Annotated in this window: 101 protein-coding genes, 1 rRNA gene and 6 pseudogenes; 74 read left to right on the top strand and 34 right to left on the bottom strand. The window is 42.0% G+C overall.

The window, feature by feature from the left end:
• Positions 1-92: 92 nt before the first annotated feature.
• From BMZ71_RS03960 to deoC, 6 genes and pseudogenes are all read right to left on the bottom strand, one after another.
• The gene (locus BMZ71_RS03960; protein ID WP_086988519.1) at positions 93-1,079 is read right to left on the bottom strand and encodes a sugar-binding transcriptional regulator; all 987 of its coding nucleotides are present in this window, start codon (positions 1,077-1,079) and stop codon (positions 93-95) included.
• A 260-nt stretch (positions 1,080-1,339) separates the two neighbouring features.
• Positions 1,340-2,440, bottom strand: coding sequence for a glycerol dehydrogenase (locus BMZ71_RS03965; RefSeq protein WP_086988515.1), 1,101 nt, complete (start codon positions 2,438-2,440; stop codon positions 1,340-1,342).
• Between the two features lie 183 nt (positions 2,441-2,623).
• Positions 2,624-2,938 (bottom strand): annotated as a pseudogene (locus BMZ71_RS03970) (transaldolase family protein); the annotation flags it as partial.
• A gap of 72 nt (positions 2,939-3,010) precedes the next feature.
• Positions 3,011-3,988 carry a Gfo/Idh/MocA family protein gene (locus BMZ71_RS03975; RefSeq protein ID WP_086988513.1) on the bottom strand — a complete coding sequence of 326 codons (978 nt, stop codon included), beginning with the start codon at positions 3,986-3,988 and terminating at the stop codon, positions 3,011-3,013.
• 128 nt (positions 3,989-4,116) lie between these two features.
• Positions 4,117-4,833 (bottom strand): GntR family transcriptional regulator, encoded by a 717-nt coding sequence (locus tag BMZ71_RS03980; protein ID WP_086988512.1) that lies wholly within the window; start codon positions 4,831-4,833, stop codon positions 4,117-4,119.
• A 67-nt stretch (positions 4,834-4,900) separates the two neighbouring features.
• Positions 4,901-5,614 (bottom strand): deoxyribose-phosphate aldolase, encoded by a 714-nt coding sequence (gene deoC / locus BMZ71_RS03985; protein WP_086988511.1) that lies wholly within the window; start codon positions 5,612-5,614, stop codon positions 4,901-4,903.
• Between the two features lie 181 nt (positions 5,615-5,795).
• Between deoC and BMZ71_RS03990 the strand changes: the two genes are divergently transcribed.
• Genes BMZ71_RS03990 through BMZ71_RS04020 form a run of 7 tightly spaced genes read left to right on the top strand, consistent with a single transcriptional unit; the run spans position 5,796 to position 10,896 of the window.
• Positions 5,796-6,209 (top strand): PTS sugar transporter subunit IIA, encoded by a 414-nt coding sequence (locus BMZ71_RS03990; RefSeq protein WP_086988510.1) that lies wholly within the window; start codon positions 5,796-5,798, stop codon positions 6,207-6,209.
• 37 nt (positions 6,210-6,246) lie between these two features.
• Positions 6,247-6,741: a PTS sugar transporter subunit IIB gene (locus BMZ71_RS03995; RefSeq protein WP_086988509.1), complete on the top strand. Its 495-nt coding sequence runs from the start codon at positions 6,247-6,249 to the stop codon at positions 6,739-6,741.
• Between the two features lie 17 nt (positions 6,742-6,758).
• Positions 6,759-7,583: a PTS mannose/fructose/sorbose/N-acetylgalactosamine transporter subunit IIC gene (locus BMZ71_RS04000; RefSeq protein WP_068624640.1), complete on the top strand. Its 825-nt coding sequence runs from the start codon at positions 6,759-6,761 to the stop codon at positions 7,581-7,583.
• A 21-nt stretch (positions 7,584-7,604) separates the two neighbouring features.
• Positions 7,605-8,414 (top strand): PTS system mannose/fructose/sorbose family transporter subunit IID, encoded by an 810-nt coding sequence (locus tag BMZ71_RS04005; protein WP_068624642.1) that lies wholly within the window; start codon positions 7,605-7,607, stop codon positions 8,412-8,414.
• 41 nt (positions 8,415-8,455) lie between these two features.
• A complete protein-coding gene (locus BMZ71_RS04010; protein ID WP_086988508.1) occupies positions 8,456-9,364 on the top strand; it encodes a class I mannose-6-phosphate isomerase in 909 nt (302 codons plus the stop codon).
• Between the two features lie 9 nt (positions 9,365-9,373).
• Positions 9,374-10,177 carry a Cof-type HAD-IIB family hydrolase gene (locus BMZ71_RS04015; RefSeq protein ID WP_086988507.1) on the top strand — a complete coding sequence of 268 codons (804 nt, stop codon included), beginning with the start codon at positions 9,374-9,376 and terminating at the stop codon, positions 10,175-10,177.
• Between the two features lie 35 nt (positions 10,178-10,212).
• Positions 10,213-10,896: a ribulose-phosphate 3-epimerase gene (locus tag BMZ71_RS04020; protein WP_086988506.1), complete on the top strand. Its 684-nt coding sequence runs from the start codon at positions 10,213-10,215 to the stop codon at positions 10,894-10,896.
• A gap of 481 nt (positions 10,897-11,377) precedes the next feature.
• On the opposite strand, the gene BMZ71_RS04025 is transcribed toward BMZ71_RS04020, so the two are convergent.
• The gene (locus BMZ71_RS04025; RefSeq protein ID WP_086988505.1) at positions 11,378-12,574 is read right to left on the bottom strand and encodes an ATP-binding protein; all 1,197 of its coding nucleotides are present in this window, start codon (positions 12,572-12,574) and stop codon (positions 11,378-11,380) included.
• Positions 12,575-12,981: 407 nt separating this feature from the next.
• Here BMZ71_RS04025 and BMZ71_RS04030 point away from each other — a divergent pair, with 407 nt between their 5' ends.
• Both BMZ71_RS04030 and BMZ71_RS04035 read left to right on the top strand, forming a co-directional pair.
• Positions 12,982-13,293, top strand: a complete 312-nt coding sequence (locus BMZ71_RS04030) for a BRCT domain-containing protein (protein WP_086988504.1) — start codon at positions 12,982-12,984, stop codon at positions 13,291-13,293.
• A 267-nt stretch (positions 13,294-13,560) separates the two neighbouring features.
• Positions 13,561-14,013 carry a DUF305 domain-containing protein gene (locus BMZ71_RS04035; protein ID WP_068561783.1) on the top strand — a complete coding sequence of 151 codons (453 nt, stop codon included), beginning with the start codon at positions 13,561-13,563 and terminating at the stop codon, positions 14,011-14,013.
• 169 nt (positions 14,014-14,182) lie between these two features.
• Here the strand turns inward: BMZ71_RS04035 and BMZ71_RS04040 are convergent, their stop codons facing one another.
• Positions 14,183-14,419, bottom strand: a complete 237-nt coding sequence (locus BMZ71_RS04040) for a hypothetical protein (protein WP_068561782.1) — start codon at positions 14,417-14,419, stop codon at positions 14,183-14,185.
• 92 nt (positions 14,420-14,511) lie between these two features.
• Positions 14,512-15,048, bottom strand: a complete 537-nt coding sequence (locus tag BMZ71_RS04045; protein WP_086988503.1) for a hypothetical protein — start codon at positions 15,046-15,048, stop codon at positions 14,512-14,514.
• Positions 15,049-15,357: 309 nt separating this feature from the next.
• Between BMZ71_RS04045 and BMZ71_RS04050 the strand changes: the two genes are divergently transcribed.
• The 4 genes from BMZ71_RS04050 to BMZ71_RS04070 all read left to right on the top strand — a co-directional run bounded on the left by BMZ71_RS04050 (position 15,358) and on the right by BMZ71_RS04070 (position 21,072).
• Complete coding sequence (locus tag BMZ71_RS04050) at positions 15,358-15,813, top strand: CopY/TcrY family copper transport repressor (protein ID WP_068624654.1); 456 nt, start codon at positions 15,358-15,360, stop codon at positions 15,811-15,813.
• 15 nt (positions 15,814-15,828) lie between these two features.
• Entirely contained in the window at positions 15,829-18,288 is a 2,460-nt protein-coding gene (locus BMZ71_RS04055; RefSeq protein WP_086988502.1) for a heavy metal translocating P-type ATPase, read from the top strand.
• Between the two features lie 352 nt (positions 18,289-18,640).
• Entirely contained in the window at positions 18,641-18,844 is a 204-nt protein-coding gene (locus BMZ71_RS04065) for a heavy-metal-associated domain-containing protein (protein ID WP_068561777.1), read from the top strand.
• 140 nt (positions 18,845-18,984) lie between these two features.
• Entirely contained in the window at positions 18,985-21,072 is a 2,088-nt protein-coding gene (locus BMZ71_RS04070) for a heavy metal translocating P-type ATPase (protein ID WP_086988500.1), read from the top strand.
• A 174-nt stretch (positions 21,073-21,246) separates the two neighbouring features.
• Here the strand turns inward: BMZ71_RS04070 and BMZ71_RS04075 are convergent, their stop codons facing one another.
• Together BMZ71_RS04075 and BMZ71_RS04080 are read right to left on the bottom strand one after the other, a co-directional pair.
• The gene (locus BMZ71_RS04075) at positions 21,247-21,834 is read right to left on the bottom strand and encodes a TIGR01906 family membrane protein (protein WP_245734382.1); all 588 of its coding nucleotides are present in this window, start codon (positions 21,832-21,834) and stop codon (positions 21,247-21,249) included.
• Positions 21,835-21,898: 64 nt separating this feature from the next.
• Entirely contained in the window at positions 21,899-22,108 is a 210-nt protein-coding gene (locus BMZ71_RS04080; RefSeq protein WP_068561776.1) for an adhesion protein, read from the bottom strand.
• Between the two features lie 260 nt (positions 22,109-22,368).
• Between BMZ71_RS04080 and BMZ71_RS04085 the strand changes: the two genes are divergently transcribed.
• Genes BMZ71_RS04085 through BMZ71_RS04100 form a run of 4 tightly spaced genes read left to right on the top strand, consistent with a single transcriptional unit; the run spans position 22,369 to position 25,280 of the window.
• Positions 22,369-23,685, top strand: coding sequence for a M23 family metallopeptidase (locus tag BMZ71_RS04085; protein WP_086988498.1), 1,317 nt, complete (start codon positions 22,369-22,371; stop codon positions 23,683-23,685).
• A gap of 43 nt (positions 23,686-23,728) precedes the next feature.
• On the top strand, positions 23,729-24,571 hold the full coding sequence (gene lgt, locus BMZ71_RS04090; RefSeq protein WP_068561774.1) for a prolipoprotein diacylglyceryl transferase: 843 nt from the start codon (positions 23,729-23,731) through the stop codon (positions 24,569-24,571).
• A 35-nt stretch (positions 24,572-24,606) separates the two neighbouring features.
• Positions 24,607-24,840: an SHOCT domain-containing protein gene (locus BMZ71_RS04095; RefSeq protein WP_068561773.1), complete on the top strand. Its 234-nt coding sequence runs from the start codon at positions 24,607-24,609 to the stop codon at positions 24,838-24,840.
• Positions 24,841-24,863: 23 nt separating this feature from the next.
• The gene (locus BMZ71_RS04100) at positions 24,864-25,280 is read left to right on the top strand and encodes a NusG domain II-containing protein (RefSeq protein ID WP_370684631.1); all 417 of its coding nucleotides are present in this window, start codon (positions 24,864-24,866) and stop codon (positions 25,278-25,280) included.
• 71 nt (positions 25,281-25,351) lie between these two features.
• Here BMZ71_RS04100 and BMZ71_RS04105 read toward each other — a convergent pair whose 3' ends face one another.
• Together BMZ71_RS04105 and BMZ71_RS04110 are read right to left on the bottom strand one after the other, a co-directional pair.
• Positions 25,352-26,749, bottom strand: a complete 1,398-nt coding sequence (locus BMZ71_RS04105; protein ID WP_086988497.1) for a sensor histidine kinase — start codon at positions 26,747-26,749, stop codon at positions 25,352-25,354.
• Positions 26,746-27,432, bottom strand: coding sequence for a response regulator transcription factor (locus BMZ71_RS04110; protein WP_086988496.1), 687 nt, complete (start codon positions 27,430-27,432; stop codon positions 26,746-26,748). Before BMZ71_RS04110 ends, BMZ71_RS04105 begins: the two co-directional genes overlap by 4 nt.
• 333 nt (positions 27,433-27,765) lie before the next feature.
• On the opposite strand from BMZ71_RS04110, the gene BMZ71_RS04115 reads away from it, so the two are divergent.
• A complete protein-coding gene (locus BMZ71_RS04115) occupies positions 27,766-28,332 on the top strand; it encodes an adenylate kinase (protein ID WP_086988495.1) in 567 nt (188 codons plus the stop codon).
• 161 nt (positions 28,333-28,493) lie between these two features.
• On the opposite strand, the gene BMZ71_RS14805 is transcribed toward BMZ71_RS04115, so the two are convergent.
• Entirely contained in the window at positions 28,494-28,670 is a 177-nt protein-coding gene (locus BMZ71_RS14805; RefSeq protein WP_177187486.1) for a hypothetical protein, read from the bottom strand.
• 310 nt (positions 28,671-28,980) lie between these two features.
• Here BMZ71_RS14805 and BMZ71_RS04120 point away from each other — a divergent pair, with 310 nt between their 5' ends.
• The 5 genes from BMZ71_RS04120 (at position 28,981) to BMZ71_RS15260 (ending at position 31,801) form a co-directional block, all read left to right on the top strand.
• A complete protein-coding gene (locus tag BMZ71_RS04120) occupies positions 28,981-29,670 on the top strand; it encodes a hypothetical protein (protein ID WP_086988494.1) in 690 nt (229 codons plus the stop codon).
• 20 nt (positions 29,671-29,690) lie between these two features.
• A complete protein-coding gene (locus BMZ71_RS04125; RefSeq protein WP_068561768.1) occupies positions 29,691-29,930 on the top strand; it encodes an SHOCT domain-containing protein in 240 nt (79 codons plus the stop codon).
• 198 nt (positions 29,931-30,128) lie between these two features.
• Complete coding sequence (locus tag BMZ71_RS04130; RefSeq protein WP_068561767.1) at positions 30,129-30,410, top strand: hypothetical protein; 282 nt, start codon at positions 30,129-30,131, stop codon at positions 30,408-30,410.
• A 282-nt stretch (positions 30,411-30,692) separates the two neighbouring features.
• Positions 30,693-31,292, top strand: a complete 600-nt coding sequence (locus BMZ71_RS04135) for a YdhK family protein (protein WP_068624584.1) — start codon at positions 30,693-30,695, stop codon at positions 31,290-31,292.
• A gap of 386 nt (positions 31,293-31,678) precedes the next feature.
• Complete coding sequence (locus BMZ71_RS15260) at positions 31,679-31,801, top strand: recombinase family protein (RefSeq protein WP_239420606.1); 123 nt, start codon at positions 31,679-31,681, stop codon at positions 31,799-31,801.
• A gap of 515 nt (positions 31,802-32,316) precedes the next feature.
• Here the strand turns inward: BMZ71_RS15260 and BMZ71_RS04145 are convergent.
• Entirely contained in the window at positions 32,317-32,859 is a 543-nt protein-coding gene (locus tag BMZ71_RS04145) for a DUF2703 domain-containing protein (protein WP_068624586.1), read from the bottom strand.
• A gap of 96 nt (positions 32,860-32,955) precedes the next feature.
• Positions 32,956-33,417, bottom strand: a pseudogene (locus BMZ71_RS04150) (mercury(II) reductase); the annotation flags it as partial.
• Between the two features lie 573 nt (positions 33,418-33,990).
• Here BMZ71_RS04150 and BMZ71_RS15515 point away from each other — a divergent pair.
• Complete coding sequence (locus BMZ71_RS15515; protein WP_162268643.1) at positions 33,991-34,143, top strand: transposase; 153 nt, start codon at positions 33,991-33,993, stop codon at positions 34,141-34,143.
• A 380-nt stretch (positions 34,144-34,523) separates the two neighbouring features.
• On the opposite strand, the gene BMZ71_RS04165 is transcribed toward BMZ71_RS15515, so the two are convergent.
• Positions 34,524-34,838, bottom strand: a complete 315-nt coding sequence (locus BMZ71_RS04165; protein ID WP_068624590.1) for an ArsR/SmtB family transcription factor — start codon at positions 34,836-34,838, stop codon at positions 34,524-34,526.
• A gap of 503 nt (positions 34,839-35,341) precedes the next feature.
• Here BMZ71_RS04165 and BMZ71_RS04170 point away from each other — a divergent pair.
• The 10 genes and pseudogenes from BMZ71_RS04170 to nadE all read left to right on the top strand — a co-directional run bounded on the left by BMZ71_RS04170 (position 35,342) and on the right by nadE (position 44,817).
• Complete coding sequence (locus tag BMZ71_RS04170; RefSeq protein ID WP_177187487.1) at positions 35,342-37,273, top strand: heavy metal translocating P-type ATPase; 1,932 nt, start codon at positions 35,342-35,344, stop codon at positions 37,271-37,273.
• A 207-nt stretch (positions 37,274-37,480) separates the two neighbouring features.
• Complete coding sequence (gene lspA, locus BMZ71_RS04175; RefSeq protein WP_068624595.1) at positions 37,481-37,969, top strand: signal peptidase II; 489 nt, start codon at positions 37,481-37,483, stop codon at positions 37,967-37,969.
• 248 nt (positions 37,970-38,217) lie between these two features.
• Positions 38,218-38,592: an ArsR/SmtB family transcription factor gene (locus tag BMZ71_RS04180; protein WP_177187488.1), complete on the top strand. Its 375-nt coding sequence runs from the start codon at positions 38,218-38,220 to the stop codon at positions 38,590-38,592.
• 16 nt (positions 38,593-38,608) lie between these two features.
• A complete protein-coding gene (locus BMZ71_RS04185) occupies positions 38,609-39,217 on the top strand; it encodes a CadD family cadmium resistance transporter (RefSeq protein WP_068624596.1) in 609 nt (202 codons plus the stop codon).
• A gap of 34 nt (positions 39,218-39,251) precedes the next feature.
• A pseudogene (locus BMZ71_RS15520) lies at positions 39,252-39,365 on the top strand (cation transporter); the annotation flags it as partial.
• 171 nt (positions 39,366-39,536) lie between these two features.
• The gene (locus tag BMZ71_RS04190; RefSeq protein WP_245734383.1) at positions 39,537-41,705 is read left to right on the top strand and encodes a heavy metal translocating P-type ATPase; all 2,169 of its coding nucleotides are present in this window, start codon (positions 39,537-39,539) and stop codon (positions 41,703-41,705) included.
• Between the two features lie 673 nt (positions 41,706-42,378).
• Positions 42,379-43,074: a PepSY domain-containing protein gene (locus tag BMZ71_RS04195; RefSeq protein ID WP_086988491.1), complete on the top strand. Its 696-nt coding sequence runs from the start codon at positions 42,379-42,381 to the stop codon at positions 43,072-43,074.
• A 19-nt stretch (positions 43,075-43,093) separates the two neighbouring features.
• Positions 43,094-43,333, top strand: a complete 240-nt coding sequence (locus BMZ71_RS04200) for an SHOCT domain-containing protein (protein ID WP_086988490.1) — start codon at positions 43,094-43,096, stop codon at positions 43,331-43,333.
• Between the two features lie 79 nt (positions 43,334-43,412).
• A pseudogene (locus tag BMZ71_RS04205) lies at positions 43,413-43,678 on the top strand (ArsR/SmtB family transcription factor).
• A 206-nt stretch (positions 43,679-43,884) separates the two neighbouring features.
• On the top strand, positions 43,885-44,817 hold the full coding sequence (gene nadE / locus BMZ71_RS04210) for an NAD(+) synthase (protein ID WP_086988489.1): 933 nt from the start codon (positions 43,885-43,887) through the stop codon (positions 44,815-44,817).
• Between the two features lie 669 nt (positions 44,818-45,486).
• Here nadE and merA read toward each other — a convergent pair.
• Both merA and merR read right to left on the bottom strand, forming a co-directional pair.
• Complete coding sequence (merA, locus tag BMZ71_RS04215; protein WP_086988488.1) at positions 45,487-47,127, bottom strand: mercury(II) reductase; 1,641 nt, start codon at positions 47,125-47,127, stop codon at positions 45,487-45,489.
• Positions 47,128-47,142: 15 nt separating this feature from the next.
• Positions 47,143-47,541, bottom strand: a complete 399-nt coding sequence (gene merR / locus BMZ71_RS04220; RefSeq protein ID WP_068624608.1) for a mercury resistance transcriptional regulator MerR — start codon at positions 47,539-47,541, stop codon at positions 47,143-47,145.
• Positions 47,542-47,884: 343 nt separating this feature from the next.
• Between merR and BMZ71_RS04225 the strand changes: the two genes are divergently transcribed.
• The 4 genes and pseudogenes from BMZ71_RS04225 (at position 47,885) to BMZ71_RS04245 (ending at position 51,005) form a co-directional block, all read left to right on the top strand.
• Positions 47,885-48,451 carry a recombinase family protein gene (locus BMZ71_RS04225; protein ID WP_086988487.1) on the top strand — a complete coding sequence of 189 codons (567 nt, stop codon included), beginning with the start codon at positions 47,885-47,887 and terminating at the stop codon, positions 48,449-48,451.
• Positions 48,452-49,417: 966 nt separating this feature from the next.
• Positions 49,418-49,972 (top strand): annotated as a pseudogene (locus tag BMZ71_RS04235) (recombinase family protein); the annotation flags it as partial.
• Positions 49,973-50,020: 48 nt separating this feature from the next.
• On the top strand, positions 50,021-50,473 hold the full coding sequence (locus BMZ71_RS04240; RefSeq protein WP_086988484.1) for an HIT family protein: 453 nt from the start codon (positions 50,021-50,023) through the stop codon (positions 50,471-50,473).
• Positions 50,474-50,765: 292 nt separating this feature from the next.
• Positions 50,766-51,005: a hypothetical protein gene (locus BMZ71_RS04245; protein ID WP_086988483.1), complete on the top strand. Its 240-nt coding sequence runs from the start codon at positions 50,766-50,768 to the stop codon at positions 51,003-51,005.
• Positions 51,006-51,728: 723 nt separating this feature from the next.
• Here BMZ71_RS04245 and BMZ71_RS04250 read toward each other — a convergent pair.
• Together BMZ71_RS04250 and BMZ71_RS04255 are read right to left on the bottom strand one after the other, a co-directional pair.
• Positions 51,729-51,911 (bottom strand): class IIb bacteriocin, lactobin A/cerein 7B family, encoded by a 183-nt coding sequence (locus BMZ71_RS04250; RefSeq protein WP_086988482.1) that lies wholly within the window; start codon positions 51,909-51,911, stop codon positions 51,729-51,731.
• Between the two features lie 12 nt (positions 51,912-51,923).
• Positions 51,924-52,157, bottom strand: coding sequence for a DUF6861 domain-containing protein (locus BMZ71_RS04255; protein ID WP_086988481.1), 234 nt, complete (start codon positions 52,155-52,157; stop codon positions 51,924-51,926).
• Between the two features lie 1,227 nt (positions 52,158-53,384).
• Here BMZ71_RS04255 and BMZ71_RS04260 point away from each other — a divergent pair.
• Both BMZ71_RS04260 and BMZ71_RS04265 read left to right on the top strand, forming a co-directional pair.
• The gene (locus BMZ71_RS04260) at positions 53,385-53,510 is read left to right on the top strand and encodes an EntF family bacteriocin induction factor (protein ID WP_094030722.1); all 126 of its coding nucleotides are present in this window, start codon (positions 53,385-53,387) and stop codon (positions 53,508-53,510) included.
• 44 nt (positions 53,511-53,554) lie between these two features.
• Positions 53,555-54,886, top strand: coding sequence for a sensor histidine kinase (locus BMZ71_RS04265; protein ID WP_086988480.1), 1,332 nt, complete (start codon positions 53,555-53,557; stop codon positions 54,884-54,886).
• Between the two features lie 323 nt (positions 54,887-55,209).
• On the opposite strand, the gene BMZ71_RS04275 is transcribed toward BMZ71_RS04265, so the two are convergent.
• Both BMZ71_RS04275 and BMZ71_RS04280 read right to left on the bottom strand, forming a co-directional pair.
• The gene (locus tag BMZ71_RS04275; protein WP_086988478.1) at positions 55,210-55,428 is read right to left on the bottom strand and encodes a bacteriocin; all 219 of its coding nucleotides are present in this window, start codon (positions 55,426-55,428) and stop codon (positions 55,210-55,212) included.
• Positions 55,429-55,446: 18 nt separating this feature from the next.
• Positions 55,447-55,668: a hypothetical protein gene (locus BMZ71_RS04280; protein WP_086988477.1), complete on the bottom strand. Its 222-nt coding sequence runs from the start codon at positions 55,666-55,668 to the stop codon at positions 55,447-55,449.
• A 682-nt stretch (positions 55,669-56,350) separates the two neighbouring features.
• Between BMZ71_RS04280 and BMZ71_RS04285 the strand changes: the two genes are divergently transcribed.
• The 4 genes and pseudogenes from BMZ71_RS04285 to BMZ71_RS04300 form a co-directional block, all read left to right on the top strand.
• Positions 56,351-57,106, top strand: coding sequence for a LytR/AlgR family response regulator transcription factor (locus BMZ71_RS04285; protein ID WP_086988476.1), 756 nt, complete (start codon positions 56,351-56,353; stop codon positions 57,104-57,106).
• Between the two features lie 240 nt (positions 57,107-57,346).
• Complete coding sequence (locus BMZ71_RS04290; protein ID WP_177187489.1) at positions 57,347-58,030, top strand: ABC transporter ATP-binding protein; 684 nt, start codon at positions 57,347-57,349, stop codon at positions 58,028-58,030.
• Entirely contained in the window at positions 58,031-59,164 is a 1,134-nt protein-coding gene (locus BMZ71_RS04295) for a hypothetical protein (RefSeq protein ID WP_086988474.1), read from the top strand. It abuts the gene before it with no gap.
• 8 nt (positions 59,165-59,172) lie between these two features.
• Positions 59,173-59,433 (top strand): annotated as a pseudogene (locus BMZ71_RS04300) (recombinase family protein); the annotation flags it as partial.
• A 193-nt stretch (positions 59,434-59,626) separates the two neighbouring features.
• On the opposite strand, the gene BMZ71_RS04305 reads toward BMZ71_RS04300, so the two are convergent.
• Both BMZ71_RS04305 and BMZ71_RS04310 read right to left on the bottom strand, forming a co-directional pair.
• Positions 59,627-60,421, bottom strand: coding sequence for an ABC transporter permease (locus BMZ71_RS04305; RefSeq protein ID WP_245734379.1), 795 nt, complete (start codon positions 60,419-60,421; stop codon positions 59,627-59,629).
• On the bottom strand, positions 60,396-61,385 hold the full coding sequence (locus BMZ71_RS04310; protein WP_035067049.1) for an ABC transporter ATP-binding protein: 990 nt from the start codon (positions 61,383-61,385) through the stop codon (positions 60,396-60,398). The genes BMZ71_RS04305 and BMZ71_RS04310 overlap by 26 nt, the downstream gene beginning before the upstream one ends.
• Before the next feature lie 495 nt (positions 61,386-61,880).
• On the opposite strand from BMZ71_RS04310, the gene BMZ71_RS04315 reads away from it, so the two are divergent.
• The gene (locus BMZ71_RS04315) at positions 61,881-62,102 is read left to right on the top strand and encodes a hypothetical protein (RefSeq protein ID WP_086988473.1); all 222 of its coding nucleotides are present in this window, start codon (positions 61,881-61,883) and stop codon (positions 62,100-62,102) included.
• Between the two features lie 233 nt (positions 62,103-62,335).
• Positions 62,336-63,190, top strand: a complete 855-nt coding sequence (locus BMZ71_RS04320; protein WP_068562345.1) for a DUF368 domain-containing protein — start codon at positions 62,336-62,338, stop codon at positions 63,188-63,190.
• A gap of 216 nt (positions 63,191-63,406) precedes the next feature.
• On the opposite strand, the gene BMZ71_RS14810 is transcribed toward BMZ71_RS04320, so the two are convergent.
• Complete coding sequence (locus BMZ71_RS14810; RefSeq protein WP_086988472.1) at positions 63,407-63,670, bottom strand: hypothetical protein; 264 nt, start codon at positions 63,668-63,670, stop codon at positions 63,407-63,409.
• A gap of 236 nt (positions 63,671-63,906) precedes the next feature.
• Between BMZ71_RS14810 and BMZ71_RS04330 the strand changes: the two genes are divergently transcribed.
• Positions 63,907-64,152 carry an AbrB/MazE/SpoVT family DNA-binding domain-containing protein gene (locus tag BMZ71_RS04330; protein ID WP_245734380.1) on the top strand — a complete coding sequence of 82 codons (246 nt, stop codon included), beginning with the start codon at positions 63,907-63,909 and terminating at the stop codon, positions 64,150-64,152.
• Positions 64,146-64,484 carry a type II toxin-antitoxin system PemK/MazF family toxin gene (locus BMZ71_RS04335; protein WP_086988470.1) on the top strand — a complete coding sequence of 113 codons (339 nt, stop codon included), beginning with the start codon at positions 64,146-64,148 and terminating at the stop codon, positions 64,482-64,484. Before BMZ71_RS04330 ends, BMZ71_RS04335 begins: the two co-directional genes overlap by 7 nt.
• Before the next feature lie 153 nt (positions 64,485-64,637).
• Here BMZ71_RS04335 and BMZ71_RS04340 read toward each other — a convergent pair whose 3' ends face one another.
• Complete coding sequence (locus tag BMZ71_RS04340; RefSeq protein ID WP_306298096.1) at positions 64,638-65,483, bottom strand: VOC family protein; 846 nt, start codon at positions 65,481-65,483, stop codon at positions 64,638-64,640.
• A gap of 287 nt (positions 65,484-65,770) precedes the next feature.
• Here BMZ71_RS04340 and dnaX point away from each other — a divergent pair, with 287 nt between their 5' ends.
• From dnaX to BMZ71_RS04420, 16 genes are all read left to right on the top strand, one after another.
• Entirely contained in the window at positions 65,771-67,720 is a 1,950-nt protein-coding gene (gene dnaX, locus BMZ71_RS04345; RefSeq protein WP_086988469.1) for a DNA polymerase III subunit gamma/tau, read from the top strand.
• A gap of 64 nt (positions 67,721-67,784) precedes the next feature.
• The gene (locus BMZ71_RS04350) at positions 67,785-68,099 is read left to right on the top strand and encodes a YbaB/EbfC family nucleoid-associated protein (RefSeq protein WP_068562350.1); all 315 of its coding nucleotides are present in this window, start codon (positions 67,785-67,787) and stop codon (positions 68,097-68,099) included.
• Positions 68,100-68,217: 118 nt separating this feature from the next.
• Entirely contained in the window at positions 68,218-68,814 is a 597-nt protein-coding gene (gene recR, locus BMZ71_RS04355; RefSeq protein WP_086988468.1) for a recombination mediator RecR, read from the top strand.
• Positions 68,815-68,849: 35 nt separating this feature from the next.
• A complete protein-coding gene (locus tag BMZ71_RS04360; RefSeq protein ID WP_068562352.1) occupies positions 68,850-69,161 on the top strand; it encodes a YaaL family protein in 312 nt (103 codons plus the stop codon).
• A gap of 439 nt (positions 69,162-69,600) precedes the next feature.
• Positions 69,601-71,082, top strand: coding sequence for an MFS transporter (locus tag BMZ71_RS04365; protein ID WP_218142762.1), 1,482 nt, complete (start codon positions 69,601-69,603; stop codon positions 71,080-71,082).
• Between the two features lie 144 nt (positions 71,083-71,226).
• Positions 71,227-71,667 (top strand): MarR family winged helix-turn-helix transcriptional regulator, encoded by a 441-nt coding sequence (locus tag BMZ71_RS04370; RefSeq protein WP_068562354.1) that lies wholly within the window; start codon positions 71,227-71,229, stop codon positions 71,665-71,667.
• Positions 71,664-73,484 (top strand): ABC transporter ATP-binding protein, encoded by a 1,821-nt coding sequence (locus BMZ71_RS04375; RefSeq protein WP_086988467.1) that lies wholly within the window; start codon positions 71,664-71,666, stop codon positions 73,482-73,484. The genes BMZ71_RS04370 and BMZ71_RS04375 overlap by 4 nt, the downstream gene beginning before the upstream one ends.
• A gap of 393 nt (positions 73,485-73,877) precedes the next feature.
• Positions 73,878-74,519, top strand: coding sequence for a dTMP kinase (tmk, locus tag BMZ71_RS04380; protein ID WP_086988466.1), 642 nt, complete (start codon positions 73,878-73,880; stop codon positions 74,517-74,519).
• Positions 74,520-74,625: 106 nt separating this feature from the next.
• Positions 74,626-74,955 carry a cyclic-di-AMP receptor gene (locus tag BMZ71_RS04385; RefSeq protein WP_086988465.1) on the top strand — a complete coding sequence of 110 codons (330 nt, stop codon included), beginning with the start codon at positions 74,626-74,628 and terminating at the stop codon, positions 74,953-74,955.
• A 14-nt stretch (positions 74,956-74,969) separates the two neighbouring features.
• A complete protein-coding gene (gene holB / locus BMZ71_RS04390) occupies positions 74,970-75,959 on the top strand; it encodes a DNA polymerase III subunit delta' (protein WP_177187490.1) in 990 nt (329 codons plus the stop codon).
• Between the two features lie 25 nt (positions 75,960-75,984).
• On the top strand, positions 75,985-76,779 hold the full coding sequence (locus BMZ71_RS04395; protein WP_086988463.1) for a PSP1 domain-containing protein: 795 nt from the start codon (positions 75,985-75,987) through the stop codon (positions 76,777-76,779).
• Positions 76,780-76,838: 59 nt separating this feature from the next.
• The gene (locus BMZ71_RS04400; RefSeq protein ID WP_068562380.1) at positions 76,839-77,189 is read left to right on the top strand and encodes a DNA replication initiation control protein YabA; all 351 of its coding nucleotides are present in this window, start codon (positions 76,839-76,841) and stop codon (positions 77,187-77,189) included.
• A gap of 111 nt (positions 77,190-77,300) precedes the next feature.
• Complete coding sequence (locus BMZ71_RS04405) at positions 77,301-78,053, top strand: tRNA1(Val) (adenine(37)-N6)-methyltransferase (protein ID WP_086988462.1); 753 nt, start codon at positions 77,301-77,303, stop codon at positions 78,051-78,053.
• Positions 78,040-78,330, top strand: a complete 291-nt coding sequence (locus BMZ71_RS04410) for a GIY-YIG nuclease family protein (RefSeq protein WP_086988461.1) — start codon at positions 78,040-78,042, stop codon at positions 78,328-78,330. Before BMZ71_RS04405 ends, BMZ71_RS04410 begins: the two co-directional genes overlap by 14 nt.
• Before the next feature lie 48 nt (positions 78,331-78,378).
• Complete coding sequence (rsmI, locus tag BMZ71_RS04415) at positions 78,379-79,251, top strand: 16S rRNA (cytidine(1402)-2'-O)-methyltransferase (RefSeq protein WP_086988460.1); 873 nt, start codon at positions 78,379-78,381, stop codon at positions 79,249-79,251.
• Between the two features lie 16 nt (positions 79,252-79,267).
• The gene (locus BMZ71_RS04420) at positions 79,268-80,290 is read left to right on the top strand and encodes a YdcF family protein (protein WP_086988459.1); all 1,023 of its coding nucleotides are present in this window, start codon (positions 79,268-79,270) and stop codon (positions 80,288-80,290) included.
• A gap of 82 nt (positions 80,291-80,372) precedes the next feature.
• Here the strand turns inward: BMZ71_RS04420 and BMZ71_RS04425 are convergent, their stop codons facing one another.
• The gene (locus BMZ71_RS04425) at positions 80,373-81,263 is read right to left on the bottom strand and encodes a Cof-type HAD-IIB family hydrolase (RefSeq protein ID WP_086988458.1); all 891 of its coding nucleotides are present in this window, start codon (positions 81,261-81,263) and stop codon (positions 80,373-80,375) included.
• Positions 81,263-82,138, bottom strand: a complete 876-nt coding sequence (locus BMZ71_RS04430) for a MurR/RpiR family transcriptional regulator (RefSeq protein WP_086988457.1) — start codon at positions 82,136-82,138, stop codon at positions 81,263-81,265. The genes BMZ71_RS04425 and BMZ71_RS04430 overlap by 1 nt, the downstream gene beginning before the upstream one ends.
• 253 nt (positions 82,139-82,391) lie before the next feature.
• Here BMZ71_RS04430 and BMZ71_RS04435 point away from each other — a divergent pair, with 253 nt between their 5' ends.
• The 9 genes from BMZ71_RS04435 (at position 82,392) to BMZ71_RS04475 (ending at position 90,016) form a co-directional block, all read left to right on the top strand.
• Complete coding sequence (locus tag BMZ71_RS04435) at positions 82,392-83,396, top strand: D-isomer specific 2-hydroxyacid dehydrogenase family protein (protein ID WP_068562365.1); 1,005 nt, start codon at positions 82,392-82,394, stop codon at positions 83,394-83,396.
• 16 nt (positions 83,397-83,412) lie between these two features.
• Entirely contained in the window at positions 83,413-84,516 is a 1,104-nt protein-coding gene (locus BMZ71_RS04440) for an iron-containing alcohol dehydrogenase family protein (protein ID WP_068562366.1), read from the top strand.
• 3 nt (positions 84,517-84,519) lie between these two features.
• Positions 84,520-85,344 (top strand): PTS mannose/fructose/sorbose/N-acetylgalactosamine transporter subunit IIC, encoded by an 825-nt coding sequence (locus BMZ71_RS04445; RefSeq protein WP_086988456.1) that lies wholly within the window; start codon positions 84,520-84,522, stop codon positions 85,342-85,344.
• A gap of 31 nt (positions 85,345-85,375) precedes the next feature.
• Complete coding sequence (locus BMZ71_RS04450) at positions 85,376-86,245, top strand: PTS system mannose/fructose/sorbose family transporter subunit IID (protein WP_086988455.1); 870 nt, start codon at positions 85,376-85,378, stop codon at positions 86,243-86,245.
• A gap of 30 nt (positions 86,246-86,275) precedes the next feature.
• Positions 86,276-86,779: a PTS sugar transporter subunit IIB gene (locus BMZ71_RS04455; RefSeq protein ID WP_086988454.1), complete on the top strand. Its 504-nt coding sequence runs from the start codon at positions 86,276-86,278 to the stop codon at positions 86,777-86,779.
• Positions 86,780-86,874: 95 nt separating this feature from the next.
• The gene (locus tag BMZ71_RS04460) at positions 86,875-87,762 is read left to right on the top strand and encodes a hypothetical protein (RefSeq protein WP_086988453.1); all 888 of its coding nucleotides are present in this window, start codon (positions 86,875-86,877) and stop codon (positions 87,760-87,762) included.
• A gap of 36 nt (positions 87,763-87,798) precedes the next feature.
• Positions 87,799-88,245 carry a PTS sugar transporter subunit IIA gene (locus tag BMZ71_RS04465; RefSeq protein WP_086988452.1) on the top strand — a complete coding sequence of 149 codons (447 nt, stop codon included), beginning with the start codon at positions 87,799-87,801 and terminating at the stop codon, positions 88,243-88,245.
• A gap of 29 nt (positions 88,246-88,274) precedes the next feature.
• Positions 88,275-89,342, top strand: coding sequence for a mannonate dehydratase (gene uxuA, locus BMZ71_RS04470; RefSeq protein WP_086988451.1), 1,068 nt, complete (start codon positions 88,275-88,277; stop codon positions 89,340-89,342).
• 32 nt (positions 89,343-89,374) lie between these two features.
• Positions 89,375-90,016: a bifunctional 4-hydroxy-2-oxoglutarate aldolase/2-dehydro-3-deoxy-phosphogluconate aldolase gene (locus BMZ71_RS04475; protein ID WP_086988450.1), complete on the top strand. Its 642-nt coding sequence runs from the start codon at positions 89,375-89,377 to the stop codon at positions 90,014-90,016.
• Between the two features lie 181 nt (positions 90,017-90,197).
• Here the strand turns inward: BMZ71_RS04475 and mscL are convergent, their stop codons facing one another.
• From mscL to BMZ71_RS04500, 5 genes are all read right to left on the bottom strand, one after another.
• Positions 90,198-90,593, bottom strand: a complete 396-nt coding sequence (mscL, locus tag BMZ71_RS04480; RefSeq protein WP_086988449.1) for a large conductance mechanosensitive channel protein MscL — start codon at positions 90,591-90,593, stop codon at positions 90,198-90,200.
• 88 nt (positions 90,594-90,681) lie between these two features.
• Positions 90,682-91,824, bottom strand: coding sequence for an NAD(P)/FAD-dependent oxidoreductase (locus BMZ71_RS04485; protein WP_245734381.1), 1,143 nt, complete (start codon positions 91,822-91,824; stop codon positions 90,682-90,684).
• Positions 91,825-91,916: 92 nt separating this feature from the next.
• Positions 91,917-93,167 (bottom strand): glutamate-5-semialdehyde dehydrogenase, encoded by a 1,251-nt coding sequence (locus tag BMZ71_RS04490; RefSeq protein ID WP_086988447.1) that lies wholly within the window; start codon positions 93,165-93,167, stop codon positions 91,917-91,919.
• Between the two features lie 13 nt (positions 93,168-93,180).
• The gene (proB, locus tag BMZ71_RS04495; RefSeq protein ID WP_370684632.1) at positions 93,181-93,987 is read right to left on the bottom strand and encodes a glutamate 5-kinase; all 807 of its coding nucleotides are present in this window, start codon (positions 93,985-93,987) and stop codon (positions 93,181-93,183) included.
• 318 nt (positions 93,988-94,305) lie between these two features.
• A complete protein-coding gene (locus tag BMZ71_RS04500) occupies positions 94,306-95,151 on the bottom strand; it encodes a Cof-type HAD-IIB family hydrolase (RefSeq protein WP_086988445.1) in 846 nt (281 codons plus the stop codon).
• Between the two features lie 534 nt (positions 95,152-95,685).
• Here BMZ71_RS04500 and BMZ71_RS04505 point away from each other — a divergent pair.
• A 16S ribosomal RNA gene (locus tag BMZ71_RS04505) occupies positions 95,686-95,962 on the top strand; the annotation flags it as partial.

Genomic DNA, 95,962 nt, shown 5'->3' on the forward strand with positions numbered 1-95,962 from the left:
AGCTCTGCCAAAAATCCAATATTGCAGATGAAATAGAGTTGTTCATATCAAGATTTGGGGTGGTATGAATAATTCAGGTTTCTTTATCTTTTTCAGATTTCCTTCAATTGATAAGTATCCAAGTATGGGTCTTTTTCCAGCCTTAATATTTCCAGGACGGTTTCTTCATCCGTAATCAGGCAATTGATGTAGCTCTTCTTCAGCATCGCTAAGATGGATTTGCTCTTCACTTTAGATCTTGCTATGCCAACCGATAATGGAACTTTTTTTAGATGGTACAGATCCAAACCGATTGTTCTTTCATACAGATTGCCCTTCAGCATCTTTCCTTCGTGATCAAAAAAGCGGCAGCAGCAGTCACCTACGGCTTCACGGAGTTCCAAATCTTTATAATCCTCCTTCGTCAGCAAGTCCCGCCATTGGCTTTCCCTTATCCTCAAAGGGCCGCCGATTCCGACGATGGCGATATCCAATCTTTCCCAATAATCCTTCAATTCCTTGAAATATTTGGAGTCCATTATACCCTTTTTTAATTGCGGCGTCTCTTGAATGACTGTAGCGTTCACAAAAATATTCTGCCCACTGAATTTCCTGGCCATTTCGTAAACGAGGGTATTCACATGATACTTGGAATTAATATGGCTGGGTCCTCCGGCAATAGGAACAAACATGGCATTCGTTTTTTTCTTGCTTTCGATCTCCGCTACCGTATCGCCTAGCGTTTCTCCCCAGGATACGCCCACAATGCTGTCCATTTCTATTTTTCTTTTTATGTAGGCAGCCGCTGCTTTCGATAATTTTTGATTTTTCTTTTCATTGGAATCCGATTCCACGACCGGAACGATTTCGATGTCCTTCAGTTTGTATTTACTTTTCATATGCCGTTCCAATGCATATATTTGTGTATTGAATTCCTGGATCTCGATCTTGACGATGCCCTCGTCCTTTGCCTGCTTGATCATTCTGCTGACGGTTGTTCGGTATATTTTTAATTCCTCAGCGATTTCATTCTGTGTTTTTTCCTCAAAATAGTACAGATAAGCTACCTTCGCCAGCATATTCTTTTTATCGTCTTTCAATCCCAACACCTGCTTCCCATCTATTCCTTTTCTCTTCCGAAACCATCGCTCACCTCCATTTTAAATGACTGCTTTTCGAAATGATAGCACAATCAAAATACTAGGATTCGAAGTCCATTGAAAAAAGCAAAAAAACTCATGACATCCTGAAGACAGAATGCCATGATTTTCTATTCTGGAAATGCCTTGTAAAGGTCATCCAATTATTCCAATCGGAGTGCACAACAGTCATCTCACTGCGCATTCCATTTTCACTTTTCCTATTTCGGGAAAACCATCTTTACGTAGGCATCCAATCCCTTGAGGGCATCCGCGACATCTGAGGCCGTGATTGCAAATGGCATTTGATGGATCGTTTCACCTTCAATGGTAGCCTGTGTGCCGATTTTTAATAGTTCTTCCTCAGATACTCCCGCCAAATGCAGTTCTGCAAGCGTAGTCGGCAAACCCAGAGCTTGATAGAAACCAATATATTTATCCAATTCAGCTTTTGGTCGATTTTCCAGATACAATTGCGTCAAAGTCCCATAAGCAACTTTTTCCCCATGGGTCAAGTGATGGATGTCCCCCTCTATCGCGGTGAAACCATTGTGGATAGCATGCGCTGCAGCCAAGCCCGCGCTCTCAAAACCGACACCGCTCAATAAGGTGTTGGCTTCAACAACAGCTTCCAAAGCCTCGGTCACGCATTTGGCTTGGTTATCAGCCATTGCTTGAAGGCCATATTCAAATAGGGTCGCTTCGCATTTTTCGGCAATCGCGATGGCTGCTAAGGTTTGTTTTCCGCCAGCCATGGTATTCCCGTGTTTTTGTTTGACAGCGCGCGCTTCCACATAAGTCGCCAGCGCGTCGGCTATCCCTGAAGCAAGCAGTCGTGTTGGGGCTTTGCTGACGACTGCAGTATCCACCATTACGAGCTCCGGATTTTTCTTGTAGAATAAGTATTTCTCAAAGGCCCCTGCGTCATTATAGATGACGGATAACGCCGAAGTCGGCGCATCGGTCGAAGCGATAGTCGGTAGGACAGCAATCGGAACCTGCAAATTATCGCAGATTGCTTTACCGGAATCGATCGTTTTTCCGCCTCCAAGCGCAATGACTACATCTACTCCGTTTTCTGTACCGATTGCTGTGACGCGGGTGATTTCATTGACAGATGCTTCTCCATTGAATGGGACATGGACGACTGCGATGCCCTCTGCTTCAAGATTGCCCTTCAATTCTTCGCCGACCAGCTTCCAGACGATATCATCCGATAACAATAGGGCTTTATTCCCTAATTCAGCGATATGACTTAGACCAGTTTTCAATACATCTTTTCCTTGAATATAACGGGATGGGCTTGCAAAAATTTTTTCCATTTGATTTCCTCCTTGAAGAATCGTCTCCTCAAATGTCTGGAAACGAAAGCTTCCTCTGCTATTTTTTATCGCTCAAAAAGCGATTTGATTCACAAATAATAAAAGATAAAAAAATCAACTACAGCAAACAAGGATCAACAAAGATGCACCGCGTGTTTGTTGATCAGTTTGCGCTTGCTTAGTTTAAACCAAAAGCTCTGGTTGGACATCCAGCGAAGTCGTACCATAAACAGACTGCCAATCTGAAGAGAAATCCGCTACGTCTTTGTTGATTGAAGGCATATCGAAGGCGCTATCCAAGATGTCCACACCCATGGTAGCCGCATGTGCGCCACACTCATAAGCTGCATTGACCTGTCCAACATTCTTGAAGCTGGCAGCTAAGATTTTTGTTTTGCTGTTGTCTCGGTCGATGACTCTTCGCAATTCTGTAATCACTTCTTTTGCGTCGATATTCAAATTTTCCATCCGGTTGAAGTAAGGTGCGATATAATCTGCCTGCTATGTTTAGTTAACTATATTAATTCAGATTAACAGATAATAGTTGTGTGGCTGGCTGTTGCTGTACATTCAAATAGTTTCGAAACCATCATATGTTAAGTTCCATTCCTTCCGTACTTTATCCATTATTTCAAGGACATCTGAGGTTAAATCTATGTATGGATTAGATGTTTTACTTAAAACAATTTGAGATATTTCTTTCACTTCATAATTAAGCCTTTTGGTAGAATATCCGGATTCAAATGATACGCTATCTCCTGAATGAGATGTGAATAAGATATTATTTGCGCTCGGATAATTATCAACTGTAAAATAACCATTCTCAAAAGCAATTATCCCTACTTTTGGCATCTTTGCTCTGAATGTTAGAGATATATTAGCCAATTCTTCTTTCTCGTTTTTTAAACTTATAGTAGAGCTTTCATCAACACCCGATTTATTCATAACGACTTGTGTGAGGACGCTGTTAGGCTGTTCCGACAAGAAGAACCGGGCGAAATTTAGGGCATAGACCCCTATATCAAAAAGTGCACCGCCAGCTAGTTCTTTTTTAAAGAAATAGCGATCTTCTATGTTTTTATAGCTCCCGAAATTGACCTGAATCATTTTTAAAGGACCTAAATCGTTTGTTTTGATCCACTCTTTTACATCTTTATAAACAGGCATAAAGTGAATTGTCATAGCTTCAAATAGGTACAAACCGTTCTTATCGGCAAGTTCTCTCAATACACGTAATTGTCTGCTATTCAACACAATAACTTTCTCGCAGACCACATGTTTGTGAGCTTCTAATGCCCGATAGATATACTCGTAATGCATATTATGCGGAATCGCAATATAAATTATGTCTATTTCACTATCTGATAGAGCGCTTTCGTAATCGCTGTATGCCTTATTAATATGAAATTTATTTGCAAAAGTATCAGCCGCGTTTTGATTTCTGGATACTACAGCCTCTATAACAGCATTGTCTGATTGAAACTGATTGGCAAATTCATGGGCAACACCTCCAGTTCCTACTATCGCCCATTTTAATAGCATTTCCATCTTGGCGTGTCCTCCTCATATCTCCTGTATGATTCAAATAAACCTATTAAATTGTTACTCCGATATTTTTTACGATAAGTGGTGAAGAATTCTTTGTCTAATGGAATAGGATTTATTTCCTTAGCTGATTACGTGATGTTGATGTTAAATACAAACGAGTTTACGTCCCCTCGATACCAAGAAACAGAATATTCAACTGGAGTTGCATCAACTGTACTCCCAATAGAATGGAAATAGAATACTGGATCATTAATCGGAATGTTAAGCATGACTCCAGAAAGTTCATCAGCTTTTATTACCTCTAGTTTCCGCTGTATAGAAACAACGGGATAGCCTAACGATTCTAATTCTTTATATAGGCTCCTGTGTGCAAAGTCTACGTTTTCCAGTTTCTCTAATCCTTTATATGGGAAATATGTTGTAACTAATACAACAGGTTCATTTCCTGCATATCTTAATCTCGTTAATTTGAATACTTTATCACTCTCGTTGATATTTAAGTTATGTGCTACATCTTGGGATGCATTTTCTTTGGTGAAGGAAATGATTTTAGTTACCGGATGTAGCCCTTTTTGCTGTATTTCATCTTCATAACTTCTAATCATATGGGTGAATTCTTGATTAATTTTCTTTTGACGAACAAAAGTCCCACTTCTTTTGATTCTCTCTAAATACCCCTCATTTACAAGACTTTGTATTGCTTGTCTTACGGTTGGGCGACTCACTCCATATTGTTCGGCTAAATCGAGCTCTTTGGGGATTTTTTCATGCAATTTATATGTGTTGTTGAGTATTTTCTCAAGTAAATCCTCTCTTATTCCTTCGTGTAATTTTTTATTGTCCATTAGATAAATTATCCTTCCAAAAAAAACTCTCTTAGTATTATCAAATAATAAGAGAGTTTAAATTTATTTAAAATTCCATAAATTCTTTCCCGGAAGTTAGTAGCTGGTTCTTAAAATCTTCGATTATCTTGATCCCAGAACTAGTTCCGATTCGTTCAGCTCCATTTTGAACCATTTTAATGAATGTGTCAACATCACGAACTCCTCCAGCGGCTTTAACTTTTACTTCATCACCTACAATTTCTTTCATAAGTTTAACATCCTCTACTGTAGCTCCCGTTGGTGCCATCCCGGTAGAAGTTTTGATGAAATCTGGCTTTACTTCTTTCGCAATTTTTGAAAGCGTAACGATTTCTTCTTTACTTAAATACGCATTCTCAAAAATCACTTTTGATATTACGTTATGATCAGTGCATACGCTAACAATTCTCTCCATCTCATCTTTGATGTAATCAAAATTACCATTTTTTACTTCGGTTAAATTAATGACATAGTCAATCTCGGTGGCGCCATTTTTAATTGCATCTTCAGTTTCGTAAACTTTTGATTCTATCGACGTTTGTCCTAATGGAAAAGAGATCGCTGCACCGACGTTGACATCAGTATCTTTTAAAAATTGAGCGCATATCTTTGATTGAACTTGATTAATCGCTACCATTTTAAAATGATATTCTTTAGCTTCGTCGCACAGCAGCCTCATATCTTCTGCAGTTGCATAGGCGGCAAGATTGGTATGGTCTATAAAACGGCTTAATTCATCAATAGTGTACTTCTTTGTCATTGGTGATCATCTCCCATTTCTTTATTTATGTCATTACATATTCGGATTATAAAACACCTTTTAACTATATGTCAACACTTAAATGTTAAAATAATAACACAAATGCGTTGACATGGGCGTTTAACTGATATAGAATGAAATCGTTAACAAGTAATATGACATTACATATAGGGAGGATATTATGAAAATTGTTTTAGCGTCACATGGGAATTTTTGCCACGGTTTATTCGAGAGCTATACGATGATCGCGGGAAAAAATAAAGACATTCATGCTATCAGTTTAGATGATAGTGGAATTGGCACATTTAGGAATAAGCTCAATGAATTGTTAGATGAACTGACATCTAACGATAATGTGTTAATTCTGACAGATATCAAAGGAGGAACGCCCCATAACGAAAGCTATAGTTATAAGTTAATGCATGAAGGTAAAGTACGTTTAATAGCTGGAATGAATTTACCTATGTTAGTTGAGCTTGGGTTATCACTTTCATCTATTAATGACTTAGATCAGCTAGCACAGTTAGCCGTTGATACTGGTAAAGAATCAATCTCATTGGAAGAATCTGATTCGGAAGACGACTTGGGACTATAAAATAACAGCTTTATTAATCTAAATTGGAGGAGTATTTATGTCTATTACCTTAGTAAGAATCGATGATCGCGTCATTCACGGACAAACTACAACACGTTGGACTAAAGCAAGAAATGTCTTTGGGGTACTGGTTGTGGGGGATAATATTGCAAGTGATGAATTACGTAAGAAAGTGTTGAGAGCGGCAGCTGGTAATCTAAAGTTAGGAGTCTATTCCGAAGAAGTTGCTCCTGAAAAAATTGCTAAAGCTATAGAAGGCCCTAAGGACTATTTTTTGATTAGTGATTCCCCAAAGACATTTGCTAGCTTATTACGTGCTGGTGTTGACTTTGGTAAAACATTGAATGTTGGCCCAATGAATACAAGGCCAGGTACAAAAGTTTTAGGTCGAACTGTAGCTCTTGATCAGGAAGATTATGAAGCATTCGATTATATTTATAATCAGGGGGTAGATGTTCAATTCCAATTATTACCGGATGATGACATTAAAAATTGGCCAACAATGAAGAAAAAATATGATTCTATGAGTTAATGAGGGAGGTTATATAAATGGAAACTAGTTTGTTGCTATCAGCATTATTAACAGGGATTTTCTGCTATCTCGGTGCGATTGAAACACCGTGGTTGTTCGGTATCACTGGTGGGTTTTATATCTTAGGGAGACCGTTAGTTGCTGGATTACTTGTCGGTTTAGCGTTTGGCGATGTTACGGCAGGCGTTCTCTGTGGTGTCGCTGTCCAAGGGGTGTTCATCGCAAATTTGTCAACTGGTGGGGCTACCAATAGCGAAATCACTTATGCCTCTTATGGCGGAATTGGTTTAGCAATGGCAACTGGAGGGAATCCCGCAATTGCAGTCACTCTTGCAATTTTAATCGGACAAACCTTCGGGTTGATTTTCTATAATAGTAGAATGGCAGCGTATTCTTTCTGGAATACGAAAGCACAAAAGGCTGCAGAAGAACTTGATTACAACGGTATCACATTCAACCATGTAATTGGACCACAAATTACCACCTTTTTACTTCGTGCAGTACCTGTATTTCTAGCCGTTTATTATGGACAACCTCTAGTTGATGGGTTGCTGAATACCATTCCAGAAGTAGTTACACATATTATTTCAGTCCTAGGTGGCGTACTTCCTGCATTAGGTATCGCAATGTTAATGAATATTGTTATTAAAGAAAGTAGTCATTTTATATTCTTCTTTGCTGGATTTGTACTGATGGCATTCGCTGGACTAAGTATGATTGCTTTAGTCTTTATTGCAGCACTTGTTGCGTATGTTGTATACCTTGCTTCAGAGCGCCGCGGTGTTGTAACTGAGAGCGGAGGATCTAGTGCAGCAGTATTCGAAGATGACGAATTATTTTAAAGAGCGGAGAGGTGAACAGCAATGCAAGAAAAATTAACAGTTAAAGATCGTAGACAAATTTGGGCTCGTTGGGGTTTTACTCATCTGTCATCCATGAGTTATGAAAAGTTACAAGCTCATGCCTGGGCATATGCATTTATTCCATTCGCAAAGAAATTTTATAAAGATGATCTCGAAGCGCAACGCCGATTGATGACTAGACACTCTATGTTTTACAATACAGAACCACAAACCGGACAATTAATTAATGGAATTGTGACGTCCTTAGAAGAACAGATTGCTTTAGGTGAAGAAGTAAGTGAAGATATGCCTGTCAATATCAAAGCTACTTTAATGGGCCCTCTAGCAGGAATTGGCGATTCAATCATTCAAGGTATCATTGTTCCGTTACTACTTTCCATCGCCATGGGAATGGCTGTTAACGGAAGTGCCATCGGACCATTATTCTACATGATTTCATTTGGTATCGCAGGTCCATTGATAAGCTACTTATCCTTTAATTATGGCTATAAATTAGGTGTCAATGCAATCGATGTTATTGTTGGAGAAAATGCCCAGAGAATCACAGATGCTTTTAATATCTTAGGGATTATGGTAGTTGGAGGACTAGCAGCTTCTAATATCTATTTATCAACTGCATTAACGATACCGATGGGGACTGAGGTACAGGAGCTCCAGTCAGTCATGGATGGAATTTTCCCGCGATTGCTACCATTATTGATGGTCATATTATCGTGGTGGCTAATTGCTAAAAAAAGAATGAGTGCTACCAAAGTTATACTTATTTTGACAGCAATTGTTACTGTGGGTGTATTGCTAGGAGTATTTTAAACTACAAAATCAATAAGTAATGATGTAAGGGAGATCGAAAAATGATAGTACTTAAGCCAGTTTCAAAGGAAAGAATTTGGGGAACCCCTCGGCTGCACCAATACTCAGGAGATTCCCATATTGATAGAATAGGATCGGTCTATTCTGTATCCGGCATTGAAGCGCTGAGCAATGAAATTTTAGCAGGGGATGAGCACCGTACCCTTTATGAAGCTGTAAAAGCAGCCCCTGAAAAATTCGGAATCACAGCAGGTTTTGATTATCCAATCATTATTTCGTTCACTAGCGCAGATGAAAATCTAAGTATACAAGTTCACCCAACCGATGAGTATGCTATAACTCATGAAAATGCCTTATATGGTAAGAGTGAATCATGGTATTTTATTGAGCCTCCCAGCGAAGGCTGGATATATGCTGATTCACTGATAGAGGATAAAAGGGAAATCAAGCGGAGTATTCTGAACGGAGACTATGAAAGTGTAGTTGGTAAAATCATTGTTTCGAAAGATGATGTAGTGTATATCCCTTCGGGTACTCTTCACGCTTTGACACGTGGATCCCTTGTTTATGAAATCCAACAATCGACAGATATCACATATCGTTTTTTTGACTATAATCGTTTAGACAATGACGGAAAACTTCGAGACCTACATTTAGACGATGCAATAGAGACCTTGAATACCGAAAACCGTGTTAAAAGCAGCGCATTTCCAAAAGACACTCTGGTATCAGAACAGCCATATACTATGGTAAGAAAAACTTTAGAGAATGTATATCACAATACCACAGACGTGGCGGTAGCTATCACCGTTTCCAAAGGAAGTATGTGTGTTGATGGTCATAGCATACTGGCTGGGATGAGCATCCTTGTTTTACCGGACGAAGCGATAAGTATCTCTCAAGCTGCGGAGGAAGTAGTCATTGCAACCCCAAAACTATATTTTAAGTAGGTGTATAATTTGTACAAACTAATAGCGATGGATATGGACGGGACATTGCTTAATGATGAAAAGAAATTGACTGAGGAAAACATAAAAGCAATTAAACAAGTCAAAGAAAAAGGTATCTTTACTGTCATAAGTACAGGTAGACCAATTTCTGGAGTAAAGCCGTATCTAAATATGTTTGAGCACGGGGACATTGATTTTTTGGTCTGCAACAATGGTGCAGTCGTGTATAACGTGATTCAAGACAAAATCATTCATGAAGAGCATTTTAAGCGGAGTGAAATCGAAGAGATAATCCAAATGGCTGATGACTTAGAAATAAGCTTGCATTTCTTAGATAGCAATCAATTGATTACCCATAACAATCCAATCAACAAGTACATTATTTTAGACGCTTATTTATCTGATATGGATATCTTTACGAAAACTCCGTCAGCCCTTGCTAATCATGAGCATATCCATAAAGCTTTATTCACAGCTGATAGCGAAATGTTGAATCATAAAACTCAGCTACTCCCTCAGTGGTTTGTCGAAAAATATAACTGCGTACGTAGTGATGAAATGTATTTTGAGATTTTGAAAGAAAATGTTGATAAAGCATCTGGTTTAAAGAAAATTATGCGCTCGTTAGAGATTGATCGAGAAAATGTAATTGCTATAGGTGACCAACAGAATGACATACAAATGTTGAATTTATCTGGTTTAGCTATTGCAATGCATAATGCTTCACCATTAGTTAAAGAAATGGCAGATATAATTTGTCCAGATAATAACAGTAGTGGAGTTAGTCAAGTTTTATCAGATATTTTTTTCTGAGTAAATGATAAATTTAGGATGAAACGGAGGATTCAATGGCTGATATATACTTATGTCCGTCAATGATGTGCGCAGACTTTGGTAACTTGAAAAATGAAGTAACCAGCTTAGAAAAGGCCGGTGCAGATATATTCCACATTGATATTATGGACGGAAAATATGTTCCTACAATTGGTATGGGGTTACAAGATTTTAAGGTCATTCGAGAAACGACTGATTTAATGCTAGATGTTCACTTAATGGTAGAAAAACCAAGTGCCTATGTCCAAATGTTCGCTGAATTAGGAGCGGATATCATATATATCCATCCTAACTCTGAGAACCTACCTGAATCAACGTTATATAAAATAAAAAGTTACGGAAAAAAGGCGGGTATCGTCCTAAATCCAGGTACATCAATTTCTGAGATACAAGAACTATTACCTCTTGTAGATTATGTTTTGGTAATGACGGTTTATGTAGGTTTTTCGGGCCAAAAATATTTAGACTTTGTTGATGATAAAATCCATCAACTACTAACGCTCAAAACTGATCATCATTTTGAATTAGTTGTTGATGGTGCAATAACCCCAGATAAGATTCAAAAGTGGAGGTCCTTAGGCGTGAAAGGCTTTGTTCTTGGTACGTCTGCGCTATTTGGTAAAAATCAAAGTTACGATGAATTGATTTCGAATTACAGGTCTAGACAGGTAGTAAATCTTCAAACTAAAACAAGATAATAGGAAAGTAATATAATTCCATAAGCAACTAGAATAAGTATGTGCCATCTTCAATTGATGAGCACATACTTATTTTTTACGGGTTGATACTTTGCAAGTGAGAATAAAATAGTCAAAACTCAAAAGTACTTACTATGATTCATACTCCAATAAATACAAACAGATGTATTATGATACTCACCAAATTTATGTAAGAGCCAATTTAGTTTAGCGCTGATAGGCTTTTATTAGTCTCTGTTAACGGCCACTGTACTGATTTCTTTACAGTAAACTTACTATATTTGAATGCATAGATGGGAACTCTATGCATTTTTAGCGTATTATTTAAAATTTTATTTAACAGGAGAATTACCCGCAAGGATTTAATTTCGCACTGACTTATATAAAAAGTGACTCTTTCTGTAGATAAATCAGAAAGAGTCGCTTTTCATTTAATGGAAGGAAGAACAGAAGAGTTGCTCACGGCTTTATATGGATACCGCTACTCTTCCAATAGAAAATCAAATACATTTTTGTGAAGGATGCCATTTTGGGACATATCCAAGCGATCCATCGTAATCAACCATTTCGGATAGTTATCGGTAATTTTTTCAAAAGCTTTGAATTCTCGTTCTTTTGTCTGCTCGTCCATCACCGATAGAGAGACTTGAATATACATTTTCGTCTCCGATCTTTCCGCAATGAAATCAATTTCGGCGGTCCCGTTTTTGCCAACAAAAACCTGGTATCCTCGTCTGATTAACTCTAAGAACACAATGTTTTCAAGATCATGTCCCATATTGGAAGACTTATAGCCGATCAATTGATTGCGTAACCCCATATCGACAATATAATACTTTCCGTTTGTTCTTAAGAGCTCTTTCCCGCGTATATCATAACGACTGCACTGGTAGAGAATATAGGCGTTACACATCAACATCAAGTAATTATCCACTGTGTCATGACTGATTTTTGATCCCTCAGAGCGCAACGTATTGGCTATTTTATTGGTGGACAGACTGTTGCCAATGTTATCAAATACAAATTTTGCGACCTTGTAGAAGCCACCAATTTCTCTTATTTCACCGCGGCTAATAATATCTCTTGAGAAAATAGAATCAAAGAGTCCTTGGTTAATCGTTCGAATCAAATTTTCGTCTTCCACCAGGTTCACTGCGGGGAAGGATCCGCTGCGGAGATATTCTTGATAATGTTGTTCTAGGTTATTTACCGTATCGTACTGTTTAAACTCCAAAAACTCACGGAAAGACAAGGGATAGACCTTTATTTCAATATACCGTCCGGATAAATAAGTAAGGTATTCTCCAGAAAAAAGACTGGAGTTTGACCCAGTCACATAAATATCCGCATTGAACGTCACCTTGAGACTATTGATAACCTTAGCCCATCCCTGAATTTCCTGCGCTTCGTCAATCAGCAGATACACCCGCTTCTGTCCTGGAATCCGTTCCCTTAGATAAGCATGGAGGCGGTGGCCGTCTTTCAAAGGTTCATTTTCCATCCTCTCATAACTGATTTCGATAACTTGATTTTCTTCGACGCCACGCTCCAGCAGCCAGTCTTTATACAGCATTAAAAGGGTTGATTTCCCACAGCGACGGACCCCAGTCAGTACTTTTACAAAATCGCTGTCTTTTGCCTGAATCAATTTATCTAAATAACTCTGACGATTAAACATACTGTTCCTCCTAAAATCCTGTGACATAAGCGAAATATGTCTCATTTCCAAATATTTATTCGAGCATACGCTAATAATTTTATTTTTATGCATATATTTCGATTATACTCTAAAAACTTATTTATTTGTTTGTTTTTTCGATTATACTCGAGGAATTTTTTATTTGTCGTTAAATTTAGTAGATTTGAATGGGAGTCGTTCATTCTTCAATCTGAAAGTGTCTTAAAACCCTTTATTTTCCCACCCACTTTAAAGTAAAAAGGGGTCTAAGGTTAGGTTGAGAGTAATATAAGGCCTTTTTCTGAAAAAAGAATACACGTTCGCTAATCGTTCTTGATAAAAGTCTTTCGAGAAGGGTAAAATAGAGAAAAGAACCCTTCCAGCTGAGGGGAAAGGCAGGTGATACTATGTTGCGGGGCGAAAAAATTGTATTTGCAGGTAAATTGGATACGTTTTCTCGGAAACAAGCGCAGGCATTAGTCACTGCCTTAGGAGGAAAACCGCAAGCAGCTGTCACTAAAGATACAACAATCTTGGTTGTGGGGAAGGCGAACACCAATCTCTTTCAAGAAGATTCGCGAAGTCTGAAGATGCAAAAAGTGGAAGCTTTGCAACAAGAAGGCCACGCTGTTTGTGTTTTGTCCGAGCAGGCATTCTTGGAGAAAGCCCTGTTACACCTAAATCAAGTGGTGGGGATTATGAGTGGATCTAGAAGGTAGGATGAACCCACCTCTTCTGTTTCAGAAGGTCTAAAAAGAGAGAGCACTGAATGAAAATCAACTTAAAAGTAAATGCATTTCAAAATTCTCGAATATAGGGATTAGTCAAAGTTTCTAATTTTTACACGCCTACTAGCCCTAGAGGCGTTTGATGGATTGACGGGCGACCTCCTCAAAATTGAAATAGGATTTTTGACCCGTCATCCGCGTGTGGCTATAATGGAGATAGGAGATGTAAAGAGTAATTACAACTAGGAGGAGATTGTTATGAAGAAGTATGTACGCTTTGGAATTATGATTTTGGTCTCTACGGTAATTATGTATTTTTTGATGTTCTTGAATGTATTTCAGCTAAATCATATTTATTTCAGCGAGATGCGGCTCTTAATGACGTTGATTATGGGATCCGTGATGGCGGTTGTGATGCTATCGTTTATGTGGAAGATGTATGATAATAAGAAATGGAATATTATCATACTGGGAGCGAGTTTTTTAATCTTCGGTGTTTCTTTATGGTTGGTGCGCAGTCAGGCGACGATAGATGATGTGGATTACATGCAAGCTATGATTCCACACCATTCCATTGCCATCTTGGCTAGTGAACGAGCAACGATAGAAGACGAGCGTGTTCGAAAATTAGCAGATGAGATCATAGCTGCACAGGAGCGAGAGATCGCGGAGATGAAAATTTTAATTGAGGAAATTCAGCAAAGAGAGTAACAGATATTTTGATAGAGACGAATTAATTGCGGGTAGAGGGTACGACTCTAAAAAAAGCCTCCTTACAGACGAAAAACCTCGGAACATTAAAGAAGGAACACAGCTAATAAAATATAGCTTTGTTCCTTCTTTTAGTATAGAGATTCTCTTCTAAATAAGAGGTCAACTTCTACAGCTGACTCAAGTGGTAGTTTAGTAATTCTGATTGCAGTATTCTCAGTGCTTCTTTCAAGCCATCGAGTCTACCTGTCTCAATGTCTATGATTGCATAATAATCAGATAGGTATTCTTCTGATACACCGGCATTCAACTGCATATGTATATATGCTTCTACTATCTTAATAGAAGATGTTGTAGAAGTTACTCTGGATTCTAGTCTTTCAACTACTCTCGCATAATATTCCAAGAATTCTTCCCCCTTAAGTTCAAGTATACGCTTTCTGAATCAGGAAAGGAATAGTTTGAAAACCAGAAAAAGCGCTGAACAGCAGTATCCGATTACTCTATCCATTCCTCGCTCTGATTGAAGTCTTCAATCCAGGTAATTTCTGTATTTAACGTGTCATTTTCTTCAATAGGGGAAGAGGTTGGAATAGGATTCTTTCCGGATAGCTGCATTCGATTATTTGTAAAGACGTGAATCTGGAACCATTTTTCCTCTTGTAAAAGCTGTATATTACGAATAGATTCCAGTGAGATCCATTGATCGTTAATGAAGATTTTATTTCCCGTAAGAGAGCCTCTGAAATGCCCTACTATCGATTCAGTTTGACGCCCGAGGTAATCTTTTTGATTCAATTGAATTGATACGGGCCTGTTTTTCTGCAGGGCTTCCGCTAATACTTCGTCAATTTCACTTGCATTCATTTGAGCGAGGATAGGGATATCCTTCAGAGCCTCTTCTTTTCCAGCAGAAATGGACCTTGTCAGTTCTTCCATTGAGAATGCCGTTAACCACTTAACCATGCCTCTATCCTGGTAGTCGTTGTACTCTTCAAACACCTTGTCCGTATGTCTTATCGGTTCTTTTAGCATATTATTCACCTTCCACCATTCTGTTCGTGTTACGAATAAGGACTTCCTGCAAGTTCTATACCCTATTATACGAACGTACGTTTGTTCGTGTAAAGCGAACACGCTAAATATTTACAAATGAAGGTTAGAATCTCGTATTTCAGTACATTGTTAGATTAGCATACTTCCTTGATACCGCGTCGCTATCGACTCGGTATATCTTTTTGTAAATTCAGAAAAGAGTAGTTGACAAATAATGTTTACAAGTGTAAATTATAAGCATAGAAACGTTTACGTTTGTAAACGAATAACAGGGAAGAAGGGGTAAAAATGAAGACAGGAACGTTAACTCCCCATATAACTGATGCCGAATGGGAAGTCATGCGTGTTGTTTGGGCAAACCATCATGTCACGAGTAAGGAAGTTATTTCGATCCTGGAAGATAAGATGAACTGGAAGGCAACCACCATCAAAACTCTGTTGGGTCGTTTGGTTGAAAAGGGCGCGTTATCGACTGAGCAAGAGGGGAAAAAGTTTATCTACACGGCACGTGTTGCTGAGGAAGTTACTGTCCGAAACTACACAGGCAATATTTTCAGCCGTATTTGCAACAAAGATATAGGACATGTGATTGGGGAAATAATCAAGGACAACGTATTGAGCTTTAATGATATCCGCTACTTGGAAGAGATTTTGGAAAAGAAAAGAACTTCCGCTGTGGAAGAGGTTAGCTGCCGATGTCTACCTAGGCAATGTCAGTGCAACCTACACCAACATGGAAAATAGGGAGGAAAAGCAAAAATGGAGAATAAAGTATTCAGTATAGACGGCATGACCTGTGCGTCCTGTGCACAAACTGTAGAGAAAGCTGCTCAGAAATTACCAGGAGTAAAGACTGCGAACGTCAATCTCGCAACCGAAAAAATGAATATCCAGTTTGACAGTTCAGCATTGACGGAAGCAGACATTCAAAAAGCAGTGGCAGATGCAGGATACACTGCAATTTCTAATACGGTTAAGAAAACATTCAATATTGAGGGGATGACATGTGCTTCATGCGCCCAGACGATTGAAAAGGCAACTCAGAAACTACGAGGAGTAAATCTTTCCTCCGTAAATCTGGCCACGGAGAAACTGGTAGTGGAGTATGATCCGGGTATGGTGAACCTTACCGATATCATAAAGGCGGTTATGGATTCAGGTTATGAGGCACATGAAGAAGTAGCAACTGCTGATACGGTAGACCAGGATAAAGAAAAGAAACAGAAAGAAATCAAGAGTCTCTGGAACAGGTTTCTAATATCCGCGCTATTTACAGCTCCGTTACTCTATATCGCAATGGGGCATTTGGTAAATGCGCCCCTTCCTGATTTCATCAACCCGATGATGAACCCGGAAGCCTTTGCTATCGTTCAACTCGTTTTGACACTCCCTGTGGTTGCGGTAAACAGTAAAATATATCGCAATGGGTTCAAGGCATTGTCTAAAGGGCACCCTAATATGGATTCGCTGATTTCTCTAGGAACTAGTGCAGCTTTCCTTTACGGGGTATTTGCAACAGTGATGATTTTCCGTGGAGAAGTAGCCTATGCCAATGAACTGTACTATGAAACGGCAGCTGTTATTTTAGCTTTAATTGTCCTAGGGAAATATCTCGAGACCTTAACAAAAGGAAAAACTTCTGAAGCCATTAAAAAACTTATGGGATTGGCACCTAAAACCGCACTGGTGGTACGAAACGGAAAAGAGTCAGAGATTTCCATTGATGAAGTGGTGGTTGGCGACATTATCGTTGTGAGGCCAGGTGGGAAAATGCCGGTAGATGGCGTGGTTATCGAAGGATTGACGTCGGTAGATGAATCCATGCTCACAGGTGAAAGTATCCCCGTGGAAAAATCTGTGGGAGATGCTATTATTGGTGCGAGTATCAACAAAAATGGGACGATTCGGTACAAGGCGACAAAAGTGGGAAAAGACACTGCGCTGTCCCAAATTATCAAGCTAGTGGAAGATGCCCAAGGATCCAAAGCCCCTATTGCTAAGATGGCTGATATCATTTCCGGGTATTTTGTTCCGATTGTCATTGCGATTGCAATTCTTTCCGCGATAGCGTGGTACTTTGCTGGTCAAACAGGTGTATTCGCCTTGACTATAGCCATTTCGGTACTGGTGATTGCGTGCCCATGCGCGCTTGGTCTGGCTACTCCCACAGCGATTATGATCGGGACAGGAAAAGGTGCAGAGCATGGCGTGCTATTCAAGAGCGGGACAGCGTTGGAGACGACCCATAAGCTGAACACCATTGTGTTCGACAAAACGGGTACGATAACAGAAGGGAAGCCAAAAGTAACGGATATTATCACCGCTGAAGGGATTTCCGAAACGGAATTACTGACTCTTTCTGCTTCCGCCGAAAAAGGCTCGGAGCACCCACTTGGTGAGGCAATCGTGAATAGCGCAGAAGAGAAGGGCCTAGCATTCTTGAAAACAGAAACGTTTAATGCTATTCCAGGACATGGGATTGAAGTGACAATCAATGGCCAACACCTCTTGCTCGGAAACAAGAAGCTGATGGACGAATGGCATATTGGTCTGGGAAATTTGGCATCTGCCTCCGATGCATTAGCAAGCCAAGGTAAGACGCCTATGTACATTGCAAAGGATGGTAAAATCGCTGGAATCATTGCGGTAGCGGATACTGTAAAAGAGAGCAGCTTACGTGCCATCAAGAAGCTGCATAAGATGGGAATCGAAGTAGCCATGATCACCGGAGACAACAAACGGACCGCTGAGGCCATCGCCAAGCAAGTGGGCATCGATCGGGTGTTGAGCGAAGTCTTACCAGAAGATAAAGCTAATGAAGTGAAGAAGTTGCAGGATGAAGGCAAAAAGGTAGGGATGGTTGGCGACGGAATCAATGACGCTCCAGCTCTTGCCCAGGCAGATGTAGGGATTGCAATCGGTTCGGGTACGGATGTAGCCATAGAATCAGCAGATGTCGTCTTAATGCGGAGTGATCTCATGGACGTACCTACTGCTGTTGAATTGAGTAAATCCACCATCCGAAATATTAAAGAAAACCTGTTTTGGGCATTCGCGTACAACATACTTGGTATCCCCTTTGCGATGGGTGTTGTTTATGCATTTGGCGGTCCTCTGCTCAGCCCGGTCATTGCAGCAGCAGCAATGAGTTTCAGTTCCATTTCTGTTTTGTTGAATGCATTACGTTTAAAAGGATTTCAACCTTCTGTTATGAAATAAAAACTGGGGATGGTAGAATGAGGATGGAGTTAACTATAAGTTTATCTTGTTTCAAATGCTTAAACCTAATAGCGGAAAAAATAAAAAAATTCCCTACAGTGGAGAGCGTGTCTATTGATGAAAGTAAGAAAATTGCACTCGTTCAAGGTAATAAAACGAAGCAAGATGAGTTTCTGGGAGCATTATCCGATATTCCCTATCTTTTAAGGGAGATCAATGAAGCGGAGAATTGCGACTGTTGCACACAACCCCATTTTAGTTTTCATTAATAGTTGACTGACGGTTGAAACATTTCTTTCAAAAAAGGATAAAGAGAAATTTAATAATAAAAAAAAGAAATGAGGAAAAATTTATGAAACAAGAAGTATTCGTAGAAGGCATGAAATGTGAAGGTTGCGCCAAGGGAGTAAAAGAAAAATTCGAATCCATAAAGGGAGTAGAATCAGTGTCTGTTGATTTGAAAGGCAAAAAAGCTACTATAAATACACGATCTGTTATTGATAAAGCAACATTTGTCGCAGTTTTAGAGGACACAAAGTATTCAGTAGTGGAGTAAGGTAGTTTAAAAATTTTGTAAGTTAGGTAATTTTTTGTATTCAGATTCTATTCGGGGAGCCTCAGTTTTTATCCTTCATGAAGAAACAGGGAGAACAGCTGAGGCTCATTCTTTAATCGAGGTAAGAGGAGGATAAGTTTATGAACAACAAGCAACAGAACGGTTCGAATAAACCAACGGACCACAGCAAGATGGATCACAGCAAGATGGACCATAGTCAGATGGATCACAGCAAGATGGATCACAGCAAGATGGATCACAGTGAAATGGATCATGGCGCAATGGGAGGGCATGCCCACCACAATCACGGTAGCTTTAAAGAGATTTTCTTGAAGTCACTCCCATTAGGAATTGCAATCTTACTCATTACTCCTTTGATGGATATTCAGTTGCCTTTCCAAATTATCTTTCCTTATGCAGACTTTGTAGCAGCTGTATTGGCAACAATTCTATACATTTATGGCGGAAAACCATTCTACATGGGTGCGAAAGATGAGTTTAATTCAAAAGCTCCAGGCATGATGTCCTTGATTACTTTGGGAATAACGGTTTCTTATGCCTATAGTGTTTACGCAGTGGCCGCTCGATATGTGACCGGAGAACATGTCATGGACTTCTTCTTTGAGTTTGCAACGTTACTTTTAATCATGTTATTAGGACACTGGATTGAAATGAAGGCATTGGGTGAAGCAGGGGACGCGCAAAAAGCTCTAGCAGAATTAGTGCCAAAAGACGCTCATGTTGTTTTAGAAGACGATTCGATTGAAACTCGTCCTGTGTCTGACCTTCAAGTTGGAGATGTTATCCGTGTTCAAGCAGGAGAAAATGTTCCAGCTGATGGTATCATTATTCGCGGAGAATCCCGTGTAAACGAGGCCCTCTTAACAGGTGAATCTAAGCCAATCGAAAAGAATGTTAAAGATCAAGTCATTGGTGGATCAACAAATGGTAGTGGTGTCCTATATGTAGAAGTAACAGAAACAGGGGATAAGTCCTTTATCTCACAAGTACAAACATTAATTAGCCAAGCACAAAGCCAACCATCTCGAGCAGAGAATGTGGCTCACAAAGTAGCTGGCTTGTTGTTCTACATTGCGGTTGTAGTAGCTTTAATCGCCCTACTAATCTGGACGATCATTGCGGATCTGCCTACAGCCGTTATCTTTACTGTGACTACGTTAGTTATTGCCTGCCCACACGCTTTGGGTCTTGCTATTCCCTTGGTAGTATCACGTAGTACTAGTTTGGGTGCAAGCCGAGGATTACTGGTTAAAAATAGAGAAGCTTTGGAATTAACTACTAAAGCGGATGTTATGGTATTGGATAAAACAGGTACTTTAACAACTGGTGAATTTAAAGTGTTGGACGTCACTGTTTTGAGTGATAAATATTCTGAAGAAGAAATTACAGGCTTGTTGGCGGGTATAGAGGCGGGCTCCAGTCACCCGATTGCCCAATCGATTGTGAACCACGCTGAAGCGAAAGGCATTAAGTCAGTTTCCTTTGACTCCATTGAAATCGTTTCGGGAGCAGGAATAGAAGGGGAGGCGAACGGCCACCACTATCAATTAATCAGCCAAAAGGCATACGGAAAAGCATTGCGTATGGATATTCCGAAAGGCGCTACTTTAAGTATCCTTGTAGAAAATAATGAAGCAATCGGCGCTGTCGCATTGGGAGATGAACTGAAAGAAACCAGCAGAAACTTGATCGAGGTGCTGAAAAAATACGGAATTGAACCACTCATGGCTACTGGTGATAACGAGGAAGCTGCACAAGGAGTTGCAGAAGTTCTAGGTATTCAATACCAAGCCAATCAATCTCCGGAAGATAAGTACAAGCTGGTCGAGTCCATGAAAAACCAAAACAAGACGGTTATCATGGTGGGAGACGGGGTCAATGACGCACCTTCCCTTGCCTTGGCAGACGTAGGTATTGCAATCGGAGCTGGAACGCAAGTAGCTTTGGATTCTGCGGATATTATCCTTACTCAGTCTGATCCAGGGGATATTGAATCCTTTATCGAGTTAGCAAACAAGACGACACGTAAAATGAAACAAAACTTGGTATGGGGAGCAGGCTACAATTTTATCGCGATTCCAATTGCTGCTGGCCTCCTTGCTCCTATCGGCATTACCTTGGGTCCGGCCTTCGGCGCCGTCCTCATGTCCTTATCGACCGTTATTGTTGCGATCAATGCCATGCTTTTGAAATTAGACCCTAAATAAAACGAAGCAGGAACGAAAAAAGCACTGGCTGGTTTGACCCCCTTCCAGAATCGGGTCAGACCAGCCAGTATGCTGTATAAGGAAAATCATAGATCGATAAATTTTCGATAAAAACAGGGCTCCCATGCTTTCGATGGAGAGCCCTGTTTTTCTTATGAACCATAACCTTTTTAATCAACGGCTTGGGGCAGAGATTCGATATTTAGTAGTGAAGTACCCCAGGATTAGGAAGACTTCGATTAATCCAAAGGCCAAGAGGAAACTGTGCATAAAGAACTCCGCCGGCAGCGCTAAGATGATGGGATCAGTTGCGGGATTAAATAGCCAAGCATCATTGTTAAAGAATACCTGATGGAATAGCACAAACAGCACATCAAAGTTGATCAATAGAGCCAAAACAACACCCAGCGGAAGCAAGATTCCCCACTGGAAGTATCGAAGAAGTCGCCAGTATTGCCCTTCTCTGTTTAGATACTGCATAAACCAGAAGGAGCCTATCCCTGAAGTAATCAGAATCAGGTAGTCCAGCATAAACAACTTCTTCACTTCAGTGAAGTGGAATAACCCGCTAACTGAGCTAGGGAAATCCGGCATATCCAGTTTCGCTATCCATGGGGTATTCAGGTAATCTAGCAGAATACGATAGTTCATTAAGATTTGCTCTTTCGGCATGCCTACATATTCCGATATATTCAAGTAACCAATGTCAAACGAGTAGAGGAAGGTAAAGTTGATGGTTGCTGCCACCGAAAGGGATAAGATGAAAAAGGTAATGAAAATAAACCCTGAAATTTGAATGATTTTCTGCTTCAATGTGGAATGGCCCTCACAATTCATTTTGATTTATTTTTGATTTTACTACGTTCAATTCCTCTTTTAACCGTTTGTTTTCAATTTCCAACTTTTTCTTGTCTTCCGATTCGGGATCCGCGTGACCATGTCCTTTATGATTATGTCCGCCATGCATACCTGGCATAACAAACATCATGAGTATGTGCCCTGCCACCATCAAAACAATAAATAAGATTGATTCCATGTTCAACTCTCCTTTTATTTTTTCGCCAATGCTACAACTAACACGTTAGTAAAGAAATGGACGATAGATTAAAAAATTACGAAGAACCCAATTCCATCAGTGAAGCGAATAAGATTCAGAATAACTTTCTAAGACAAGAATAGAGTAAAACTATGTGGGTTTTATGGAGATTAACAACTCCATAAAACCTACATAATTTCTTGGTACAGTAAAATAAGCAAAAGAAAGGGGCAAATTTTGCCGACATTTAAGGAGGATACATGAATAGAAAGCAGATGTTCAGGATTTTAGGAATTCCCACGCTTTTAAGTTTACTGGTGGTACCTTTGGATGTGAAAGCTGATACGCTGGAAGAGCTCAATCAACAAAAAACGGAATTGGAAAGCAGAATCCAAGAATTGGATGAGAATTCTTCAGGGCAACAAGAGCTATTGGACACATTGGAGGCAAAGAAAGAGCAACTTGGGGTTGGAACAATCACCCTGCAAAAGGAAATCGACAAGCTCACCCTACAATTAGTTGAACAGCAGGGGAAATTGCAAAGTTCTGAGGAAAAAATAAAGGAATTAAGTAAAGAAGCCGAAATGCTGGAAGAACGGATTGAACTAAGAGGGGAAAAACTTAAAGTGCAAGCCAGAGCCGTCCAAACAGATACAAATCCACGTACTCTCCTGGAAGCAGTTATCAACTCGGAGAACCTTGCGGAAATGATAGGGAACATAGGCTTAGTAACTTACATTATGAACATCAACAAGGAAATACTCGTCCAGCAGAAAAATGACAAAATGGATCTGGTGGAGAAAAAGCAGGCAGCTGAGGACGAGCAGGAAAACCTCGAAATACTGAGTGCGGAAATCCAAGTAGCCAAAACCAATTTGGTGACACAGAAAGCAGGGCTGGAGAATCAAATCGAGCAGCTAGCCCAAGAGTATGATCTTACGGTGGAACAAAAAGAAGCGATTGATCAGGAGCAACAGAATCTTGCCGGAACGGTGAGCACCCTCTCCGATCAACTGAAGGAGGAGCAACGCCGGATCGCTGATGAAGAAGTAGTACGACAACAGGCTGCACAAGAGGTCGCGGTTGCAATGGCGGGTGAGATTGTTCCTGAAAGCTTCTTCGAAGAAAGCAAGGTAGTGGAGTATGCCTCTGCGGGGGAAACCCTGCCTGAAGCGAAGAGCGTTACCGCGTCTGGTTTCATTCGCCCGAGTAATGGGATTGTAACAGATCCTTTTGGATACAGAATCCATCCTCTTACAGGGGAGTGGAAATTGCATGCGGGCATGGATTTTGCCGGATCGGGACCGATTGTCGCAGCCCAGGGGGGAACCGTTCTAGTAGCCGGGTACCATAATTCATGGGACTACTACGTGAAAATCGACCATGGAAACGGACTCCAAACTTTATACGCTCACATGGAAGCGGGCAGCCTTCGGGTTGCTCCCGGACAAAAAGTATCCCAAGGACAACAATTAGGGATAATGGGAACAACGGGGGATTCAACAGGTGTCCACCTGCATTTCGAGGTTTATGAGAATGGGGTTCAGGTTGACCCAGAACCTTACTTGGGATTGTAAAAGCACTATAAAATAAACGTTTTTTTCTTATAAGGAGGAAAGTATGGAAACAATAGTAGGAACAATTGATCGCGTAGCTTTCTCATTTGGCCCATTCACCGTCTACTGGTATGGGATTATCATTGGGGCTGCTATGCTATTGGCAATCTCCTTGGCGTCCAAGGAGGGCACGAAAAGAGGCTTAGGAGAAGATACCGTTACAGATATGACAATGTGGGCGATTCCCATTGGGCTGATTGGAGCCAGAATCTACTACATTCTCTTCGAATGGCAGTACTATCTGCAAAATCCGGGCGAAATCGTCCAAATCTGGAATGGTGGAATTGCCATTTATGGGGGGTTGATTGCAGGGGGATTCACTGTCTATTGGTACACCAAGAAAAAGAGGATTCCCGTTGCCTTGATGTTGGATGTGCTGGCTCCCTATGTCCTTTTGGCCCAATCCATCGGTCGATGGGGCAACTTCACTAACCAGGAAGCACATGGTGGAGAAGTGACTCGAACCTTTCTGGAGAACTTGTACCTTCCGAAGTTTATCATTGATCAGATGCAAATTAACGGTGTGTACTACCAGCCCACCTTCCTCTACGAGTCATTATGGAGTCTCCTCGGATTTGGCGTAATCATTGCCTTGCGAAACCGCAAGGGGTTGTTGCGGCAAGGCGAAGTGGCCCTCAGCTATACTATCTGGTATTCAGCGGGCAGATTCTTCATAGAGGGCCTGCGCACGGATAGTTTGTGGATTGGTGATTTCTTGCGGGTGTCACAGGGATTGTCCTTGCTCTTGTTTGTGGGTGCGATTGGTATTTGGATTTACCGGAGAAGGGATTATCCGCCCAAAACCTACTATCTAGAAGGATGGAACCTCAAAGGAGAAAGAGATTGAAGTAAAGACGGATAACAGGAAAGAGTGTGAGTGGCATGTCGAGTTATTGGAATCTGCTGAATCATGACGGATTGGGATCCTTAAGATTGATGGGGTTGCTTTGGATTGTAGTGCTGTTTATGGTGGCGTACCTCCTTATCAAGATTCTTTCCGATCGAACAGATAGTCGAATTGCGAATGAGACCTCTTTGGAACAGATTCAAAAAGAATTTGCCAGAGATAATATTACGGAAGCAGAGTACTTGAAGAGAAAAAAACAGTTAGAGTAAACGAGAGAAAAAGGGGGAGAATCATGATTAAAAAGTATCGCAGAATGGTGAAACCTTTTGATATCATTATTGTCTCTTTTCTGTTTGTTCTATCTTTTTTACCGACAATGATCTTCGCCGTTGAAACTGCACACATAGAAAAGAGCAAGCTGTATGCAGTTATCTCGTTCAACGGCGAGGAAGTGGACCGCTTCCTCCTGACCGGAAATGAGAAACAGCGGCTTATCACCTACTATCCTGCTCCCGGGAAGTATAATATTATCGAAATTGATGGGGAGCGGATTCGTGACAAATCGGATAACAGCCCCCAGCAAATCGCCGTGAGGACAGGGTGGATCCAATCACTTGGACAAACAAGTCTAAACTTACCCCACCGCATGCTAATTGAGATTGTATCCGATAATCCGACAGAGGCGGAGATTGATGTCCTTGCACGATAAGAGAATAGACCACTGAAAAAAGTACTCCAACCCTATTTAATTAGTTGGAGTACTTTTTTATAAACCCTATTTTATTTTGCCTTGGGAAGATTGATTGTAAATGTTGTGCCTTTCCCATAAATACTATCTACGGAAATAGTCCCTTGATGCGCATTCACAATGCCCTTTACAATGGAAAGGCCTATTCCTTGCCCCCCTAGTTTACTGTTTCGGGAGGGCTCCGCCATATAGAACCGTTCAAATATTTGGCCCACCTCGTCCGGAGGGATTCCTTGTCCGTTGTCGATTATTCGAAAGGAAGCGGTGCCTTTACTTTGCGAAACGTAAAGGTCGATTCTTCCTCCTGAAGGGGTAAACTTAATGGCATTTGCCAACAAATTAGTTAAGACCTGATGAATTTTATCCCGGTCCGCGGAAATAAAAACGCGATTACCGCTAACGGAACAGTTGAGTTTATTTTCAACCAGCATGGGTTGGAAATTATCCACGATTTGTTGGGCTAGTTCCGTAAGATCAAAGGTGGTTTTCTGTAGTTGAGACTCCTGACTTTCGAGTTCGTTGATCCGATCGATTTCTCCAATCAGACGCGTAATTCGGCTTATCTCTTCGTAACAACGATAGAGCCGCTCTTCAGATATTTCCCAGACACCATCTATCATGGCTTCAATATTCCCTTTCAAGGTCGTCAAAGGCGTTCTGATTTCATGGGCAATATCGGAGGACAAACGGTTTCGGATCTTCTGTTGGTGTTGAAGCTGCAAGGAAAGATCATTCACTGATACCAGCAGGTCATCAATCTCCCGGATTCCTGTTTCTTCCAGAGAAAGACTGCTGTAACGCCCTTTGGCAATTTTCTGGGTAAAATCATTGATTGTGACGATGGGGGAGCTAAGCTTTTTGGACACCACTAGCGCAAAGAAGAGGGGAATGAGGAGCGATATGAAGGCCACAAAAACCAATTTACTTTCCATATCGGAAATAAAGAGGGCGTCATGTTCTGTGTAAGCATAGGGACCCACGGATTGAATCTCCATTATGCCAATTTCTTCGGTACCATCATAAAGGGGACTACGGCTTTGCACGTAGTCACTCTCCATACCTCCCACCATTTGCTGCATATGCAGGAGATGATCCTGAACCTTGTTCTTCGCATCTTCTTCCTCAGAAGCGGATGGGCTCCATAACAGTTGCCCGTCCTCGTCGAAAATCCTCACAATCACTGACTGTTGGAGAGCATTTCGCCCAATACGCTGAATTGCTTGCGAATTTTCTTCCCAGGTACCGTTTTGTTGATAGAGATTCTCTAAATCAGTGCTGTATTCTTCCAACTCTGACTCCTGTCTCTCCCTGACATAGTCAGCAAAGTGGCTCTCTAGTAAGTTCAGTGTTATCCAGCTGAAGGCTCCTACCAGAATAAAAGAAAGCGAAACGAAGGAAAGGAGAAGTTGCCACTTTATTGTTCGCTTCATTTTTGACCACCAAATCGGTATCCCTCTCCATAGATTGTCAGGATATAGTAGGGGGTTCGCGTATCATCATCTTCTATCTTTTGTCGCAGGTTCTTAATATGGACATCAATGACTCGATCTGTTCCGTCAAAATCTAATCCTTTTACGACCTGCAAGAGCTGTTGCCTAGGGAAAATCTGCTGAGGATGTGACGCCAGAAGAGTCAGCAACCTGTACTCAGTTGGCGTTAGTCCCACTTCTACGCCCTTTTTGAATACTTGCTTGTTATCGGGATAGATTTCCAATAAACCACCTTCGAAGGACCATTTCACCTCTTGGGGTTCCGGATGTGAGCGTCGCAGTACAGTCTGTACTCGGGCCACCAGTTCTTTGGGGCTGAAGGGTTTCGTCATATAATGGTCCGCGCCGATTTGCAGTCCGCTCAGGATAGCCTGTTCCGTTGTTCTCGCCGTCAGCATAATCACAGGCACGCTGGAGGATTTTCTTATTCTTCGGCAGACCTCAAGACCGGAGATATCCGGCAGCATGAGGTCCAGGACGATGAGATCCGGCCGGATGGTTTCGGCTTTCCGCAAGGCTTCTTCTCCATCCATGGCTCTGAATACTTGGTAGTTTTTAGCAACCAAGTACGCCTCTACAATCTCCAAAATGTTTTCCTCGTCATCTACAATCAAAATTTTCATATGTTTTCCCTCCATCATTCACACGATTGATTCTGTACTACTAAAAATTGTCCCACCGCACCATCTTTCCTGAGCAATGCACGATGGTAGTTTTCCAATATTGCTGAATTGAGTTTACCTTTTCATTGTGTGGGTTTTATGGAGTAGAAGATGTCCTATTGTTTTTAAAGAAGCAGTAGGAAAAGTTCTGTCGGCCTATTAATGCCTTTAGAACTACTGCAAATATTTGTTTTTTTGTTTCTCCATACGCCCTACACAATCATGCGCTATCTTAGTAGTGAATGGTTGTGTACGATTCGATAGAGGCATAATGCAGATAAGGAGTGTTAGAAAATGAATATCATTATAATGGGAATGCCCGGCGCTGGAATGGGAACCCAAGCGAGGGAAATCGCAGTTACCTATCAGATTCCGTATATCTCTACAGGTGAAATCTTCCGATCTTTCGCTGAGATGGGTAGTCCGATCGGTCTAGAAGTCAAAACGTTCATGGATATGGGAAAACTAGTCCCCGATAGATTGGTCAATAAACTCCTCTGGGATCGCATGGGAGAGGATGACATGAAAGAGGGTTTCATTTTGGATGGATATCCGCGAACGCGTCAGCAAGCGGAAGCGTTAGAAGCATATCTGGAAAGCAAAAGACTGTCGCTGGATGTTGTCCTCTATCTGGCTGTTGGGAAAGAGGTCTTACGGAAAAGGTTAGAAAAGAGGGTCAATTTGCCTTGGTCAGAGGATAAATCAGAAGTCATAGAAAGACGGCTACAAGTGAGTGAGCTCGAAATGGAAGCACTGACGGGTTTCTATCAGGAAGCGGGAATCGTTTCTATGGTCAATGGCGAACAAAAGCCCGACATTGTATTCGAAAAGATACAAGAAGTTCTTCAGTTTCATTCTTAATGAGGATTCGTTCTAATCCAGAAGATAATCTTTCTATTAGGCTCTCCAAGATTACGAGCTATTGGACGAATGCCTTGATGAAAAGGTAGAAATCAAGAAAAAAAAGCATGGAGACTTTTTGTCTGCATGCTTTTCCTTAAGGTTTATTTTTTTTACCACTGTTAAACATATTCGATGATGCCGCGTTTAAGAAGCTCTTTCCTCAAAGCCTCATTTTCTACCCGTAATCTTTTTACATCTGCGCTTAAAACAGAATTATGTTTACGAACTGCACTTAGGATTACCATCGTCAAAACAGGAACCAGTAGTACTAAAATGATAAATAGAGTTGTTTGCATAGTCTATGTCCTTCTTTCTGGATTGTTTTTTTTAGATTTCATAGTCATAGCATACTAGGTGATTATGTAGACTGTATGAAGAAGCAAAACTCCATTAAATCTACACATTGCTCCGGTATATTAGGGTTAACAAATCCTCAAAGTATGGATAAGTAGTAAGAATTGGCGTTTAGTAAGTGAGGGTACTATTAAAAATGTAGAGGCGTAATTGATGCCATGGATTTCAGTAAGCACAATTTATCCAATTTTCTAAAGACGAGGTGCCGATTCAAAATCGCTTTAAGGCTTACCGAAGAAAGAAGGCAGGGATATGAAAAACAAACATCAATTAGTGTGGGGTGTAATCCTGTTTGGTGCGCTTGCCGTATTGATTGTGTACAGCAGCGGGTTGTTTATGCTGGCAAAAAATGCGGGAACAGACGTTTATACGCAAGGGTTTTACAACAGCGGCATGATGGGTGGCAGAGTCAACAGCAACCAGAACAGCAGTGGCGAGAAATTGACGCCGGATCAGATTTTGTCGGATGTCGAAAATTATTTGAAGGGCTATGGAAATAATCTTCAAGTGGCAGATATTTTTGTCTTCACCGATGCGGATTACTACGTTTCGGTGGAAGAGAAAGATACCGGCAGAGGGGCCATGGAACTCTTGGTCAATCCTTATACGGGACAGATCTACCCCGAGCCGGGTCCCAACATGATGTGGAATGAGAAATACAGCATGATGATGGGAGGATCCTTCCGCTACAATGCGAATGCAACGGATACGGCAACTGTGAACCGAACAGAAGCAGTCAAAAATGCGGATGATTTTGTGAAGAGTCAGTTGGGCGAAGCTTTTTCGGTTCCGGGTGAGGGGCACGCATTTTATGGTTATTACACTTTTCATATCAAGGAAGACGACAAAGTAATCGGGATGCTCAGTGTCAATGACCTTACCGGAGAAGTCTGGTACCATGATTGGCATGGCGATTTGGAACAAGTGATTTCTGAACATTAACAGAAAGAGGAGTGGGAAAAATGATGAATTATTATGGTTATGACATGATGGGCGGTTGGGGAATTTTCATGATGATTATCCTGGTAATCTTAATCGTTATTATCGTATACGCGGTGATGAAGCTAGTCCAAGGAGGCAATAATGCTGGCACAACTTCAAATGGCCGGGATGAGGCACTTGAAATCCTTGATCAGCGTTATGCAAAAGGAGAATTATCAGACGAAGAATACCAACAAAAGAAGAAAATATTGAAAAGTTAGTTGGGTAAGTCTGAAGTTTCATGCTCGAACTGAGTTTTCTCAAAAATATATTCCGGAAATGAACTATTCATATCAAAAAGCCAAGATCATATACAAATCTTGGCTTTTTGATATGATTTTTTTCTACATAAAATCAACACATTCATATATTATTATAAAAACAGAAACATAAAATAAATCAAAGCAAGGGGATAAATTATGCACCACCATGAAAGTAAAGAAGAGAAATCAGGAACGCATAAACACAGTCCATTACATCATATGATCCATATGATTATTTGTTGTGGCCTACCAATACTGATTATAGTATCAATACCATTTATTGCTAAATATAATCTCGGACTTGCTACTATATTAGGAGTTATTGCGCCATTTATATGCCCCATTATGATGGGAGGAATGATGCTATCAATGCTAGGTGGTAAGAAAAAGGAAAACTGTTGTTCGAAAAAAGAAAGTGATACTGTACCGGAAGAGTGAGCGATTTTTTTGTAGGAAGCCATTAAAGCATCTAAAAATTGAAGGAATAGTTTTTAAATAAAAAAGTGGGGCCCAAATAATGGCTACGAATTAATGCGACATTTTTTTGGATACCGATTGTATGCATCTGATTGTGCTGTACTTGACTACTAAAAATGAACCTATAGCCCTGACTAGGTAAATTGATTATAAGACTAATTATTTGACTATTGAAAAAAGGAAGGACAGAATGTGTAATGTAGAGTACTTTCGATAATAGTCAATAAAGGAGGGTAATGAAACATGTATAAGAACCGATTGATAAAAAGTATCCTAGGTCTTTCTACATTAGTATTATTGGCCGCATGTTCTATTGATCAAGATGGAGACGTAGATTCTGAGTCCGTGGGAAATATTTCATCAGATATAGAAAGTATTGCTTCTACTTCGAATATGGGTGAAATGATGCATGATGATTCTGGAGAAATACCAGAAGGATTACTAGCAGCAGAAAACCCAACATATCGGATAGGGGACATTGTTACCATCAATTCAGACCATATGACAGGAATGCAGGGTGCAGAGGCTACTATTGTAGGGGCATTCGACACTACAGTTTACGAAGTATCCTTCAATCCAACTAATGGTGATCCGCGAGTAACAAACCATCAATGGGTTATCAAGGAAGAAATAGCTGAAGCAAAAGATGTCGAAGAACCACTGGAACCTGGCACAGAGGTTACGCTGGAAGCGAGTCATATGGAAGGCATGCAAGATGCAACTGCCACGATAGAATCAGCAGAAGACACTACCGTATATATGGTTGACTTTGAGCCGACCACAGGGGAAGAAATGGTCAGGAACCATAAATGGGTAACAGAAGCTGAACTATCGCCCAATTAAATGTTTACCTTTCCAGCATTGAAGAGATAAAGATTATCTGTTACTTGATCAAATAGATCATATATTAAAGAAACATTGGACAAAAAATAAAGGGCAAGATTCACATAAGTGAGTTTTGCCCTTTATTTTTGTCTAAAAATTAGGTGGTCTTTATTATCTGTAGTTTTGGGGTGTACCCAAAATCACCACCTGTAAAATGTTGATTTTATTGGATTTTTAATGTGGAGTACATGTGTCGAATAAATCGAGTTCGAGAAAGGGGGAAAACAGATGAACATCGGATAAGCACGTGTGTCCACCACAGACCAGAAGCTGGACCGACAGATCAAAGTCCTGAAAAAAGCAAGGCAGAAAAAATATTTTAAGAGAGAATGTCCGGTAAAAGTATGACAGATCGTGAGGAGTTTCAGCAGGCTTTGGGGTTCCTGCGAGAGAAAGATGTCCTGATTGTGGAGTCATTGGATCGACTGGGTCGAAACTATGATGATATCGGTCAGATGGAACAATAGCGCCTGGATCGGAAAGAAATTGGACTCCAAGTATTGAATTTACCGATTCTGAACCATGACCTGGGAGATCCTAATCTGCAGAAACTAATTCGGAATATGACTTTATAGTTGCTGTCCTGGACCGCCCAAAACGAATGCGGAGAAATATTGCCGGTCGCCTATCAATTGAAATCGGATATAACTTATCAACTCCTGTTAAGTAGATAAGAAATCCCGGCTCTGTGGGCACTGCTGAACAATTTGAATCGGAACAAAAAAACTTCCCGCCTTGAAAATACGCCTCTAAAATAACCCAATTTAAAAATAGAGGTTGGGACAGAAGTATTAAAAAAGAGAAAAAATCGCATGAATCAAACTGACAAATGTTGATTTCATGCGATTTCTATTTTTCTATTAGCTAATTTCCGCCAAAATTTGATTTATGTCACAGTTCTATTTTTGCAGATTCTTCTTATCTGTGACTGTTCATTGGGTGAGAGTAAAATCGTTCCCTTCTGAATCAAACGTCACCGATCTTACTTTTTATTTTCCATAACGTAATAGAAATGTTTTAGATTCTCAGGAAGTACGTATTCTTGCTCAGCTATACTATCAGCTAAACTTCCTCCGTACACCGCCTTAAGGATTCCTTCAATAACCATAGCCTTAGGGGGGACGGTATATTCTTGACCTTGATAAATCCAAATTCGACAGTCAACTACGTTCCCACACAAATCACCACAGGATTCGCATATACTTTCTTTAAACTCCATCTGAATGTCGTGTCCATTAACACGGATTGTAGGCGAACTAAGAAATTTATGAGTTACCGCTAACTCCTTAGTATTCACATTGATTTTGTTTACATGTACATCTGTCCCAGTTGCTTCAAGTACATTTGCAATTTCCTTTAAAGCTTCATCTAAGCTGTCTTCTGCGCCCTGACAGCGAGTACATACACTCAAATCCAGATATAAAAAATCAATTATTATTTTATTTTTTTCAATTTTAATTTCTTCTGCGTTTCCGCAACATCCTGTTGTACCTGAACAACATCCTGAATTGCTTTTATTAGTCATATTTAACACTCCTTGTAAGATAAAGATAAGGTTTGGATCATAAAAACCCAGGCATAATCAGCTTTTTCGTATAAGTTACTTATTAAATAAACAATTTTAGCCAGCACAACAGGATAATTTTGATAGGACTTTGTCAAACGCTACGGCTGCTAATTTTGAGCCTTCTGCCATTGTTAAATAAGGTGCTAGCGTTTCTTTTAAGTCGTCTACGGTCAATCCCAACTTGACAGATAAAGAAGCGGCGTAAATAACTTCCCCTGCATTGTCAGCAACCACATGCACTCCCAGAATTTTTCGCATTTTTCTATCAGCTACAAGTTAAATTATACCCGTCGTACCATGATTTACAATCGGTCTAGCAACATTTGTTAACGGCAACACAGATGTTTTAATTTCATATCCTCTTTCATTCGCTTTCTTTTCTGTCAAACCAACGGTTGCGAATCCGAGACTTGTAAGCGCTGCCCTAGGGACTACTGTTAAATCGATTTTTTTATTTAACCCACCAATCGCATTGTCTGCAACAATTCCTCCTTCATAGGCAGCCACGTAGACGAATTATGGAAGAGAAGAACGGATCCGCGATAAGAAAGGTCTCTTGTGAAGAAGGGAATGACGCGCATATGTTACGAGAAGAGAAGATTGTATTTACAGGCAAACTGGATACATTATCCCGGAAACAAGCCAACTACTAACACGCTAACTTTTACATTAAGCGTCCGCCCTAGGAGGGAAAACGCAAGCAACTGTCACCAAAGATACAACAATCTTGGTGGTAGGAAAGGCGAACACCAATCTTTTCCAAGAGGACCCGCGAAGTCTGAAGATGCAAAAAGTTGAAGCTTTACAGCAAGAAGGCCGACCTATTTGCTTGCTATCGGAGAAGACCTTCCTTGAGCGAGTTTCCGTACATTTGAATCAGATTGTGGGCATGATGAGGGCTAGTGAGAAATAGATTGTAATAATTGCTCTGATTAAGTAATCGATGATTCCAATGGATCCTAGAGACAGCTAGAACACGCCAGTTGCATTCACGGGTTCTGAGTTTAGAGCAGAAGAAATATCGGAATAATCCTTTCCCCTTCTCCAATTGGGAGCATTATAAGAAAGAGGATGCTTTCATGTCCCACAATGGGCAGAAGCCCCTTCCGTTATCTAGCCCCTCGGAAAGATACTTATGGTTTCTCTCGAACTTTCAAGGTTTATGAGTGCGCAAACTGCTCAGGATGCCCCTTGCGAGCGCAATGCACCAAGGCGAAAGAAGGGAACAACAGAAGAAAATAATTAAAGATTTGCTTTCGGATGCAAAGACTGGCGCAATCTACGGAAAATGGAAGATCGATGTAGAACGAGCGTTCGGATTGCTGGAGGCTAATTTGTGCTTCACTCGATTCTCTGTCAGAGGAAAGGTGAATGTGTGCAAATACGCCTCCCAAGCAGCCCTCCTTAGGAGGAAATCTGCACCTAGGTCCTCAAAAAGGTTCCAACCACCCCGATTCGGTGATTGGAACCTTTTTTCATTAGCTTACACTAGTTATATCCCAACTTCAGGGAAACATGAATAGATGGAAAAAGCAATATTAATGTTCTTTCTCGGCTGCGCCTTATGAGCATAGTCTGCAGCAAGTTTGGACATTATGAATTCCTCCTTCTAATGTATAGATTTATTCTGCTATCTCCCGAACATGGTCCAGGACTTGCTCTAAGATATGTACAACATGGGGATCATCGAGGCTGTAAAAAATCGCTTTTCCCTCTCTCCTTGCTTTAACCAAGCGCGCCTCTTTCAAAGTTCTTAATTGGTGGGAGATAGCGGATTGCTCCATTTCCAAGGAAGTGGTAATTGAGCCTACGCTTAATTCTTGTTGTTGCAGAAGAAAGAGGATCGATATTCTGGTAGGATCACTGATAATCTTAAAAATCTTGCTGACAGACTGGATGGATTTTTTGTCCAACTGCGGTGTTATTGGTGTATTCACTTGCACTCTCTCCTTTTTACATGACCAAACGTTCATGATTAGGGTAACATACGTTTGATGAAATGCAAATTTTTTATCTTGAGATAAGGGTATACCTTTTTTTGGCTCACTAAAAAATGAATTGAAAATTTGAAAAAATTTAAAAAAATAGCAAAATGAAAAGTTTAGTTTTGACATTGAATAGCAAATCATTTAAAATGAATGTATAAACATATGAATTGCAAATCATGTTTAAAACGAAAATATTCCGATTTAGGGAAGTAGAGAGGTGATTCTTAAATGTCTCATAATGGAGACCATCTTGCATAGCTATGGGATGAGTTGACAGCGCAAACCATTTAAATAAGCTGGAAAGAAGCATGATTATGTTGCAGGTGGTACCAGCGCAATGTAGCTGATATAACTCCGCTTTTTCTTCGTTTGGGTATAGGCACAGTCATTATTGTAGCAGCTTGGTTAATGCAATTGATAAATATTTAAGTTTATCGAGAAGGGTGATGGAAATGAAAAATATACAAGAACAACACACACACGAAAATCATAGCCACAATCACAAGCACGATCACGATCACAATCACGGAAAATTGCCCATTGTCATGTATTTCATTGGGTTAGTTGTGGCACTTGTTGCATTGTTTTTAAGTGAAAAATATTTGATACTGCAAAATATTTTATTCTCACTGGCGACAATCAGTGCGAGCTATCATGTCATTATTCTTGAGGGCATGGGAGAAACGGTTAAGAACACAAAAATTAAAAAAAAATTTACCCCTAACTCTCATATTTTAATGGGATTGGCAGCCATTGGCGCTTCTTTGATGGGCAATTTTTGGGAAGGAACCCTGTTGATTCTTATTTTTTCTGGCGCCCATTTTCTTGAGGAGTATGCTGAAGGACGAAGTAAAAGAGAAATTACGAAATTACTCGAAATGAACCCAACAACAGCTAGGTTAATCCTTCCAGACGGAAATACAAAAATCGTTGACGTTAGTGAATTAAAAGTGGGAGATCGACTCCAAGTATTAAATGGGGACCAAGTACCTATTGATGGGATGATTTTATCGGGCATCACTTCCATTGATGAATCTTCCATTAATGGTGAAAGTATACCAAAAGAGAAGTCTAAAGGAGACATTGTATTTGGGAGTACGATTAATGGCACAGGTACGTTTACAATGGAAGTCACAAAAGAACCGAAAGACACTGTTTTCTCCAAAATCTTACAACTCGTCAGTCAAAACCAAGAAAATCAAACAAGAGCTGCTAGCATTATCCAAAAGTTTGAACCAAGATATGTTAGTTTTGTTTTGATCGCAATCCCACTCTTCATTTTATCTGCTCCCATTTTATTTCATTGGACATGGTCCGAAAGTGTTTACAGAGGCTTAGTTCTTTTAGTGGCAGCCTCCCCTTGTGCCCTGGCAGCAAGCACCGTCTCCGCGACTCTGTCCGCAACCTCTAATCTGGCGAAACGAGGCGTGCTTTCCAAAGGAAGTACCTTTCTCTCCCAATTAGCGGATATCGATGCCATTGCCTTCGACAAAACCGGGACCCTTACGCGTGGAAAACCGGAAGTAACCCATTACTATTTTGCTGATTCTGTGAATGAGGAACAGCTTATTGATATCGTAGTGGCTCTTGAAAAAGGAGCAAATCACCCACTGGCCAATGCAATCTTAGAAAAATTTGAAGCCAAAACTAACCTAAACATCGAAGTGACTAATCAAATCGGGAAAGGTCTAACAGGGGGCTATAACGGAAAAAATTATCGTATCGGAAAACCGTCTTCTTTTGATACGGTCCCGGATGAGTATCTCCGTTCCAACAATGAATGGTCTTCACAAGGAAATACAGTTGTCTATGTAGCGGAAGATGAAAAAGTGATTGGGTTTATTGCCCTCATGGATATTCCGAGCGAACATGCGCGAGAAACCATTGATTACTTTAGGAAACTGGGGATCCACACCACGTTGATTACGGGTGACTCGGAGTTGACAGGGAAAGCTGTAGGTGAACAGCTCGGTGTCGCAGAAGTGATTGCGAATGTCATGCCTGAAGACAAATCGAATATTATTAGTGAACAAAAAGAAAAATATGGTGTGACCGCCATGGTAGGAGATGGTGTGAACGATGCGCCAGCCCTCGTGAAGGCAGATGTCGGGATTGCGATGGGAGATGGTACGGATGTTGCGGTAGACGTATCTGATCTCGTTTTAATGCAAAATAATCTATCAAAACTAGTCCAAGCACATAAAATTTCTAAAAAAATGAACAAAGTGATTTGGCAAAATATCTACTTTTCCATGGCCGTCGTGGTCTTCTTAGTTATCGTTAGCCTTTTTGGGTTAACTGATATTGCAATCAGTGTCATTGTTCATGAGGGGAGTACTATCGTTGTAATTCTGAATGGACTTCGATTGTTAAGGTCTAACTAAATGTTGTCCTTCTAGTAAAGCCAAAGGATTGAGCTCGTGCAAAGGGTAAGAGCGCACATCTTTGCACGAGCTCTTTTATTTTTTCGTTTGTCAAAATAAACTCAATAGAATCCCCAGCTTTCAATGTGCCAGCTGGGAACTATACTTCCTCGTCGCAGTCTTATACAATAGTTAGTGAATCTATTCCTTACAAAGAGAGGTTACTGCATGATTTTATATTACCTACTGGCAGCTTTTTTGATTGCCACAGACCAACTGATGAAATGGGGGATCGTCCAAAATTTTTCCCTGTACGACCAGATGGAAGTTATTCCAGGCATTTTTTCCTTGTACTACATTCAAAACCGCGGGGCAGCATGGGGAATCCTTGAAGGAAGGATAGGTTTCTTCTTCCTCACCACCGTCGTGGTAGTGGGGTATATGGTTTACACCTTCCATAAGCAGCTGCAAAATAGCCGCTTGTCCGGCATTAGCTTCTCCTTCATTCTGGCAGGGGCTTTGGGCAACTTCATTGACCGGATGCGTATCGGCTATGTAGTGGATATGCTCCGTTTTGATTTCATCAATTTCCCGATTTTCAACTTGGCAGATGTTTTCCTCACCTTAGGAGTCAGCAGCATGATTATCTATATTCTCTTTTTCGAGAAAGAGGAAGACAATACGTCCAGTAGGGACATAGAAAGAAAGGGCAACTAAAAAAAGAGCGCAGACAGTTTATTTCAAAAGCTGATTCCGGTATTCCCCCCCGGAATCAGCTTTTTCAGTTGTTATTGCTTCCTGTTTGCAGTAGGTGCTTTTCAAAGTGATTCACATCGAGCTGCTAGTCAGGTAACGGAGGAGATATCTTAATCCTTTCTTGGCATGATATACAATACCATTGAAATTTTTAACAAATACTGATACAATTCATTCAAATGAACATTTGAATGATAGGGGGCTTAAAAATGGAAGAAGTGGACTTAGAAGTTTGTCAAACTACGATTGTTCATGAGGGAAAAGTTAATTATGTTAAATCCGAACTACACGGTAAAAACTTTGCGGACTTACTGGTACTAAGTAAATGCCTGGGAGATCTCTCCAGAGTTCAAATTCTATATGCATTATCCACTTATAAGGAAATGTGTGTCTGTGACTTAGCAGCTATTATTGATGCGAGCACGGCCACCACTTCTCATCATTTACGTTTTCTGAAAAAAAATGGCATAACCAAATCGTATAAAGAAGGGAAAATGGTTTATTATTCGCTCGCGAATCAAGAAATTTCAGATGCTATTGGTTCTTTGCTGAAAATATCGGAAGGCCTGCAGCTCACTTCTTAGATTGGAGGGACTAACCATGTTGCCAACGATTGTATCTGCCCTTGCGGTATATGTTTCTACGAATATTGATTACCTACTAATCCTCATGATTATTTTCTCCCAAAACGATACAAGAAGGAGAATAAAGATGATTATTGGGGGACAATATTTAGGAATGGGAATCTTAGTCGCCTTTAGTTTATTTGCAGCTTTTGTATTAAATTTTATTCCGCAAGACTGGGTTATCGGTTTGCTGGGATTAATCCCCTTGTCATTAGGGATCCGGTTGGCCCTAAAAAGGGAGGATCCGGAAGATGAGAATGTGCTTGAAAAAATGCAAGCACGTGGCTCCAATCCATTATTTTGGACGATAGCCCTGATTACCGTTGCTTCTGGCGGGGATAATCTAGGAATTTATATCCCCTACTTCACGGCCCTTACCTGGCCGGAAACTACTGTAGCGTTAATCGTTTTTGCAATTTCTATAGCGATTCTCTGCCATATCAGTTACAAACTGTCAAAAATTTCTTTGATATCCGAAACCATAGAAAAATATAAGCGGCCGGTTGTCTCCCTGGTTTTCATTGGCTTAGGTATTTATATCATGGTCGAGAATGGCACCATTCAAACATTATTCAGTTTATAAAAGAAGTCAGTTAATTCATTAGAGGAGAGATACAATGGACGATAACAAAAAACTACACGAATGGATCCTAGATGGGATCGACTGCGCAAATTGTGCCAACAAGGTTGAAAGAGGCGTCGCCAAAGTTGTAGGTGTTGCCAATAGTAATGTGAACTATATGACGCAAACATTGAGTTTCGAGGTAACAGGAGAGCGGGAAGACCTTGTCTTATCCCTAGTGAAACAAAAAGTGAACAAGTTGGAACCTGGTGTTGTCTTGAAGAATAAGGCGGACGGCCGATTGATCGAAGTTGGCACCCAAGGAAATGATAAAAATCTAATAGATGAAAACAAACAACACTACGAGTGGATCTTGGATGGGATTGACTGCGCAAATTGTGCCAGCAAGATTGAAAGAGGTGTCTCCCAAGTTGCGGGCGTTGCCAATAGTAATGTGAACTATATGACGCAAACATTGAGTTTCGATGTAACAGAGGAAAGAGAAGAACTTGTTTTATCCCAAGTGAAACAAAAAGTGAACAAGTTAGAGCCTGATGTTGTCTTGAAAAATAAAGCGGACGGTAAACTCATTGGAGCAGACAGTCAATCGGTAGCGCTTTCTGAGGGTCTGGAACAAGTAGATCGTGATGAAGAGAAAGGGGAAAGAGACGAATTAAAGACTACCATTATTCGTTTGGTACTCGGGTTCGCCCTCATGCTAGCCGGAATCTTCCTGCCGCTCGAAGGAGGGCTTTCTGTTACTCTATTTGTGAGTGCCTATCTGATTGCAGGTTATGATGTCGTATGGCGTGCCGTACGGAATATTTTCCACGGACAAGTATTTGATGAGAACTTCCTGATGACCATTGCGACCCTTAGTGCCTTCTACATTCAGCAATACCCGGAGGCTGTTGCGGTTATGCTTTTCTATCAAGTTGGAGAAGTGTTCCAGGAAGTCGCTCTTTCGAAGTCGCGTCGCTCGATTGCGGACCTGATGGATATCCGTCCCGATTATGCGAATTTGGATACAGGAAACGGGATCGAGAAGGTCGCCCCGGAAACCATAAAGGTGGGCGATATCATTCTGGTCCGCCCGGGTGAAAAAGTACCCTTGGACGGAAAGGTAGTGGACGGGACTTCCGCTATGGATACGTCCGCATTGACCGGGGAGTCCGTACCGCGGAGCGTGACTCCTGGTGATTCTGTCCTCAGTGGCTTTATCAATCGCAATGGTGTGTTGAAAGTAGCGGTGGAGAAACCTTTTTCGGAATCCACCGTCAAAAAGATCTTGGATCTGGTGGAGAATGCCAGTGGGCGAAAAGCTCCCACCGAGCAGTTTATCACCAAATTTGCTCGCTACTATACGCCCGTTGTCGTGGTGGCCGCGCTCTTGTTGGCCGTTGTGCCGCCATTGTTACTGCCAGGAGCTACTTTTAATGAATGGATATACAGAGCCAGTATCTTTTTGGTCATTTCTTGTCCTTGTGCTTTAGTCGTCTCCATCCCTGTTGGGTTTTTTGGCGGAATTGGTTCTGCTTCTCGAAAAGGAATTTTAGTGAAAGGCAGTAATTTCCTGGAAGGTTTGAACGACCTCAAGTATGTAGTGATGGACAAAACAGGTACATTAACAAAAGGGAAATTTGAACTAACTGCTATAGAACCAAAGAATGGAATCAATTCACAGCAGTTACTTGAGTTAGCTGCTTACATAGAATCTCATTCTACTCACCCAATAGCTGATTCCATTAAAGAACAGTATGGAAGAGAGATTCACGAAGAAAGAATTACGGCATATAATGAAATTGCTGGTTACGGAATTCAAGCCACTATTGACGGAAAAGAAGCGTTGGCAGGAAATGCCCATCTAATGGAAAAATTCTCGATTAATTTTGAGGAAGTAAAAGAAATCGGAACAATCGTTTATCTAGCTGTTGATGGAGTGTATATGGGGCATTTATTGATTGCTGACGCAATCAAAGAAGATGCCATTGAAAGCATTGCTGCAATGAAAAACTTAGGAATCAAAAATATTATTATGCTAACCGGGGATTCCAAAAAAGTTGGAGAAGCAGTAGCTAAGAAACTAGGCATTACGGAAGTTTATAGTGAGTTGCTTCCTCAAGACAAAGTAGTAAAATTTGAAGAAATCCTTTCTCGTAAAGAAAAAAATGAGAAAGTTGCTTTCGTAGGAGATGGAATCAACGACACTCCAGTACTGGCTCGCTCTGATATCGGTATTGCCATGGGTGGCCTGGGGTCAGACGCGGCAATTGAGGCCGCGGATGTTGTGATCATGGATGACAAAATCTCTAAGATTGCTACTGCCATGCAGGTGGCCAAGGATACCCGTCGCATTGTATGGCAAAATATCTTCTTTGCCCTTGGGGTGAAAGGATTATTCCTCATTATGGGTGCCTTCGGTGTGGCCACGATGTGGGAAGCTGTCTTTGCGGATGTAGGGGTAACTGTCATAGCCGTTTTAAATGCTATGAGAATCCTCAAAAAGTAGATTATGCTAGCAAGAGGGGACTTCTTTAAATAAAAAAGAAGTTCCCCTTTTTATTTTTGCACCCATTATCTTTATAATTTCCCAGCTTAAAAAGTCAAGGTGGCTATTTTCTATGCCTCATAAAAAAACGGCCAAAATAAGTAGCAAGTGTATTTTTTAAATTCTATAACAAATACCTGACCTAATAGATAATATACTGTCAGGTCAGGTATTTGCGTTCCTCGCAGATTGCGCTCTTATTTTTAAGGAGGTCTATGCTCCATGTATCTTACAAGTGGATGTAGAGAGAAATGACGCCATACTGACCATTTGCCAAGGTAATGAGGGTGCTTTTGGAGATTCGGCGAGTCTGAAATTACATCAATTGCATTTGTTGTAAAGGCTGAATTTGATTTATGGAATATCAGAAAGAAACAGTTTAACAGACATCGGATTAATTTTTATTTTAAGATATAAAAGGATTGGAAGATAAATTATCTAATTATAGAGATTACGCATTCAATAAAAATAAGGATTAGAATTGGCGTTTAGAAATCCAAGGAACTATAATTAACAATATAGGGATGTATTTTGTCGACACAGGTCTCAGTAAGCATCAGTTATCAAAAGGTCTCAATAATAGGTGCCGATCTAGAATCGCTTTAAAGGTTTAGCGAAGAAAGTAGGGCAGGATATGAAAAACAAACATCAATTAGTCTGGGGTGTAATCCTGTTTGGTGCAATTGCTATCCTGATTGGGTACAGCATTTGGTTGTTTATGTTCGCAAAAAGTGCTGATACAGTCTTATACAATCAAGGATATTACAACGGCGGCATGATGGGCGGCAGAGTCAACAGCAACCAGATTCAGAACAGCAGCAATGAGAAATTGACGCCCGAACAGATTCTGTCGGATGTCGAAAATTATTTGAAGGGTTACGGAAATAACCTTCAAGTGGCGGATATTTTTGTCTTCCAAGATGCAGATTACTACGTTTCGGTGGAAGAGACAGACACCGGCAGAGGGGCAATGGAAATTTTGGTCAATCCTTATACGGGACAGATTTACCCCGAACCGGGTCCCAACATGATGTGGAACGAAAAATACAGCATGATGATGGGCGGATCATTCCTCTACAATGCGAACACAACGTATACGGCAACTGTGGCCCGAACAGAGGCCGTCAAAATCGCGGACGATTTCGTGAAAAGCCAGCTAGGTGAAGCTTTTTCGGTTCCGGGTGAAGGGCATGCGTTTTATGGCTATTACACATTTCATATCATGAAGGACGACAAAGTAATCGGGATGCTGAGTGTCAATGATCTTACTGGAGAAGTCTGGCACCATGATTGGCATGGCGAACTGGAACAAGTGATTTCCGAACATTAACAGAAGGGGAGCGGGAAAAATGATGAATTATTATGGTTATGACATGATGGGCGGTTGGGGAATTTTCATGATGATTATCCTGGTAATCTTAATCGTTATTATCGTATACGCGGTGATGAAGCTAGTCCAAGGAGGCAGTAATGCTGGCACAACTTCAAATAGCCGGGATGAGGCACTTGAAATCCTTAATCAGCGTTATGCAAAAGGAGAACTATCGGATGAAGAATACCAACAAAAGAAGAAAATATTGAAAAAATAGAGGATATGAACAAACCCTCCTGTGAAGGAGTTAAAACTATATGGAAACATCATTACCTTCTCCGTTAGATTGAGAGACTATTCAATCAATAAGCAAATTATTTAAGATTATCAGCGATCCAACAAGATTATCGTTTTTTTCTTTTACAGAATAAAGAACTCGTATTGCACTTTCCTTAGACATGCAACAGTCTACTGTTTCTCATCAGTTAAAAACTTTGAAAGGTTCATGTTCAGTAAAAGTAAGAAGAGACGGAAAATTATGATTTACAGTCTAGATGACATTCACGTATTTAGTATCCTCGAGCAAGTCTCAACCTATACAGAAGAACAAAGAACATTGTAATGCAGAATATTATTTTTGCATTAGGAGTTAAGGCTATATTCCTTGTGCTTGGGGCCTCAAGCGTAACATCAATGTGGGAAGCAGTATCTGCAGACGCGGGAGTTGCTGTCATGGCATTTTTAAATATAATACGTGTAATGACTACTAAAAGTATCTAACATTGTAAAAAATGTTGAGAGAAGAAGCTTTATCATGGAGGAGAAGTTATGAATGAACATATGAAGCTAACTAAAGATGTTTTTCAAATTGATGCTCAACAATGGTGCAAGGAAATTGAAGATTTCATAAATGAAAAATTTTCCGAGTCATATCGAGATGGTATTGTAGTTCCTATTTCAGGAGGACTGGACTCCAGTGTAACGGCTGCACTTTGTACGCGTGCTATTGGCAATGATAAGGTCAAAGGTTTGATGCTTCCTGAAAGATGGGGGAATCCTGAAGCTGATTATTATGGTCGAATGATCAGCAAACACCTTGGCATAGAAACAGTAAAAATTAGTATTAGCCCTATTTTAAGGGGGGTGGGAACTTCTGATTTTCTTTTGTCTGTAATATCAGGCCGCGCATTTTGGAAAGATATTGTAAATAAAATAGTGTATAAGAGTGGGCGTTCACAAAAAGAAGATTATTTAGATTCACTCAAAGGAAAGCTCAATCCGTGGAAAAGGAAGATGATTGCAAAAATCACTTCTAAACAAAGAGCGAGGGTTCTGGTAGCTTATAAATTTGCTGAAGAGAACAACTATATGGTCGCTGGTTCTGCACATAAAACGGAGGATATGGTTGGGCTCTTCTGCAAATACGGAATAGATGATTGTGCTGATATCATGCCTATGAAAAATATATATCGAAGCCATATTCTTCAGTTAGCAGAATTCTTAGAAGTGCCCTTGGAAATATTACATCGTTCTCCAAATCCAGATATTTTACCTGGAGTAACAGATAAATATATGAGTTATTTTGAGATGGATTACCTTAAGATTGATTTGATACTCTTTGGTCAGCAAAAGGGATTAACCGCTCATGAAATTGCAAACCAGCTTGGAATGAATGAGCAAGCAGTTAATGAAATATATGAGATTGTTCAGTTAAGCAAACACATGCGAAATCATGCATTGGCGCCAATTTTGGAATATTGAGTAGCTTGCTGTACAAGAAGTTTCATATTAACTCAACTTTCGCACCATAAAAATCAAGGTTAATCCTTGATATAAAAACATTTCTACCGATATAGTTATGCCGCTAAAGCCCTTGACAGACCGCTAATAGCCTGATTAAAGGCTCGCTTCAGAAAGGCAGGCATATTACGGAAGAACTTATCCAGAAGCGATTGAACTATTTTTTCGGATATAGCAGGTTCAGTTGTAAGAGATGCCTTCAGGCAGTTCAAGACTAACAAGATTGCCTCTGCAAATCGGATATCTTCCAGTTAAAAGCAGACCGATGGTCCGGGAATCCTTCTCTTCACGGGTACGGAGGGCGATCATAATGTAGCGCGTGAAGACAATCGTTGTGTGGGTAAACCATCGCATCGTAATTGCAGTACTGAAATTCTTTGTCCAAATCTACGTGTGATTTCGCCATCTTAAAGAAGCGCACTGTATCCAAATGATTTCCATATAGGCGTAAAATTTCCTCTTCGAGCAGTTTGGTATTCGTGGACAGGATGGCTAGTCAATTTTTGGCCTTGCAAACGCAAAGTAAATCTACCATACAAAAAAGGCTATCCTGATTTTCATGCATCAGGAATAGCCTTTTTATTATATTTTTCGCTTTTTTCGGGTAATTTACTTATTAAAAAAGCAACTTTATCCTGCACAACAGGATAATTTTGATACGTCTTTGTCAAACGCTAAGGCTGCCAATTTTAAGCCTTCTGCCATTGTTAAGTAAGGTGCAAGCGTTTCTTTTAAGTCGTCTACGGTCAATCCGAATTTAACGGCTAAAGTGGCTGCGTAAATAACTTCCCCTGCATTGTCAGCGACCACATGCACTCCCAGAATTTTTCGCGTTTTTCCATCAACTACAAGTTTAATTACACCTGCCGTGTCATGGTTTACAAGCGCTCTAGCAACATTTTTTAACGGCAACACAGACGTTTTAATTTCATATCCTTTTTCTTTCGCTTTCTTTTCTGTTAAACCAACGGTTGCGAATCCGGGACTTGTAAACGTAACACCAGGGACCACTGTTAAATCGATTTTTTTATTTAACCCACCAATCGCATTGTCTGCAACAATTCCTCCTTCATAGGCAGCCACGTAGACGAATTGAGGCCCTAATGTGACATCTCCCGCTGCATAGATCTTTTCATTGCTTGTCTCACCAAAATCATTTATTTTGATTTCGTTGTGGGCTCCAACTTTAACTCCTGCTGCACTTAAGTTCAATGCTTCAGTATTGGGCGTTCTTCCTGTGCTGATTAGTAGCTGGTCTGACTCAATAATCTTTTTCTTGTCGTTTACAATAATATGGACTTTTTTAATCTCTCCGTCTTGCTCCACTCGCTCATAAGCTGCTCCAGAAATGAGTTTTATTCCTTGTTCGATGAGAGATTTCTCCATTGCTTCAGAAATCTCAGGGTCATACTCTTTTAAGAATTGCTTGCTTCTTTGAATTAGGGTAACTTCTGAACCCAGATTATGGAAGAGCTGTCCGAGTTCTCTTCCGATATAACCCGATCCAATAACGGTTAAGCGTTTTGGGACTTTTTTAAGTTCAAGAAGAGTTGTGCTAGTCAGATAATCTACTTGTTCAAGTCCTGGAGTATCGGGTATGAGGGGAGAAGCCCCGGTTGCGATTAAAAAGCGGTGGGCAGAAAATGCTTGTCCGTTCACTTCAATAGTACTTTCATTGATAAAATGTGCTTCTCCCTTAATTAAATCAAATCCATACTCATCAATTAAATCAATGTATTTTTGGTTCCGTAAATCACTGACTAGTTCATTTTTTTGATTCCCTAAGCGACCTAATTCTACTTCTCCCGCAGAAGTGTGTAATCCTTCAAAAGGATTCGTGTGTGCGGATCGATTGATTTCTCCAGCTCTAAGAAGCGTTTTTGAGGGAACACACCCCGTATTCACACAGGTGCCGCCTACCGTTCCTCGTTCAATCATGCCCACCTTTGCTCCATACTCGACTGCTTTTATAGCTGCTGAAAAAGCAGCTCCGCCAGAACCGATAATGAGCAAATCATATTCCTCTTTATTAACTGACACCACATGCTCTCGAGCAGATAAGTTCTCTATTTCTCCGGGCTCATAATTTGTTTCTTTCACTGCTTTAATCGCAGTTTCTATCGCACAGTCGTCAGGCAATTGAAACACCGCCTCGTTCCGACGAAAATTAACTTTAATCTTGGTCGCTCCGATACTTTCAAGCGCTTTTTCTATGTGCTCTTCGCACCCTGTACAAGTCATGCCGTGAATGCCCATTTTAAATTGATTCATTTTCTTGTTTCCCCCTTAATTTTCTATTAGCTCATCTATGATAGGACACGCATACAGTTCCTTTTCCTCTGGACATCTTCGTCGTAAATTTTTGAGCATGTGTTCCGTCTTTTTCAAATCTTCTATTTGTTTTTGAACTTCTCTTTCTTTTTTTGAGACAAATTCAAACATACCCTCACAACGAACGTTGTCTTTATCCACCACACCAAGCAATTTATAAATTTCACTTAAAGAAAAGCCAAGTTCTTGGAGATGTTTAATAAATTTTACCCGTTTTATGTCCTTTTCTGAATAGGATCGATACCCGGTATTGGTTCGATCAGGTTCTGGTAGTAATTTTTTTCTCTCGTAATACCGAATCGTTTCCTTATTCACACCGCATTTTTCAGCAAAAGAACTAATACGATAAGCCATGCAATCACATCCTTTTCTATATTATAAACCATGTACCACGGTACGTAGTCAAGCAAAGAATTTAATATCTAGGAAATGTAATCTCCAAAATAATCGATTACAAGACAAATAAGGAAGGCCGCTTTTCAAAAGAAAAAAGCGGCCTTATCTCTTCTTAAGAGTCAACTTTATGAGTCACGTTCTATCTAACTTTCCTTCATTTTTATTCTTCGTAGCATTCTCTAGCTCTGAATCTTATATTTCATAGCCATAACTCAAGAGTATTGACTATGCTTCTTTGCTCTAGTAAAATCAAGGGATACAAAGGTGTCATAACTTATGGTCAAAAGAGAGGGCGAAAAAGATGAAATATGGCTACGCACGGGTGAGTACCCGACAACAAGATCTGGAAGGGCAGCTGCGTCAACTCGAGGAGGAACGCTGCGATCGGGTCTACTTCGAGAAAATTACCGGAACAAAAAGTGATCGACCCGAATTCCAAAAACTCCTTCAGGAAATTGAGACAGGGGATACTTTGGTTGTGACGAAGTTGGACCGCTTCGCTCGCAGCACGCAAGACGCATTGAATACGATCAAGCTCTTATTTGAGAAGGGCGTGCGGATCAATGTGCTGAATCTAGGGATTATTGAAAACACGTCCACCGGAAGATTGATCTTCACCATTTTCAGCGCTTTTGCGGATTTTGAGCGCGATCTGATTGTGGAGCGTACGCAGGAGGGGAAAGAACTGGCCAAACAGAAACCCGATTTCCGGGAAGGGCGCCCAAAGAAATTCAATCAGCAACAAATCAATCTAGCCATGAATCTATTGAAGGACCATTCCTATAAAGAGGTAGAGAAAATGACTGGAATCAGCAAGAGCACCTTGACGCGTAATAAGAGGAAAATGGAAATAATGACTGGAGCTTAGAGCATAGTCTGAAAATCGCATTGAATGGGCTGCTTACATTATAGTACGGAGCTAAATCTGATGAACGTAGTTTGGAAATGGATAGCTAACCTTCTATAAAAGAACTGGATACGATGTCGCTTGAAGAGCTGTAGTTACAAAGCATAGAACTTTATAAAACGAGAGCCTTGAGGTTTAAACATCATGAATTCTTATAAAAAATTTTATCTAACATTTTTCCACTTCCTTTTTGTTGCTTATTCTTTCCATTTACTCCGTCCAGATAGATTGTATTCTATAATTCTAATATGAATAGCCGGAGAGAACTTGGATTCTCATTATTTGGAAGATATACATTTTTCTAAATCTACTTAGCTGATTTTTTGTATATTCAGAACGATTTTTTGGGATAAACCAAAGCACCAGATAAATTTCACATGTTTTCTTGCAACTTAAATATAGTATAATAGAGTCATGTTAGGGGGGAGTTATAATGCTTTATGGTAAGATATCTTCTTTAAACAAAGGAATAAAGGCTATTCCATTACACCTAAAGAAATATTAAGTAACTTTGCCATTCCCACTTTTATGATGTTTTTTGGTTTATCTTGGGAAGGAATAAATGAGATAAACAAGAGATTTCTTTTAGTTATTGGTAGTATATGGTTCACAATATATCGTTGCACTATCTAGTGGGATTCCATAATCCTTATTGGGGAAATTAAAAAGTACATTTTGTTTTAAATCTTTTGAATTGTCAATATAAGAGTTAAATGTAGGAGGAAATAATGAATGATAAAAAAAACTTAACATCATCTTGGGAAGAAGGCATCCTGAAAACCATTATTTTCATTTTAATTTTTTTAAGCAGAAATTCCTTTCCGACCAATAATAATTTTTCAATAACTGTTATTGGTATTCTAATATACACGGTTTGTTGGCTACTTATATATTCAATTAAAAAAAAATAAACTCCACAACTAATATAGTACTCGCCAACAAGATCTGGAAGGACAGCTGCGTCAACTTGAGGAGGAACGCTGCGATCGGGTTTACTTCGAAAAAATTACCGGAACAAAAAGTGATCGTCCCGAATTCCAAAAACTCCTTCAGGAAATTGAAACGGGGGATACGCTGGTTGTAACGAAGTTGGACCGCTTCGCCCGGAGCACACAAGATGCATTGAACACGATCAAGCTCTTATTTGAGAAGGGCGTGCGGATCAACGTGCTGAATTTAGGAATTATCGAAAACACGTCCACCGGAAGATTAATCTTCACGATTTTCAGCGCTTTTGCGGATTTTGAACGCGATCTGATTGTGGAACGTACGCAGGAAGGGAAAGAGCTGGCCAAACAGAAACCTGATTTCAGGGAAGGGCGACCAAAGAAATTCAATCAGCAACAAATCAATCTGGCCATGAATCTATTGAAGAATCATTCCTATAAAGAGGTAGAGAAAATGACCGGAATCAGTAAGAGCACTTTGACGCGGAATAAAAGAAAAATTATAAAAACATCAGGTAATAAGCTGAGTGATTAGATAATTTGCTATACTAAAAATTATCCAAGTCAAAAAGGAGTGATTTACATGGAATGGTACGAGAATCGAATTTTATCTGCAATAAATGGGACTAATCCAATGCTGATAAAAGAATTAAAAGGTGGCTATGCTGTTTTTGGAGATGTTCAATTTTTACCTGGCTACTGTGTGCTATTACCCAAAAAGGAAGTTAACTCTTTGAATGTCTTAACATTAGAGGAACGTGAACAGTTTCTTTCCGACATGAGTGTTCTAGGAGATGCTATTATTCATAGTTGCACACCTATTAGAGTTAATTACGACATTTTAGGAAATACTGATAATTTTCTGCACGCTCATGTTTTTCCACGTTATGAATGGGAAAGTGAAGAACGAAAAAAAATGCCTGTATGGCTATATGATAGTTCCAACTGGCACAACAAAGAAACCGCATACAGCCCTATAAAGCATGATAAAATACGTAATAGCATTCTAGAGTATTTGAACAAGAATTATGAATAAGAGTTATTTAGTCGTGTAATTAAACATAAGAGACCATCTGCTGTACAGTGTTTAAGTACGGACTCATGTAGTATCCCAAATTCCGGGGAAAGTTTACCTAGTTCTGCTAAATTTAGATGTTAGCGATAATCAAGATAGTATATCTCTTATTTTATTCAATAACATTCTGACAAAAGTCCTTACGGTCTGAAAAGGAATAAATAACTGAATTAGCAAAGCTGGACATCGCTGGAAGAGCTGTAGCAACAAGATATAAAATTTTATAAATAGACAGATTTGAGGTTTAAACATCATGAATTTTTATAAGAAATTTTATCAGAAACATCCGCATTTTAATGTCCTAATAAGTCTATCTATAGCAAGTCTAATAGGGATTGCTATAGAATATTTTATTAATAGAGATTTCATTGGCTCTGGATTCTATACAGCAGCATTTTTAACGTTGCTTGAGTTGTTAAGAGTTAGACGTGAACGGAATAAACTTAAATCAAAAGAAAAGTCTCAATACGATGTAGATGGAGAAAAAGATTAGATAGGTAAAGAATAAAAAGAATCAAATAGAAATTTTGGTGTACCTCTTTTATCCCGCATTCCCGAATTGTGTAACGAGAATGGCTGTAAACCTTGATATCAGTGGATTTTAACCTTGTTATAAATGCTGATTATAACGAGGTGGAATTAATCTAAAAAACCTCTTAAAGCCTTGATGTTACTAAGTTTCTACAAAATCCTCGTTATAAATTTCCGGGAATGCAGGTTATAACGATTCACTTTGGGTTACGAATTGGAAGGACTTTTTTAATGTGTCCGTTCCCTATATCAGCGATTCCAAATATGAAGTAAGCCCAACAGGACAATTGTTGAAAGTTCAGATTACAGATGAAGTCAGAGAAGGTATACAAGAATTTAAAAAGTGATTGCCACAAATTATTGGGACACGATCTGTCACGGTGGGAGTGTGTATTCGTGAAATATTGAAAGCTGCATCACAGAATGTCTCAAGACAAAGCCATGATGCAGATGAATTTCTCGAAAAAATGTAATTTAAATTAAGTAACAGTTTGATTTTATTCTGTCCCCTAAAATACAGATGACATTATCTATCAAGTGAGAATACTCCAGAAAAATTCATAGATAATCAAGAAGATTGCTATGGCAGCTGTTACAATCAATTTCTTTTTCGAAGATAAATCTTTCTTCTTTAGATAGTTACCCAATGCAATTAAAGAGATTACAGCAGAGAAAATTAATGCTTTTACCATTGGTCCCAAATGCTTCCAATAGCTCCTGTCAGACAACCTCCACCAGCTCCACCAAGTCCACCTAGCGCACCACCAATTATTGCTCCGCCAACGCAAGAACCACCTACACTACCCCAGTTAATTTTTCCGCCAGTTACTTTTAACATTTCTTCTTGATTCAGTATTTCTTTTTTCATTAATAGACCCTCCTAATTTCCTAATAGTCCACCAATACATGCAGCAGAACCACCAATTACCCCAAAATGGGCCCCAACGAATGCTCCTGGGATAGCACCTAATCCAGCAGCTAATCCACCACCAGCAGCACCAGCTGCTGTTCCCATACCTATTCCTTTACCAATGTCTTTTAGACAATCTTTTGAGCTATACCTACCCATTAATTGTTTCATTTCTTGTTCGTTTAGTTTTTGAAACTTTTGCATGATAAAACTCCCTTTCAAATAGATTTATGTTACATATACAAGATACCACCAGTTTCTTCTTCGTTTGGTTTTTTATCTCAAGACAATAAAAAAATGTCCTGAACCGAGAGAAGTGCCCCATTTCTAAATTGACATGATAGATTGACAGTTTGATTGTTCCTTTAATATCAGATAAAACTTTTGAAAATTCATGACAGTGCGGACATGCTTTAAAATCGATCAATAATAAATAGGAAATTGCCATCATTTTCCAGGATGCCTCATACGTTCCTTTCAATAATCTCAATAGGTAGATATAAGTAAGAGCTGATGGAATTAAATTTTGTGACTTCTTTTTTGGTTTTCAACGTAATTGTTTTAATGAATTTTATAGCTCATTTTGATAATACAAATTTATCTGATTCAAGATCTTTCTCTCTTTTTAACATAAAAATTTAGTTTGGCGCCTAGATCCACGGGTACGCGCAATCACGCCATCGCAAACAGTGCCTAAATTTGATCATTTTATCTCCCATCGTAATGAAATATTATAACTCAACTTTCGCAGCTTGATTGGTTTGCAAGTCTGCCCAATTATATCAAGGAATACTTGCCTATTTTGAGCTGCGAAAGTTGAGTCTCTAAGTAATATTTTCAATACCCCTAAAAAATCACTGATTTAAAATGCTTGTACTAATAGGATAATTACCTAAAGTATTTCACAGTCGGTGAAAGAGTATTTAGTCTGGATTTCATTACAAATAGAACTTGCTAGTTATTGATCCTTATTGAGACAAGTAACATATCGCTAACAACAGGTTTTATTATTGGAGTGTGAAAAATAAAGTAATGCCATTTCACCCAGGTAATTAGGTATTTTTAATGTCAATTATTTAAACCTGGATTCCCGGTAAAATTATAACGCGGAGCGTTGAAAGGTTGATAAATCAATGTTTCTTAGTTAAACCTCGTTATAAATATTTGTAGCGATTTATAACGAGGTTGGTGAAAAAAGGCCGTAGGTACGGGCTCTTTCAGTACCACGTTATAATAATCCGGGAATGAAGGTTTAAAGCAGCGTTACTGCTATTCTTATTTCCTCCTAAAAACACAACAGTCATCCCCTGCTTTAATTTTTCGGATTTATTTTGTTAAAGATATAATTTTCCATGGTTGAGGATCTTTTCTCGTTTTAGTAAACGTTTTATGGCATACTTTTTGTATTCAAACAGTGAAGGAGCCTAAAAGATGAGAATTAGACACATCTCGGATGAACATTTAAAAAAGATAATTGCTGGAGGTGGACTATCCAGTTCAGGTAAATCTAGGTCTAGCGTTGCACAGTGTATTTTTTCTTTTTTTAAAAAATGTTAGATCTTTTAACATCTGCTATACTTCTATTTAAGGAGGAATAACAGATGTTAAATATAGACACTAAAGCATATGTTTTGAGGATTTTTTTGGAACTCTTTTTTTTCTACCTAGCTTTTTTTAATTTCTACAAAAAAGTTAGCCTAAAAAAACAAGCTGTAATAATAACTCTTTTTGTCCCACTAACTTTTTTTGCACAGATTTTCTTAAGTAGTCTTGCAGACATCATTCCCATATTAGGGTGCTATTTTTTTCTAAAACAACCCAAGAAATCGGATTTCGTTTTATTGAGTACATCACTGTTGAGTATGATTACAACTTATCTAGTTTCTATTTTCGTTTCAGCTGTTGTACTTCCGTTTACCTCTTTCGATGAAATAAAAGGATTTCTCTATATTATTACTGAAGTTAGTCTAAAGATGGTTGCTTTATTAGTCATCATTTTTTTATACCGCCAATTTAGAATCAATCAAACCGTTGAAAAATATGGTTCATTTTTTTCAACGCTATTACTCAGTTATTTTTTTCTTGCACTATTATTATTTCTGTATGCTTCCCATTATTATCAAGCGTTTGATAAATTTATTATTGGCATAACTGTCTTTGTTACTATTCAAGTTATTTTTCTTGCGCTTATTTTTATAAAAGAGATAACCAACCAAAAAGAGCAATACGAACAACAGTTGTCCCGGCAACAATTAACCGACTTAAAAAAATATACAGACCAATTAGAAAGAAACCAGCAAAATTTGCGTAAATTTAAACATGATTATAAGAACATTATTCTAAGTTTGAGAGAAAGGGCTATAGAAAGTCGAAACGAAGAACTAGAGCGGTGTATAGATGACTTAGATGAATATTCTGAAAATAATCTTTATTCCTCAAACTGGAATTATAACGATGTTCAAAAAATTAAAAACACCTATCTAAAGAGCCTGTTTGTCAGTAAATTATTTGTTATTCAAGAGCAAAATATAAATTGTCACTTTGAATGCAATAATAATATCGATACTATCCCCATTCATACGTTCGATCTTATTCGTATTTTAGGAATCACTCTTGATAATGCGATTGAGGAGGCTAGTCTGGTAAATGACGGAAAAATTTCTGTACTTATTTATGAAGATGATACCCAAATAGAATTTTTAATCGAGAATACCTGTAAGCCGAATAATACATCAGTTTCGCAATTAGTTGAGGAAGGGTTTTCTTCAAAAAAAAATCATTTGGGTTTGGGGCTTTCAAACATACAAGAAATTAAACAGAAATATTCAAATATTTATGTCCAATATAGGAAGGAAGAAGATATGTTTTCGGTGCAATTCATACTGGTATTCGAACAATCGGATTATCACAGACTATCTGTTAAGAGTTTTTGAAAATAATATTTTGGAATTTAGTTGGCATAAAAACCTCCTAACACAGCTGCAGGAGGATAAAAAAGGCGCTATTTTGCCGGTTTTGGTAAAATAGCGCCTTATTCATTGGGCGGTTGGGTTTTATCCTAACTTCTTCAACAGAAATTTATCTGTTCTTTTTTCCTGACCTCGATAGTAAGAATATGTTCAAAAATCCTATAATTATAAGAACTGACACTTTCCAAAATGTATTTTCTCCATTCCAAAACTTTGAAAAAACTGTAAAAAGAGTCATATTCGTAAGAGAGATAAACCAGTCTTGACCACTTGCTTTCTTTACGTTATTAAGCACCCGTCCAAGCACCGAAACCAGCTCCTATCAATGCGCCTCCAACACCACAAGCAGCCATTGCGTAAGGACCTCCACCAGAACAGATTTTCACCCCTGCTGTTGCACCTGAAAGAGTAGTTCCTAAAATACCGACTGCGCTTCCTCCAAATATTTCTTGTAGTTCTTCAGAAGAGTTTAAAACTCTGATGTCTGCTTTATAGATATTTTCCATGATGTTTTCACTCCTTTTTTATTTATGGCTAGCATCCCAACCAGCCGCGGCGCCACCGGCAACAGCACCATACAATCCTCCAACGATTCCACAAGCAGGTCCACAAATTGCTGTTTCTAGTCCTGCTCCCCCTCCTGCTCCAGTAGCCATACCGCCAACGACTTGTCCCAAATCACTCCAAGCGCCACCCCTTTTAATCTGTTTTAGTTCTGAAACGCTTAATACTTTGATTTTTGTCATCTTTGTAATCCCCTCGTTTTATATTTAGAAATTCCCCGTTGAGCTGCCCCCATCATATGCTCCGTAACACAACCGCTCATCGCTTCAATTGAAGCCACACATTTCTCATTGCTTATACCACTATAAATTTTTTACATTTCAACTCGCATAATGCTCTAATATTCTCATGTTATTGCTCACACCTCAAACTTGGTTTACTACAAGACAACTGTATCATAGATATAAAGGGCAAAATCAATAATATCTTGAGTACTAGTATTTGAAATCCTGAATTAATATTTCCGAATCGCTCAAGATGAGATTCTCTGTGTCTTGGGATGTTTTTCATTTCAGGTATAAAAATTATGTCATACTCTATTTATTCAATTTTATTTTATAAGAACAAAATAATGATTGTAATCAATAGGCTGATCCTTACGTAACTAGAGTGAAGAATGCCCTCATCAACAATTTTGGAACCCGGCTTCTGGTATTTCTGAAGGCATATAGGTATGATTGATAATAATCAGGTGTTTTTTTACTATGACATACTTTTAAGAAGTCTATTGCTTTATCCTGGAATAGATGTCAAATCCCCTTTCTTGCGATTAAGTTATCAAGACCAGAAAACGGTTTTTCGCTAACTTCCTATTCGGATTAAGAGAGTCTAACATCACACTATTTTTTGAAAGTGAGGAACATAATGAGTTATTCAATTATTATTTGTGAAGATCAGTTCCTGCAGTTACAACAGCTTGAGTCTATTATTCAGAATTACATTCTATTTCACAGTGAACTATTTCAAATAAAATTAAAAACGCAGAGTCCCATTGAAGTAAAGACATATTTAAAACAATTTCAACCCAAAAATGGGATTTACTTTCTGGATATTGATTTAAACCATTCAATTAGCGGAATAGATCTTGCGGAAATGATTAGAAAGGCTGATGTCCAAGCTAAAATTATTTTTGTTACAACTCATGATGAGTTAGCGCCCCTTACATTTAAAAGAAAAGTAGAAGCGCTTGGTTTTATTGCAAAAGACCAACCAATAAATACCTATCGCGAAGAAATTATGGAACTTCTTACGACTGCACAGGATAGAATTGACGGTCTAAAAACGGCACAAAAACGAAATTTTTCTTTTTCGGTAGGTTCTCAGACATTCAATATTGACATGGAGGATGTGTTATTTGTTGCGCCCTCAAATATTCCCCATAGAATTTCTTTATATACTACAAATGGACAATACGAGTTTTATGGAAAGCTCAATGAGTTGGAGAAAAGATATCCAAATTTATTCAGAGTAAATCGTTCTTGTTTAATCAATCCAGTCAATATTAGGGAGATTGATTATTCAACTCGCACGATTCGGTTTGGAGAGGAATTATCCTGTAGCTTCCCATTGGGTAAAGCAAAAAAAATTAAAGAGGTAGTAAAAGTGGACTTTGACTTATAGATAATATTATGTGGAATGAGGACACACTATAGTTTCACACTGTCCTCTGTCAAGATAAAAAACGTTGAGGAATTCTTAACGTTTTTCTTTTTATTAAACCTCCATATGTATTGTTGTTTATAAAAAATTTTGATATCATCAGTTTAACATTTAAAATGTCAGAATCCAAATATAAACATAATGAATATTAATTCAATTTAGAAATAGGCATTAAACAAAAGAAAGGGTGTTGAAATAAAAGTGATCGAAATAAACAATTTAACTATAAAAATTACAGAAACAAGCATCCTGAAAGACGTAAGTTTATCCATTTCAGAAAACAAAATTGTGGGGCTCATCGCACCAAATGGTACTGGTAAAACTACATTCTTAAAATCCATTGCTGGATTGGTATCAAAGAAAGGAAAGGTTTTGCTAAATAGCTGTGATTTGATTGAAAACAGAAGTATGTACCTCAAGCAAATTTTTTTTGTAGAGAGTAACGAAAACATATATTCTAATTTGACTGCTATGGATCATCTAGAGTACATAAAATCCACATGGGAGTCTGCGGTTAACATTACAGAAGTATTAGCTTCTCTAGGGATGGAAAAATATAAAGCCATACCGATAAAGAAATTATCACTAGGCATGAAGCAACATGTGTTAATAGCCATGTATGTTGTCAGTGATGCACCTGTATTGTTATTAGATGAGCCCATGAATGGTCTTGATCCTGCTAGCTTGACTATCGTAAACAATTTATTAGTTGAATTAAAAGAACGAGGAAAGATCATTATATTTTCATCGCATAACTTGTCTAACATCAATGAAATTTGCGATGAATTTTTGTTTATGCATAATGAGAAGTTAGTTCTTGTTAAGGCCAATACGCACAACATACAAGAAATATACGATGAATTTTATATAAAAGGGGCACAGTAAATGACACAACTGTTATTTGAATGGAAGAAAATTTTAACTGACAAGACAAATTATTTCGGTATGGTCGTATTGTTTCTATTATTCATTGTACCCGTCATTTTTTTCAGTTCAGATATAGCACAAATAGAAAATATCCAGTTACGAAATTATCAAGCCAATCTAGAAATTTCTAAACAAGCAGAAAAGAATATGGAGGATGTACCGGAAGCTATTGGACAATTAGAAAAAGTTAAAGAAAGCAATGAATTGATGGAGAATCTAGTTAATACGTATCTTTCAGATAAAGAATCTGAAAAATTAGTTGCAGAGTATCAGTATGAAAAAATTCAGCTAAGAGACTTACAGGATGGATCTCTGGTTGGAATACCAATAGTGGAGCAGCAAAAAAAAGTTTCATCCCTAGAATATTTGATTCAAAATGATATTTCTAAAGTTTATGATAACCATAATTCAATTCCAGCACTTAACTATTTGGCACAGATTTTTAAAGGGAAAATACCAGCTGCACTTATTCTGATGATCTGTTCGTTGTTGTTAGCCAATATTTATTCATTTGAAAAAAGGAATAATACTATTTCATTTTTTAATATACTGCCTAATGATTTGAATCATACAGCAGTAAACAAGATAGTCACAACTACTTTGTTTGCCCTCATTACATTTGTCGTTCCTGTAATGCTGACTTTTCTATTTCTGTTAGTTCGAAATGGATTAGGTAATCTGAATTATCCGATTGTTTACTCTCCCGATGGATTCGAAGTTTCGATAATGACAGTTCTTACATTTATAATGAAATCAGTCGTTCTTAATATTCTTTTTATTATTTTCTTATCTATCATGAGCTTCTTCATCTCTCTTTTTACGGGCAGTGTTATTGTGAATGCTGGAATTTTGGTAGCGATGCTATTATTGTCGGAATCGCCCATTTTAAAAGTCGAACCCCTCAATAATTTTGCGCAATTCTTGCCATTTTCTTATGTAAATGCAGATGAAGTGCTTCTTTCTGGTAGCTTTTGGGAGCCGATATCGAATATTTCTATTACATTTTCCAACGGTCTTACCGTGCTTTCGGTTTATAGTATTATCCTTTGTGTAGCTTCATTCAGCATTATCTTCAGTAAAAAGAAAATATGAGATAGTTTTCAGGAAGATTGATTTTCAGCGCTTTTGCGGATTTTGAACGCGATTTGATTGTGGAACGTACGCAGGAAGGGAAAGAGCTGGCTAAACAGAAACCTGATTTCAGGGAAGGGCGACCAAAGAAATTTAATCAGCAACAAATCAATCTGGCCATGAATCTATTGAAGAATCATTCCTATAAAGAGGTAGAGAAAATGACCGGTATCAGCAAGAGCACCCTGACTCGTAACAAAAGAATAATGCAATTAAGTGCTGAGGGTTAGAGATAGTCTGAAAATCGTATTATGATAGTGAGCAAGAGAAAGGGTACTGCCCGAAGTTACCTCCACAGGATGGAAGCTGCACCAAGGTACTCCAAAAAAAGGTTCCAACCACCACAATTGGTGATTGGAACCTTTTTTCACTCATTTCAGCTAGGAATGCCCCAGCCTAATCAAGAAAATTGTAACAAAACAATTAACGAATCGCCATTTTAGTGAAACGTCTCATACCCAACCAGCCCATTGCGAGTGTGAATAGAATAATTCCCGTCAAACTAAACCATAGCGGCATAGCAGTAGTGGTTTCCATCATAGTGAATCTCAAGGCTTCATTGATATATACGAGAGGATTAAATAAAACGAGCCCCTTGATTATGGGAAGAGGAGTTAAGGATTGCCAACTGAAGAAAACTGCTCCTGTAAAGATGATTGGCATAAGAAACCCAGGGAACATAGCGGCAATCTGCATGGGCTTCACAATCGTACCAACCAGTAGACCCAAAGAAGCAGATGCAACGGAACTCAAGGCCAAGATAAGGATCAGCAGTAAAATATCTAAACTGGACATGGAGAAATTGAGATAGCTACCCATAAACATCAGTGAGATGGGCAGAACGAGCAATCCACCAATCCAGGACTCAATGATTCCGACAACCATTTTCGACCAAGCCGTCACTCTGATATCGACTGGCGCCTGCAGCCGATCTTCAATTTCCCGAGAATTGTTAAAGTCCATGGACAACGGGATTGCTGTACCGTGGATTCCCGTGACTAGAAGGCTCATGCCAACCATCCCAGGAAACATATTGTTTGGGAAATCTTCCGTTAAAACACCGATGCGCGGCAAAATAAATCCATAGGTGAGAATGAGGATAAAGGGCAACATGGCTACCCGAAAAATGAACTCCGCCCAGTTCCGCCATTGGAACAGTATATCCCGTTTCACCATCGTCCAAAATACGGAATTAGTTGATATTTGCATTTGTCCCATTGTTTTTCTCCCCTTCCTTATTATCCGTCAAACTGATGTAAATATCCTCTAAGCTCGTAGAACTTAACTGAATATTTTCTAAAGTAACATTGTGCTTATCGACCAAATTGATGATTTTGTTCAATGCTTGTTTGTGGTCTTCAGGATAGATTGTTAAAGATTTCTGGTCATTTTTAACAACTTGTCTAATGGCAGAATCATTTTGAAGAAATTGCTCGAACCCAGAAGGAATTTGATCAAGGGTCAAGTATATAATATTAGCGGTTGGGACCAATTCCCTTAGTTCTTCAATCGTTCCTATTGCCTTAATTTTACCAGCATTGTAAATGGCAACTCGATCAGAAAAGCGTTGGGGCTCTTCCATATAGTGAGTTGTCAAAAAAACTGTTGTATGATTCTTCTTATTAAGAGTCAATACGTGCTTCCAAAGAATTTCTCGATAGGCGGGATCCAATCCTGTCGTTGGTTCATCTAGAAAGAGAAGTTTAGGCCGATGCATAATCGCTCGGGCAATTTTGAGACGCTGTGCCATCCCACCCGAAAAACTTTTTACATAATCATCTTTCCAGTCGGATAGTCCAAAGTCTTCCAAAAGAGAATGGGCGCGCTCTTCTGCTTCCGCTGTTCCCATCCCGAAGTATTTCCCATGAAACACCAGGTTTTCGAGAGCCGTCAGCCCCCGATCCAAATTATTATGTTGGGCCACAATCCCAATTTTCTGCCTCGCAAGAGCGGGATTTTCCCGGATATCCTGTCCTTCTATTTTTATCATTCCACCTGATGGGGAAAGTTGGGTGGTGATCATATTGATAGTTGTACTTTTCCCAGCCCCATTTGGACCCAAAAAGCTGAAAATTTCACCAGCTCTGAGATCAAAAGAGATGCCATCCACCGCCGTGTGCGCGGATCCATCTGCTTTCGTAAAAATTTTTTTAAGACTTTGAACCTCCAATATTGGTACCATCCTCTTCACTCCTTTTTTTCGTTTACATTTGTAATCAATGTAATTAGTTTACATCTGTAAACGTATATTGTCAATAATTTATAATCGTGTCTTGGGATTTAAGCAGCATTTAAACAGCATACTAAAATAGAATTTATCTCACTTTGGTAATCAGAAAATCTAATCAAGCGGTTAAAAGAAAGGTACGGAAATACAGTAGTACGCCAACTATACGGTGAATATAGTCCATTAGTGCGAGAAATAGCGCCACTAAATGCGGAAAGAGAAAGCAACCGATACGATTGCGGTGGCTACGTTCTTATTTTTCTAACATGTTATTAATGAAGTATAACCATAAGCTCGCATTCAAACATCCATATAAATGATTTGTAATTTTTTAAGTGTGTCACAACTTTATTATGCATAATTAATTGAACATCGATTTTGCAATGGGTTTATGGACACTGATTTCAGCCCTTTTAGAGAAAAAGCGTACCAAAAAAGGAGTGTCCAGAAATGAACCATTTTCTGGACACTGCTCTTCGTTTTCCAACACCTACGAAAGTAGCAATTTATCCATTCGCTCCCTATTGGTATTCCATCGTCCGGAAAAAACCATTCGCAAGGAAGGGAACGGGCTGGTTCTGCCATTGGTTTTCCTTTAATACCCAACCATCTTTACCTTATCCCATCCACAATAAAAGTGGTGCTTTTGTTGTGGATGAAAAGCTTGTATAATGAAATAGCTATCCAGATTCCAGCAAAAGTTCCCAAATCTTTAAGAAAAGCCTATTATTTTTAAAATAATTGGACTTATGTTGATTCTCCCTGTACGCTTATAGGATGAAAAGATCAGCAGATGTGGGAACGGGAGATGGGGCAGCGTGCCTCTGGAATTTTTAAAGAGACGCACCTGGTTGATGAAATAGGATAATTATAGAAACTTTTAAAAATAAAGGGGAATTTGGTTCATGAAAACGCATAAAGAACAAAGTAGGATTCAAGTGATTGACTGGTTGCTTAGGATGATGAAAGGGATGATGATCGGGTCGGGGGCTATCCTTCCGGGAGTCAGCGGTGGCGCACTTGCGGCTGTTTTTGGCTTATACGAACCATTGATTGTCTTTCTCTCGGATATCACGAATGATTTTGTCAAACGGGTTATGTACTTCTTGCCGGTTGGGGTAGGGGGAATCTTGGGCGTCTTCGTACTGGCCTATCCCTTGGACTACGGGCTGCAGTATTATCCCGTCCATGTATTGTGGGCTTTCATAGGAGCCATCATCGGAACGCTTCCTTCGCTTTACCGGGAAGCGGGCAAGCATGGACGCACGCGTGGGCATATCATACTAGCGTTAACGGTTGCCATTGTCATGTTTTTCATTCTGTTCTGGTCCAATGAGAATCTCAATCTGCATGTGGGTCAAAATTTCTTCACCTGGTTACTAGCGGGTGCCATTTTTGCTTCTGGTTTCATTGTCCCTGGCTTGAGCCCCTCAAACTTTTTAATTTATCTGAATTTGTACCAGCCTCTGACTGAAGGCATTCGTCTGCTTGATTTTTCGATCTTGATTCCCGTGGCTATCGGGGCTGTTCTCTGCATTTTTCTTTTTGCCAAAGCGGTACGGTACTTACTGAACATTGCGTATGCGACAGTCTTCCATTTTGTGTTCGGCGTGGTGATTGCCTCCACCACCATCATTGCTCCCTCATTGGAACTATACAGCGGCTTCACCTTCCTTAATTATGCTGTCGTTCTCTTGCTCTTCTTTGCCGGCTTAGCACTTGGCTTGTGGATGGGGAAATTGGAAGACACTTATAAGTAATCCTTTGAGAGATTACCGGCTCTTCATATGAAAGCTATCTTGCTGAATAAATCCGAACGGAGCTGGGACAAAAGTCTTCGTATCTGAAATCTAAAAAAATTAAGACGCAAATCCTGTAGGGCAGGATTTGCGTCTTAGTTTTTTTAGATGATCGCGTTCATAGCTTAGGAGTATCAGTGGAATATCTGCTGATTGGAGTGGCTGTTTTCCCCAGTATCACAGACTGATACCTTTCCAGAAGATATCCCAGACTATTGCTTGTAATTCTTCATACCTTTGGCTATCTTCATAGACTAATTGAACGTCCAGGCCATCCAACAATGTGACAAAAGCTAGCGCACACTCTTTCGCTCTGATACGAAATGGTTGTTTTGCAAAGCGAGATCCTAACGTTGCAGTCAATATCTCTATATAATTATATATTTTTTGCATAACATCTTCATGCATCTCATCCGGTACAAGAAAAGAAATAGTCAGCATCAGTTTTGTGTTCGGATTCGTCAGAAAGCGTTCCTTATGTTCCGTTAAGAACTGATAAAGCTGCTGCTCAATCGATTCCTCTCCATGTTGCTGAAATTACTGCTGAATAAATTGTAGCTCGTCGTCTACCGCTTCTGTATAAACTTCTTCCATTGCTCGTAATTAAAAAAGGCAAGTAGATGTGTATACAAAGTAGATACTTTGGTGGTAAGATGAACTCAAAGAAAGGGGGATTTATGATGCTGCAATTACCTGTCAAACAATGGGGGAACAGTCACGCAATACGCTTGCCAAAAAGTGTATTGGAAGCACTGGAAGTAGAGAAAGATGATGAACTGAATGTAGAAATTGTCAATCATTCGATTGTGTTGACCAAAGCCGAAAAGGACCTGACTTTTCAAGAACTGTTCAAAGGGTACGACGGAGAAAAATTCACTTCAGAATTACAAAACCTTTCGCCAGTGGGGAATGAGAAATGGTAAAACAAGGAGATATTGTTAAAATTAATTTAGACCCAAAACAAGGGCACGAGCAGCAAGGATACAGACCGTATATCTGTTTGAGCTATCATGGGGTCAGTGACTATGCTAATGTGGCTGTATTCGCTCCCATTTCAAATACAGAACGCAATTATCCTTTGTATGTGCCATTAAGAGGCATAGAGTCTTCAGGAAAAGTTTTGCTGGATCAACTAGTAACAATCGATTACAACGCGAGGAAGTATAGCTATGTTGAAACCGTACCAGAAAAACTAATCGATGAATTGCTGATGAAAGTAAAAGTAATCTTTCAAAAAAACGAAAAAATTGTTTGATGAATCTCAATGCGTACCTCTCACACTTCCCGTAACCTAGGGTATACTCGAAAAACTTTTTGATTTGGTATTTTTTTCGACTATATCCAAAAAAAGCGCAACCGGCAGGAATATCCGCCGGTCGCGCTTTTTTGGATGATAAATAAATGACTATTATTGATGAATGACCGCATGGATCTCGATGCCGCTGTTGTCTTTGAAAATAAGGGTGTTGTCCGCTTCTTCAAACGAAACTTCTGCCTGAACCAGTCTGCTTTTCAGCGCTTCATAGGCAGTGTTGTCGGCAACTACCCAAGTGAAGTAGGCCAAACCGGGTTGGCTCTTTTCAGCGGCGGGTAACTGTTTTCCAGCCCACATATTCGAACCGATGTGATGGTGATAGTTTCCGGCGGCGAAGAATTTTGCTTGCCCGAAGAAGTCTGACTTCAATGAAATACCGAGTACGTTTTGGTAAAATTGTTGCGTTTCGACCAGATCGTGAACGGTCAAATGGACGTGTCCCATTATGGAGCCGGAAGGGATGCCATCATAAATTTTGACCATCGCGCCGATTACGCCATCAGCGTCCATCGCTTCGGTAACGCCTTCGATTTTGCCATCCGGACGGATATCCCAATCCGACATCTCTTTGTCGCGGTAGATTTCGATGCCATTGCCTTCTGGATCGTTTAAGTAAATCGCTTCGCTGTAGCCGTGGTCACTCGCTCCATCAATGGCATATTTTTTCGTCAACAAATGATAAAGGATGGATCCCAAATCTGCGCGAGTCGGTAAAAGAATCGCCAAGTGGAAAAGTCCGGTTGTCCGTTTGCGGTTGGAGGGGGCAGCGAGTTGGATCAGCTCCACTAAAGGCGTGTTGTCCGCAGCAACCCCCAACACAACCGAATTTTCCTTTTCTTCCATTAAATCCAAGCCAATTGCTTCCTGATAAAATTGCGTCATTTTCTTAAGATCATTGACTTTCAAGGCAACCTTGCCCAAATCCCAAAATGCTGTCATGTTCATTTTCCCCTTTATTATCGTTTTTATTTGAATTTTATTTTTTCCGGAATAATATCACAAATTTAATTAATACGAATTCGAAATACTTGATGGATTTACTATAATGCCTAACTTACTTTTTGTCAACCGTTATTATTTAATTCTTTTATTTGAGCTGAATCGCCTTCTAAAGAAAGCAAAATACAAGCTTATATTCCACCCGAAAGCCATAGAGCCGCGCCTTCCTATTTTCCTGCTTTTCCCTTATAATAGATGGACGAAGCAAAAGTGAAAGAGGGAAAAGGATGAGCTATCAAGCACTATATCGGGTTTGGCGCCCGCAGCGGTTCGGAGACATCGCAGGTCAGGAAGCGGTCACGCAGACGTTGAAGAATGCCTTAATACAGGGGAAAACGAGCCATGCTTACCTTTTTACCGGGCCGCGGGGAACGGGTAAGACGAGTGCAGCCAAGATTTTTGCGAAAGCCATCAACTGCCATCATCGCGTCGACGGGGAACCGTGCAACGAATGCGAAACGTGCCGTGCCATCACCGAGGGACGCTTGAACGATGTCATCGAAATTGATGCCGCCAGCAACAACGGTGTGGAGGAAATACGGGATATCCGCGACAAAGCGCGTTATGCCCCGACCCAAGCCGACTATAAAGTCTACATTATCGATGAGGTGCACATGCTCTCGACCGGTGCCTTCAACGCGCTTCTGAAGACGCTGGAGGAGCCGCCGGAAAATGTCATCTTCATTTTGGCGACGACGGAGCCGCACAAGATTCCGTTGACGATCATTTCCAGAACGCAACGGTTTGACTTCAAACGCATTTCCTATCAGGATATCATTAATCGGATGGCGTACATCCTGCAGGAGGAGAAAATCTGCTACGATGAGCAGGCGCTGCATATCATCGCGCGCTCCGCGAACGGCGGGATGCGGGATGCACTCAGCTTGCTCGATCAGATCATTTCTTACGGATCGGATGCGGTCACTTTCGAAAATGCGGTGAAAGTTTCCGGCAGTCTGACGGAAGAAATGATGATCTCCTTCTCAAGCGCGTTGCTGCATGAAGAGACGGAATCGGCACTGCAACTGCTGCAGGAAATCCTGAGTGCAGGCAAAGAGGCTGGCCGTTTCCTTGAGGAGATGATCCTGTTTGCGCGGGATGTGCTGGTCTACCAACAAACAAACGGCAAGGCCTTTGCCGACAATACGCAACAATACAGTGAAGCTTTCCAGACTTTTTCGCAAGAGGCGCCGGCAACGTTCCTCTACGAGATGATTGAGGCCTTCAACGAGACCCAAGGCGAGATGCGCTTCTCGACGCAACCGGATATCTATCTAGAAGTGTTGGCGGTGAAGCTGTCTCAATCCAAGGCGCATGCTCATGCAACGGCCGCAGTTCCGAGCGCACAAGCCGCGCCGAACGGAGAAGTTCAGCGGCTGGCGCACGAGTTGGAGCTCGTCAAAAAGGAACTCGCGAAGCTGCAGGAACTGATCGCCTCCGGGAATCTGACTGTTTCGCAGGAGGGTGCCAAAGCGGCGCCTGCCAAGAAAGAAACGGCCCGCCAGTCGAACACGTCTGCCGGATTCAAGCCCAACATGGGGCGGACGTACCAGATTTTGGGTGAGGCGACAAAGCAAGATCTTGCCCGCGTCCGTGATTTCTGGACGGATATCCTGGATGTTCTCTCGGTTACCCAGCGTGCTGTCCTGAAGCAAGCCAATCCGGTGGCAGCGAGTCCGACCAGTTTCATCCTGTCGTTCCAGTATGATATCCTTTGCCAAAAAGCGACGGAAGATGCGGAACTGCAGGCGGCTGTGGATGCAGCAACGCAGCGGATGCTGCAGCGTCCCGGCGAATTGGTGTGTTTGACGGAAGAGCAATGGACATCGGTGCGACGCAACTACATCCAGAACCGGAACGGCAGCCCTGCTGCCGAATCCAATGGCGAACTGAAACAAGCCGCTCCGAAGCAGGCTCCGGTACCATCGGCTGCTCCGAAACAGCCTGTTTCGGCAACTGGCGATAAAGATAAACCTGTCGATCTGGATTTGCCGCCGGAACCACCGATGCCGGAAATGGAAGATGGCTATCGTGGTGACTATCACCCCGGAAATTTCGCCGATGATTTTTCGGTCGAGACCGATCCAATCGTGATAGAGGAACAAAAGGAACAGGAAGTCGTCGATCAGGCGTTGAGCTTTTTCGGAGACGAAGTCGTAACAGTCGTCGAGGACTGAAGGCGTTCGAGATAAATACAAGCTATAAAAAAATAAAATACACACACAGAGAGGGAGTCATACAATGCGAGGCGGAATGGGAAATATGCAAGGCATGATGAAACAAATGCAAAAAATGCAAAAAGAATTGGAGCAGACGCAAGCACAACTGAACGTAACGGAGTTTGTCGGCGCGGCATCCAATGATCTGGTTAAAATCACGATGACAGGGGACAAAAAAGTCACTGATGTTGTCATCGCACCCGAAGTGGTCGACCCGGAAGATGTGGAAATGCTGCAGGATCTGATCCTGATGGCGACGAATGACGCATTAAGCAAGATTGATGAAGCAACGAAAGCGAAATTGGGCAAATTTGCCAATGCGATCCCAGGCTTCTAAGCCAGGCCGCAAGTAATAACCAAAATGAATGAGGGGAGCGAGGGTGAGACAAGTCGGGCAGTGTTGACTTTAGTCCCAGCCTCGTTTCTTTTGAGAGAAGAGAAGGGGATTTTTCGAGATGCAATATCCAGAACCCATAGCTAAATTAATCGAAAGTTTCATGAAATTGCCGGGCATCGGACAAAAAACGGCCGCCCGATTGGCTTTTTTCTGTCTGGACATGGATGAGGAGGCTGTGCTCGCGTTCGCGGACGCGCTGATTCGTTCAAAAAGGGATTTACACCAATGTGCCATCTGCGGTAATATTACCGAAACAGATCCGTGCAATATCTGTTCGGACACGACGCGAGACGCGTCCATCATCCTGGTGGTCGAAAATCCCCGCGATGTCATGTCTATGGAGAAAATCCGTGAGTACCACGGTCGATACCATGTGTTGAACGGGGTGCTTTCGCCGATGGAGGGGACTGGACCTGAAGATCTGAACATCGCCAGCCTGATAAAACGGCTACAGGACGAAACAGTCAAGGAAATCATCATCGCGACAAATGCGACAGCCGAAGGGGAAGCGACGGCGATGTACCTTTCGCGCTTGATCAAACCGGCGGGCATCAAAGTGACGCGTCTTGCCTACGGACTGGCTGTCGGCAGCGATATCGAATATGCGGATGAGATGACGCTCTTTCGTGCCATCGATGGACGCCGAGAACTGTAACAAAGGCAGCAAAAACGGGGGGAACAAGGAAAAAGATGGCATTCCATTTAAACAGCGCAAGCAAGAAGCAGGGACACTTAAAGCAGCAATACGACGAAAAGTTGATTGATTTGATCCGCGACATCCATCAACATTACACGACCTTGGCCCAACTGCAACAGAATGCCTATGATTTGCCTGAAGAGTTGCGTATTTTTGAAAAGATTGCGGAAGCGAAATATCTGTTCCTGCTGCGGGAAGCCAAAGAACGCCAGCTCCAGGCAGACATTTCAGCACCGAAAAAAGCCAAGCAATTCCGGTGGCGCAAACGCACGAACCGCGCGGAAGATATTTTCCATTCGGAATAATGAAGAAACAGGCCACTATGCGGTCTGTTTTTTTTGTTCCATAGATAAATCGGTACAAGAGTAATTGCCAACCTCCATTAATGAAATATCCGCCACTGCATTTTCAGTCAAGAGAATTACGACCAAAAGACTTAAGGTCAATGGTATGTTACGAAGATTTGAACATTTAAAAAACATACAACAATAATGTAAGCGTTACATTGATTTGGTAACGCTTTTAATATAAAGTTATGTATATCAAATGTTAGTTTTGCAATATGATACTTTGTATCGAAATAGGCAATTATACTTTGTTTCATAAAAACAGGATACTTTCGTTTTGGAGGAAGGGTGTGAGCAGGCAATTAAGATGACCGTTGGGCTAATTAGGTTTCGTTATGTAACCGCTATTATTTGGGGAGTTTAGAGTTAGAAGAAATACAAAATTGGAGGTATTCATTTGGAAACTACAGTAAAAGAAGTTAAAGCAAGACAAGAGTCCCGTTACAGACGTGCAAAAACATGGCAGATTGGTGCATTTGCACTGAACAACACTGCAACAAACATATTTTTATATTTGATGATGTTCGTATCCTATTACGCTACAGGAGTCGTTGGTTTGGGGACAGTCATTGTATCCACTCTGATTACGATGAGCCGTATGTGGGACGGAATCACTGATCCAATCATCGGGTTGTGGATCGATAAGACAGACGGAAAAATGGGTAAATTCAGGCCTTTCATGATTATGGGGTGGGTGGTAATGACGATCATTACCTTATTGATGTTCTTCACGACGCACTTGGTTCCTGAAAATATGCGCCTAATTTACTTCATTATCCTCTATCTGGTCTATATCGTTGGCTATACGTTCCAAACGGCCTGCACAAAAGCTGGCCAAACGGTTTTGACAAATGATCCGCAACAGCGTCCTTTGTTTTCGACATTTGACATGTCCTATACGTCATTATTGTTTGCGGGTGCTGCAATGTATGTGTCGAATTACATGGTACCCAAACATGGCGGCTTCACAGAATCTTTCTTCCATGAATTTGTCATCACTGTAGTCATCGCTTCCGGTGTTATGACGGCAATTGCTGTAGCAGGTCTATGGGAACATGACAGAACTGAAAATTTTGGTACAGGTGGTGTACAAGAACCTATCAAGTTGAAAGATATGTTCAACATCATCAAAGGCAACCGCCCGTTACAGATGCTTATCGTAGCTGCATCAACTGATAAGTTGGCTTCAACTGTTTCTACAAATTCCATCGTAATGGTCATGCTGTTCGGTATTCTTATCGGTGATTACGGTGTCTTTGGTTCCATTTCAGCTATCACGATGATTCCCGTGTTGATCCTGATCCAAATCGGAACGCGCTATGCCCGTAAATTTGGTTCGAAAAAAGCACTCGTTGTATCTACTTGGATGTGTATCGCTCTCTATGCCGCAATGTTCCTGTTGCTTTGGCTGGGTGATCCGTCGCAAATCCGCATGACGGATATGAACGCTATGTCTATCGCATTCGTTACTTTGTACATTTTGGCGACAGGCGTGCGGAATGTGTCAGGAGGAATCGTTATTCCGATGATTCCTGATATTACAGACTATGAAGTATACAAGAATGATCGTTACGCTCCCGGTGTGATGGGGACAATCTTCTCCTTCGTTGATAAAATGATTTCTTCTCTTGGACAAACAGTCATCGGCATACTATTGGCATACATCGGCTTCAAAGAAGTATTCCCTTCTGTGGATACGCCACCGAGCGAAGAGATCTTCTGGGTAACGATGTTCTTGTTTGTCGGTATGATGATCTTGGGTTGGGTAGCCTCTCTGATTGCGATGAAATTCTATGAATTGGATGACAAACGCATGGCGGAAATCCAAATGGAGTTGGCTGACCGCAGAGACGCAAAAAAAGCAGCCATTGAACAGTAATTGAATAGAATGCATACATGAAAGAGAATGTGGTTGCGGACAAAAATGTCCCGGCCGCATTCTTTTCTTTTGCATTTTAGTTAGGTACCTAATATAATGAAGGGAGATAGATAGGTACCTAACTATCTGGAGGAGGAACTTATTATGGAAGAACAAAATAAAGATGTCATCGGCAGTGCGATGAAGCTGATGCGTACGCTGCGGCGTAAAGAGAATCCCGCTAAGCACGAATCGCGCGGAGCGGGAAAGCTTTTGCGGATATTGCAGGAAAATAATGGAATGAGTTCGCGGGAATTGGCGGACCGGATGGGGATCCGTCCGGCTTCCTTGACGGAAATGCTGAACCGACTGGAGGCGGACGGGATTTTGACGCGGCAGCCGGACCCGGCCGATCAGCGCAGGAACCGGATTTTCATCCAAGAAAAGGGGGATGCTTTATTGAAGAAAATGAAGGCAGTACGCCAGATGGAACGGGAGCGCATCAATCATAGCTTGACGCTTGAGGAGCAAGAGCAATTCGTTGCGCTCTGCGAAAAACTGACAAAATCCTTGGAGGATTTCAGACACCAAGCAGGTGAGCAATGATGGGCGGGAACGGGTTCAAAGGCGGCCGTGGAGGCTTTCTGACGGAGGAGGAGAAACAGAACAGCCCCAAAATCACGTTGCGGCTACTGAAGCGTATGTTCAGCTACCTCGTCCCTTATTGGAAACAACTTATCGTATCAGTGTTGGCGATCATCATCTCGTCGGTATTCGGCGTGTTTCCGACGATCCTGACGGGCCGCATCATCGATGAAGGGCTATTGGAGCAGAATCTGCCCGTGCTGATCCGCCTGGTCGGCCTTTCGTTCGGAGTGTTGATCCTCGCCAATCTGATCAGCGTACTGGAGAGCTATACCAATGTCTGGATGGCGGAAAATATCACCTTTGACATGCGCAACAAGATGTACAGCCATCTGCAGCGGATGTCGCACCGGTTCTTCACGACCAGCAAGCAGGGCGACATCATCACCCGCATGACCAGCGATATCGGCGGTGTGCAGAGCGTGCTGACGGGCACGTGGACGAGCATCCTGCAGAATTTCGCGACGTTGACGGTTGCGCTCGTCACGATGTATACGAAAAGTCCGTTGCTGGCGACAATCGGCATTGTGGTGGTGCCATTGTTCATTCTGCCGACGAAGCGCGTGGGCAAAAGGCGTTGGGAAATAACGCTTGAGTCACGGAAGCACAATGACGACATCAACCAGATCCTGAACGAGACGCTCAGTGTCAGCGGGCAATTGCTTTCGAAATTGTTCGTCACGGAAAACTACGAGTTCGACCGCTATCAGGAAGCCAACAAACAGATGATTCGCTTGAACATCAAGGAAAGTATGGCGGGCAAATGGTTCCGGGTCGTGATCAACGTCTTCACGAACATCGGTCCGATGTTGATCTATCTGGTCGGCGGAATTCTCATTATTGAATACGGCAACACGGATCTGACAATCGGGGATATTACCGTCATGGTGGCGCTCCTGGGCAGGATGTACGGACCAGTCAATTCCTTGCTGAACATCCAGGTTGATATGATCCGCTCGATGGCACTTTTTGATCGCATATTCGAGTATTTCGATCTGCCTGTGGAAATCGACAATGATCCGCAGGCGCTCCGGCCTGAGTCGTTTGCTGGCGAGTTGGCTTTTGAAGAGGTTTCCTTCCACTATGATCCGGACCAGCCGATATTGAACAACGTCAGTTTCGAGCTGAAGCCGGGATCATCCGTCGCCATCGTCGGGCCTTCGGGAGCGGGCAAGTCCACCATCATCAACCTGATTCCGCGCCTCTATGATGTGACAGGCGGAAGAATCCGATTGGACGGCGTCGATATTCGCAAACTCGATCTGGCCTTTCTACGCCAGCACATCGGCGTGGTGACGCAGGACACGTATTTGTTCAACGGTACGATAAGAGAAAATCTGCTCTACGCCAAGCCCGATGCTACGCAGGCCGAAATCGAGCAAGCGTGCAGTGAAGCCAATATTCACGCGTTCATCAGTGGGCTGCCGAAAGGTTACGACACCGTAGTGGGTAACCGCGGCATGAAGCTTTCCGGCGGCGAAAAGCAGCGGCTTTCGATTGCGCGGATCATTCTTCGGAAACCGGGGCTGATCATCTTCGACGAAGCGACTTCCTCATTGGACTCCATCTCTGAGCACGCCATCCAGGAAGCGATCGAGCCGATCCTAGCCAAGAGCACGAGCCTGATTATTGCGCATCGTCTTTCGACGATCCTGTCGGCTGATGAAATCTTGGTGCTGGAGAAAGGCAAAATCGTTGAACGAGGCGACCACGAGACGCTCGTCAAAAAGGGCGGCATCTACACGATGCTGTACAATACGCAAATGAAGCAAACATAGGATTATCAAGAGGGGCGCCCATGTGGAATGGGGTTGTCCCTTTTTTTGTGGGGATTGGCGGATGTTCGCCGAAAACATGAATAAATCGAAAGAATTCATCTTTTGAGCTCGAAATGTGGTCGAAAACATGAATAAATATCGGGTATTCATGTTTAGAGGCCGGAATGTAGTCGGAAACATGAATAAGCAACGGGTATTCATCTTTTCAGCTTGTCGGCACACGTAATCCAGGCGCACCCGGAGCCGGAAACAGTTTCATGGCTCTATTTTCAGAAAAAGGCAATCAAGACAATTAATTGTTGCAAAATTGACAAAGCTATATCGGTTTCATCTGTATAAAAAAACTTTCATTTAGCGTATAATGGAAGTATTAGAATCGTAGGAGTGTGCAAAGTGAGAGGGATTTTCATCACAATCGAAGGGCTGGATGGCTCAGGCAAGACAACCGCGTTGCAGCAAGTAGTGCCGCGTCTGCAACAAGAGATGAACCGCAAAGTGGTAGCGACGAGAGAACCGGGTGGAAGTCCGATCGCGGAAAAGATCCGCTCGTTGATACTGGATCCTTCACATACGGACATGGATTCTAGGACAGAAGCTTTATTGTATGCGGCAAGCCGCCGCCAGCATCTGATCGAAAAGGTGTTGCCCGTTTTGGAAAGTGGAGACGTCATTTTTTGTGATCGTTTTGTCGATAGTTCCATCGCTTATCAAGGCTACGCAAGAGGCATCGGTGAAGAGGGTATCCGCGAAATCAACCAATTCGCAACAGAAGGCATCGAGCCGGATGTGACGTTGTACATCGATGTTCCGGCAGAAGTAGGCATTCAAAGGATCCATGCAAATCTGGATGAACGGGAATATAACCGTTTGGACCAGGAAAAGCTCGCTTTCCATGAAAAAGTCCGCGCTGGTTATCTGCAATTGGCGAAGGCTAATCCGGAACGGATAGTAGTCGTCGATGGGACGATGAGCCGTGAAGAGGTAGCGGAAGCTTGCTATCACATCATCAAAAACAGATATCCAAGCTATTTTTAGAGTAAAATCATTTGCCGAAACAAAAGCTCAACGGACCGTTCCGCTTTTCTCAGCATATAGGAATTTATAAAATTTTTTCATATATTATAGAAAGAGGGGATTTGTTATGAAATTAATTATGGCTATCATTCAAGATAAAGACAGCGCTATCCTGTCCGACGAGTTGGTGGAAGCGAATGTCCGCGCTACTAAATTGCCTTCTACGGGCGGTTTTCTGCGCGCCGGCAACACCACCTTCATGATCGGTGTAGAGGACGAACGGGTCGATGAAGTATTGCGGATCATCAAAACCAACTGCGAAGCGCGCGAGCAATTTGTAGCGACCCCAGTCAGCATGGATGTGCCGTTGGACAACGCAATCGCCTACCCGATGGAAGTGCACGTAGGCGGAGCGACTGTGTTTGTTTTGCCGATAGATAGTTTTTACAGATTCTGATGACGAAGGAAAGGATGGATGGTGTGACACAGCTTTTGATGAGGCAACAACCGGAACTGCTCGAAAGGTTCCAACGGACGATTCAGGAAAAGCGGCTGGTTCACGCCTACTTGTTTGAAGGAGCGCGCGGAACCGGCAAAGAAGAATTGGCGCGTTGGATAGCCCAAACGCTCTTTTGCGACGAGTTGCAGGATGGTCAGCCATGCGGGCACTGCAATCATTGCCTACGGATTGCGGCAGGTGAATTTCCCGATGTGGCGGAAATCAGTCCGGATGGCAACACCATCAAAGTCAATCAAGTCCGTGAATTGAAGGCAGAGCTTTCCAAAAGCGGGATGGAAGGCAGCCGCAAGGTCTATCTGATTTATGATGCCGAAAAAATGACGGTCAGTGCTTCGAACAGCCTGCTTACGTTCCTAGAGGAGCCGCAGAACGACACGTACCTGATTCTGATGACTACTGCAAAAGAGAACATCCTGCCGACCATCCGATCGCGCTGCCAAATCGTCCATTTTCGGGTCGTCAACAAGCAAGCGTTAGGGGAAACTTTGGAGGCGCAAGGCATACAGCCTGAAAATGCGGCGTTGTTGGCGGCCATCACCAATAACCAGGAAGCAGCTCTGTTGCTGAATCAGGAAGAGAGTTTCCATGAATCCAAGAAGCGGACATGGGCTTGGTTCCAACTGATGACTTCTAAAAATCCCCAAGCATTTGTGTTTGTGCAGACCGACTTGATGGATGGTCTGAAGGATAAAAATGATGGCCACTTCTTTTTGGACTTGCTATTATTCTATTACCGTGATTTACTTTATACCAAGTACAGCAATAAGCAAGCTATCGTCAACAAAAATCACGGAACAGAGTACGAGCGTATTGCAGAAAAACTGCATCCTCAGGAAATCACCCGGCATATGGAAAATATCCTCAATGGAAAGAAACATTTGGAAGCAAATGTTCAGCTCCAAGGGGTACTGGAAGAAATCGCGCTCGGGAATAGCCTATAGATAAAGCTTCTGGAGGAGAAAGAAAATGAAAAACGTCATTGGTGTTCGTTTTATGCCTGTCGGGCCCATCTCTTATTATGAAGCAGGCCAGACAAAGTACAAAATGGACGAAAAATTAATCATAAATAATGGGAATGCTGTCGATATAGGTCAAGTCGTCATTGTTGATAAACAATGCAAAAATGATGAGAGTGGCATCCATGCACATAAACATATCATCCGCGTCGCGACCGAAAAAGATCTTGAGCAGGATGAAAAAAATCGCGCAGAAGCGAAGGAAGCTTTTGCCGTATGCAAGACCAAAATGAAGCAGCTGAAATTGGAGATGAAGCTGATCAAAGCGGAATACACTTTTGATCGCAGTCGTTTGACTTTCCATTTCAGTTCGGAAGGCCGGATCGATTTCCGGGAATTAGTCCGCGAGTTGGCGGCTGTTTTCCGCACGCGGATCGAATTGCATCAGATCGGTGTCCGCGATGAGGCCAAAATTCTAGGCGGAATCGGACCTTGCGGCAGAACGCTCTGCTGTTCGACGTTCTTGGGGGACTTTGTGCCGGTTTCGATCAAGATGGCGAAGGATCAGGGGTTGTCCTTGAATCCTGCCAAAATATCCGGTTTGTGCGGGCGTTTGATGTGCTGCCTGAATTATGAGAACGACACGTATGTTTCGCTCAGAAAGGCGATGCCTGATTATGGGCAGGAAGTAATGACGCCTGAAGGTAAGGGGAAAGTTGTGGAACTGAATGTGCTCAGCCAAGTCGTCAAAGTGCGGCTGTTTGAGCATAATAAAACGGTTGAGTTTGCCGGTTCAGAATTGTAAGGTTTAAGGATCTGCACGATAGGATTGAAAAATAAGTATGGAAAATGCGAGTGGATAAAATGGATAAACGTGCCTTGTATGACCAATTTCATCGGGTGGAAAGCCGTATTTCATCGATGGGAGCAGATGTTAAAGAGATTCAAGAGAAGATGGATGACCTGATAGAAGAGAACGCAAATCTTCAAATCGAGAACCAGCATCTGCGCGATCGGATCGATTTCCTTACGAAGGAAAAAGAAGATGCGCAGAAGCAAGAGCCAGAAATGTCGAAGTCCCGTCTGAATTTACAGAAGCTTTACGAGGACGGTTTTCATGTCTGCAATGTTTATTATGGTTCCCGTCGTCTGAATGATGAGCCCTGTGTTTTCTGTATCGATGTCATCTACGGCGAAAGAGATCGGAAAAACTGAGAAGTGTCCCGCGTTGGGGGTACTGTCAATAAATGATGGATGAACAAATAGACAGAGGCGGGGACAGAAGTCCTGGCCTCTGTTTTGAGGATAAGGTAAAGGGGTAGAGGAATGGAAAATGTATTAAAGGAAGGCGAACGACTTGATGTGCTGAAGAGGGAAAATATCCAGATCATTCAAAGTTCAGCCGTGTTCTCTTTTTCGCTGGATGCGGTGCTGTTGGCTGATTTCGCGGAATTGCCGCGCGTGAAGCCGGCAAAGATAGTCGATCTTTGTGCCGGGAACGGGGCAGTCTCGTTTCTGTTGACAGGAAAGACCAAGAATCCGATCATCGGGGTGGAACTGCAGGACCGGTTAGTGGATATGGCCCGCAGGACAGTCCAGTTGAATCAGCTGGAGGAGAAGGTTTCCTTTCTGCACGCGGATGTGAGCGACGTGACCCGCTTCATCAAACCGGATTCCGTCGATGTCATCACCTGCAATCCGCCCTATTTCAAGCTGAGCGAATCCAGTTTCACGAATGAATTGGATGCTTTTGCGATCGCGCGGCACGAAATCCATTTGACGCTGGACCAATTGATGAAACAGACGAGCCATCTGCTGAAAATGAAAGGCAAGGCTTATTTCGTCCATCGCCCGGATCGTCTGATGGAGATCCTGGAAACGATGCGCAACAACCGGATTGCGCCCAAGAAACTGCAGTTCATTTACCCGAAACAGAACAAGGAAGCGAACATGATCCTGATCGAAGGCATCAAGGACGGTAAAGAAGACGGTTTCCGTGTGCTACCGCCGCTCGTTGTGTACAATGAAGAAGGGGAATACAGCCAGAAGGTAAAGGACGTCCTCTATGGCGAGCAGTGAGCACTACTTTTATGTGCTGCTTTGCGCAGATGACTCTTTTTATGCCGGCTACACGACGGACACGCTTCGGCGCGAACGGGAGCACAACAAAGGCATCGGCAGTAAATATACCAAGACCCGCCGCCCTGTCCAAATGATCTACAAAGAAGTCTTCGGTTCCAGAACGGAAGCGACCAAAGCGGAGGCGGCATTCAAGAAACTGAGCCGCAAGCAGAAAGAGAATTTTTTGAAGGGGCGCGCTATCGGTGTATGCAGCTCTGAATCGAACGGGGTTTAGCGGGTCGCCAGAGTCAACAAAATGAAACGAAATCAGAGGAGAAAAAAGATGCAACTGCAAAAAAGCTATGAACAGCATGCGTGCGGAACGCTTTATTTAGTACCGACACCAATCGGTAATCTGGAGGATATGACCTTCCGTGCCATAAAGATACTGCGCGAAGTGGATCTGATTGCGGCGGAGGACACGCGCAATACGCGGAAACTGCTGACGCATTTCGAAGTGGATACACCCCAGATCAGCTTCCATGAACACAATACCCAGGAGCGCATTCCGCAATTGGTGGATAAGCTGCTTGGTGGACAATCGATCGCTCAAGTGAGCGATGCGGGAATGCCTTCGATCAGCGATCCGGGTCATGATTTGGTGCGCGCCTGCATCAACGCAAACGTGCCGGTTGTACCGTTGCCTGGAGCCAATGCCGGTGTGACCGCATTGATCGCTTCTGGATTGGCACCACAGCCCTTCTACTTTTTCGGCTTTTTGGAGCGCAAGAAGAAGGAGCAAGTGGCGCAGTTGGAGTCGTTGAAAAACAGGGAAGAGACGATGATTTTCTATGAGTCGCCTTATCGGTTGAAAGAATTGCTCAAAAATATCGCAACCGTCATGGGTGCGGAGCGCCAAGTCGTCATTTGCCGCGAATTGACGAAACGCTTTGAGGAGTTCATCCGGGGTTCGGCTGAAGAAGTGGCTGCTTGGGCCGAAGAAACAGAAATCAGAGGGGAAATCTGCCTGATGATAGCTGGCAATGATAATCCGGAAATGCCGGTTGAACAGACATTCGATGACCTCAGCATTGCTGAATTGGTGGAAAAGCTGATGACAGAGCAGGGACTTTCTTCTAAAGATGCGATCAAAGAGACCGCAAAAATCAGGGATCTGAAGAAACAGGAAGTATATCAAGCTTTCCACGGCTTCTAAACAGGAGGGATGACCGTTGCTGTTCTATTTATTGAGTATATGCTCGTTCGGCGGGATCCTGATGCTCCGGTTGATGGGGAAAAGTCGACAATTCCAAAGCTACTTGCTGGTTGCGGCGGTGCTGTCCCTCTTTGCAGGAATGCTGCAAGGCAACGAATCGCCCCAAATAGTATGGATCCGTTACGCGGTGATGCTATTTCGCGTTTTGTTCGGCTTGATTTCACCGTTTGCTTTCCTGTTTTTTGGCCTGGCGCTTGTCTTCAATGGCGTGTTGCTGATCAATAAAGAAGGCTGGGCTAAGCGTTATGCGCTTCTGCTTGCGGTGGGAATCTTCATTTTGTTGATGGATCTGCTGTTCCTGCTGAACTATTTTGTGTTCCATCATTATCTGATTTGGCGCTTCATGCGCTTGATGAGCTACTTCATTATCTATTTCGGGGTAGTGCTGATCTTATTTTTTGTCGCGACAACCTTTTACGGACTCATTCCGGTTTCCCTTGATAAAGATTTCATCATTGTTTTGGGCGCAGGATTGCTGCCGGATGGAAGAATCAGTCCTTTGTTGGAGAAACGCTTGGACAGAGCAATCCGGTTTTTTAGGCATCAGACAGAGCATACGCAGAAGCGGCCCTGCCGGATGATTGTGAGCGGGGGGCAAGGTGTGGATGAACCCTTTTCCGAAGCGTATGCCATGAAACGCTATCTGATTGCGAAAGGTATCCCGGAAGAACTAATCATTGAGGAAGACAAGTCCGTTAATACGTATCAGAATTTGCTGTACTCGAAGGGCATCATGGATACGTACAAAGAAAAGTACAAGTGCCTCTTCATCACGAATAATTTTCATACTGTCCGCAGCAGTCTTTACGCTCACCGAGTGGGATTGGATACGGACGGTTTGGGTGCCTGGACGCCGTTTTATTTTCTGCCTTATGCGTTTTTGCGTGAATTCATCGCTGTTGTATTCATGCAGATAAAAGGACACACGCTGTTGCTGGCACTCGTGCTGGTGTTTGGATTGTGGCGGATCTATTTGTGAAATCATAAGTGCCGATTTGGGTGCAAAAAGCCGTATACCATGCGATATTTCGCAAGTATACGGCTTTTTTATGTTCGCTCGTTTAAAGCAATCCTTCGGAAATCAATTGCTTCAAGCCATGATAGACGCCTTCGTCATCATTGGAAGGCGTTGCATAGTTTGCCACGCTCTTGGCTTTGGGCAACGCGTTGTCCATTGCGAAGGAGTAGGGTCTGCCGGAAAGCATGGAGATGTCATTTTCGCTGTCGCCAAAAACAGCCACTTCTTCATTGGAAAGGCCGAGTTTTTCCAATAAGGTATCCAAGGCTTTGCCTTTATTGATGCCTTTTTTGGTGATCTCAAGTTTCCTCTCATCAGAAAAGACCAGCTCGTAATCGTCATGCAGGCCTAAGTGAGGCAAGGATTGCGTCACAGCCTCCATAAAATGGGGGTCCTGGCTGATCGAAATTTTGTTGCAGGAAGTTGGCGCTTCCTTCAGATCAAGGATCAGTTTTTGTTCCGGATAGCCGTCGCGCATATCGCACAACCAACCGTACATGCCGCTGGCCCAAGGGTAATCATCGGGTAATCTCATTTCCCCGCGGATCCTCTTTTTCAGGTCATACAGTGAATCCGGCAAGTAGGTGTACAGGCCGGCATCTTGGGAGAATTGGATCTCAACATTGAATGTACGGAAGACAGATGTGACTTTTCGGATGTCCTCGAAATCCATTATCCCTAATCTTTCCCGGACTTTAGAGGTGCAATCATAAATGGAGCTGCCGTTTACGTCGATCAAGTAACCTTGATGGGAATCCATCTTCAGTTTCAGGGCATCCGGCATCAAACGCAAGTAACTTCTCCCGCTTGCCAATACCAGCGTGATGCCTTTTTGCTGGAGTGTCAGAAGGAGTTCTTGAGTTTTGGGGCTGATGTCATGGGCAGCAGTCAATAAGGTGCCGTCCATATCGCAAACGATTGCTTTGATGGGCATTATCTATCCACTTCCTTTTTTGTTGTCGAAAGAACCTGGCGTATCGTATCAATGGAGCGGAGATTTGTGTGCTCGTCATGATAGATATAGGACAGGTAAATGATATCAACAATCGTGAGGTAAAGCAACCGAGCTGAAAGAGCTTCGGACTGAAAAATGGATTCTTCCGTTTCCACTACGATGCTGACATCACTCAATTGATTCAAAATGCCTGGCGGATTCCCGGTCAGACAAATTATTTTCGCGTTGTTTTGGGCAGCCACTTCGGCCAGCCTGATTGTTTCGGCTGTCTTGCCCGAGTGTGAAAAAAGGAAGACGCAATCATTCTCCGTCAATTTGGAAGTGTGCATCAGTTGCATGTGATAATCTGAAACATAATTTACAGGGATAGCCGTCCGCAAGAATTTGTGATAGGCATCCAAAGCAGTGACGGCAGAGGCGCCCAGGCCAAAAAAGTGGAGTGCTTTTGAATGGATGATGATATCAAGCGCTTGTTGCAGAGTTTCGCCAGACAGTGTGCTCATAAGACTTTGCAGCATGATCTGAGAGGAATGAATCACTTTTTTAGAAATATCCGTTGGCGTATCCGAAGGCTTGATATCCGTAAAAACTGCCAATTGACGGGTGCGCTCTTCAGCCGTACGGTAGTTTGAAGCAACACTGATTTTGAAATCCTGAAATCCTTTGAAGCCGATTTTTTTTACGAATTTAAAAATTGTCGCTTCGGAAAATTTTGTTTCCTCGGAAAGGTTGGCTAATGTTTTGTTCACTATGTTCATGCCCAAACTCACAAAATAGTCGGCAATTTTTGTTTCGGTCGCTGAAAAACCCGGATAATGCGGCTTTAAGAGTTTTTGGATATAATTTTCTGCCATGATGAGCACCTCCTTTTTCTATAGAATAGCATAAATACAAAAATAAATAAATAAATATTATTTTTTAAGCCTTTACAAAGTAAAAAATATTTACTATAATCAGAGTGTAAAGAAAGAAAACGATTACAGTCGAGGGCTTGAACTGAGCATCGGTATTTGAGGTTGGTAAGACGAGTCTTAATATTGTGTGGGTACTTCGATCCGGAATGGATTTGTTGGACATAAAGTCTTGCGAGTGGAGGAGCAAAAAAGGATGACTGAAAAAAACAAAATCGCAATCGTAAATTCAAGCAGCTTCGGGAAAATGTTTGACGCGCATCTGGCAAGGGTGGGAAAATTGGGACCGGTCGATCGTTTCGATTTCGACGGCGAGATACCGGGAAAGGAACTGGCGGAGGCTCTGCAAGGATACAACATCATCATCGCGAGTGTGACGCCATTCTTCACAAGGGAATTTTTCGAACATAAAGATGAGCTGAAGCTGATCGCGCGTCACGGAATCGGGTTCAACAATGTCGATCTGGAAGCTGCCAAAGAGCATGGAACCGTAGTGACGATCGTTCCGGCATTGATAGAGCGCGATGCTGTAGCCGAAAACAATGTCACCAACTTGCTGGCACTGATGCGGCGAACGATCGAGTCGGCAGCGGAAGTCAAGAAAGACCGCTGGGAAAACCGGGCTAAGTTCATCGGAAACGGTCTTTGCGGCAAAACGGTCGGCGTAATCGGTGTCGGTAATATCGGTAGCCGAGTAGTTGAAATTCTACATTATGGATTCAGATGTGAAGTGCTGGGAGTCGATCCGAACAAGACCGCGTTGGAAATCGACATTTTCGGCGGTAAGAAAGTCGAGTTGGATGAACTGCTGGAGCGGGCCGAGGTCATTTGCCTCTGTGCAAGCCTGAATGACACGAATTACCACCTTATTTCAAAAGAAACCATCGCGAAAATGAAGGACGGTATCTACATCTCCAACTCAGCTCGCGGGGCGCTTGTTGAAGAATCGGACATCATCGAAGCGATCGAGAGCGGAAAACTGCGCGGATACGCGACCGATGTTCTGGAGGTGGAGCCGGGCCGTAGTGACCATCCGTTCCTGGATTTTGCGAACATCATTGTGACACCGCATACATCTGCTTATACGATGGAATGCTTGGAGGGGATGGGCGACAAATGTGTTTCCGATTGTGAAGCCATCGTGGAAGGGAGGATGCCGCAACGAGCAGTGCAACCGATCAGTCCTTACATCACAAAATGAGAGGGTGGAACGATAGATGAATACAGCAGTAAATGTCAAAGTCGGCCCGCAATTTTATAAATACGGGCAGGGTGCCATGGAAGTGATCCCGGACATACTGAATGAATACGGTGTGAAACGGGTGTTGTTGGTCCACGGAACGGTTTCATGGGAGAAGGCAAGACCGTATCTGGATTTTTTGGATGAGGAGTTTACAATCCAATACGAAAAATACAACGGGGAATGCAGCTACAATGAAGCAAACAGGTTGGCAAAGATAGTCGAAGAGGGGAACTTTGATTTCATCATCGGTGTCGGTGGAGGAAAGTTATGCGATTTAGTGTACTACGTTGGAGCGCTTGCGAAAAAACCTTTTGGGGTCGTTCCGACATTGGCGAGCAATTGTGCGCCATGGGCACCGTTATCTGTCATGTACAAAGACAACGGGCTTGCTGAAGGCAAAACAGAACATTATAAAAGACAAGCAGCCTTTCTGATCACTGATCCTGCGCTGGTTGTCGATGCCCCGATCAAATTCTTTATCGCCGGACTTGCCGATACCTTAGCGAAGTGGTACGAATCCGACATGATATTGGAACAGCCGCAGTTTGAAGCGAATAATTTTTTGATGCTTGCCCGGCATTCGGCAAGGATTTGCAAAGATGTCATTGCTGAAGACGGGTTAAAGGCAATCGAAGACATGCGTACTGGCGTTGCATCGGCAGAGTTTATCAAAGTATCTGAAATCATCTTCGGTGTTGCAGGTTTGGTCGGCGGATTCGGTGACAAATATGCCCGTAATACTGCCGCTCATGCCATCCATGATGCGATTTCGGCTTACTTGCCCGGAGTCCATGACTATTTGCATGGCGAAAAAGTGGCTTATGGCATTTTTTATCAATTGGCCTTGGAAGGGAAATGGCAAGTGATTGATGAGCTGATCCCGATGTACGAGAGCTTGCATCTACCAAAGTCTTTGACGGAAATGGGCGAGTACCCATTATCGGAAGAAGCGTTGGACAACATAGTGGCATTGATCAACAAAAAAGAAAAAGTGCATTTGCTGCCGATCCCGATCAATGAAACAATCTTGAAAAAAGCAATAATAGATTTAGAAAAATACATAAATATGGAGGTATAGGCAATGGAAAATATTACCGCAATACAAAGTTTGCTGATTGCACTTTGGGTAGGGGCAGTCATGTCACGTGCATTTTTAGGTGGAGCGACATTAACGTTACGTTTTTCCCCGTTGATGACGGGTTTGATCGCAGGTATCGTAATGGGGGATGTTCAACAAGCAATGATTATCACAGCAGCGATCCAACTAATTTATATGGGGGTTTTCTCTCCAGGGGGAACGATGCCTTCTGAACCAGCAATCGCAGCAGCGATAGCGGTTCCGGTCGCTTTGATGGGTAACCTGCAGCCTGAAGCCGCGATAGCGGTAGCTGTTCCGGTAGGTTTACTGGGTGCTTATCTGTACCAATTCAGATTTTTCATCAACACGTTTCTGGGTAAATACACCGATAAAGCCGTAGAAGACTTGAATGACGGCGGAATCGTGAGATCGATCATCCTTTATCCGACAATCGCTTCTTTCCTTTTGTTTGTGCCGTTAGTATTCATTGCTTTGTACTTCGGAGCACCTGTTATCGCTGATGTCATCACCGCTCTTGAAGGTACGGTTGTGTTCCACATCCTTACAGTTGTCGGCGGCGGTTTAGCGGCTATCGGTATTGCAACAACGATTTATGTCATCGGCCGTAAAGACTATATGGTTTTCTTCCTGTTAGCTTACTTGATGAGCGTTGTGTTGGCTTCCTTGTCAATCACAATGGTAACTTATGCCATCATCGGCGCTTTGATTGCAGCCATTTTCGTACTGGCTAAAGGACAGGGTGCAAAAGCAGCTCCTGCTTCCGCGGGCAGTGCCTCTCTTGATGATGACGATGATGACGATTTCTAAAAAGCAGGCAAATTGAAAGGAAGATGAAAAAATGATAAACGCTAATCTAGATGCTAAAGAAAAAAACATATTAGCACCAGAAGAAATAACCGCTAAAGATGTTACGAAAACCTATTTACGCTGGCACTTTGCGAACGAAATTCCCCACTCATTCGAACGTTATCTGGCGCCTTCGCTGCTTTATGCGATGATGCCGATTCTGCGCAAACTGTACAAAGATGAGGATCAATTGAGAGCTGCCTACAAACGTCAATTGCTGTTCTTCAATACGCAACTTTCATGGGGTGGCGGCGTCATCACAGGGCTGATGTCTTCGATGGAACAAGAACGCGCCAAAGAAGTTGTGAACGGCGAAGAAGTTACCATGACTGACGATCTGATGTACAATACGAAAGCTGGTTTGATGGGCGCTTTGGCAGGGATCGGTGATTCGATCGACTCAGGGACTGTGCAATACATTTTCATCGCCATCGCTGTTCCTTGGGCACAAATGGGTAGCCCAATCGGCGCCTTATTCCCATTCGTCGCTTTTGCTCTTTACCAAGTATTGTTAGGTGTATTCTTTGCACGAAGCGCATTCAAGACAGGTAAAAATGCGACTGGTGTGATGCACAGTGCTGGAATCCAGACTGTCATCGAAATGCTGTCTATCCTGGGTATGTTCATGATGGGGATTTTAGCCGGAAATTACGTTAAAGTTTCGTCAAGTTTAGAATTTGCAATCTCCGGACGGCCATTTGTCCTTCAGGAAACGCTGGATAAGATCATGCCTGGCATGTTGCCGTTGGCTGTTGTTCTGGGTGTATACTTCTACTACATCAAAAAAGGTCTGAAAGTAACACGTGCGTTAGTAGGGTTGACGCTGATTCTGATTGTTCTGGCAGGCATAGGTATTCTATAAAAGGTTCATTAAGAAAGGGAAGTGTGAAAAATGGGAGCAGTAAATTTAGCGCGTGTAGATGAAAGATTGATCCATGGTCAAGTCATGTTGACATTATCCCAACGAGACGGGGTCAATTCGATCTTTGTAGTTGATGATGTTGTTGCCAAAGATAAATTCATGAAAGATTTATACAAGAGTGCGGGAAGCCGTACCGGACAAAAAACGATTGTCATGACGGAAGAAAAGTGCAAATTTTATTGGGATGAGTTCAAGTTTAAAGAGTACAGTGCTATCCTGATCACAAAAACAGTGACAGGCATCTACAACTTGGTCAAACATGGTGTTCCGATCAAGGACCTGAATATCGGCGGAATCGCTAAAAAAGGCGATGACGATATTCTGGTTACAAAATCGGTTTATCTGAACAAAGCAGATGCGCTGAAATTGAAAGAATTAAATGAAGAATATGGTGTCGAAAACATCTACTTCCAAGCAACGCCCTCTTCTTCAAGCTCCAGTTTAGCGGATGTATTGAAGCAATTCGGGTTATAAAATAAATCTGAGCGAGGAAGCAGTTATTGAGTAACAGCAATAGCTGCTTTTCTCAAACATGAAAATAGTGAGCAAGATGATAGGTGGCAAATACTATGCAGCAAAATGAAAAATTTAAAGATTGGCTATTTCGATATCAGTCCTTTTATCGTGTGCGTCGCACGGATAAAAGCAAACGGCGGTTTCTCTCGGCATTGGTGGCGGATATTTCAGAGATGCGGGAAGATGTGCAGGTGATCGAGTACAATCGACACGAAAAGTATGCTTCAAGGAACGTTTACGTTGGCGATATCGAAAAAGCGGATCAGATCATTTGCACGTATTATGATACGCCGATTCAGCATTTTGGTCCTTATGTTTTATTTGACCGAAAAGAACAGGAAAAACGGACGACCAGTTTCATCGTTGCCACTTCCGTGTTATTGCTTCTGGCAGGTATAGCAGGAACGCTCCTTTATATGCGGTACGCTTCAGGTACGGCTGACTTGATTTCTGTTCGTACCGCACTTATTGCTCTTGCATATGGCGTCTATTTTTACTTGTTCGGAAAAATCACTAAGGGACTACCTGATCGAAGAACTGTGGTCCGGAATACATCGTCAGTTTTGGCTTTGTTGGCGATGATCAATGATACAAAAGTAAAAGACGAGAAGACAGCTTTTGCTTTTGTGGATGAAGGTAGTTTTGGTGAAAGTGGTCTCGAAGCAATGCTTACGCCCAAAAATAAGAAAGCAAAGATATTTTATCTGGATTGCGTAGGTGCGGATGCACCGCTGCATGTCATCGGAAATGATATTTCTAAGGCGAAATTATCGGAAATGAGTATTGATCATCAGTCATCGGACGAAAAAATCAATTATATCTTCAGTGCAAAAATATCGGAAAAAGAGCAAAAAACGCAATTTCATCTGGATAAATCGGATTTGAACAAAAAGAATTTAAATATGGAAAATATCACAAAAGTTATGGAATTGTGCAGATAAATGCTGTGCATTCTCCAAAACAAAGGAGGATTATTAATGTTAGGGATTATCGTTGCGACACATGGAACGTTAAGCGATGGACTTAAAAATTCGGCGGAAGTGATTTTTGGGCCGACAAATAATATCAAAACAGCGAACTTGAATCTTGGAGATGACGTGCAGGCGTTAGGCGCAAAAATTAAGGAATCCATCCATGAAGTAGATCAAGGGGATGGAATCATTGTGTTGGTGGATCTGGTGAGCGCCAGCCCGTATAACCAATCGGTGCTTGTGACGAATAGTCTGGAGAAACCACTGCAAGATTCTGTGCATATCATTGGCGGAGTAAACCTTCCGATGTTGTTGGAAGCAATCAACCATCAATTGATCGGAACACAGGTTGATCAAGCCGCTAAAGCAATTATTGCGCAAGGGAAGAGCAGCATCAGCGATTGGCATGTGTCCATGGTTACAGAAGATGATGAAGAGGACGATACTTTTTAAGAAAAATAGAAGGAAAAGGGGAATGCTGAATGAAGTGGGGATTTAGATGGTACGGAGAAAAGGGCGACACGATTCCGTTGGATCATGTTCGCCAAATTCCTGGAATAAACGGAGTTGTGGGAACGTTATTGAACAAGTTGCCTGGAGATGTATGGGAAGTTTCTGAAATCCAAGAATTGAAAGAGTCCGTGGAAAAAGGCGGTCTGGAATTATTGGGGATTGAAAGTGTAGCGATCCATGATGCAATCAAAGCAGGAACATCTGAACGCGATCAATACATTGAAAATTACATTACGACAATCAAGAACCTGTCCGCATGCGATGTTCGCATGATTTGTTACAGCTTCAAGCCGATTTTTGGTTGGGCAAAGACAGACTTATTCTATGAAAACAAAGATGGCAGCTTCTCGCTTGTATACGATCAAGCTGTCGTGGACAAGATGGAACCGGCTGATATGTATAAACTGATCCACAGCCAATCGAAAGGCTTCAGCCTGCCTGGTTGGGAAGAAGAGCGTCTGAATAAATTCAGCAAATTGGTAGAAATGTACGAAGGCGTAACGGAAGAAATCTTATTTGAAAACTTAAGTTATTTCTTGAAAAAAATCATTCCAGTTTGTGAGGAAATGGATGTCAAGATGGCTATTCACCCGGATGATCCGCCGTTTGAACTTTTTGGCTTCCCGCGCATCACGAAGAATTTGGAAGACCTGAAAAAAATCCTCAGCATTGTTGATTCTCCATACAACGGACTTACGCTTTGCACAGGTTCCCTTGGAGCTGAACCAAACAATGATATGGTTGAAATCATCCATGAAGTCGGGAACAAAATCAACTTTGTTCACTTCCGCAATGTCGAATTTTTAGGCGAGCGTAAATTCAGGGAGTCCGCACATTTGAGCACGGATGGCTCCTTGGATATGTATGCCATTATGAAAGCTTTAGTAGATGTCGGATTTGACGGAGTTATCCGTCCCGATCACGGGCGTACTGTTTTTGGCGAAGTCGCAATGCCTGGTTATGGATTGTATGACCGCGCGATGGGCATTACGTATCTGCAAGGATTGCTTGAAGCAATTACGAAGGCAAAAGGATAAATTTCCGCGATGCCAGAAAGCGAGAGTTGAAAATGCCAGCAAATATGGAACACGAAATCTATCGACAAATCGAAGAAACGAAATTGTTGCCTCTTTATACAGCGACTGATCTTTCTTGTCTGGAGCGGTTGGAAGAGATTTTAGTCAAGAACGAAGTGCGTTTTATCGAAGTGACATTCCGAAGTGACTTAGCTTTGGATGCCATCAGGAAGTTAGCCCAGTCCGGAGAATTGATTGTCGGCGCAGGCACTGTGCGGACGTTGAAAGAAGCGAAGGATGCGGTTGAAAATGGCGCAAAATTCATTGTTTCACCAGCAATCGTTCCGGACGTAATCGAGTACTGTATCGGACAGGATATCCCTGTATTTCCTGGAACGGCAACGCCAGGAGATATCCAGCGGGCTACGGAATACGGTATCAAGGTTGTGAAGTTTTTCCCTGCAGATATTTACGGAGGGTTAAAAGCGATCAACGCTTTGAGTGGTCCTTTCTATGACGTCAAATTCTTGCCGACCGGCGGAATCAACGCTGACAATTTTATGGACTATGTCGAAAATGACCACATCGTAGCGGTAGGCGGCTCGTTCATCATCTCTGAAGCAGTCATCAAAAAAGATGATGGAAAGACAGCCGATAAAATACTGAAAACACTGGTGGATAAAATCAGAGCTTAAAATTGGTTGCTGGGTAATGCATGTTCAGGAGTATTGGGCAGAAATGCAAAAAATAGCCGTATGCGTTGTGATTCATTTCGCGCATACGGCTATTTTTGCATATCGATTGGATAAACTGTTGCATGTCTGTTTTGGGACAAAAAAACGTTGGATGCTCGATCATCCAACGCTCACTCCGCTCTTATTCGGCTTTTTTGTTCTGATCAACCATCAAATCACGGATTTCTTTCAGATAAAGTTCAACAACCGGTACTTCTGCTTCAACTTCCACGGGTTCTTCCTCAGGCATTTTGCGTTTGAGTTTGTTGATTACCTTTATCATCAGGAAGAGGACAAGGGCGATCAGCAGGAAGTTCAGTACGGCTTGCAAAAAATTACCGTACGTGAAGTCGGCCTGGCCGATCTTGAATGAAAGGCCTGTCAAGTCAGCGTTACCGGTTACGGCTACGATGATCGGTGTAATGATATCTTTGACTAATGAATTAACGATTGCTGTAAATGCACCCCCGATGACAACCCCGACGGCAAGATCAAGCACATTCCCACGCATGATGAATGTTTTAAATTCTTTCCACATATTTTTCACCTCCATCTAATATAAGTGTATTTCAAGTTCGGCGAAATGGCAAAAAATACGGAGTATAATGGATAATATTTCTGTGTTTTTAGCAAGTCGTCTGTTTGATGTAAGCGTCAATCGGATAGTCTTCGAGGGGCAAGGTGCTTTGTTGCTCACGGACCAGTTCGGTCAACAAATACCCGATCAATGGGCCGGAAGTCAACCCGGATGAGCCGAGACCGCTTGCCGCGAAGCAGTTATCCAGACCCGGGACACTACCGAAAAAGGGGCTGAAATCGGAGGTGTAGGCCCGCGTACCGACACGGATATCCGCGACGGGCGCTTCTTTTAGGTCAGGGAGCCAAGCATAGGCTTGTTCCAGCATCGGATCCGTAATGGAAGCATCGGGCTGTAGATCATAGCCTTTGTCGTTTTCATGGCTTGCGCCGACGACTGTTTTCCCTTGGCCAAACGGAAGCAGATCGATTTCACCTTGAGGCATAATGACCGGGCAGTCCTGCAGAGCGCTGTTTTCAGTTTGGAGGACAACCAGCTGCCCTTTTTGTCCGCGGACGTCGACTGTGTACCCGAGCGGCTGGAGTAGCTCAGGTAGCCAAGCGCCTGCCGCCAGGATGACTGCATCGAATTTTTGCTGTCTTCCGTCCGGTGTCAAGACGGACAAGGTGCCATCGTTATCCTTGGAGAGTGAAACGGTCCCTTTGTGGATACTGCCTCCGAAGCGGGATGTCGCCTGCAGCAATGTATTCGTCAATTCCCGACCGTCCACGCGGGCGCCGCCGCCCACGTAAAGTGCTTGTTCGACGTTGCTGAGCGGCGGGAAGATTTTTTTGATTTCGGTGCCTTTGAGGATAGCGACGTTCCCGATCAGAGGTGCCTGCTCGCGACGTTCCAGTGCACGGTCATGGACCTCCTGGAGGTATTCGACGGATTGTCCTAGGATCAGGGCGCCGCAACGTGCGTAGGCATCCGTCTCCAAGCCGTCGGAAGCCAAGTCGGCCATCAGTTTGTCATAAAAAGCCGCGCCTTCGGAGACGAGGCGGTACCACTTTTTGTTGCGGCGTCTGGACAGCCAAGGGCAAATGATTCCTGCCGCTGCGGCTGTTGCTTGGCCGGTACCGCTGTCGAACACGCTGACGCTGTAGCCGGCTTTTGCCGAGTAGTAACTTGCGGTGGCGCCGACGATGCCGCCACCGATGACTGCAATCTTCTTTTTCATTGGTGTAATCATTCCTTTTCTCTGTAAGACGGTGTTTGCTGCTGATGGACAGAAAAAGCCGGGAACGGTGTCCCGGCTCTCGATATTTTTGATGAGGATTCTTCTTAGGACCTGATTTGGCCTTCACCGTAGATGATGTACTTATAGGAAGTCAATTCCTTCAACCCCATCGGTCCACGGGCATGGAGTTTTTGCGTACTGATGCCGATTTCTCCACCGAAGCCGAAACAACCGCCGTCCGTGAAACGAGAAGAGGCGTTGATGTAGACTGCCGCTGCATCGATATCGTTCAGGAAGTTCTGTGCCGTTTGGTAATGATCGGTGACGATCACTTCGGAATGGCCTGTGCTGTATTTTTGGATATGCGCGATGGCATCGTCATAGGAGGAAACCACTTTGACTGCCAAAATGAAATCTGAGAATTCGGCAGCGAAATCTTCTTCTGTTGCTGGAACAGCTTCAGACAGGCTGCTGCAAGTCTTCGCATCGCCGCGCAATTCCACTTTATAAGGCGCCAAAGCTTCCGCGAAAACAGGCAGGAAAGCATTCGCGATTGCTTCGTGGACAACAAGCGTCTCGATGGAATTGCAGACGGAAGGGCGGGAACATTTCGCATTCACCAGAATGCGCGTAGCCATTTCTAATTCGGCATCTTTATCGATGTACAAGTGGCAATTTCCGACGCCTGTTTCGATGACTGGCACTGTCGCGTTTTTCAGTACGTTCTGGATCAGGCCGGCTCCACCACGAGGGATCAGGCAATCCAGATAGCCATTCATTTTCATGAATTCGCTGGCCAATTCGCGGGACGGATCAGGGATCAGTTGCAGCGTTTCCTTGGCGAAGCCGGCGTCCGCGAGGCCGGCCTGCAATGCGGTCATGATGGCTTTGTTGGATTCCAAGGCCTCTTTTCCACCGCGCAGGATGACAGCATTCCCGGATTTAAAGCAAAGGGCACTTGCATCCGCCGTGACGTTTGGGCGCGATTCGTAAATGATTCCGATAACGCCAAGCGGAACACGTTGCTTGCCTATCGTCAAACCATCGGCTGATTTCGTCATTTCTTCGACATAGCCGACCGGATCAGGCAGTTGTGCGATTTCCTTAAAACTGTCCGCCATCCCTTTGATCCGTTGCGGGTTCAAAGTCAAACGTTCGATCATCGGCGTCGGCAAACCATTGGCCGCGGCAGCTGCGATGTCCTTCGCGTTTGCGGTCAAGATAGCATCTTGATGCGTGTAAAGGGCGGCTTCCATGGCCAAAAGTCCCTCGTTTTTTTGCTTGGTTGAGGCTTTCCTCAGGCTGTTGGCTGCGGCTTTTGCGGCAATGCCCATTTCTTGCAATAAACTGTTCATCGAATATCCTCCTCTACTTATCTTCTCTCACAAAATAGGTTCCTATTTCTTTTCCAGCCAGTATATCGAATAGTACGGTCGGGTCGGTGGCTTGCGTCAATACCATCTGCTGCTTATTCTTCAGTATTTGTTTGGCAGCCTTCAATTTGGTTGCCATGCCGCCGGTCCCGAATTTCGAACCGTTCCCGCCAGCCAAAGCCATTTCTTTTGAAGTGACTGCATGGATGGTGTGGAAGAGCACAGCATCTGGATGCGCCGTTGGATTTTTATCGTAAAAACCAGGTACATCGGACAGCATGATCAACAGATCGGCGGAGATTATCTCCGCAACCGTTGCGGAAAGGCGGTCGTTATCTCCGAATTTTGTCAGGTGATCCAGTTCTTCGACAGAAACAGCATCATTCTCGTTTACGATCGGGATGATGTCCATTTTCAACAACTGTTCGAAGGCGTTTACGGCATTCCTGCGGCTTTCCGGGAACTGCACGATATCCAAAGTCATGAGTATTTGCCCGACGATCTGGTTATAGTGCGAGAAAAAGCGGGTGTAGAGGTTCATCAATTCGGCCTGACCGACGGAAGCGACTGCCTGTTGCTCGGGTATGGATTTCGGACGGTGCGGTAGGTTCAGGTGGTTGAGTCCGACACCGATCGCACCGGAAGATACCAAAACGATTTCCTTCCCCTGATTGCGCAGAACGGTCAAGACATAAGCAAGTCGGTCGATAGTCTGGTAGTTTACGGATCCGTCCGCCAGCATCAAAGAACTTGTGCCGATTTTGATGACGATCCTTTTGCAGTCCAATATTTTGTTGCGAATAGGTTCCATATGCACATCCCCGTTTACGATTTGATTTTTTTCCTCTATAGAAAGAATAGTTTTTTTATGTGTTGCAGAGCTCGCATCCAGCGAGGTATTACTTCATATAGTATCATGGAATGGCGAAAAAATTAAGATATAGCAAAAAAAAGCTGCCTGAAGTTATCAGGCAGCCCTAAAGGAGTTGCTCTTTACTTTGGAGGAGTAAAGAAATTGAAAAAGATTGTTTGTGATTGGCCTACACTCATAGTAAAACTCAATTATGAAGAAACTGTGAAGATTATTTTATGAAATGGATAAGCTTTTATGCTGACGCAGTCAGATCAGTCCGAAAGTACGGAATGCCTGATAGAGACCATCATCGTCCACTGAAGTTGTGATATGATCCGCGACAGCCTTCAGTTCTTCCTTGGCATTCCCCATGGCGATCCCGACCGCACAATAGTCGAACATCTCCAAATCGTTCAAGCCATCGCCGATTGCAATCGTTCGCTCTTTGGGAAGGCTCAGATGTGTCAGTAACGCTTCAATTGCGGTCGCTTTGTGTACGCCTGGTACCATCAGTTCACCGCTGTCATCCCCAAACTGAGGGACGGTGCACTGAATCGTGTCAAAGGCGTTTTCGAATTCCGCCTTGATCTGTGCGAAAGAAAGTTTGTCGCTCTGAAGGAAACAGGCTTTATTGACATCAGTCTTATACAGATCCTCTTCACCGTAGATCAATCCCTCGATGAAAGGATGCGGCTGTTCTTCTTTACGTCTACGGGCATCCGGATCATTGGCGATGTCACCGTAAATGCAACGTTCCACATGAGGCAGGAAATTCTTGCTGGCGAACAGCCCGCCATTTGATTCCAAGTAAAAATCAACGCCATGCTGATCAAAGAAATCCACCATCCGTCTGACTTCACTGGCCGGGACTGTCTTATGGTAAAGCATTCCGTCATTCAGTTCAACAAAGCCGCCGCCAGCACCGATGATGCCGTCAAAGCCGATTTCCATGATGAAATCATAGATTTCCGGTTTTGAGCGGCCGGTGCACAAATAAATTTCGTGCCCATTCAAGCGTGCCTGTCTGCATGCGTCCGCAGCGGAGGAGGGAACCCAGCCGTCATCCGTCACCAAAGTGCCATCAATATCCAAAAAAATGATTTTTTTATCCAATTATAATTCTCGCTTTCTGCCCTCCGATGGGGCTCTCCGTTTTTCATTTCTACTATATAATGGAACACCTGAAAATGCTAGCCAGAAGAACCGTGTGCTGACATGAAAACCGCAATTTTATAAGAAACTTAAAAAAGTTGTTGACAGCATGCGGCTGCGATGATAGTATATAGAAGTTGTCCGCCAGAATCGGCTTTGAAATGATTTGAAAAAATTGTTGACAGACGATTTAGAGCGTGATATTATATAAAAGTTGCTGATCCACGCATCTGCAAGCCGATAATACTTCTGAAAAAAATTCAGAAAAGGCTTGACGGACAGCAGGAGCCGTGATAATATAAATAAGCAATCACGTAATACGTGATGCGCGATTGACCTTTGAAAACTGAACAAAGAATGAACGAACCAAATGTGCAGGGAGCTTAGACTTCGGTCGAAGCAAACGAAGGCGATACATCGTATCGCAAACATAAAGTCAGCAAGAAATTAAGAGCTATTCAGCTTTTCATGAGGGTTTCTGTACAAGAGCCCACATTACATGAGAGTTTGATCCTGGCTCAGGACGAACGCTGGCGGCGTGCCTAATACATGCAAGTCGAACGGTCTTTTCTATGGAAGCTTGCTTCCACTGAGAAGATAGTGGCGAACGGGTGAGTAACACGTGGGTAACCTGCCCATAAGAGGGGGATAACATCCGGAAACGGGTGCTAATACCGCATAGTTTTCTTGATCGCATGATCGGGAAAGGAAAGACGGCCTTTGTGCTGTCGCTTATGGATGGACCCGCGGCGTATTAGTTAGTTGGTGAGGT

The organism is Trichococcus flocculiformis, assembly GCF_900113645.1.
Lineage (GTDB): Bacteria > Bacillota > Bacilli > Lactobacillales > Aerococcaceae > Trichococcus > Trichococcus flocculiformis.

Bases quoted from the DNA above. Each gene is read 5' to 3' on its own strand.
- BMZ71_RS04375 (WP_086988467.1), top strand. From the start codon at position 71,664: ATGATGGGCGGGAACGGGTTCAAAGGCGGCCGTGGAGGCTTTCTGACG.
- dnaX (WP_086988469.1), top strand. From the start codon at position 65,771: ATGAGCTATCAAGCACTATATCGGGTTTGGCGCCCGCAGCGGTTCGGA.
- BMZ71_RS04485 (WP_245734381.1), bottom strand. From the start codon at position 91,824: ATGATTACACCAATGAAAAAGAAGATTGCAGTCATCGGTGGCGGCATC.
- BMZ71_RS03965 (WP_086988515.1), bottom strand. From the start codon at position 2,440: ATGGAAAAAATTTTTGCAAGCCCATCCCGTTATATTCAAGGAAAAGAT.
- BMZ71_RS04440 (WP_068562366.1), top strand. From the start codon at position 83,413: ATGAATACAGCAGTAAATGTCAAAGTCGGCCCGCAATTTTATAAATAC.
- BMZ71_RS04025 (WP_086988505.1), bottom strand. From the start codon at position 12,574: ATGTTTAATCGTCAGAGTTATTTAGATAAATTGATTCAGGCAAAAGAC.
- BMZ71_RS04330 (WP_245734380.1), top strand. From the start codon at position 63,907: ATGATGCTGCAATTACCTGTCAAACAATGGGGGAACAGTCACGCAATA.
- BMZ71_RS04135 (WP_068624584.1), top strand. From the start codon at position 30,693: ATGTATAAGAACCGATTGATAAAAAGTATCCTAGGTCTTTCTACATTA.
- BMZ71_RS04030 (WP_086988504.1), top strand. From the start codon at position 12,982: ATGTTGCGGGGCGAAAAAATTGTATTTGCAGGTAAATTGGATACGTTT.
- BMZ71_RS04115 (WP_086988495.1), top strand. From the start codon at position 27,766: ATGAATATCATTATAATGGGAATGCCCGGCGCTGGAATGGGAACCCAA.
- BMZ71_RS04145 (WP_068624586.1), bottom strand. From the start codon at position 32,859: ATGACTAATAAAAGCAATTCAGGATGTTGTTCAGGTACAACAGGATGT.
- BMZ71_RS04310 (WP_035067049.1), bottom strand. From the start codon at position 61,385: ATGGTACCAATATTGGAGGTTCAAAGTCTTAAAAAAATTTTTACGAAA.
- rsmI (WP_086988460.1), top strand. From the start codon at position 78,379: ATGCAACTGCAAAAAAGCTATGAACAGCATGCGTGCGGAACGCTTTAT.
- BMZ71_RS04085 (WP_086988498.1), top strand. From the start codon at position 22,369: ATGAATAGAAAGCAGATGTTCAGGATTTTAGGAATTCCCACGCTTTTA.
- BMZ71_RS04005 (WP_068624642.1), top strand. From the start codon at position 7,605: ATGCAAGAAAAATTAACAGTTAAAGATCGTAGACAAATTTGGGCTCGT.
- BMZ71_RS04195 (WP_086988491.1), top strand. From the start codon at position 42,379: ATGAAAAACAAACATCAATTAGTCTGGGGTGTAATCCTGTTTGGTGCA.
- BMZ71_RS04095 (WP_068561773.1), top strand. From the start codon at position 24,607: ATGTCGAGTTATTGGAATCTGCTGAATCATGACGGATTGGGATCCTTA.
- BMZ71_RS04170 (WP_177187487.1), top strand. From the start codon at position 35,342: ATGAAAAATATACAAGAACAACACACACACGAAAATCATAGCCACAAT.
- lspA (WP_068624595.1), top strand. From the start codon at position 37,481: ATGATTTTATATTACCTACTGGCAGCTTTTTTGATTGCCACAGACCAA.
- BMZ71_RS03990 (WP_086988510.1), top strand. From the start codon at position 5,796: ATGAAAATTGTTTTAGCGTCACATGGGAATTTTTGCCACGGTTTATTC.
- BMZ71_RS04065 (WP_068561777.1), top strand. From the start codon at position 18,641: ATGAAACAAGAAGTATTCGTAGAAGGCATGAAATGTGAAGGTTGCGCC.
- BMZ71_RS04385 (WP_086988465.1), top strand. From the start codon at position 74,626: ATGAAATTAATTATGGCTATCATTCAAGATAAAGACAGCGCTATCCTG.
- BMZ71_RS15260 (WP_239420606.1), top strand. From the start codon at position 31,679: ATGACAGATCGTGAGGAGTTTCAGCAGGCTTTGGGGTTCCTGCGAGAG.
- BMZ71_RS04395 (WP_086988463.1), top strand. From the start codon at position 75,985: ATGAAAAACGTCATTGGTGTTCGTTTTATGCCTGTCGGGCCCATCTCT.
- BMZ71_RS04285 (WP_086988476.1), top strand. From the start codon at position 56,351: ATGAGTTATTCAATTATTATTTGTGAAGATCAGTTCCTGCAGTTACAA.
- BMZ71_RS04305 (WP_245734379.1), bottom strand. From the start codon at position 60,421: ATGGGACAAATGCAAATATCAACTAATTCCGTATTTTGGACGATGGTG.
- recR (WP_086988468.1), top strand. From the start codon at position 68,218: ATGCAATATCCAGAACCCATAGCTAAATTAATCGAAAGTTTCATGAAA.
- BMZ71_RS04130 (WP_068561767.1), top strand. From the start codon at position 30,129: ATGCACCACCATGAAAGTAAAGAAGAGAAATCAGGAACGCATAAACAC.
- BMZ71_RS14810 (WP_086988472.1), bottom strand. From the start codon at position 63,670: ATGCTGACTATTTCTTTTCTTGTACCGGATGAGATGCATGAAGATGTT.
- BMZ71_RS04185 (WP_068624596.1), top strand. From the start codon at position 38,609: ATGTTGCCAACGATTGTATCTGCCCTTGCGGTATATGTTTCTACGAAT.
- BMZ71_RS04410 (WP_086988461.1), top strand. From the start codon at position 78,040: ATGGCGAGCAGTGAGCACTACTTTTATGTGCTGCTTTGCGCAGATGAC.
- BMZ71_RS04260 (WP_094030722.1), top strand. From the start codon at position 53,385: ATGAGAATTAGACACATCTCGGATGAACATTTAAAAAAGATAATTGCT.
- BMZ71_RS04250 (WP_086988482.1), bottom strand. From the start codon at position 51,911: ATGAAAAAAGAAATACTGAATCAAGAAGAAATGTTAAAAGTAACTGGC.
- lgt (WP_068561774.1), top strand. From the start codon at position 23,729: ATGGAAACAATAGTAGGAACAATTGATCGCGTAGCTTTCTCATTTGGC.
- BMZ71_RS04490 (WP_086988447.1), bottom strand. From the start codon at position 93,167: ATGAACAGTTTATTGCAAGAAATGGGCATTGCCGCAAAAGCCGCAGCC.
- BMZ71_RS04255 (WP_086988481.1), bottom strand. From the start codon at position 52,157: ATGCAAAAGTTTCAAAAACTAAACGAACAAGAAATGAAACAATTAATG.
- BMZ71_RS15515 (WP_162268643.1), top strand. From the start codon at position 33,991: ATGGGCAGAAGCCCCTTCCGTTATCTAGCCCCTCGGAAAGATACTTAT.
- BMZ71_RS04080 (WP_068561776.1), bottom strand. From the start codon at position 22,108: ATGGAATCAATCTTATTTATTGTTTTGATGGTGGCAGGGCACATACTC.
- BMZ71_RS04055 (WP_086988502.1), top strand. From the start codon at position 15,829: ATGGAGAATAAAGTATTCAGTATAGACGGCATGACCTGTGCGTCCTGT.
- BMZ71_RS04110 (WP_086988496.1), bottom strand. From the start codon at position 27,432: ATGAAAATTTTGATTGTAGATGACGAGGAAAACATTTTGGAGATTGTA.
- BMZ71_RS04335 (WP_086988470.1), top strand. From the start codon at position 64,146: ATGGTAAAACAAGGAGATATTGTTAAAATTAATTTAGACCCAAAACAA.
- BMZ71_RS04340 (WP_306298096.1), bottom strand. From the start codon at position 65,483: ATGACAGCATTTTGGGATTTGGGCAAGGTTGCCTTGAAAGTCAATGAT.
- BMZ71_RS04465 (WP_086988452.1), top strand. From the start codon at position 87,799: ATGTTAGGGATTATCGTTGCGACACATGGAACGTTAAGCGATGGACTT.
- BMZ71_RS04295 (WP_086988474.1), top strand. From the start codon at position 58,031: ATGACACAACTGTTATTTGAATGGAAGAAAATTTTAACTGACAAGACA.
- BMZ71_RS04225 (WP_086988487.1), top strand. From the start codon at position 47,885: ATGAAATATGGCTACGCACGGGTGAGTACCCGACAACAAGATCTGGAA.
- BMZ71_RS04105 (WP_086988497.1), bottom strand. From the start codon at position 26,749: ATGAAGCGAACAATAAAGTGGCAACTTCTCCTTTCCTTCGTTTCGCTT.
- BMZ71_RS04100 (WP_370684631.1), top strand. From the start codon at position 24,864: ATGATTAAAAAGTATCGCAGAATGGTGAAACCTTTTGATATCATTATT.
- BMZ71_RS04475 (WP_086988450.1), top strand. From the start codon at position 89,375: ATGCCAGCAAATATGGAACACGAAATCTATCGACAAATCGAAGAAACG.
- BMZ71_RS04370 (WP_068562354.1), top strand. From the start codon at position 71,227: ATGGAAGAACAAAATAAAGATGTCATCGGCAGTGCGATGAAGCTGATG.
- nadE (WP_086988489.1), top strand. From the start codon at position 43,885: ATGAATGAACATATGAAGCTAACTAAAGATGTTTTTCAAATTGATGCT.
- BMZ71_RS04450 (WP_086988455.1), top strand. From the start codon at position 85,376: ATGATAAACGCTAATCTAGATGCTAAAGAAAAAAACATATTAGCACCA.
- BMZ71_RS04180 (WP_177187488.1), top strand. From the start codon at position 38,218: ATGGAAGAAGTGGACTTAGAAGTTTGTCAAACTACGATTGTTCATGAG.
- BMZ71_RS04320 (WP_068562345.1), top strand. From the start codon at position 62,336: ATGAAAACGCATAAAGAACAAAGTAGGATTCAAGTGATTGACTGGTTG.
- BMZ71_RS04035 (WP_068561783.1), top strand. From the start codon at position 13,561: ATGAAGAAGTATGTACGCTTTGGAATTATGATTTTGGTCTCTACGGTA.
- BMZ71_RS04425 (WP_086988458.1), bottom strand. From the start codon at position 81,263: ATGCCCATCAAAGCAATCGTTTGCGATATGGACGGCACCTTATTGACT.
- BMZ71_RS14805 (WP_177187486.1), bottom strand. From the start codon at position 28,670: ATGCAAACAACTCTATTTATCATTTTAGTACTACTGGTTCCTGTTTTG.
- BMZ71_RS04350 (WP_068562350.1), top strand. From the start codon at position 67,785: ATGCGAGGCGGAATGGGAAATATGCAAGGCATGATGAAACAAATGCAA.
- BMZ71_RS04200 (WP_086988490.1), top strand. From the start codon at position 43,094: ATGATGAATTATTATGGTTATGACATGATGGGCGGTTGGGGAATTTTC.
- BMZ71_RS04245 (WP_086988483.1), top strand. From the start codon at position 50,766: ATGAATTTTTATAAGAAATTTTATCAGAAACATCCGCATTTTAATGTC.
- holB (WP_177187490.1), top strand. From the start codon at position 74,970: ATGGATGGTGTGACACAGCTTTTGATGAGGCAACAACCGGAACTGCTC.
- BMZ71_RS03995 (WP_086988509.1), top strand. From the start codon at position 6,247: ATGTCTATTACCTTAGTAAGAATCGATGATCGCGTCATTCACGGACAA.
- BMZ71_RS04315 (WP_086988473.1), top strand. From the start codon at position 61,881: ATGAACCATTTTCTGGACACTGCTCTTCGTTTTCCAACACCTACGAAA.
- uxuA (WP_086988451.1), top strand. From the start codon at position 88,275: ATGAAGTGGGGATTTAGATGGTACGGAGAAAAGGGCGACACGATTCCG.
- BMZ71_RS04430 (WP_086988457.1), bottom strand. From the start codon at position 82,138: ATGGCAGAAAATTATATCCAAAAACTCTTAAAGCCGCATTATCCGGGT.
- BMZ71_RS04265 (WP_086988480.1), top strand. From the start codon at position 53,555: ATGTTAAATATAGACACTAAAGCATATGTTTTGAGGATTTTTTTGGAA.
- BMZ71_RS04000 (WP_068624640.1), top strand. From the start codon at position 6,759: ATGGAAACTAGTTTGTTGCTATCAGCATTATTAACAGGGATTTTCTGC.
- BMZ71_RS04405 (WP_086988462.1), top strand. From the start codon at position 77,301: ATGGAAAATGTATTAAAGGAAGGCGAACGACTTGATGTGCTGAAGAGG.
- BMZ71_RS04275 (WP_086988478.1), bottom strand. From the start codon at position 55,428: ATGGAAAATATCTATAAAGCAGACATCAGAGTTTTAAACTCTTCTGAA.
- merA (WP_086988488.1), bottom strand. From the start codon at position 47,127: ATGAATCAATTTAAAATGGGCATTCACGGCATGACTTGTACAGGGTGC.
- BMZ71_RS04455 (WP_086988454.1), top strand. From the start codon at position 86,276: ATGGGAGCAGTAAATTTAGCGCGTGTAGATGAAAGATTGATCCATGGT.
- BMZ71_RS04400 (WP_068562380.1), top strand. From the start codon at position 76,839: ATGGATAAACGTGCCTTGTATGACCAATTTCATCGGGTGGAAAGCCGT.
- BMZ71_RS04360 (WP_068562352.1), top strand. From the start codon at position 68,850: ATGGCATTCCATTTAAACAGCGCAAGCAAGAAGCAGGGACACTTAAAG.
- mscL (WP_086988449.1), bottom strand. From the start codon at position 90,593: ATGTGGAAAGAATTTAAAACATTCATCATGCGTGGGAATGTGCTTGAT.
- BMZ71_RS04045 (WP_086988503.1), bottom strand. From the start codon at position 15,048: ATGCTAAAAGAACCGATAAGACATACGGACAAGGTGTTTGAAGAGTAC.
- BMZ71_RS04125 (WP_068561768.1), top strand. From the start codon at position 29,691: ATGATGAATTATTATGGTTATGACATGATGGGCGGTTGGGGAATTTTC.
- deoC (WP_086988511.1), bottom strand. From the start codon at position 5,614: ATGACAAAGAAGTACACTATTGATGAATTAAGCCGTTTTATAGACCAT.
- BMZ71_RS04010 (WP_086988508.1), top strand. From the start codon at position 8,456: ATGATAGTACTTAAGCCAGTTTCAAAGGAAAGAATTTGGGGAACCCCT.
- BMZ71_RS03975 (WP_086988513.1), bottom strand. From the start codon at position 3,988: ATGGAAATGCTATTAAAATGGGCGATAGTAGGAACTGGAGGTGTTGCC.
- BMZ71_RS04445 (WP_086988456.1), top strand. From the start codon at position 84,520: ATGGAAAATATTACCGCAATACAAAGTTTGCTGATTGCACTTTGGGTA.
- BMZ71_RS04460 (WP_086988453.1), top strand. From the start codon at position 86,875: ATGCAGCAAAATGAAAAATTTAAAGATTGGCTATTTCGATATCAGTCC.
- BMZ71_RS04050 (WP_068624654.1), top strand. From the start codon at position 15,358: ATGAAGACAGGAACGTTAACTCCCCATATAACTGATGCCGAATGGGAA.
- BMZ71_RS03980 (WP_086988512.1), bottom strand. From the start codon at position 4,833: ATGGACAATAAAAAATTACACGAAGGAATAAGAGAGGATTTACTTGAG.
- BMZ71_RS04435 (WP_068562365.1), top strand. From the start codon at position 82,392: ATGACTGAAAAAAACAAAATCGCAATCGTAAATTCAAGCAGCTTCGGG.
- BMZ71_RS04240 (WP_086988484.1), top strand. From the start codon at position 50,021: ATGGAATGGTACGAGAATCGAATTTTATCTGCAATAAATGGGACTAAT.
- BMZ71_RS04280 (WP_086988477.1), bottom strand. From the start codon at position 55,668: ATGACAAAAATCAAAGTATTAAGCGTTTCAGAACTAAAACAGATTAAA.
- merR (WP_068624608.1), bottom strand. From the start codon at position 47,541: ATGGCTTATCGTATTAGTTCTTTTGCTGAAAAATGCGGTGTGAATAAG.
- BMZ71_RS04020 (WP_086988506.1), top strand. From the start codon at position 10,213: ATGGCTGATATATACTTATGTCCGTCAATGATGTGCGCAGACTTTGGT.
- BMZ71_RS04120 (WP_086988494.1), top strand. From the start codon at position 28,981: ATGAAAAACAAACATCAATTAGTGTGGGGTGTAATCCTGTTTGGTGCG.
- BMZ71_RS04070 (WP_086988500.1), top strand. From the start codon at position 18,985: ATGAACAACAAGCAACAGAACGGTTCGAATAAACCAACGGACCACAGC.